Origin of the sequence: Flavobacterium sangjuense (genome assembly GCF_004797125.1) — a bacterium.
GTDB classification, from domain to species: domain Bacteria; phylum Bacteroidota; class Bacteroidia; order Flavobacteriales; family Flavobacteriaceae; genus Flavobacterium; species Flavobacterium sangjuense.
In genome coordinates, this window is the sequence record NZ_CP038810.1 from 1,441,788 (window position 1) to 1,557,130 (window position 115,343).

Below are 115,343 nucleotides of genomic sequence, written 5' to 3' on the forward strand. Positions count from 1 at the left end.
GGCGTTTTGACAGCAATTATGAAACCAATTATAAAAGGATAAAAGGCGAAAAGAAATCTAAGAAAGACAAAAAATCGAAAAGAGATAAAGGCAAAAAACGTAAAGACGAAGTCGAATTAGAAAAGACCAAATAATGATTACCATAGTTGAAGCCAATTCCAAGAAGCTACTCAGGGAATTTGTAAATTTTCCGTTTGCCTTATACAAAAACCACCCTTATTGGGTTCCGCCGTTAATCAATGACGAGTTGGACACCTTTGATAAAACTAAAAATCCGGCATTTACATCTGCGGAAGCGTATTTCTATTTGGCTTACCAGGACAATAAAGTTGTTGGCAGAATTGCGACTATCATTAATTGGGATGAGGTTAATAACCAACAAAAAAAGAAAGTCCGTTTTGGCTGGTGGGATGTCATTGATGATATTGAAGTGACCAAAGCGTTGCTGGAGAAAGTATATGAATTGGGCAAAAAAAACAATTTAGAATACGTTGAAGGACCGATGGGTTTTTCAAATTTGGATAAAGTCGGAGTACTTACTGAAGGCTTTGATGAAATAGGTTCCATGATTACCTGGTATAACTATTCATATTATGCGGTTCATTTGGAAAGATTGGGTTATGTAAAGGAGAAAGAATATCTGGAGAACAGATTCCCTTTTTCAAATGTGAAAACAGAATTTTTTGTCAAGCCAAACGAATTGATAAAAAGAAGGTACCAGCTTACCGCACTAAACTTTACGAATACCAAAGACATCATGCCTTATGTAGACAAGATGTTTGATTTATTTAATGCTTCGTATGCCAGCTTGTCTTCTTTTGTTGCGATTACCGATGTTCAAAAAGAGTATTTCAAGAAAAAATACATCAGCTTTATCAATCCGGAATACATAAAATTTGTAATGGATAAAGATGACAATATGGTTGCTTTTAGTATAGTGATGCCAAGTTTTTCAGAAGCATTGCAAAAAGCAAAAGGGAAGTTGTTCCCATTTGGATTTTATCATTTGCTTAAAGCAAAGAAAGAAAGTAAGGATGTACTTTTCTATTTAATAGGTATTGACCCCGAATACCAAAGCAAAGGAGTTACTGCAATTATTTTTAATGAATACTACACTACTTTTAAAGAAAAAGGAATTCAAAACTGCATACGAACTCCTGAACTTGAGGATAATCATGCCATACATAATATGTGGAAGCATTTTGATCCGGTTACCTTTAAAAGAAGAAGAACTTACAAAAGAGACCTGAAGGAGTAAAACGAATTATTTCTTATCAAGAATTTCCTATACAACATGAGCGCTACATGCTATGAAGCCTGAAAAGTTGTGTGCTAGTTGTACTCAATCGAATCATGAATTTTTCTGTCTTAGGTTGCAGTATGATTGAGGTAGTCTGCTTATTATAATTATTTTAAGCAGGTTATAGTCCAATGTTTTCAACATAGAATAGTTAACAAAAACTTAAATTAACTTAAAAACGAATTTGTTTTTAACCGATTTTATGCACTTTGTCGATGAAATCAGATTGTTCGTAGAAAACTTACGTTTTTTTTAACATTTATTTATAATTCTATATAATTTTATAATCCCTATTGAAAGTCTACTCCTAATTTGATTGGTTAAATAATTTGATTTAACCCTAACCCTAAAATACTAAACCAAGCCTATTCATGATGTGGTATTACTTTAATACTAAAAACATTATGAAAAAAAGTACACTACTACAATTTTTTGGTTTTCCCTGTTGTGACAGTTATGTCACAAATGAAGGTGAAAGTGGTCTAAAGTTTGATTTTTCCAAATCAAGCACCACGGATTCTGATTGCCCTGATGACAGAGGCAGCATAAAAAATAAAGGTATGATTAGCATTGCGATGTTATTCGTGCTTTTTTTATTTTCTAACTTTTTGACAGCGCAAACTATTACGGTTGACGGTAATCCGGCAGACTGGTCCGGTAACGCAAGTGCACTGCATGTGCAGGATGCCTTTGGTAACGGGCAGGTGGATAACCAATTTACCACCGGCTCCAAAGATTTCTTCTTTGCAGTAGATTTACAATGGTCTATCAGTCAGACTAAGGCAAAAAATGACATAGCCAATGGAGCTTTTCAACTTGCCAATCAGGTAAAATACATTGATACTGACCTTGAGGAAGTAACACTTAATGGTACCTTTTTAGTATTTGCGGGTGACAGAACTTCCAATAATGGGGATGCTCAGATTGGATTTTGGTTCTATTTAAATGGAACGCACCCGGTTGACGAAGGTGGATTAAAGAATTTTAAACCGCCACATGTTCGTGGAGACCTTTTGGTATTGGCCAATTTTACCGGTGGTGGTAGATTGGGTACAGTATCTGTTTACAGATGGGTAGGAGGAGAACCTGTTACACCTGGTTCTTCATATGTCCCTAATACAAATAATAATTTAGAAACTACAAACGTAGCCAGTGTTGTTGCTGAAAATAATGCTACGAGTTATCCGGTTCCTGCTGGTTGGGGATTTTTACCTAGAACACCTTTAAATTATCAAACAAACGAATTTTATGAAGGTTTTGTAGATTTAAGTACAATTGGAGGAAACACGAACTTTACATGTTCTGCAACGGTTTTACTTGAAACAAGATCATCACAATCAGTTACTGCTTCTTTGGATGACTTTGTTGGCGGAACTTTAGGAAATGTTCCTGTAGTTACTGTTAACTCACCATCTATTACTTGTGCGGGAGGAAGTGCTCAGGTTACTGCTACCGTTGACCCAGTTGGAACATATACTTATGTATGGACAGTACCGCCAGGTGCGACTGATCCGGGGAATGTATCTACTTTTAGTACTAGTGTACCAGGAACTTATTCTGTTATTGTTACAAATGAAACGGGTTGTGAATCGAATCCTGGTTCAGGAGTCGTTTCGACTCCAACGGCTGTTGAACTAACCGCTCAGGGAACTAATCCACCATGTTTTGGAGGCACAGGTTCAATTACGTTCAGTGCAACAGGCGGAACAGGAGCTATAACATATACCGTAAACGGAAATGCAGCTACTTCACCGGCAACGGGATTAGCAGCAGGCGTTTATACTATTGTCGCTACAGATGCCAACGGATGTACTGATTCAGAGCAGGTGACTATTACAGTTCCAACAGCAGTTAACTTAACCGCTCAGGGAACTAATCCACCATGTTTTGGAGGTGCAGGTTCAATTACGTTCAGTGCTACAGGCGGAACAGGAGCTAAAACGTATACCGTAAACGGAAATGCAGCTACTTCACCGGCAACGGGATTGGCAGCAGGCGTTTATACTATCGTGGCTACCGATGTAAACGGCTGTACTGATACAGAACAGGTAACGATTACAGTTCCAACAGCTGTTAACTTAACCGCTCAGGGAACTGACCCATTATGTTTCGGAGGTACAGGTTCAATAACGTTCAGCGCAACAGGCGGAACAGGAGCTAAAACGTATACTGTAAACGGAAATGCAGCTACTTCACCGGCAACGGGATTGGCAGCAGGAGTTTACACTATCGTGGCTACCGACGTTAACGGTTGTACAGATACAGAGCAGGTGACTATTACAGTTCCAACTGCTGTTGAATTAACCGCTCAGGGAACTAACCCACCATGTTTTGGAGGTACAGGTTCAATCACGTTCAGTGCTACAGGCGGAACTGGAGCTAAAACGTATACTGTAAACGGAAACGCAGCTACATCACCCGCAACGGGATTGGCAGCAGGAGTTTATACTATTGTGGCTACCGATGTAAACGGATGTACTGATACAGAACAGGTAACGATTACAGTTCCAACAGCAGTTAACTTAACCGCTCAGGGAACTAACCCACCATGTTTCGGAGGTACAGGTTCAATCACGTTTAGTGCTACAGGCGGAACAGGAGCTAAAACGTATACCGTAAACGGAAATGCAGCTACATCACCGGCAACGGGATTGGCAGCAGGAGTTTACACTATTGTGGCTACCGATGTAAATGGTTGTACTGATACAGAACAGGTGACTATTACTATCCCAACAGCAGTTAATCTAACCGCTCAGGGAACTAATCCACCATGTTTTGGAGGTACAGGTTCAATTACGTTCAGTGCTACAGGCGGAACAGGAGCTAAAACATATACTGTAAACGGAAACGCAGCTACATCACCCGCAACGGGATTGGCAGCAGGAGTTTATACTATTGTGGCTACCGATGTAAACGGATGTACTGATACAGAACAGGTAACGATTACAGTTCCAACAGCAGTTAACTTAACCGCTCAGGGAACTAACCCACCATGTTTCGGAGGTACAGGTTCAATTACGTTCAGTGCTACAGGCGGAACAGGAGCTAAAACATATACCGTAAACGGAAATGCAGCTACTTCACCGGCAACGGGATTGGCAGCAGGCGTTTACACTATCGTGGCTACCGATGTAAACGGATGTACTGATACAGAGCAGGTGACTATTACTATCCCAACAGCAGTTAACTTAACAGCTCAGGGAACTAACCCACCATGTTTTGGAGGTACAGGTTCAATTACGTTCAGTGCAACAGGCGGAACAGGAGCTAAAACGTATACCGTAAACGGAAATGCAGCTACATCACCGGCAACGGGATTGGCAGCAGGCGTTTACACTATCGTGGCTACCGATGTAAATGGCTGTACTGATACAGAACAGGTGACTATTACTATCCCAACAGCAGTTAACTTAACCGCTCAGGGAACTAACCCACCATGTTTCGGAGGTACAGGTTCAATCACGTTTAGTGCTACAGGCGGAACAGGAGCTAAAACATATACTGTAAACGGAAATGCAGCTACTTCACCGGCAACGGGATTGGCAGCAGGAGTTTATACTATTGTGGCTACCGATGTAAACGGATGTACTGATACAGAACAGGTAACGATTACAGTTCCAACAGCAGTTAACTTAACCGCTCAGGGAACTAACCCACCATGTTTCGGAGGTACAGGTTCAATTACGTTCAGTGCTACAGGCGGAACAGGAGCTAAAACATATACCGTAAACGGAAATGCAGCTACTTCACCGGCAACGGGATTGGCAGCAGGCGTTTACACTATCGTGGCTACCGATGTAAACGGATGTACTGATACAGAGCAGGTGACTATTACTATCCCAACAGCAGTTAACTTAACAGCTCAGGGAACTAACCCACCATGTTTTGGAGGTACAGGTTCAATTACGTTCAGTGCAACAGGCGGAACAGGAGCTAAAACATATACTGTAAACGGAAATGCAGCTACATCACCGGCAACGGGATTGGCAGCAGGCGTTTACACTATCGTGGCTACCGATGTAAATGGCTGTACTGATACAGAACAGGTAACGATTACTATCCCAACAGGAGTTAACTTAACCGCTCAGGGAACTAATCCACCATGTTTTGGAGGTACAGGTTCAATTACGTTCAGTGCTACAGGCGGAACAGGAACTATAACGTATACTGTAAACGGAAACGCAGCTACTTCACCGGCAACGGGATTGGCAGCAGGCGTTTACACTATCGTGGCTACCGATGCTAGTGGATGTACTGATACAGAGCAGGTAACGATTACAGTTCCAACAGCAGTTAATCTAACCGCTCAGGGAACTAATCCACCATGTTTTGGAGGTACGGGTTCAATCACGTTCAGTGCTACAGGCGGAACAGGAGCTAAAACATATACCGTAAACGGAAATGCAGCTACTTCACCGGCAACGGGATTGGCAGCAGGCGTTTACACTATCGTGGCTACCGATGTAAACGGATGTACTGATACAGAACAGGTGACTATTACTATCCCAACAGCAGTTAATCTAACCGCTCAGGGAACTAACCCACCATGTTTCGGAGGTACAGGTTCAATCACGTTCAGTGCTACAGGCGGAACAGGAGCTAAAACCTATACCGTAAACGGAAATGCAGCTACTTCACCGGCAACGGGATTGGCAGCAGGCGTTTACACTATTGTGGCTACCGATGTAAATGGTTGTACTGATACAGAGCAGGTAACGATAACAGTTCCAACAGCAGTTAATCTAACCGCTCAGGGAACTAACCCACCATGTTTCGGAGGTACAGGTTCAATCACGTTCAGTGCTACAGGCGGAACAGGAGCTAAAACCTATACTGTAAACGGAAATGCAGCTACTTCACCGGCAACGGGATTGGCAGCAGGAGTTTATACTATTGTGGCTACCGATGTAAACGGCTGTACTGATACAGAACAGGTGACTATTACTATTCCAACAGCAGTTAATCTAACCGCTCAGGGAACTAACCCACCATGTTTCGGAGGTACAGGTTCAATCACGTTCAGTGCTACAGGCGGAACAGGAGCTAAAACATATACCGTAAACGGAAATGCAGCTACTTCACCGGCAACGGGATTGGCAGCAGGCGTTTACACTATCGTGGCTACCGATGTAAATGGCTGTACTGATACAGAACAGGTAACGATTACTATCCCAACAGCAGTTAATCTAACCGCTCAGGGAACTAACCCACCATGTTTCGGAGGTACAGGTTCAATCACGTTTAGTGCTACAGGCGGAACAGGAGCTAAAACGTATACCGTAAACGGAAATGCAGCTACATCACCGGCAACGGGATTGGCAGCAGGAGTTTACACTATTGTGGCTACCGATGTAAATGGTTGTACTGATACAGAACAGGTGACTATTACTATCCCAACAGCAGTTAATCTAACCGCTCAGGGAACTAATCCACCATGTTTTGGAGGTACAGGTTCAATTACGTTCAGTGCTACAGGCGGAACAGGAGCTAAAACATATACTGTAAACGGAAACGCAGCTACATCACCCGCAACGGGATTGGCAGCAGGAGTTTATACTATTGTGGCTACCGATGTAAACGGATGTACTGATACAGAACAGGTAACGATTACAGTTCCAACAGCAGTTAACTTAACCGCTCAGGGAACTAACCCACCATGTTTCGGAGGTACAGGTTCAATTACGTTCAGTGCTACAGGCGGAACAGGAGCTAAAACATATACCGTAAACGGAAATGCAGCTACTTCACCGGCAACGGGATTGGCAGCAGGCGTTTACACTATCGTGGCTACCGATGTAAACGGATGTACTGATACAGAGCAGGTGACTATTACTATCCCAACAGCAGTTAACTTAACAGCTCAGGGAACTAACCCACCATGTTTTGGAGGTACAGGTTCAATTACGTTCAGTGCAACAGGCGGAACAGGAGCTAAAACGTATACCGTAAACGGAAATGCAGCTACATCACCGGCAACGGGATTGGCAGCAGGCGTTTACACTATCGTGGCTACCGATGTAAATGGCTGTACTGATACAGAACAGGTGACTATTACTATCCCAACAGCAGTTAACTTAACCGCTCAGGGAACTAACCCACCATGTTTCGGAGGTACAGGTTCAATCACGTTTAGTGCTACAGGCGGAACAGGAGCTAAAACATATACTGTAAACGGAAATGCAGCTACTTCACCGGCAACGGGATTGGCAGCAGGAGTTTATACTATTGTGGCTACCGATGTAAACGGATGTACTGATACAGAACAGGTAACGATTACAGTTCCAACAGCAGTTAACTTAACCGCTCAGGGAACTAACCCACCATGTTTCGGAGGTACAGGTTCAATTACGTTCAGTGCTACAGGCGGAACAGGAGCTAAAACATATACCGTAAACGGAAATGCAGCTACTTCACCGGCAACGGGATTGGCAGCAGGCGTTTACACTATCGTGGCTACCGATGTAAACGGATGTACTGATACAGAGCAGGTGACTATTACTATCCCAACAGCAGTTAACTTAACAGCTCAGGGAACTAACCCACCATGTTTTGGAGGTACAGGTTCAATTACGTTCAGTGCAACAGGCGGAACAGGAGCTAAAACATATACTGTAAACGGAAATGCAGCTACTTCACCGGCAACGGGATTGGCAGCAGGCGTTTATACTATTGTGGCTACCGATGTAAATGGTTGTACTGATACAGAACAGGTGACTATTACTATTCCAACAGCAGTTAATCTAACCGCTCAGGGAACTAACCCACCATGTTTTGGAGGTACAGGTTCAATCACGTTCAGTGCTACAGGCGGAACAGGAGCTAAAACCTATACTGTAAACGGAAATGCAGCTACTTCACCGGCAACGGGATTGGCAGCAGGAGTTTATACTATTGTGGCTACCGATGTTAACGGATGTACCGATACAGAGCAGGTGACTATTACAGTTCCAACTGAAGTTGTTTTAATAGCTCAGGGAACAGACCCATTATGTTTTGGAGGTACAGGTTCAATCACGTTCAGTGCAACAGGTGGAACAGGTGAAAGTACTTATACAGTAAACGGAAATGCAGCTACTTCACCGGCAACGGGATTGGCAGCAGGCGTTTACACTATCGTAGCTACCGATGTAAACGGATGTACTGATTCAGAGCAAGTGACTATTACAGTTCCAACAGAAGTTGAGTTGTCATTAACGTCACAACCTGAAGAGTGTGAAAATGGTGGAAATGGTAGTATTGAGGCTACTTTCTCAGGAGGAACCGGCACATATACCGTAAGTATAGACGCTGGTCCATTTACAGAACAAAGTTCTCCATACACTTTTGCAAATTTAAATAGTGGTTCACATACCGTTACTGTTAGAGATGCAAATGGATGTGAAGATAGTGCACAAATTACGGTTGAATTAATCCCTTGTGATCAGTTTTGTACTTATACCCAAGGAGCTTATGGTTCAGCAGGTGGTGCAATGTGTGACGGAACAACAGGAGGTTATACAACTGCCGGAATGATTGCACAAATCTTGACAAATCTTGGAGGTACAGTTACTATTGGTAGACCTGGCCGTTCAGTTGTAATGAATTCACCAAGTGCTGTAGATTGTATTATAGACAGATTACCTGGTGGTGGTGGTGCAAAAGAACTAAAAGTTGGAGATGTTAATATATGTTCATTACCAGCATCTTATTTACATTCTGGAAGAATTAATAATGTATTACTTTCTCAAACTATTACGTTAGTATTAAATGGAGGTATACATTCTGAAGATGCTTCAGATTTAAGCGATTTTGTTTTACAAGCAGGTACTATTGCAACAGCAGAGCCTGAAGGTGGTTGTGGTTCTACTACAGCTACAGAGAGAGTTTGTGGTCACTATGATGAGTTCGGTGTGTGGATAAATACTACCAACGAATACACATACAAAACAATTAGTGCTGCTGTAGTCAATGCTATTACTCCAAATGGTAATGGTGACAAAACAGTAGACGGATTAATAGATTTAGCAAACCGTGCTTTAGGTAATGCCGATGGTGTTATAGGTACAGAAGGAGGCGTAGGTCTTTCAGCTATTAATGCTGCTGTAGATGCATTAAATAATGTTTTCGATGAATGTAAAATATTCGTTGGATGGAATGTGGCTCCATGCCCAGCAAGACCTGCACCTGTTGCTAAAAACCAACCTGTAATGAATGGTTTATCAGTGATAGCTTATCCTAATCCATTTGCAGACAACTTCAAAATTGATGTTAAAACAAGCAATGATGCAGACTTGAATGTGAAAGTATTCGATATGCTAGGAAGATTGTTGCAAACTAATAATGTTAAAGTTACTAATGCTGAAACATTAGAGATAGGTGGTAATTATCCAGCTGGAGTTTACAATGTGATTGTTACACAAGGAGAAGAAGTAAAAACTCAACGTGTGATTAAAAGATAATTAGTAATTAAATTTTAAATAGAAAACCCTTTCCATTATTGGAAAGGGTTTTTTGCTTTTATTATGTTTATGATTGCCATTAATTAAACCCTATTAAGAAAGTTGTTAAGAGAGCCAAATGCATTATGCACATTAAAATAATTCAGGATTAACTATAATGATGGAACTTATCTAATATAATTTCAGCTGTAAATTTTCTTAATCTTCTATTTGACTTCTCTTAATAGAAATGATTATGCCTACTAAAAGTGACAAAGCAATAAAGCTCAACGAAACCCATTCAGGGAATTTATAGTGATGAACTACTAACATTTTAATTCCAACAAAAGTAAGGATGGCTATTAAACTGTATTCAAGACAGCTAAATTTTTCCAACATATTTGCCAAAAAGAAATACATGGAACGCAATCCAAGTATAGCAAAAATATTAGAACTAAAAACTAAAAAGGGATCAGATGTGATGGCTAAAATGGCAGGAACACTATCTAAAGCAAATAGCATATCCATTACTTCAATTACCAGCAAAGCAACAAAAAGAGGAGTTGCGTGATTTATGTTGTTGATTTTTGTAAAAAAATGCTCTTTCTCCATATGGCTTGTTATCGGTATAACTTTACCAATTACTCTGTATACAAATGATTTCTTTGGATTATACTCTTCTTCGCTTTTTTTGAATAACATTTTAAAAGCAGTAAAGAGTAAGAATGCTCCAAACAAATAAGTCATCCAACTGAATTTGTTTATCAATATAACACCAAAGAAAATCATCAGTCCTCTAAAACCAATAGCACCTAATATTCCCCAAAATAAAATACGATGTTGGTATTTTTGAGGAATTCTAAAGGAAGCAAAAATTATGGCTATTATAAATATGTTGTCAATGCTTAATGATAATTCTATAAGATAACCGGTGATATATTTTATAGTGGCTACAGCTGGTTTTATTCCTGTTGGATTTGCAATGTATTCATTACTGTACAACCAATTTACAACTCCCGAAAAAGCAAAAGAAAGCGTAACCCAAACTCCGGTCCAAATTCCGGCCTCTTTTGAGCTAATAATATGTGGTGTTTTATTAAATACACCTAAATCTAAAGCAAGAAAAATAAAAATAGCGGCAAAGAATAATATCCAAACAATCATAAAATAAAGTATTTATAGATTGCCAAAGATACTTTTTTGATTTTTAGAATTTGAAAGAAATTTAAAGAAAGATAGTTTACAGGTTTTAAGCAAAAAAAAGTGCCTTCATGAATGAAGACACTTTTTACTAAAACTAAACAAATATTTATAATGCGGATTTTACAGTTTTTATAATTCTTGAAGCAATTTTGTATGGGTCACCATTAGATGCAGGTCTTCTATCTTCAAGATAACCTTTCCATCCTCTTTGTACTGTTGCAATTGGAATTCTAATTGAAGCTCCTCTGTCTGAAACACCATAAGAAAAATCATGAATTGAAGCCGTTTCGTGCTTACCCGTTAATCTTTGATCATTATAGGCGCCATAAACCGCTATATGCTCGAGAACTACTGGTCGGAAAGCCTCGCATATTTTATCGTAAACAGCTTTGTCACCACATGTTCTTAATACAGAATTAGAGAAGTTAGCGTGCATACCAGAACCATTCCAGTCCATATCTTTTCCTAGAGGTTTTGGATGGTATTCAATATAGTAACCATATTTTTCGGTCAAACGATCTAATAAGTATCGTGCAACCCAAATTTCATCTCCTGCTTTTTTGGCTCCTTTAGCAAATAATTGAAACTCCCATTGTCCACAAGCAACTTCCTGATTAATACCTTCAAAGTTTAACCCAGCTGCAATGCATAAATCAGCATGCTCTTCAACTAATTTTCTTCCGTGAGTATTTTTTCCGCCAACTGAGCAGTAGTATAAACCTTGTGGTGCTGGATAACCTCCAATAGGGAATCCTAATGGTAATTGAGTTTTAGTATCCATGATGAAATACTCTTGTTCAAATCCAAACCAGAAATCATCATTATCATCATCAATTGTTGCTCTACCGTTAGATGAGTGCGGAGTTCCATCAGCATTCAAAACTTCACACATTACCAAGTATCCGTTTATTCGAGTTGGATCCGGATAAATAGCAACCGGTACTAAAACACAATCTGACGAACCTCCATCAGCTTGTTTTGTGGATGATCCATCAAATGACCAATTCTCAATTTCTGCTATAGTTCCTTTAAAATTTTCATGCTCTTCTACTTTGGTTTTACTTCTTAAATTTTGTGTTGGCTCGTAACCATCTAACCAAAGATATTCTAATTTTATTTTAGCCATATTATATAAATTAATTTGTAATTGTAACTCAATAGCAAAAATAGAATAATTTTTTATTTGGCAAATATTAGAGGGTATTTATTATTATAGTAACAAATATTTTTGCTAGAACGGTATTTTTAATGGGGGTAAATTGATAAAATATCATTTTTTTTGTCAAAAAAATATAATTTAACAATATTAAAGATTTGTTTTTAGACATAGTTTGTTACTTTTGCTTTTTAATTTTAAAACTATATTAAAACTATTTAAAATTTGAGTTTATGGCAACATTACGTTTTCAGGCATTAAAAGATGCATCAGGTAGAAAACCTGTAAAGTTTGAAGAATCCGGAAGAAAATCAGATCTTTTTGGTTCAAATGTATTTAATGATAAAGCGATGAAGCAGTTCTTAACTGCAGATGCGCACAAAGGTGTAAAAGACGCGGTGCAGCACGGAACTAAAATTGATAGAAAGCTTGCCGATTACATTGCGATGGGAATGAAAGAATGGGCTTTGACAAAAGGGGTAACTCATTATACACATTGGTTTCAACCATTGACAGGAACAACTGCTGAAAAACATGATGCCTTTTTTGAAACTTCTTATGATGGTTTAGAAGTTTTTGAAAAATTTGGTGGTGGCCAATTAGTACAACAAGAACCAGATGCTTCTTCTTTTCCAAATGGCGGAATCAGAAATACATTCGAAGCGCGTGGATATACTGCTTGGGATCCAACTTCTCCGGCATTTATTTTTGGAACAACTTTGTGTATTCCTACTGTTTTCATCTCCTATACAGGTGAAGCTTTAGATTATAAAACACCACTTTTGCGTGCGTTAAATGCAGTTGATGAAGCCGCTGTTGACGTTTGCAAATATTTTGATAAAAACGTAAAAAAAGTAACAGCCACTTTAGGTTGGGAACAAGAATATTTTTTGGTTGATGCTTCTTTGGCAAATTCCCGTCCGGATATCGTTATGACAGGCAGAACTTTACTTGGTCATACTTCGGCAAAAGGACAACAATTAGATGATCATTATTTTGGTTCAATTCCATCTCGTGCTCTAAATTATATGAGAGAGTTGGAAGAAGAATGTATGTTACTCGGAATTCCGGTTAAAACGCGTCATAACGAAGTAGCGCCAAACCAATTTGAGCTGGCTCCAATTTTTGAAGAAACCAATTTAGCTGTTGACCATAATTCACTATTAATGGATGTAATGTCAAAAGTGGGTGAGCGCCATGATTTTAAAGTGCTGTTCCATGAAAAACCTTTTCAAGGTGTAAACGGTTCAGGGAAACATAACAACTGGTCAATGGCAACGGATACTGGAGTAAACTTGCTTTCTCCGGGAAAAACACCAATGAGCAACTTACAATTCTTGTCGTTTTTTATTAATACAATAAAAGCAGTTCAGGAATATGAAGAATTACTTCGCGCAGCCATTGCAACAGCGAGTAACGATCATAGATTAGGAGCAAATGAAGCACCACCGGCCATTATCTCAGTTTTCATCGGACAACAATTGACAAAAGTTTTAGCTGAATTAGAAAGTGTAACAAAAGGGAAGTTATCTCCGGAAGAAAAAACAGATTTAAAACTGAATGTTGTAGGTAAGATTCCGGAAGTAATTTTGGATAATACCGATAGAAACAGAACATCGCCTTTTGCCTTTACCGGAAATAAATTTGAGTTCCGTGCTGTGGGCTCATCTGCAAACTGCGCTAATGCGATGACAACTCTGAATTCTATTGTGGCCAAACAATTAATAGATTTCAAAAAAGAAGTAGATGCCTTAATTGAGAAAAAAGATTTAAAGAAAGACGAAGCGATTTTTAATGTATTGAGAGAATATATTAAAGAGACAAAAAATATCCTTTTTGAAGGTGATGGTTATAGCGAAGCTTGGGAAAAAGAAGCCAAAAGACGTGGATTGAGCAATCATAAAACAACACCAACGGCTTTGAAAGCTAAGGTTTCTAAAAAAGCATTGGATTTATTCAAAGATTTGAATGTAATGAATCACGTTGAAGTGGAAGCGCGTTACGAAATTGAATTGGAAGAATACACTAAGAAAATCCAAATTGAAGGAAGAGTTCTTGGAGATATTGCACGTAATCATGTTATTCCAACAGCGATTCGCTACCAAAATACGCTGATTGAAAACGCTCGCGGATTGAAAGAAATATTCGGAAAAGATTTCGAAAAACTAGCTAAAGAACAAATCTCTTTAATCAAAGAAATCTCTGGTCACATTGAAGGAATTAATTCTAATGTCGAAGCAATGACCGAAGCACGTAAAAAAGCTAATGCCTTAACCGATGCTCAGAAAATGGCAGAATCATATTGCGACAAAGTAAAACCATACTTTGATGTAATCAGAGCGCATTGCGATAAACTGGAACTTTTGGTTGATGACGAAATTTGGACATTGACAAAATACAGAGAGTTACTGTTTACTAGATAAATATTATTAGTAGCTATTCCTGCTGTTCGCTGTATCTTTTTATAAATTGCCACGGGTTTTAACCCGTGGACAATTTATAAAAAGGATGCCGCTTCCATCAGGGCTAAAAAATCCCGTTCATTGAGCGGGATTTTTTTTCACCGTTACTAAATGTAATTTTTTTCTACATATTCTTGGTCTTATTTTTGATTACTCCAAACATTTTTACGTAACTTTCGATTGTTTTTTTAACCTATGAAAACATATTTTAGTTTTTTTTTCTTTTTAATTTCAATAGTCACTTGCTATGCTCAAGAGAAATTCACTGTGTATTTTGAGAGTAATAAGTTTGAATTAAATACCAAAGAAAACACAAAACTAAGTGCCTGGATTTCCGAAAACAAGAACAATAAAATAGTAGCCATTCACGGTTTTACAGACGAAGACGGAACCAGTGGTTTCAACGATACTTTAGCCCAAAAACGCGTAAATTGTATTTTTAATACGGTCAAAAACCAAATCAAAATCAGAGAAGATTTTAAGACCAGAAGTTTTGGCGAAAGCTTTGAACAATCCAAAAACAAAGCAGAAAATCGCAGAGTTATCATTTATTATATACTCGAAAAAGACTTAGCACGCGAAGATGAAATCCTCGGAATTAGAAAGGAAATCGTCGAAGAAAAACCCAAGCCGGAAATAGTTTATCCCGAAAAATTAGTCTTCGAAAATCCAAACGGAACCAAGTCTGAATTTAAACTCGACCGCGCTTTTATGAAGAAAGTCGGGGAAGCCAAATCGGGAGAAAAACTCAAAATCGAAAACCTGAATTTTGTTATCAACACGTTTGCAGTTGTTAATGAATCCCGCGGAAAAATGTATGAGTTGCTTTTGGTACTTCAAAAAAATCCAAATTTGAAAATCGAAATTCATGGACATTTGTGCTGCATGCCTGTTGACAGAGCCGATTTGTCAACGCAACGCGCCAAAGCCATTTATAATTTTTTAGTGCATAATGAAATCCAAAAAGAGCGCTTGTCTTATAAAGGTTTTGGAAGTTCACAACCCATTCATCCATTGCCCGAAAAAGATGAAAACGAACGTGCTGCCAATCGAAGAGTAGAAATTTTAATTGTAGAAAATTAACATGCAAAAGATTTATATACTCTGTATTTCACTATTTTCGTTATATGGTTTTGGCCAAAATAAGCTTGATGTTTTTTTTGATTTCAATAAAGATGTCCCAAATGAAGCATCACAAATTAAAATAGACCAATGGGTTTTAGATAATAAAACAGCTGAAATCACCAAAGTTTTAGGCTATTGCGATAGTGTTGACGACAGTAAGTATAACAAAGACTTAGCCATGCGAAGAGTGAATTCGATAGTGGAGTTTTTAACTAAAAACAATATAAAAGTTTCGGATAAAGTAGCGCTAAAATCATTTGGTGAGGATTTTAAATATTCTAAAAATCAAAGTGAGAACAGGAAAGTAGAAGTGTTTTACAATCTGATAAAAGAAAAAAATACAGAGACAAAAAATGTGCAAACAATTCCTGATGGTCCTTTTGGAAGAGGACGAGCTAAAGAAGTTGCGGCTCCTGAAACAAAAGAAGAGGAAGACATATTAGAGGTTGCCGATAAGGTTGCACTTGTTGAAGAAGAAAGAGCAACATTAGAATCAAAATTTGATAAAGCCAAAAAAGGCGATTTAGTTAGAATAAATAATATCAATTTTTATTTTAATTCCGAAAGAGTGATGGATGAATCGCTGCCGCTTTTGGATGAATTGCTTGATATTATGATGAATAATCCAAAGATGGTAATTGAAATTCACGGACATATTTGCTGTAATCCAAATCCGAATGACACCAAATTATCCTATAGAAGAGCTTTGGTTATTCTGAAATACTTGACAAAATACGGAGTTAATATAGATCGATTAGCGTTCAGAGGTTACGGAAGCAATAATCCGATTTATAAGATACCAGAAAGAAATGTAAAAGAAAGAGCTGCCAACCGCAGAGTAGAAATCTTAATTGTAAATAAATAATGAAATTAAAAATCGTCGTATTGTTTTTTCTGGTTTCTCTCAAATCGTTGGGGCAAAAACAAGTGGAAGTCTTTTTTGATTTCAATAAAGATTTTCCAAATCCAACGTCCATTTTGACACTCAACGAATGGATTGCCAAAAACAAAGAGATTGAAATTACCAAATTGTTAGGCTTTTGCGATAGTATTGATACCAAAAACTATAACAAACATCTGGCCGAAAGACGTATCGAGAGTGTACGTGAATTATTGGAAAAAAGCGGTTTAAAGTTCAGCAAAAATCTGGATAAGATAGCTTATGGTAAAGATTTTAAACAATCCAAAGTTCAGGCAGAGAACAGAAGAGTGACTATTTTTTATTCGGAAATCGCTCCGAAAATTGTCGAAAGCGAATTCACCAGGCAAATGCGAAATTCGAAAGTAGGCGAAACCGTTAAGTTACCTAATATTTATTTCTTCAATAATTCGGCGCGTATTGTACCAAAGTCAGAAACTAGTTTGTATGATTTGCTTTGCGCTATGCAGGAAAACCCGAAACTTAAAATTGAAATACAAGGCCATATTTGTTGTCAAATGGTTAATGATGTAGCCAATATTTCCACGGCTCGAGCCCGGGCAATTTACAATTATTTGTTGCGGAATAAAATCGACAGAAAAAGGATGAAGTTCGTGGGTTATGGTGTGTTGCGACCTATTCATAAAATTCCAGAGCAAAACCAAGCAGAAGAAGATGAAAACCGTCGCGTAGAAATTCTAATCGTTGAGAAATAAATTTTATCTTTGCGGCACACAACTAACTACAACAAATGAGTTCCGATAACAGTCAACGTTACAATCTTCGTGGAGTTTCGGCTTCCAAAGAAGATGTCCACAACGCTATTAAAAACATCGACAAAGGATTATTTCCCAAAGCTTTTTGCAAAATTGTTCCCGATTATCTGACTAATGATGACAATTATTGTCTCATTATGCATGCCGATGGTGCCGGAACAAAATCGTCTTTAGCGTATTTGTATTGGAAAGAAACCGGCGATATTTCCGTTTGGAAGGGCATAGCGCAGGATGCTTTGATTATGAATATTGACGATTTACTTTGCGTTGGAGCGACTGATAATATCATGCTTTCCTCTACCATCGGAAGAAACAAAAACCTGATTCCGGGTGAAGTCCTTTCTGCGATTATCAACGGAACCGAAGAATTGATTGCCGAGCTAAAGACTTTTGGTGTAACCATTCATTCAACTGGCGGTGAAACTGCCGATGTTGGCGATTTGGTCAGAACCATAATCGTAGATTCAACCGTTACTGCCCGAATGAAACGCAGCGATGTGATTGACAATGCGAATATCAAAGCCGGCGACGTAATTGTTGGTTTGGCTTCTTTCGGTCAGGCCAAATATGAAAAAAGTTATAACGGCGGAATGGGAAGCAACGGATTAACATCGGCACGTCATGATGTTTTTGCCAAATATCTTGCCGATAAATACCCGGAAAGTTTTGACAGTTCGGTGCCAAATGATTTGGTTTATTCCGGAAACACAAAACTCACGGACGAAGTAAAAAACTCTCCAATTGACGCCGGAAAACTAGTGTTATCTCCAACGCGAACTTACGCGCCAATTATCAAAGAAATTTTAAGCAAATACACTCCAAACGACATTCACGGAATGGTGCATTGTTCTGGTGGAGCGCAAACCAAAGTGCTGCATTTTGTGGATAATGTTCATGTGATAAAAGACAATTTATTTCCGGCGCCACCACTTTTTAAATTGATACAGGAACAATCAAAAACGGATTGGAAAGAAATGTACCAAGTCTTTAACTGCGGTCACCGTATGGAATTATATGTTCCTAACGAAATTTCCCAGGACATTATCAAAATCTCAAAATCTTTTGGCGTTGATGCCCAAATTGTGGGTAGAGTAGAAGCCAGTGAAAACAAGAAACTCACTATTGAAAGTGAGTTTGGGAAGTTTGAGTATTAGTTCTATTAACTTTTAGATTTTAAGGTATAGACTCCGCCTGCAAAAAGCAGAATCGCAGCTCCAATATACATATAACCCTGTTGTTTACTGGATTCATTGGAAACATCTATTTTCATTCCTAAAAAAATAATCTGAGCTGTATTGTCAGCAATTTTATTTATCCCGATATAGGCTAATGACAAGCTCAATATGATTAATGCTGCTCCGATAAGTTTTGTTGTGTTCATTTGGATATTGTATAGTTTATCCAAATGTAACTTGTAAATCGTGTCTTTCGGTTACAGAATTTTGGTTAAATCTTTAAAAATTTACGAAATAATTATCCGATTCTTACCGAAGTCATACCAAACTACCCGCCAATAATTTATCATTAAACAACGATAGTTCTTTTAATTATAATTTAATAAATTTAGAGGAAATTGATGGATTATTTTTTAAGCGAATAATATATATTCCATTTATAAATCCGGAAACATCTATTCTATCATTATTTGAGATAGTTGCTGTTTGAATTAATTGTCCGATAGCATTGTAAATTTGGATTTCTTCTTTTTCATAACCAGCTGTTTGAACAGTTATAAAATTTGATGAAGGGTTTGGATAGATTGATAATTTATTTTTAATATCAAAATCTTCTATTCCAAGTGGGCTTAGGGTAATTGTTTGTAATAAATTGTTGTAACCCGTTGTTGATTCCCAAGTGCCACTATTTGCAAATTGAATACTATAATCTGAATTTGAAGATAGTGAAGGTGCTTTATCAGGCATCCAAAGATATAATTGAAATGTGCCTGTTATTCCTGGATTAAAATTTTGGGTAATAGAGATTGAATTTTCCCAGGTTCTTATGTCAGTATTTACTATATAAGTTGTTACTGAATTCGTCGCGGTGTTTTTCATTACCAAATAAACATCTCGTTGCTTAAAAGGTCTCGCAAAACCTTCATTTGTAATCGCTAAATTCAAATCAAAGTTTGACCCATTTGACGTTACTGTAGAAGAATTTATAATAAATCTATACCCCAAATTTTTAAGTATTTGATCATATTGATTTGCCGTTATTTGATTCCAAAAGTCCGGGTGATAATCTCTGTTTAAAGTAGTCCAGTTTGTCAGTCCCATTTCATAAATAGCATTTGCACCAGTAGTCCGAAAACCACTATTACAAGGGTTTAATCCATTGGTTTCTCCGGTCATTGGCAAATATTTCGTTTCATTAGATAAATAGTTATACTCTGCTGTGCCGACAGGATTAGTACATTCGTTATCAGTACTATATGTTCCCATATCACCATAATTATTTAGAAAAGCATCATTATAAAAACCTATTCTGGCATTTGGTGTTGCTTGATAGGCAGTAGCTGCTGTTAACTGGGTTGTTCCGTACATTGTCTGTTTTATTCCAACATATCTAACCTGAATTGGAATTTCAATTGGAGTATTTGCTAACATTGCATCTACAATTTCTTTTCTATTATTCCATTGTGTTGTAGATATTGCGTCTTCGGTTCCAAATTCGGTTGAGTTTGTATAATACCATTCACCCCAAGTGCCAATAAATCCAGCTTGATGGGAAAAAATAACATCTTTATTGTTGTTTAGTAAGGAAGAAAGTTGCGAAATATGGGTTAATATTTGAGCTTTTGTTGGTTGCTGGGCCTGTGTTCCTTCTGAATCAGAATAGGAAAATCTAATAATAACTTTAAGTCCTGCAGTCCTTATATTATTAAAATCAGTTTGCAGATTATTTAGATAAGTTGCATTAATATTTGAAGTCATAAAAGCACTTAATATAAAATATCTGTACACAACAGTTACTTTGTCAGCACTGTTTTTCCAGCCATTTAAAGTTGCAACTGAGAGATTATTTGCACCAACTGTTGTTGCATAATTAGCAGCAGTTATAGAATATTTTTGTAAACCTCTTTCCGGATTGGCAATTATATTTGTTGAAGCGGTATAATTAACCGTTTGGCCAATTACAGCTACCTGATTGAGTATTAAAAGCAAAAATAAAAAAGCCTTTTTCATAATTCTTATTATTAAATTTTATTGGATTTTCAATTCTCCAAAAAAATTACCACAGCGTTTCTGGGTTGTACCTCAGTTGTTGCGTTTGGCTTTCTATTTTTGACCGGATGATATCCCTCCAATTATTGGTGAAGAAAAATTTGCTGTTCCATTCCAAGTACCAGAGCCTCCAGTTGGACTTACATAATAACCTTTAGCTTCCGTATCAGAGTAAACGATTATTATATCTCCTGATGTATAAGCCCCTTTAATAGGAGAAGAAAAATTCACTGTTCCATTCCAACTACCAGAGCCTCCATTTGGACTTACATAATACCCCTTTGCTTCAGTATCTGAATATATAACTGTTATGTAATTTGAAGAAATAGCACCTTTGATGGGAGAGGAAAATGTTACTGAACCATTCCAAGTACCAGAGCCTCCAGCTGGACTTACATAATATCCTTTTGCCTCAGTCTCAGAGTAAATTACATTGGTATAATTTGAAGAAATAGCACCTTTGATGGGAGAAGAAAAATTCACTGTTCCATTCCAACTACCCGAGCCTCCAGTTGGACTTACATAATATCCTTTTGCCTCTGTGTCAGAATATAATACGATTGTGAAGTTAGATGCTGTTTTACCAATAATAGGAGAAGAAAAAGTTGCTGTTCCGCTCCAACTGCCTGATCCGCCTGTTGGACTTACATAATAACCTTTAGCCTCTAAATTTGAATACAGGACAGTTATCCCGCCTTCAATATTATTATTTTTATTTTCAGATACAACAACGTTATTAATAGTTTGTTGGGTAGAAACATTTTCTGCAAACAAAGCATAAGGCACACTCATTAACTGATTAGTTCCAATATTTGTATAATTTGTTCCACCGGCAGGATCAATTTCTACTTTTAAAAATTTAGAATTTGTTCCCCAATTTATAGAGGAAAATGCACCTGCAATAGCTGAGCCCTGTCCTATATTTAAGTTAAACAAACCTTGTGCATTAGTTGTTTTGGCATGTGTTTCTGAATAAACAACTGTTCCTGAAATTGAATTATCTATAATGCTGATCTTAACACCAACATTTCCATTGGCAATTGTGTTTCCACCTAAATCAAATGCAACTGCCTGATAACTGATTCCCTGAGGCGCTTGAGAATAACCACTTATTGTAAGTAGGAATGTAAATAATAAAAGGACTGATTTTTTCATAGATTTAGCGTTTAATGATTTTAAAAGATTTGAAGTTTTGATTGTCTGTTTTAATGATATATGTCCCTGTTTGTAAATTAGATAAGTCAATTTGATTATTACTGTTTTTTTGGTTATTGACTAATTTTCCATTTAAATCGAAAATATAGATATTTTTAATAATCTCATTTTCAATATCAAGGAATACAGAATTTGATGTTGGATTAGGGTAAAACTTTAAATTTTGATTAAACTCAATTTCATTAATACTTAATGAAGTAAATTCAATTCTTGAAATTGAACCAATTAGTCCAGAGCTTGCATCGTTTTGATTTGTTGGATTTACAAATACTTCTCCAACTGTATAAATAAGATTATTGTTAGATACTGCTCCTGAATTTGTAGAACTCAATGATTGTCCGTAAATAATTGGGATAAATCCAACGCTAATAAATATTGTAAAAATTTGTTTCATTTATATTATTTTAAATTTTACTTTCAAGCTGAAGCACAATTTGTAGCCGCTACTAAAATATATAAAAATACTGATGAACAGCTAATTAAAATGTTTAAACCCAATTTAGTTTAGCTTTTTAACCAATCTTCACCGAAGTCATGCTCAAACTACCAGCCAATAATTTATCATTAAATAGCGATAGTTCTTCGTTTTTTTGTTTTAATCCCAAAGTATAAATTAGCGGCAAATAATGATCGGGTGTTGGTATAGCTAATTGTATGGCGGAGGATTCTTTTTGGTAATCAATCAACGATTGAAAATCACCATCTAAAAGGTAATGGTTAAAGGTACTTCGGGCTTCAATTGCCCAATCAAATCCGTAATCATCTTTATGGAAATTATGAAAATCTACCAGACCCAAATTGTGTACAATATTTCCGCTGCCAATAATTAGTATTCCTTTGTCACGAAGTTTACTCAGTTTTTGTGCTAAGTCAAAATGATATTGTGCTGGTTTTGTATAATCAATGCTCAACTGAATTACGGGAATGTCAGCCTTTGGATATAAATGTTTTAAAACCGACCAGGCACCGTGATCCAAACCCCATTTTTCATCGAGTTCAACCAGCGTTGGCTCTAATAATAATTTGGTTGCTTCAGCTAATTCAGGGTTTCCTTTTGCAGGATATTGTACCTCATAAAGCGCTTTTGGAAATCCACCAAAGTCGTGAATCGTTTGTGGCATTTCCATAGCCGTAACTTTGGTTCCATTAGTAAACCAATGCGCCGAAATACAAATTATAGCTGTTGGCTTTGGCAGTGTTTTGGCAACGTTTCTAAAACCGGCAACAAATTCATTTTCTTCAATGGCATTCATCGGGTTTCCATGCCCAAGAAATAATAGCGGCATGCGTTCCGTAATGGGTAAATTATCTGAAAACTGCTGTAAGTTGTTTAGATTTTGCATAACGTAAAAATAACGAATCTCTTCCCAAATTTGTTACGTAAGTCAATATTTTCAATAAAAAAAACTCACTTGTTTTAGTGAGTTTGATTAATTATTTTATGATGGTGACCTTCATAATGATGTATTTTTCTTTTGCTTCTATGTCTAAAGAAAATAAATATTCCTGTGGTTAATATCAGTATGCTTGAAAGCCAGAGATAATAACCTGATTCAAAGTGAATTATTTTGGCAGAAATTCCTTTTTCGTCCACTCGTATTTCTTCCCAAGTTGAAAAAATAACGGCTAAAAAAGAAGCTAAAAAAGCCGTAATCATAGATAGTTTATAGTGTTTAATAAATAAAATTATTGAAATCACATACAAAGGATTGGCTAACCAAATTAACCATTCTAACACACCACCTCCAAATATGGCGACACTACCAATGGTTATATATTGCCATGAACTTACCGATTCAATGATATCGTAATCAATGGTAACTACAAATTGAGTCAGTGAAATAATAAACACAATCACACTCAATACGATGGTTAATGTTTGTATTTGAATAGATTTCATAAAATAAATTATTTAATATAATTTAACTTTGCAAAATGAATGTAAGTACTAATTTATGCATTTTTTCTAATTTTCGTAGTATTTGCGAATTTTATTATTAAAACCGAACCATGATTGTAAACTTGAAAAACGGTGTCGACAAATTGCTTTTTGGTATGAAACAAAAAGATGTGGAAGCTTTATATGGCAAAGCAGACAAACAATATAAAGACGAAGACGGAAATGTTATCTGTTTGTACAACAAGCAAAAACTAAGTCTGACCTTTTATGAAGATGAAGACTTTCGTTTGGGTTACATCATTTGCTCCCACGATGAGGCGACGATTCTAGATAGAAAAGTCATAGGAAGAAACATAGAAGTTGTTAAAAACGAATTGCCATTCAAATCCTGGACAAAAGAAGATTTTGACACGACCGAAAATCACTTCAATGAAAGTAATTGGTTGATACTGCAATCAGAATATGATGATATTATCCGGGTTGAAATTGGTGCCATCATCAACGATAAAGACGAGTTTGATTGGAAGTTTAAGAGTTAGTATTCAGGAAAACAAACATAAACCTCATAAACTTTTAAACTATCTCAGCACTTAAACCAGCTTCCAACAATTGTGTGCATTGTGGTTTTAGTTCATCGAACGAACCGGTTTTTACAGTACATTTTCCTTTATAGTGAACTAAAATAGCGCATTGTTCCGCTTGTTCCGAAGTATGATTACAAACACGAATCAGTGTGTCAATCACATGATCAAAAGTGTTGACATCATCATTATACAATACGATTTCGTGGTTAATTCCAATTTGTTCTTCGACTAAAACGTCTTCCTGAACTTTTTCAATAGTACTCATTTTCATTTCGTTTTACAAGGTGTAAAATTTCCAGCTGCTAATTTACATATTTAAGCGAAGTCCAATTATTTCTTTCGAATTTTTTAACATACGTCAGGCCTTTCTCAGTGCATGATGCATCAATAAAAGGAATGTCTTCAGTGTAAAATCCGCTTAATAAAAGGATGCCGTTTTTGTTTAAGCAATCAACGTATTGCTGCATATCATTTAGCAAAATATTGCGGTTGATATTGGCAATAATCAAATCGTACTTTTTGTCTTTTAGCAAAGAAGCATCGCCTTCGTATACGGAAATTTCATGGCAATTATTACGTTCTGCATTTTCAATAGAATTCAAATAGCACCAGTTGTCAATATCGATGGCGTCAATAGGTTTGGCGCCTTTCATTTCGGCAAGAATGGCCAAAATAGCAGTTCCGCAACCCATGTCTAAGGTTTTCATGTTGGTTATATCTGTCTCTAAAAGATGCTGAATCATCATGTGAGTTGTTTCGTGATGACCAGTTCCGAAACTCATTTTAGGTTCGATGACAATATCAAATTCGGCATTGGTTTTTGGGTGAAATGGAGCGCGGACATGGCATTTTCCGTCTACATCAATTGGCTCGAAGTTTTTTTCCCACTCTTCATTCCAATTGACTTGCTCAATTTCTTCGATTGTGTGGGAAATAGTGAACTCAGGAGAATGTAGCAAATAAATATCATCTAATATATTTTTAGTCCAAAGGTCTTTTTGAATATAAGCGCTAAATCCGTTTTCAGTTTCCATGAAACTTTCAAAAGGTTTTTCGCCAAGTTCTGCGATTAAAATTTCAGAACCTGGTTCTTTTGGCTCAACCGAAAAATGATATGCTAAATAGATGTTTGACATTCTTTTTTTTGCAAAGGTAACAATCGATACCCTTACTTCGAAGTCATTTCATCAAAAAATTAATCATCTGTTTTTGCAACAGTTTTTAGGCTGGCATTCGGAATTTCATCTGGAGTTACACTGAAAATCATCAATTTGCTATAGCGTTTTCCCTCAGCGTCATAAAGATAAGTAATGGTATTTTCTTTTGGATTGTAGACCAATTTTGCTCTCATGAATTTGGAACGTATCAACCACGTACCTTCTTCTTCACTGGTTTGTGTAAACTCAATAATTGAACCATGATGCATTCGCACTTGGCCATTATCATACATGCAAAGGACAATATAGCCATTTGTTTTTGAGCCTATTTCACGAATATCAATAATGGTGTTTTCATATTCTGTTTCTTTCAGCTCGTATTTTTCAAACTCTTTGTTCCAAATATAATATTTTCTGCTATCGGATTGAAACCGCTTCTGAATATCAACTTGGGCATGCATATTCCAACAGAATACGAACAAAAATAGTAGGATGAATTTTGCTTTCATTTGTTTTGACTTTAGGACGAAGTAAAATAATGGGTTTATTCGATTAAAAGCAAATAAAATCGATGAAATACATATGTAATTTAATAAATATAAAAAAAACCTTTCAAATTAATGAAAGGTTTCAAATTATAACATTACTTTTCTTATATCGAGCTAACGATTGCGGAAAAGTCGGTTGCTTTTAGAGCAGCACCACCAATTAGTCCTCCATCAACATCCGGTTTTGAGAAAATTTCTTTAGCATTGTCTGGTTTAACGCTTCCTCCGTAAAGTATTGAAACATCTTCGGCAACATTACTTCCATAACGTTGTCTTACAGTTTCTCTAATAAATCGATGCATTTCCTGCGCTTGATCCGGTGAAGCAGTTTCTCCGGTCCCGATTGCCCAAACAGGTTCATATGCCAAAACTATTTGTTCCCAATCTTTGTCTTTAATATGAAACAATCCATCACGAAGTTGGTTTTCAACTACATTAAAATGTTGGTTGTTTTGTCTGTCTTTTAATTCTTCACCAAAGCAAAAAATTACTGTCATATTGTGTGATAAAGCAGTTGTTACTTTATCTGCCAAAATAAAATCGGTTTCATGAAAATAAGCACGTCGTTCAGAATGGCCAATGATAACAATATTTACTCCGACACTTTTGAGCATATCTGCCGAAATTTCACCTGTGTAAGCACCACTTTCAAACTGACTCATATTTTGTGCAGCTACAGCAATATTGGTAAACTCTAAATGATCTACAGCTGAAGCTAGGTTGATAAATGTTGGCGCAACGATAACTTGTGCTTCAACGTCATAAGGTAATTTATCTATTAATTCGTTTAATAAATCTTCTGTTTCTTCCGCATTTTTGTGCATTTTCCAATTGCCGGCAACAATTTTTTGTCTCATTATTCTAATTTTTTTAATTGCTCGTTAATTTTATCAAAATCGGTTTCAATAGCGCGATAAATTACAATTTTACCTTTTTTATCCAGTATTATATATCTCGGAATCCAATCTAAATCTATGGATGTTCCAAATTCACCTTTCATGCCATCGGTTGCCCAATAATGGTCGCCTTTTAGTTCATGTTTTTCAATTCCGGCTTGCCATTTATCAAAAACTTTATCCATCGAAATGAATATGTAATCAACATTAGGATTGTTGGCTTGCATTTCTTTTACTTTTGGCATTGCTTTTACGCAATCGCCGCACCAGGAAGCCCAAACTTCAATCACAGTAACTTTTCCATTGTGTTTTTTTAGAATTTCCTTAAATGAAATTTCTTTGTTGTCGGGAGTTATTAATTTTTTGGATAATGCTTTCTTCGAAAAAGTATCACTCTCAACATTTGAAAATGCAAAAGCTACAACTAGTATCACTAAAAGCAGAACAATTTTTTTCATAATTTTTTATTGAATTTGGGGCGAAACGGTTTATTCAGATTTCTTATCTTTCTGATCTTTTAGATAAAATAATTTATGATTTTTTCTTTTACGCTCTCGTCTTTCTTTTTTCTTTTTATAATCATAAAGATACTTTATAATTAAAATAACACCTAAAGCTGAACAAAACACAAATGTACTTCCAAGAAGTATGTATACAGTATTCCCTAATGGTGGATCTTCCATTGTAGAGATATGCTCTAAAACGTAATAACCTATCAAAAAAACAAGAACACATGCTCCAATTCCGATGAGCGCACGTTGATGCAATCTTCTGGACATTATATATTTAATCATTACTCTGAATTTTAATATTTAAAAATAGTAAAAAGATATCTAAACTAATTATTTTTTTAGTTCGGAGAAAGGTTTGCTAATCAATTTTTGATAATCAATAGGGTCAAATTTATTATCATTGATGCCCCAATAATATTTATATTCATTTCCGTTCCATAAATATTTTACGCCTGGAGTATCTTTTCCAGAACCCAATACTTTCCAAAAAGGAATAACTTCAATTATTTTATATGGATATTCGGCTCCGGCGAATTTAAAAAAGTCCGGAATCAAATCTGCTTCCTCATTCATAAAGATAATTGAAATTTCGGGAAAATTTTTATCTTTTTGCCTCAATTCTGTCAATTCTTTTGCTGCTACACGACAATGATCACAGCCAGGTACAAAAAAGCAAAGTGTTTTTCTTCCCGTATCAATTTTAGAAAAATAAGACGCATAACCTGATTTGTGTTTTTCAGGCTCATTTATTTCTTGCTTTACGATGGTTTTTACAGTTTCAACTTTCTTTATGGTATCTTTTGAAATTACAGTTGCTATTGTGTCAACAGCGGCTTCCTGAATCGTATCAATAGTTGTTTCTTCTGGTGTCGAAACTTCAAATTCACTTGCTGGTGGTTGTATTGGAGCCAACATAAAAATGGCCAAAATTGTAGCAAACAGCACTGTAGTCGTAACCCAAAAGTTCCCGTCTTTAGCTTCTTTTGGTAACAAAACAAAAAGATACCCCAAAAGTCCAACTGCGACTATGTTTTTGATGATAGCTTCTATTGGAGTCATTGGTAAAAGTTCGCCAAAACAACCACAGTTTCCGCTATTCCCACCACTCAAGAAAGTTACATAACTCAAATGACCAATGAAAACCACTAATAATAATATGGTAACAGGAATGATAAGCTTGCGCAAATAGTTTTTCTGTAACAATAATAGCCCTAAGGCCAATTCAATTCCGATAAGTGTTCGGGAAAAAAATGGAGCAAAACCTTCAGAGAATCCCATCGGATACAATTGCTTAACTTCAAAAGTTGAAATCGCAAAATAAGGTGAATCCAATAAATGTCCTTTAGATAATTTTGCTAAAGCAGAAAGTATAAAAAGAATCGCTACAATAATTCTTAATGACCATGCGATGTAATTTTTAGCTGATGTTGTCATAGTATTTTTTTTTGTCACCCTGAGCGTAGTCGAAGAGTTATTGTCCAAATTTCATTAAAATCAAAGCAAAAACGGAGTAGTTTATCATGTCCTGATAATTAGCATCGATGCCTTCAGAAACCAAAGTTTTTCCTTTATTGTCTTCAATTTGCTTTACGCGAAGTAACTTTTGTAGTATCAAATCGGTCAACGAACTCACACGCATTTCGCGCCAGGCTTCACCATAATCATGGTTTTTGTCTTCCATTAGTTTTTTTGTTGCTGCTATTTTTTCATCATATAACTGAATAGCTTTAGCCGCATCTAAATCGGGTTGATCCACAACGCCCAAATCCAATTGGATTAACGCCATGATAGAATAGTTGATAATCCCAATGAATTCAGCGGTTTCGTCTTCGTCAACTTTACGAACTTCATTTTGTTGCAAACTTCTAATGCGTTGGGCTTTGATGAATATCTGGTCAGTTAATGATGGTAATCTCAAGATTCTCCAAGCACTTCCATAATCTGTCATTTTGTTGGCGTAAAGTTGTCGGCAAATTGCGATTACCTTATCATATTCTTGAGAAGTTTTACTCATTTCAGTGTATCTTTGTATCAAATTTCACCAAAAGTAAAGAATAAAGATTGAAGTACAAAGTACTAAATCTTATAACTCAATTAAGATTGTCAATGACCATTAATTGCCTCGGAAAACTAATTGACTTAACGTCTCCCAAAGTGATGGGAATATTAAATGTCACCCCAAATTCGTTCTACGATGGAGGTAAACATTCCGATGAAAAGAGTGTGCTTTTCCAAGTTGAAAAAATGCTTGCTGAAGGTGCGGCTTTTATTGATATTGGAGCTTATTCAAGCAAGCCAAGTGCAGAATTTGTTTCGGAAGAAGAAGAAATTGAACGGTTAATTCCGGTTATAAAATTAGTACTAAAACACTTTCCGGAAACGCTGATATCTGTTGATACTTTTAGGTCCAAAGTAGCGAAAGCCGGAATCGAAAATGGAGCCTGCATTATCAATGATATTTCGGCAGGAAGTTTAGACACAGCTATGATGGAAACCGTTGCCAAACTCAAGGTTCCTTATGTTATGATGCACATGAAAGGCAATCCGCAAACGATGCAAAGTATGGCGAATTATGAAAATATCACTAAAGAAATGCTGCTTTACTTTTCCGAAAAAGTTGCGCTGGCACGGAGTTTGGAAATCAGCGATTTGCTGATTGATCCTGGTTTTGGATTTGCAAAAACCAAACAACAAAATTTTGAAGTTATGAATAATTTAGAGTTGTTTCAAATGCTCGAACTGCCAATATTAGTTGGTGTTTCACGAAAATCAATGATATATAAAACGTTGGAAACTTCAGCTGATGCTGCACTAAACGGAACAACAGTTTTGAATACGATTGCGTTGCAAAAAGGCGCTAATATTCTCAGAGTACACGATGTAAAAGAAGCTATGGAAACTATAAAGTTAGTATCACAGTTATGAAAAGAATAGTTGTTTTAGGTTTTTTGTTTTTCCTTTCTTCCTGTCAAAACAAAGAAGTGTTGTTGTCGCAAGCTAATGAAACGGTTGTGGCCGATGTGAAAGATCATTCTCCGATTTATTTCTTTTTCAAAACAGAAGAAAAAGATACTTTAGTTGATGTCAATAGGAATAATTCGATTAGCTCTACCAATTGGCTTTTCAATATTGATAAACGTTTACCGTTGCGAAAAGTGATTTTGGAAATTAAAAAGCTGCAAACCAAAAAGGCTGCAAGCATGCACAAAAGTGAAACGTCTGAAAACTATTTTGCTTATACTGATACGGTGAAGAAAACGATGGCTTTTTTACCTTTTACCAAAATTCATTACAAGCTGGAAAAGCCCGATTTTAATATAGTTTATTTTCATTTAGACCGAAATGATTTGGTGCATTATAATGAAATGGTCTTCTCAAAAAATCAATTGCAGGAGTTTATCGATAAGTTAGCTGCGCATACCAGAATTTATTTTTCTTTTGATAAAGGCATGTCTTTTGGGAAATATATTGAATATAAATTCTTTATTAAAACGCTTGAGGTTAAGCAAAAAAGCGTTTCAATAAATGCTAACCGGGAATACATCTACTAAACTTCGTAAATCGTACTTTTACTGATGATGATACGGTTCGTTTCGAAGAATCGTAAACCCGCGATACAATTGTTCTATAAAAAATAAACGCACCATTTGATGCGAAAATGTCATAAGCGAAAGCGAAATTTTACCCTGCGCTTTTTGATAGACTTCATCGCTAAAACCATAAGGTCCACCAATAACAAACACCAAAGTTTTTACTCCGGAATTCATTTTCTTCTGCAGATAATCTGAAAAGCCAACACTGGAAAATGTCGTTCCGTTTTCATCTAATAAAATCAATTGATCCGTTGGTGTGAGTTTAGATAAAATCAGTTCGCCTTCTTTTTCTTTTTGCTGACTTTCGGAAAGATTTTTGACATTTTTAATATCGGGAATAATCTCCAAATCAAACTTTATATAAAAAGATAATCGTTTGGTGTAATCATCAATTAATGACTGCAACGCTTTGTTATCGGTTTTGCCAATGGCTAAAAGTTTGATATTCATACGATAATTTATTTATTCCAAATCTTCCAGGCTTTTTCCGCCTGAAGGACTAACATTTCGTAACCGTTTTTGGTAATTGCACCTTTCTTTTTAGCCTTCTTTAAAAACTGCGTTTCTTCCGGATTGTATATCAAATCGAAAGCAATATGCTTTTCGGTAAAGAAATTATAAGGAATTGGCGGAAATTCTTTGGTGTTTGGACTTGTGCCAACAGGCGTGCAATTAATGATGATGTGGTAATTATCAAAAGTGGTAGCATTGATTCGGTTATAATCAATCATGCCTTCTTTTTCTTCTCGAGTCACAAAAGTGTATAGAATTCCGAGTTTGTCTAATGCAAAAGAAACTGCTTTCGCTGCGCCACCAGTTCCAAGTATTAAAGCTTTTTTATGATGTGGTTGTAGTAATGGTTCCAAAGATTTCATAAAACCATAATAATCGGAATTGTAACCTTTTAAGTTGCCTTTCTTGGTTATCCGAATAACATTTACGGCTCCAATTTGAGCTGCGTTTTTGGAAAGCTTATGAAGAAATGGAATGACACTTTCTTTATATGGAATAGTAACATTTAATCCTTTTAAGTCAGGATTATTGGCAATAATAGTCGGGAATTCTTCTATAGCCTGAATGTCGAAATTTTCATAAGAGCAATCGGCTAAATTTCCTAAAGCAAATTTATCAGTGAAGTATTTCTTCGAAAAGGAATAGCTTATGTTTTTCCCTATTAAGCCAAATTTCTTAATTGTTTCCATCTATTTTGACAAAATAAAAAAATTTACATCTCACTGCTTTACCTTCAACTTGAGCAGGAATCCATTTTTGCGATTTTTTTAGAATATCTTCGACTTGCTTTCTAATCCCAAGACCTAGAGTTCTTTCGTTTACCGATATTTCAGAGAGACTTCCGTCTTTTTCAATTATAATTGTATAACTAATTAGATCTCCTTTGAACTCTTTATCTTTGGGAATTGTCAGATTATCAAGGATATATTTACGTAAAGCTTCTTTACCACCTGGAAATTCAGGTCTGATGTCAACCGTAAATTCGGAATGTATTTGGTTTTCTTTTGCTAATTGTTCTTCTTGATTTTCTAAAGCTTCCTTTATACTATCATTTTTATTAAACATTAGTATCTTTTCCTTTATAGGAATTTCTTTTTCAGCAGTGTTTTTTTTAGTTTGTGCAAAAGAAAAAGATACTAGTAACAACAGATACAATTGTAAAATTGTTTTCATCTATTATTTTTTGTGCTTTGCGATATATTCCTGAACAGAAGTTCTGTCCCAAACGGTTGGAAACAGTTCTTTTATAATGGTGTTGTGTTTAAAATTAAGACGCAAACCATTACTCAAGTGATAATTTCCTTTTTCTTCTTCGTTCAAAAGCATATGAAAACCTGCCATACGATATTCTATTTCGTAATCGTCCGGGAAGTATTCAGCAGCTTGGATTAAAGTTAAAATGGCGTTGTTGTATTCGCCCATTATTTGCATAATGTCAACCCAAAACAACCAAGTGTCTAATTGATAATCACCAAATTCAACAGCTTTGCGATAACCGAATTCGGCTTCTTCAAAATGATCCATCGCTTTGTTAATCGTAGCGTAACGTTTCCAGTACAAACGATTTTGGTCATCAATAGCTAATGCTTTGTTGACAAAATACAATGCTTTTTGATAATTTTTTTGGCGAACATAAAAATCAGTAATCGCAATCCAACCTTTGTCTAACAATGGATCTTCGTGTACTGTTTTATTGAAAAATTTCAGTGCCTGTACTTTATTGCCTAGTTTTTCATAACATTTACCAATACGTAACAAAGCATACGATGTTGGGTCATCTAACTCGATAGTTTTGTTATAACTTTCAATGGCGTCTTCATAACGTTTCAATCGCTCTAAAGCTTTTCCTTTTTCCATGTAAGCGCCAACAAATTCTTCGTCTATATAAGTTGCGAATTCAAAAGAACGCACTGCATTTTCATAATCTTTTACACCATAATATAATCTTCCTGACTGATGCCAAGCGATTTCGCTGTATGGATTTCTATCAATATACGTTTTAAGGTATTCAATGGCTTCAAGGTTCTGGTCTAAAAATTCAAAACAATACACTACATTATATAAGGCAGATTGATCTTCAAAATCTTCTTCCAAACATTTGATAAAGTTTTCTTTTGCCAATTCCAGATTATCCATAAAAAGATATTCCATACCTATTAAGTTATAGACATCGGCAAAATCTTCGGTATACTTTAGAGCTGTTTGTAAAAACTCCACCGCTTTTTCGTGGTTGTCTCTTTTGGAATAGATATTGGCTTTTTGGATAAAAATTTCTTCGTTAGTTGGCTCAATTGCATAAAGTTCGTTAAGTAACTTTTCAGCCTGATCGAGTTTGTCATCGTACACCAACATTTCTACCTGAACAAGTTTTAATCCCGTGGACTTTGGATGTTGTTCCAGTCCTAATTTTAAGGCTTTCTTGGCTAGTGTAGCTTTTCCCATATCGAGGTAATGCAGAATGATTTCCTCGAATTCCTCTGAGTCGAAAAATAAAACTTTGTTGGTTTTCAACATCGATTCAAATTTCGATAAGGATAAGTTGTAATCTTCTTCGTCGTGATCTAGGTGCATAACAGTAGGTGTTAAAATTATCCTTAATAAAATTAGGGAAACACGTTGCTTTTTTAGTGAGTTGTGATTATTGTTGTAAACAATTTAATTAACAATTTTTTAACTCGCTGAAAATCTGATTCATAGCCTCAATAATGATGGCGCAACCTTCACTGATTTCATCATCAGATATTGTTAATGGAGGAGTAATTCGGATAGCGCAACCTTCAAAAAGCAGCCAAAATAAAATCAAACCTTTTTCCTGGCATTTAAAAATTACTTTATTGGTAATCTCTGAATCTTTTGTCATCGCCGCCAGCATCAATCCTCTTCCTCGAATTTCTTCTATCAAAGGATGTACCAAAAGGCTTCGAAAAAGCTTTTCTTTAGCTAATGATTGTTTGGTGTAGTCTTTTTCCAAAATTTCTTCCAAAGTGGCCAAACAGGCTGCCGCTATGACAGGATGACCGCCAAAAGTGGTGATGTGTCCAAGCTTTGGATCATGGCTTAATAAATCCATGTGCTTTTCATTGGCAACAAAGCCACCAACAGGCATTCCGCCAGCCATTCCTTTTCCTATTATAATTACGTCGGGAACGACATTGTAGTTTTCAAAACCGAATAGTTTTCCGGTGCGTCCGAATCCGGGTTGGATTTCGTCAAGAATCAGTAAGGCGCCAACTTCTTCACAACGTTTTTTGATTTTGGCTAAAAAATCATTTTTAGGTTCTATAAAACCAGCACCGCCTTGAATGCTTTCAAGAATGATTCCGGCAGTTTTGGTTGTTATTTTTTGAATGTCTTCTTCGTTATTGAATGTGATGAAATCAACATCCGGAATTAATGGGCGAAAGATTTGTTTGCGCTCTTCAAAACCCATTACGCTCATCGAACCCATCGTATTGCCATGATACGCATTATGACACGATATTAATTGGCTTCTTCCGGTAACTCTGCGAACGAGTTTTAAAGCGCCTTCGCAGGCTTCTGTTCCGGAGTTCACCAAATAAACTTTGTTTAAACTCGGCGGTAAATTCTCTACCAATAATTTACAATACGCTACAGCAGGATGTTGTGCATATTCACCATACACCATCACATGCGAATATTTGTCCAACTGGTCTTTGATAGCCTGATTAACTCTTGGGTGCTGATGACCCAAACTTGTCGCTGAAACTCCGGCCACAAAATCCAAATATTTTTTGTTATTCGTGTCGTAGATATAAGAACCAACAGCATGTGAAATTTCCATGCCCAAAGGATAAGGCGAAGTTTGAGCCTGGTATTTTAAAAAGTCCTCTTTCATTTTCATCTCATTTACTTACTCTATTTTACCACTGGCTTTGGGTTATTCTTATCGTAATCCAAAGTTTCTTTGCTTGGTTCCAGCGGTAGATTGTCTTTAGCCATTTCGGCTTTTCTATCTGCTTGAATTTTGGCATCGAGTTCATTTTCTTCAGGCGGAAAAATATCGTCTTTCGATTTTATTCGTTCATCGGCACGCCAAATGAAGCCGCGTAATTTCCTAGCATTTTCGGGCAAGTCCTTTTCGGGATAAATATCGCCATCCGGATTGTTATAGACTGTTATGGTTTCAATAGTATTTTTGTCTAAAATCAAATTGATTTTGCTACCAACACTTTTGTTAATTCCGATGAGTTCGTGTTTGTCATTTCGCATATAATAAATGACTTCGGTGTTTTTTATAATATCAACTTCGCTGAGTTTATTGTCTTTAAATTTGCCGTAAAGATTTAGTCCTTTCACTTGATTATATCCGGTTCCAATGGTGTCTTTTGATATGATAAAAGCATTGTTCAGTACTTTGAGTGAATCGAGTTTTTCAGTCTTGTTATTTCCAATGAGATGCATAATGTCACCTGTCATTTGGTTATCGTAATTCCAAAGGATCGGTCTGCCTATGAGTTTTGTCAGCGCAATTTTTTGATTGGAATGTATTGAATCGCACTTACCACTCATATCCGTTTTATAAAAACGAACGTTATTGAAAGCACGAATAATACGTTCTCCCGTTTTTCCGGTAATCAACATTTTCTTTCCGTGAATGTACATCGAATCATTTTCTACCAATGATATGGCAACGGCTCTTTTGGTAATCATCATCGAATCTTTTTCCGTTTTCAGATTTCGATAAATCTCGGCATAATGCCCTTTGATAATTCCTTTGTTTATTGAATCGGTAACCTTTACATTATTAGTTGCCGATGCATATTCCCGGTTTCGGTCGTAGTACAAACTATCACCTTCAATTCTCCGATCCTTGTATTTGATATAGGACTTTCGAAGAAAATGCGCCAGATTTTTTTTGGTATCATAAAAACCTTTTTCGGTGTAAATGAAATTCTCCTTACTCGTTATGGTTGAAGGACCAAATAAATAGGAGTGACCCGAATTGGTATAATAATCCAAATGATTAGACTTGATGGTATATTTTGGATTAGTAATGGTAACAGCTGTTAGAAATTTAAACTTCTTTTCGTTGGCAAAATACCTTCCGGATTTGCTTCTCAGTTTATTTTCCTTGCTCGTAATCGTTCCGTAAGTGTTGTAATACGCTTCCTGTGTATTTCTGTCAAAGTTGATTGTATCGGTAACCAAAGTCGATTCGGGAGAGCGCATCACTACATTTCCTGTAGCATAAGCTTGCTTTACTTCGCCATTATATTCCGCATATTTGCTGTTTAAGAAAAGCGTATCACCTTGCACCATTTGGACTTCGCCAAAAGCTTTGATATAGTTTTCCTTTTGAAAAAAATAAGCTTTGTTACAGGTAAAAATTACACCTTCATGGTTTACTCTAACATTTCCCTGAAGCAAAGCTGCATCTGGAAACAGCGTTTCATCGACATCAAAATGATCGGCATGTTCAACAACTATTTTGGATGATTTTTGCGCATTTATAGTGGTTAATGTAAAGAGCAATAATCCGAAGTAAAAAAGTAACTTTTTCAATGAAAATATATTTGCCCCAAATTTAGGAAATTAGGAACAATGAAAAGGCTTATTAAGAATTATTTATCAATAGATAGCCGGAATTAGTTTCCAAAAAAAAGCGCTAACCTTAAATTAAGAATCAGCGCCTTTCCACTTACTTAACTTTATTCTTTGACCACTTTTTCTACTTTACTTCCTTTATCTGAAGTTATTTTGAGGAAATAAACACCATTTGATTTACCTGAAATATCGAAAGAAACTTCATTACTATTAGCTAAATCAGTTTCTAATAATCTTCCCTGAATATCATATAAGGATACCGATTGAATTGTAGAATTACTACTGATGTTGATTAATGAATGAGTCGGATTTGGATATACTTTCACACTGTTATCGAATTCGTGAATCGGATTGTTTAAGGTAGCGAAAGTCGTCTGCGCATCATTCGTGTTAATTGGGGCATTATAATCGAAATAGATTTTAGCTGTTTTGCTTACATAATCTCCGTTTACCAAACTGTTTTTTGATTTTATTTTGAATAACACATCGCCATGTCCACCAACCGGAGGCGTACCAGTTGCCGCAGCAAGTTGAATGTTTTGGAAAACAAACTCGACAGTATTTCCTGTTATTTTTATGTATGACTGATGTGAGGTTCCTAAAACCTGTAACGAATTGATATCATATTTAGTAATGTCAATTACATCTTTTACCACCACATTTTCAGCAGCATAGTTTCCTGTATTTTCAAAGGTCACTCCATAGTGAAGGTATTTGCCAATTTCTGTCACAGGAAGTAAGTCGCCTTCAAAACAAATGATTGCATTCGGGTCATAAGAACCCACTACTGTTTGGTCTAAGGTAAATGCATTATCATCCCAGTTTTCATCTGTTGTTATATCAATAAAGGAAGTGAAAGTCAATATGTCTCCAATATTTGACGCTGGGCTTAGATTTAAAGTTATTAGCACGCTGCCACTTTGAAAAGGTTGCAAGCCCATGACGGTCCATGCTAAGTGCCCACTCGAAGTCGCAGTTGGTGTCACCGAGGAAGAAACAAAGTCCAGCAAGGTATCATTATAGCTAAAGTTAAGAAACACAGGAGAGGTTTGATTCCCTTTGTTTTTGTATGTCAGTTTATAAGTAGCATTAAATCCGGGACGAGCTGTGGTTAAGGGCTGAATGACCATTTCTACATCTCTGTGAATACCATTTGGCGCCAAACAGAAATTTTGTGTTATTGTGTGATTGAGATTATCAGCAAATGGAATTGTTGCAGTAACAGGACTGAAAGTAAACCACGTCGGATTTTCAATCTGAGGTGTGATAGTGAAATTACCGTCCTGAGTATAAAACGAATAGTTACCGGTAGCGTTAGTAAAAGTATCGCCTGTATTCGTACCATCATTAATGTTGATTTTGATAAGAGGCTGAGGTGCGTCACCGGCATCACAGCCATCGCCATTACCGTCAAAAATAATGTTACCGGTTATCGTATTAAAATTACCTCCCGGAACAAAAGAACAATACGAGGTAACTATAGTTGAAAATCCTTGTGAGATGAAAAGAGTTTGGTAATAATCGACTTCATCTTCATCGGCGCATACAAACTGAAGGTTAGGATTGGCAGAAATCATAGAAACAGCATTACAGACCCCACCATTTTTTATGTTTAAATAATTTAGCGTGTTGCTGTTGGAACATTGAACACCACACAATACCGGATTATGGCTTAAGTCGAGTTCCGTAAATAAATTACCGTCGCAGTTTATGCTTGTAAGACCTGCAAAAGCGGAAACATCAATCGAAGTAAGATTGGTATAACGAACGTTCAAATCGACAATGCTGGTCAAACCTGTCATATTCAAAGAAGTAATTGGGGCAGCGGCACAATGAAAATTAACCAGATTTGTACAATTCGATACATCAAGGCTTGTCATTGGGTTTGCGCCACAATTTAAATCTGTAAGCGCAGTATTATTCGATAAATCCAGAGTACTGAGATTATTGTTTCGGCACGATAAATATTGTAAAAGCGGCGCTCCGGTAACATCTAAGCTGCTGATTTGATTTTGTTCGCACCAAACATTTCTGAGATTGGGTTTTCCACTAAGGTCAAGCGTATTAATCCAATAATTGCCACCACAGAAAAGTCTTTCCAAAGCAGGGCAATTGCTAACGTTCAGGTTGTGTATCTGGTTGTATTGGCATTGAAAATCTCTAAGGTTTTGCAGTCCGCTTACATCAAGAGTCTCAATATTACAACCGGTAGGCGTATAAAATACTTCCAAATTCAGAAAGCTTTTAATACCTTCAAAAGTAGTTGTAGCAATATTGATAGGATCTAGTCGATGAGCCAGTAAGGCTTCGGTTACCTGAATTTCACCATCACCATTTACATCCAAAACCACCGGATTGGATGTAGCATCAGTGGCTATATTACCAAAGACTAATTCCCATTTGAAATTTGGATCAGGAATATAAACAATATCAGGATTAGTAACAATCAATTGAAATGAAACTATTGCAGAGCATCCGTTTACGTTTTGAACTCTGGCATAAATATTTTCCGGATTACTGCTATTTGTATAAGCAGCTTCATTAATGATTTGATTTACCTGTGCCTGAGCGCTCGGCAAATCGTGATAATAAGCTATAGTTGTCCCTACATCACTCGTGATAATGTTATTCTGTGTTGTCAAATCAAAAGTAGCTTGCCCATCAAACGGAATATCAACATAGGTCATATTTGGTGGTGTATTGACTGTTGGTGTAGGCATGAATACCAATTCAAATGAAGTAATGGCAGGGATTGGATCTATAGGGTCAGTAACACGAACCCAAATGATTTGTCCAATTGGTATGATGTTCGCAAAAGCAGTTGGATTAGTAATTGGGTTGCCTCCAGTTTCTGCATCAGTTTGAGTTTCATGAAAAGTTACCGATAGGTTAGGGTTACCATTGATAATAATAGGTATATTAAGGGTCAAATCCCAAACTTCAAAATTGTCATTGTTGTAATCACACATTTGTAAAGGTGGCGGCGTGTTGATGACAGGCTGTGCAAAAGCAAGACCTGTTACAAATAATAAAAGCAGCGTAATTGTTCTCATGGGTTGGGAGATTATAGTATTGGTTTTCATGACATTGTTTTTTTAAAGTGCTTTAATCAGTTCCTGCAATTTATCTTTTTTGCTTTGCGCGATAGGGATGTTGGTATTATCAGCCATAATCACATAACCACCATCCGATTTTATATAGGATTTCAAATAGGAAAGATTAATCAAATGTGACTGATGAACCCTTTCAAATCCGTGTTCAGTAAGCAGTTCTTCATATTCCTTTAGCGTTCTCGATATTAATATGGGCTTATGATTTTTGATAAAAAACTCTGTATAATTTACTTTGGCTTCACACCGAATAATATCGGACACTTCAAAAAGATGAATGCCATCACTCGTTGACAACGCAATTCTCTTGAAATTATCTACTTTCTTTCGGATATTTTCCAAAAGCAAATCGATGTGTTCAAAGGAATTTGATTTGCTTGCCACTTGTTTTATTTTGTTGATGGTGTGCTGCAATTCCTCAGGATCAACAGGCTTTAAAATAAAATCCAAAGCCGAAAATTTAAACGCCTTAACTGCATACTGCTCATGCGCCGTGATAAAAACTATATGGGCATTAGTTTTACTGTTATTTATAGCAATGCGTTCTAAAATATCAAAGCCAGTTCCGTCCGACAGATGAATATCAAGAAAGATGACTTGTGGTTTCAGTTTTTCAATGGAAACGATTCCGGTTTTTACACTTTCGGCCTCACCAATAATGGCAATATCATCGGTATAGCGTTCCAATAGGGCTTTTAATCCTTTGCGAAGGTGCTTGTCGTCGTCTATTAAAATGGCGGTTATCATAAGTTATGAAATATATTGTATTGGCAATAGCAATGTTACCTGTGTGCCTGTGATTTCGTTATTGGTTGTTAGTTCCTTAATCTCTATTTGTGCCGATTTGTTGGTGGTCGCTTCCATAATTTCCAGACGCTTTTTGGTAATTTCCAATGCCATTGATTTATGTGCGGTCACTGAGTTTTCTTTTAGTTGTTTGGATTGCGTTAATCCAATGCCATCGTCAGTAATGGTACAAATTAGCTGCCCATTTTTCACATCAAAATTAATTTCAATTTTTCCATTTCCTTCCTTTGGAACCATACCGTGAAGAATGGCATTTTCTACAAAAGGCTGTATCAATAATGGTGGCATTCCCATATTAAATTCTACTGCTTCGCTGGACGTTATTTTGAAAGTGAATTTTTGATGAAAACGCAATTGCTCCAATTCTAAATAATTTTGTAAGCTTTCAATTTCTTTGTCAATCGGAATGATAGCACCTTTGGAATATTCTAAAGTAAGCCGCATTAATTTTGAAAATTTAGACAAATATTTCAATGCCGAATCGGTGCCGTTTTGCACAATAAAACTCGAAATTGATCCCAAGCAATTGAAAACAAAATGCGGATTCATTTGCAGATGCAAGGCTTTCTGTTCATATTCGGCAACTTCTTTTTGCAGCGTCAAACGACGTTTTACCTGACGGCGGTTATAAATAAGAAATACCAATCCGATTAATAATATTGCACCAAGTATACTAAAGATGGTAAATTGTGTTTGTCTTTTACCTTGTTCTGCCAAAAGTGCTTCTCTCTTTTTGTATTCATAGTTCATTTCAACCTGAACAAACTTTTTGTTATTTTCTTCATTGGTAATGCTGTCACGGGCAACAATATAATTTTTATAATGTTCTAAAGATTGCGCTGGCTGATTGAGTTGGCTGTACAAATCACTAAGCAGTTTTTCCGAATGAAAGGTTTGGTCAAGCACGCCAATTTCCTTGGCATAAGCCAATGATTTGGTAGCATACGTCATCGCTTCATTATACTTCTTTTGATCAGAGTAAAGTTGGCCTAAATTATATAATGCCAAGGAAGCACCGAATTTATTCTGCAAGGACTCATACATTTCCAAAGCGCGATTGTAATAGCTCGTCGCCTGGCTGATGTCCTTTTGTTTTTTATAATAATCACCAAGATAGTTGTTTAGTAAGGCATAACCACGAACGTTATTTATGGTTTTAAAATACTTTTCTGCTTTTTGGTAATATTGAAAAGCAGTTGCAGCATTGTTTTGTTCAAAGTAAATTACACCAATATTCGTCAGCGTAACCGGAACGGTTTGTTCTCCGGTTTGTTCCTGAATTTTTAAGGACTTTTTAAAATATTCTAAAGCTTTATCATTGTTACCCTGAGACTTGTAAACAACGCCTATGTTATTACAAACTTTTGAAATGCTGCCTTTTTGATCAATTTCCTGATAAATTTTTAGAGCTTTCTCATAGTTCTCCAGTGCTGCATAATAATTGCTTTCCTGTGAAAAAATGACTCCTAAACTGGCGTAACTTCTGGCAAGACCATTTTTATAACTCTTATTTCCGGTCTCAGCATCAAGCAGTTTGTGATAGATAAGTTGCGCTTTGCTAAATGCTTTCTTTGCATTTTTATATTCGCCTAAAATAATATGAACATTCCCCTGATTTATAGCTGCAGCGGCAAGTCCGTCATTGTATTGAATTTTTCGAGCTAATCCTTCCGCTTTTTTGGCATAATAAAGAGAAGAATCAACATAACTTTCTTTGAATTCAAAAGCCAGATGATTATAAATATTCACTTTCGCCGTGTCAATTTTGGCAATGCGAATTACTCTTTTTAAGCTGTCTATAGTCTTATTTTGAGAATAAGTTGTTGTGGCGTGCACAATACAAAACAAGAAGATTGCTATTTTCAGAATTGTTTTCAAGATGATGACAATTAAATTTCTAAAACAAATATAACCTAAGTTTTGGCTACAAAATCAACCATTTTTTATTCTCGTTGTTTTAATTATTATTCATCTGCTTTAACTTATTATTCTAAAAAGTAACCTAATGCCACTGCTATAATTCAGCTATTTCCTTATATTTGTTGTTACGACTTATTGAACCTATTTTAAGTCAGAAGTAAGTATGAAAACAAGTTTAACATTTGCCGTAGTTATGAGTTGTGTTATAGCAAATACGACGATTGCTCAAAAAAAGACCACTATGCCTGCCAAATCCAAAGTAATTACCACACCTAAAAAAGATGTAGTTTATCAAGTTTTTACCCGCTTGTTCGGAAACAAAAATACCACAAACAAACCTTGGGGAACAATTGAAGAAAACGGAGTTGGGAAGTTCAATGATTTTACAGATAAAGCGTTACAGGAAATCAAGAAACTGGGCGTGACTTATATATGGTATACCGGAGTTCCGCATCATGATGTGATTAGAGATTATACCAAATATGGCATTTCCAATGATGATCCCGAAGTGGTAAAAGGCCGTGCCGGTTCTCCTTATGCGGTGAAGGATTATTATAATGTAAATCCGGATTTGGCGGTTAATCCAGCGAAGCGATTAGAAGAATTTGAAGCATTAATTGCCCGAACCCATAAGAATGGTTTAAAAGTCATTATCGATATAGTACCAAATCACATCGCCAGAAATTATCATAGTTTGAGTAATCCGAAAGGCGTTACCGATTTTGGTGCAGAAGATAATACTTCGGTTGAATATGCAAGAGATAATAATTTCTATTATATACCGGGCAAAGCGTTCGAAGTGCCAACTTCACCAACATACAAACCTTTAAATGGCGAACAAAATCCGTTAATTGATGGCAAGTTTGCCGAGTTCCCGGCAAAATGGACAGGCAATGGTTCGCGCGAAGCAAAACCGGATATTAATGACTGGTATGAAACCGTAAAAGTAAATTACGGCATCAAACCTGATGGTTCAAAAGATTTTCCGGAATTGCCACAAGGATTTGACAAAAAAGACTGTAAAGCGCATTATGAGTTTTGGAAAGACAAAGATGTACCAAGTTCATGGAAAAAATTTCGTGATATTGCTTTGTATTGGACAGCAAAAGGCGTAGATGGTTTTCGTTATGATATGGCCGAAATGGTGCCTTATGAGTTTTGGAGTTATATGAATTCGGCTATAAAGATGAAGAATCCAAAAGCATTTTTATTGGCTGAGGTTTATAATCCTAAAGAATACAGAAACTATATTAATCTTGGAAAAATGGATTATCTGTATGACAAAGTAGAAACTTATGATCATTTAAAATCGATAATACAAGGAGAAGCTTTACCTGAACCACTTTCGGAAATTCAGGAAGGCATGGCTGATATAGAGCACCATATGCTGCACTTTTTGGACAATCATGATGAGCAGCGTTTGGCAAGCCCGGAATTTGCAGGAACTCCCGAGAAAGGGAAGCCAATGATGGTTGTATCGGCTACGATCAGTTCTTCACCAACGATGATTTATTTCGGACAGGAAGTAGGCGAGGATGGAAAAGAAAATGCAGGTTTTGGAACTCATTCGCGTACTTCTATTTTTGATTATGTCGGCGTTCCACATCATCAACGTTGGATGAATGGAGGTAAATTTGACGGCGGACAATTATCTAAAAGCGAAGCTGATTTACGTGATTTTTACAAACGCTTACTCAACTTTACATTATATAGTGATGCCTTGACAGGTAAGTTCAAAGAAATACAAACTATCAACCGAAACGAAACCAAACGATATGATCCGGGAATGTATTCCTATGTGCGCTGGACAGCCAAAGAAAAACTGATTGTAGTAGTGAATTTCTCTTGGGTAACCACCAGTAATTTTGAGTTGAAAGTGCCGGAAGATGTTATTAAAATTTGGAATATCAAAGACGGATTGTACGATGTAAAAGACCAACTCTACGGAAGCACCGCACAGTTAAAAGTAACAGATGGCAAAGGAACTATACGGTTGAGTGTGAAGCCGAGCGAGAGTTTTATATTTAAGTTGTAATTTTTTACACCTGACAGGTTTTTCACATCTGTCAGGTGTAAACTAGTTATTTAGTTTTGCTCAAGTCTAATTCCTAATTTTAATCTCAATCAATTTTTGGATGTCCTCAAGATTTGATTTATCTCTAACCTCAATCCTAATTCCTCTTCCTTCAGCATAAACCTTAGCTGCTTTAAGTTCTTGTTTTATAACTTCAGAAATATCACTTTCAAAAATCTGTTCAGTAGCTTTCTGTCCAAAAACAAATCCAGTTTTAAAGAAATTATCTCTCGGAAGTAAATAAATTAAAACCCTTTTAGCATCTTTTACTCTATAGCTCCACCCAAATTTTTCTCCTGAAAAATTCCATTCTGCTTTTGCATTAGGATAGTTTTTTATGGCATATGCTTCAAAGTTTGTCCAAATATCGAATGTATTGCCTAAACCTTTTTTTAAATCATCTAATGTCGGCTCACTATTTTTGTCAATAAATATACTTTTCATTTTTGGTGTTTTTAAAACTTGATTTCGGTGGCAAGTTTTTTTTGGAATTTGTACTAATTTGGTTTAGCTGATATAGAAAAATAGTACAAAAAATTTATAATATGAAAGAGGTTCAAACCCTTTTGGGATTCTATCCTTTGACATACGCCAGTTTTTCTGCCACTTTGCCTTCAACTATCTTAAAAACATCCACACCGCGCAAATGCCAGGGTTGTCCGTCTTTCATTTTGCGATAAATCCATCGGACTACACAGCGGTTTCCGGCTGCAAAAATATCTTCGGCTTCAAAATGAGCATCCGGACTGTTGGTAAAAAACTTTTCCCAGAATTCGCGCACCGCTGTAGCACCTTCCAAACGAGTACCATCAGGCATTGGTGCCGTATTTTCAAACACACAATCTTCGGTCATTAAATTCATAACCGCTTCTACATCATGCTCGTTAAAGGCCGAATTGAAATTTTCTACTACACTAAGGGTTTCGGCTGTGTTTTTTTCATAATCATTCATTACAGTAGATTTTAGTTACTTTACACCTTTCTCTTTTACATACCAGGCAAACCACAAGGAGACCAGCGCCCAGCCTATAATCATGTCATATACTGTCGACTTAACATAGTGCCATGGGAAATCCCACCAGTTCATCTCGGTAAACGTACACTCCAACAGGACAAATAACGAGAAGCACATCGATACGGCAAAGCGTTTTCCAAAAGTAGGGTAGCTGCCACTATACAATACAAAAGCTACCAAAAGGCAGGCAAGTAACGAATAGAGAAACCCTTTAGCCATCTGGCTTGAGTCCATGGCGTTCATTTTGGTGTGGTAAAATACCATTGCCCAAGGCTTGCCTACACTTTCGTTCATTATTTTTTCGGTTTCTGCTTCCGAATTGGGAGCATTCCAGTCCGCCGAAGGCATATAATAAACACCGTCCTGCGTAAGATTGGTGTTTAGGGTTTGCATGATAGCTCCCTGATTGGGAGTGTAAATGCTAAAATCGTTGTGGAATCCGCCCATCCACATAATGGTTTGAAAGACAAAGAAAATAAGCGCACCAACTAAACTTCCAATAACTACTTTTTTCATGATATGATTATATTTAATGGTTAGTACTACTAAGATATGAAAAAAATAAAAAACCCTCTCATTATTGAAAGGGTTTCATCTTTATTTAGTTATAGTTTGCTTCCTGTCAGGACCAACAGAGACAATCTTAATTGGCACTTCTAACTCGCCTTCTATAAACTCTATGTAGTCTTTTAGTTCTTTTGGTAAACTTTCAAAGGTGGTTAAACCGGTTAAATCCTGTTTCCATCCTTTGAATTCGGCATAAATAGGCGTAATGTTTTCTTCTTCAATATTAAATGGTAAATGATGAATTATTTCACCTTTATAAGTGTAGCCCGTACAAACTTTCAAGGTTTCAAAGCCCGAAAGCACATCGCCTTTCATCATCATCAGTTGGGTTACACCGTTTATTTGTACCGCATATTTCAACGCTACTAAATCGAGCCAGCCACAACGTCTTTTTCTTCCTGTAACTGAACCAAATTCGTTACCAACTTTTGCCATAATATCGCCTGCCTCGTCAAAATCTTCGGTAGGAAATGGTCCTGAACCAACACGTGTTGTATAGGCCTTGAAAATCCCAAAAACTTCTTTGATTTTATTCGGAGCGATTCCTAAACCTGTGCAGGCTCCGGCAGCTGTGGTATTAGATGAGGTTACAAACGGATAGGTTCCAAAGTCAACATCCAATAACGACCCTTGTGCGCCTTCGCATAGGATCGATTTTCCTGCTTTTTGAGCTTGTGCCAAATATTCTTCGCTATCAATAAAATCCAATTTTTTTAAGTCTTCAATAGCTTCAAAAAATTCTTTTTCCAGTTCAGCTAAATTGTATTGAAGCTCCACACCATAAAAAGCAATCATGGATTCGTGCTTGTCAGCCAAAACTCTATATTTTTCTTTGAAATCAGCTAATTCAATATCGCCCACACGGATTCCGTTTCTACCGGTTTTGTCCATATACGTTGGTCCAATGCCTTTTAGTGTCGAGCCAATTTTGCCTTTTCCTTTTGCAATTTCAGAAGCGGCATCAAGCAAACGATGCGTAGGCAAAATTAAATGCGCTTTACGCGATATAAACAATTTTGATTTTAAATCAAGATTGAATTTGGCCAAACCATCAATCTCACTTTTGAAAACTACAGGGTCAATCACGACACCGTTTCCTATAAGGTTGATGTTGTTGCCATGAAAAATCCCCGAAGGAATGGTTCTTAAAACATGTTTTATTCCGTCAAATTCTAAAGTGTGTCCGGCATTTGGTCCGCCCTGAAAACGAGCAATAATGTCGTATTTTGAGGTGAGAACATCAACAATTTTTCCTTTGCCTTCGTCACCCCATTGTAATCCGAGTAGTAAATCTACAGTCATTGTGTGTTGTTTGTGTGTAGTTAAGTGTTGTTTTTTTTCTTTGAAATATCTAATTTAAAAAAGTAGTTTAATACTCCCAAGGTCAAGGCTGTAAAGAATGCAGTTAAAAGAAGTTTGAATGCAAATTCTAATGTAAAGCCTGAAAGTCCTTCAAAAAGTTCAATTACTATTTTATATACAATTATGAAAACGAATACGCCAATAAATGTCTTTTTAAAATAGTCGAATGGCTTCATTATAGTTGTTCTTTTTTACTCGCATAGAAGTACAGCGAATGGTTGTGGATTTCAATACCAAATATTTCTTCGATGGTTTGTTTGATGGTTTGGATTCTTGGGTCACAAAACTCAATTACTTCGCCAGTGTCGGTCATGATTATATGATCGTGCTGCTTGTCGAAATACGATTTCTCATAATGAGCCTGATTTTGTCCAAACTGATGTTTGCGTACCAAACCACAATCTAATAAAAGTTCAATCGTGTTGTATAAGGTAGCACGCGACACACGATAGTTTTTGTTTTTCATTTTGATATACAAATTCTCAATATCAAAATGCTCTTCGCTATCATAGATCTCCTGAAGGATAGCATAGCGTTCAGGTGTTTTGCGGTGTCCTTTGTTTTCAAGATACAGCGTAAAAACGTTTTTTACGGTCTCTTGATTTTTAGTATTATCGGATGCAATTAGTGTCATGGGACAAAGGTAATTTTTTTGTTTAAGGTATCAAAGTTTAATAACTCATAACTCATAATTTATAACTTAATAACTAGTTTGTATAAACCCTGGTTACTTTATCAATGCCATCAATTTTTTTGATATTATCGATGAGTTTTTTCAGAATCGCATTATTTTGTACAATAACGGCAACTTGTCCATAAAATATTCCGGCTTCACCACTCAGGGAAATACTTTGGATATTCACATGCATATTGTTTGAAATTACTTTGGTTAATTCATTGGTTAACCCTAAACTATCCATACCCGTAATTTTCAAAATAGCTTTGAACTCTTGTTGCGATGAATCAATCCATTTGGCCAGCATAATTCGGTACGCATAATTCGATTGTAGCGCAATGGCGTTTGGACAATCTTTTTTGTGTACTTTGATGCCTTCGTTGATGGTAATAAAACCAAACACATCATCGCCGGGAATCGGGTTGCAACAGGAAGATAATTTATAATCGAGTTTATCTTGCTCCGGACCAAAAACGAGCATGTCGTAATTGCTGTTGAGTACGGGTTTGTTAATTTCTTCAGGATTAGCATTTGGCGAACGCTTGATTTTATTTTTGAAGAAATTCATCAAAGTATTGCTTTTTTGAGCAGCAAAATCCTTGAGTTGTTGGTTTTCTATAGAGCCAATTCCGGCGCGGTAAAACAAATCTAAACTGGTTTTTAGCTTAAAGTAGTTTACCAATTCATTGACCACATTTTCATTTATAGTGATTTTTAAATGCTTTAGTTTCCGGGTCAGTAATTCTTTTCCGTCTTCGGCAATTTTCTTGGTATTTTCGTTGAGAACGTTTCTGATTTTATTTTTGGCCCGAGAAGTCGTTACATAATCCAGCCAGTTGACTGTTGGTTTTTGATGGACAGAAGTAATGATTTCTATTTGGTCACCACTTTTTAATTCGTGATTGAGCGGCACTAATTTCCCGTTAACGCGGGTTCCGCGGGTTTTGATTCCGATTTCGGAATGTATGCTAAAAGCGAAGTCGAGTGAAGTGGCACCTTTTGGCAATGATTTTATTTCACCTTTTGGCGTAAAGACAAAGATTTCTTTGGCATACAAATTCATTTTGAAATCTTCTACAAAGTCGACTGCATTGGTTTCAGAACTTTCTAATGCTTCTTTCAAAAGATTCAACCAAGTATCCAAACCGCTTTCCTCAGTAGCGCCTTGTTTGTATTTGTAGTGCGCAGCGTATCCTTTTTCGGCAATTTCATCCATACGTTCGCTTCGCACCTGAATTTCAACCCAGCGGCCTTTTGGCCCCATAACGGTAATGTGCAAAGCTTCATAACCTGTCGATTTTGGTGACGAAATCCAGTCGCGCAAACGACTTGGACTTGGGCGATAATGATCGGTAACTATAGAATAAATTTTCCAGGCCAGGAATTTCTCGTCGTGAAGATTCGATTTGTATATAATTCGCAGTGCAAATTTATCATAGACTTCATCAAAAGTTACGTTTTGCGCCGCCATTTTTCTACGAATGGAATAAATTGATTTTGGTCGGCCTTTCAGGGTGTACTCAACACCTTCTTCGTCTAACGATTTTTTTAAAACAGCCGATATCGTTTTGATGTATTCGTCCTGCTCTTCTTTGGTTTCCTTGATTTTGCTGACAATATCTTTATAAACATCAGGCTCGGTATACTTCAAACCTAAGTCTTCCAGTTTTGTTTTGATGTTATACAAGCCCAAACGATGCGCAAGAGGCGCATAGATGTATAAGGTTTCCGAAGCAATTTTTACCTGCTTGTAATCCGGCATGGAATCCATGGTTTGCATATTGTGCAAACGGTCAGCAATTTTGATTAAAATCACACGCACATCATCATTCAGCGTCAATAGCATTTTACGGAAATTTTCCGCCTGCATTGAGATGTTCATGTCTTTTTTAACCTGGGAAATTTTGGTCAGACCTTCGACCAAGTGTGCAATCTTTGGATTGAATTTTTTTTCGATGTCTTCAATAGTTACATCAGTATCTTCAACAACATCATGCATCAAGGCGGCGGCGATACTTGTTGCACCAAGACCAATTTCGGAAGCCACAATTTTGGCAACACCAATAGGATGAAAAATATAAGCCTCACCCGATTTACGGCGTTGGTCTTTGTGTGCTTCAACGGCAACATCAAAGGCCTTTCGTATGAGTTTTTTATCAGAATCGGTTAAGGTTTGATAACTTATGCGAAGTAATTCCTTGTATTCTCGGGCAATGGCTTTTTTTTCTTCTTCTAAATCTATTTCAATCATAGCATGTTCAATCAATTCCTAAAATTAAGTATAACAAATGAACTGTGCAACTGAATTGTGTTATCGATTGGCAATTTTGTAATCCAGACTATAATTTCCCGGACCAGTAAAATAAATGCCCAAATAAATTACGAAATAGACAAAAGCAGTGTTTACTTCTGTTCCATTATCACCGGAATTGATTACAGCAAATTTGGCAACACAGGCAATTATATATCCCATGCAGATAAGCAATGGAATTAAAGACAACCTAGTAAATAAGCCAAGTATTAAAAATAAACTGCAGAAGAATTCAGCAAAAATGGTCAATGCCAATGGTGCTTTTCCTGTCATGCCAAGAAAGCTAACTTCTTTAGCCCAAAAATCGGAAGCAGCCATAGTTTCGAAATTTATGAGTTTTTGATACCCATAACAGGCCATAAGAACACCAATAATAATTCTGACAAGTAAAATACCTAAAGATAAGTTGATAGGTTGGAACGAGAATACTAGATTTTTTTTCATTTGAATTTGGTTTTATGGTTGATTATTAAATTGTATTACTTAAATCCGCGTTGTCGTTTGGCTTCAAAAATCAATATGGCAGCAGCAACCGAAACATTCATGCTGTCAATTTCGCCCTGCATCGGAATGATAATGTTTTGTGTCGCTTTTTCGCGCCAAAGTTCAGTTAATCCTGTGGCTTCTGTGCCAACAACCAAAGCGGTTGGCGTAGTGTAATCTTGCGTATGATATGATGTCGAATTCTGCAAAGTCGCACTATAGAAATTGATGTTGTTTTTGATTAAAAAATCAATTACTTCTTCGGTTGACCCTGTTGCGATTTGGTTTGTAAACAAACAGCCAACACTGGAACGCACGATATTCGGATTGTATAAATCGGTTTTTGGATTGGCGATAATTACGGCATCGACTTTTGCTGCATCACAAGTTCGCAAAACCGCACCAATATTACCAGGTTTTTCGATAGCTTCCATTACTAAAATCAACGGGTTTTCAGGAAGCTTTAAATCGGATAATTGTAATGATTTGGTTTTGGCAACCGCCAGAATTCCTTCGGTAGTATCGCGATAGGCTAATTTTTGATAGACTTCTTTTGAAATCTCAATTGGGTCATTCGTTAATTTGGTTATTTGGTTATTTGAAACCAATTGGGGAAGAAATAAAACGGTTTCTATTTCATACTTTCCTTTGATTGCTAATTCAATTTCACGCATTCCTTCAATCAAAAAAGTGCCGGATTGTTTTCGCGCTTTAGCTTTTTCCTGAAGCAGAATCAACGATTTTATAAACGGATTTTGAGCGGAAGTTATTTGTTTCATACTTAAGTAAAGAGTGCCAAAGTTACAGCGTTTTTTTAATGATTTAAATATAAAAATCCACGCAAAGGTTCAGGATAATCGATATCGTTTAAAAACAATAAATAAAAATAAGTGCCGTCAGGTGCGTTTTTAAGACCAATGCCATCTTTTACATAACCATCCCAATCTTCGGTATTTTGATTTCCTGTCCAAAGTAATCTTCCCCAACGGCTGTAGATTTCTATTCTATAATCCAGGAAAATATTACGCAAACCGCCAATGAAAAAGGTATCATTATAAGTATCTGTATTGGCAGAAACAAAGTTGTAAACTGTTGGCGGGCAATTTCGGGTTGTCAATAAAAACGAAGTGACACTAAAACAATTATCGTTGAAAATGCGAACAAAAATTTCTTTTGGCGTTGGCATTACCTGGTAATTTGTAGTATTCAAAATCGGATTTACATCGGCAGTTGCATCTTCAAGCGTTTCATAAAAACGAACAGTATCTCCCGGATTTGTTTTAACCAAATCTTCATAAGACGAAAAGTCAAAAGTGCCACGGGTAAAGCCTTCGTTACAAGCCACTAAATTTTCTAAAGCATTGAAAGCCGGAGAAACCCAAAGCGAATCGTTTAGGATTGACGTATTATTATTTTCGATTAATTCGGTCACAATCCCTGTTCCGTTTCCTATGTCATCTACCATAAATTTTATCTCGAAATCTAATGTAATTGTATCAGGCAAAACAATTGTAATTTGACCCGAAATTGAACCGCCAATAGGAATTTCGTCGGTTGTTAGTATAGTCTGGAAAATTTGTCCATCGATATAAATTGAAACTGGAGTTCCTCTCGGCAATGGGTTGGTTGAATTTAAATTTGAAACCGTATAATTCACCACAATGGTTTTCGAATTACATTGCTTTTCTATCGAATCGATTGAAACAGTTGCGTCTGGTAATTGGCTGTTTAATTTGGTTACAACCGTATTAATCATCACAAAATCCTGGAAAGAAGTAAGCGAAATCTCTGCAGTTGTATCGCCGATTGCTATATTGTTTTGAATATCATAAATATCCAAATCCATATTGTACAAAGTGTTGCTTCCGGTTATCGAATTTGTTCCGTTAAAAACATTATCTGGTGGATTCGAAGCATTGCTTAATAAGGTTCCGTTCATTCTGAATTCTTCCGTTGCCAAACCCGAATCACCTTCCCAGGCAACAAAACCTACTTTGGAATTATTGTCGTCTATAACATTTAAACTACTCAAAGTAATCGATAATTCATCCGGAACGCCTTGTAAACCATCGTAAACGTTGATTTGATTTAATGGTAGCGCATCATTCTTATAAACAATTACAATTGCCCAACCTGCAAAATTGGTTCTTCGTTGAATATGTAACGCATCAAATGCCGAATTGTCTAAATTGGATAGCGTATAATCACCGTTTCCTGTAGTTTGAATCAGAGAAGTAACATCTTTAAAAGCACTAAAATAGGTTAAAGTCAGACCGGGAAATTCCCTAACAAGTGAGAAAGTCCTATCAGGAGTGATGACTTCTGAATTTAAATTGACTTCAAAATCACCATCGCCACTTCCGGCCCAATATAAATAGGCTTTTTCAATTACATCAGTAGCATTTAAAGAAAGTGTTGCTGTAGAAGAAGTGGTTGTTACGAAATCAAGAGTTGTGTTGTTTTCAGCAATATTCATAGTATTGCCTATAAACGTAAAATCATAACGACCATTAAATTGGTTGTACAATGTTACATTTTGCCCATTAGTTTTAAAAATGAAACAAACAAGAATAATAAAACAGAAAAAAAGTCGTTTTAATTTCAAAGCAAAAACGGTTAAGAAGATAAAATTAAACAATATTTTTGGAAATTGAATTTTTAATAAGAACGACTTTTTTAAAATAAATGTTTAATTTTCCGATGTTTAAAAGCGACTTGTGAAAAACTACTCTATTAGACCTTATACTTTAGAAGATTATGCTATTTGGAACGACTTTATAAGTAGTGCCAAAAATGCAACGTTTTTGTTTCACCGCGATTTTATGGAATACCATTCCGATAGATTTCAGGATTTTTCGTTGCTTGTTTTTGAAGGAGAAGAATTGGTTTCGGTTCTTCCGGCCAATCGGGTAGGAGATACTGTTTTTTCTCATCAGGGCTTGACTTATGGTGGATTTGTTTTTGACAGTAAAATCAAACTGGGCGAAGTGATTGAGATAACAAAGGCTGTTTTAGCGTTTTTGAATCAAAACAATATTACCACTTTTCAACTCAAATTAATTCCGTCAATTTACAACGCCTTTTTTTCTGAAGAAATTGAATATGCTATGTTTTTGGCGAAAGCCAAATTAATACGCAGAGATTGTCTTTCTGTGATTGATTTGACAAAACCTTTTACGGTAACTAAAACCCGGAAAGAAAGTATTCGTCGTGGTGAAAAGAACAAATTAGAGATTAGAGAAGAGCTGAATTTCAACTTGTTTTGGAATGAGATATTGATTCCAAATTTGACAAAAAAGCACAATTCAAAACCAGTTCACACAGCTGAAGAAATAATTAGGTTGCAGCAAAAATTTCCAAAAAATATTCGACATTTTAATGTTTATGTTGATAACAGGATTGTGGCGGGAACAACTATTTTTATAACAAATGCCGTAGCACATCCACAATATATTTCGGGAAATGAACAGAAGAATGAATTAGGAAGTATAGATTTCCTTTATAATTATTTGATTACAGAAGTTTTTGCTGCTAAAAATTTCTTTGATTTTGGCCCTTCACACGAGGGAAATGGAAAGAAAATCAATGAAGGGATTCTCTTTTGGAAAGAAAGTTTCGGCGCAAAAACAACTGTCCAGGATTTCTATGAAGTTCAAACATCAGATTATCATCTTTTAGAAAATGTTATGCTATGATTAAATTCCTCGACTTACAGAAAATTAATCAGCAATATCAAGAGCAATTTCAGCAAAAAATGGAATTGGTTTTAGATAAAGGTTGGTTTATTCTAGGTGATGAAGTTAAAATATTTGAAAGCATTTTTGCAGATTATTGTGGCGTAAAGCATTGTATCGGTGTTGGTAATGGTTTTGATGCGTTGGTATTGATTTTTAAAGGATATATCCAACTTGGAAAACTTAAAAAAGGTGACGAAGTTATTGTTCCTTCGAATACCTATATTGCTACTATTTTAGCAATCTTGCAAGCCGATTTAATACCTGTTTTAGTTGAACCAAAATTAGACACTTACAACATCAATACCGATTTAATTCAGCATAAAATAACCGCAAAAACTAAAGTCATTTTGGCGGTTCATTTATATGGTCAATTGGCCGAAATGGAAACCATAAATGTTATTGCCAAACAAAATAATTTATTAGTAATTGAAGATGCTGCGCAATCACATGGTGCAATTTCTAAACTTAAAAAAGCAGGAAATCTGTCTGATGCTGCAGCATTTAGTTTTTATCCGGGTAAAAATCTAGGTGCATTGGGCGATGCAGGTGCGATTACGACTAATGATGATGCTTTGGCTAAAGTGATTTTTGCTTTGAGAAATTATGGCTCAGAACAAAAATATCATAATGAATTCATTGGCGTAAATTCGCGTTTGGATGAATTACAAGCGGCTTTTTTGAATGTGAAATTACCACATTTAGATAGTGAAAATGAAATCCGAAAAACTATTGCAAAAAGGTATTTGTCAGAAATCAAAAATGACAAAATAGTATTGCCAGCCTATGATTTGTCAGGCAATCATGTATTTCATTTATTCGTTATCCGAACTTCAGAAAGAGATGTGCTTCAAGCTTATTTGAAGCAAAATAATATAGAAACGATTATTCATTATCCAATTCCGCCACATCAACAAAAAGCTTTCGCTCCCGAAACTTTGAGATGGAATTCGCTTTCATTCCCCATAACCGAAAAAATTCATCAGGAAGTGTTAAGTTTGCCAATAAGTCCAGTAATGACAAAGGATGAAGTTGATTATGTAATTAAAATTTTAAATCAGTATTAATGGAAATTTTTAGTAAAATAAAATTTTTCTTTTTTGGCGTTCTAAGAAATTGGAAGTACAAATTCCTGTCTGACTGTAACCATGTTTCAGGAAAACCAAAACTGTTTCATCCCTTACTTTTGAAGGGAAAAGGTAAAATATCCTTTGGCAAAAAGGTGCAAATTGGTGTTGTTGCTTCTCCAAATTTTTATTCGCATTATGCTTATTTGGAAGTTCGAAATTCAGACAGTGAAATTACCATTGGTGATAATGTTGCTATCAATAACGCCTTTTCTGCAGTGGCTTTTTCAAAAATAACCATTCAAAGCAATGTTTTAATCGGAGTAAATTGTGCCATAATTGATAATGATGGACACAATCTTGAAATTGACAAACGAAATGATGATGAGCTGAAATCGGAACCTGTTTTTATTGCCGAAAATGTATTTTTGGGAGATAATGTAACCATTCTAAAAGGAGTAACCATTGGCAAAAATTCCGTTATAGGAAATGGTTCCATTGTTACTAAAAGCATACCTGAAAATGTAATTGCTGCCGGAAATCCGGCACGAGTGATAAGAAACCTCTAAATTGAAAATTTTAAAACAAAATACATTACTAAAAGTTTTGTCGCTGAATTCTGTTTCGGTAGCAGTGAGTTTTGTTTTGGGTATTTTTTCTTCTAAAATCATTTCTGTTTTTCTGGGAACATCGGGCATGGCTTTGATGGGAAGTTTTAGAAACTTTGCCTTAATGATAAAATCGATTGCAACACTTGGTATCAGCAACTCGATTGTCAAATTGTTTGTCGAAAATAAAGAAGATAAAAAAGAACTTTCGGTTATATACTCCACATTTTTCTGGGTTTTTCTAATTATTTCAAGTGTATTGGCATTGCTTGTTTTGGCTTTTGCATCACCCATTTCAGCCTTTTTATTTTACACAACTAACTACACAATTCCCATTCGCTTTTTTGGATTATTGCTTCCGTTTATGGTGATTAATACTTTTTGGCTGGCCATTTATAACGGTTTGGAAAAGTTTAAAAGAATAATGATTATCCAGATTATTTCGAATGTTTTAGTCTTCGGTTTGACGGCTTTGTTAATCTGGAAGAAGAATATTTTCGGCGGACTTTTATCTGTTGCGATTGGGGAGGTTTTGATGGTTTTAGTGACGTTTGTTTTTGTTAGAAAGCATGCTAATTATTTCAAATTTGACCTTCAAAAATTGATTAGCAAAAAGTATTTCAAGATTATCAAAAGGTTTTCAGTAATGGCATTGCTAACCGCTATAATTGCTCCGTTGACATTGCTTTTTATACGAAACATGATAGTCGAAAATTACTCTATTGAAGAAGCAGGAATTTGGGATGCAGTCAACAGATTGTCGAGTTTTTATATGATTTTTTTTAGTTCAGGATTGTCATTGTATTATATGCCGAAACTGGCGTCAATTCATACGGAAAAGGAATTTAAAGCCGAATTAAAATCGTATTTCAGCGTTTTTCTTCCTTTGTTTTTGGCGATGTTGATTGTGATTTATATTGCCAAAGGAATTATTTTGAAACTGGCATTTACTGCCGAGTTTTCACCCGTTGAAAACATATTGATTTGGCAGCTTTTAGGAGATTTTTTCCGAATAATGACGTTGGCATTTGGTTTTCAAATTCTCGTAAAAACCATGATGAAGCGTTACTTTTTAGTAGAAATAGTTTTTAATTTAATGTACTTTTTGCTTTCTTTTTATTTGATAAAACAAAATGCAACAGCAGGCGTTTTGCAGGCTTATTTTTATACCAATGTTTTTTGTTTTCTATTGGTTTTGGTCTTGTTCAGAAAACTTTTCTTCAAAAAAAGCAGCAACTAATTCCCTGAATACACATTGTAGTATCGGGTTTTATATAAAGGTTTTTTGCTTTTTGTTTTGTCAAAATCCAACCCAATAATGCTATAGTCATACGGCAAAGTATCAGCAGAAACATTCTTCCCTTTTTCTTCCGCAATTTTATAATTGGTGAAACCATTCGATATCAAATCAAATTTAAGATTATAAAAAATCAAATTGCCATTTGTATAATAATGATGATTGCCCTGAATCTTTTTGATGATTTTATCAGAAGTTATATTCAAACCCCAATCTTTATCTTCATAAGCTAAAATTTTAGTCTCAAAATTGAAAAGAGAAACACACTGAATAACTAAAAGCAGCGGAAACATATAACTCAGTTTAAGTTTGTCAATGGTTGTTTTATATGGCATAAGTACTAGTAGCAATAGCACAATACTGCAATAATTAAACACTCTTGCATACGGATTTACACGCTGAATGACAATTAAAATTAAAGGCGTAAGAATCATAACCACCACAAAAAATATTGCTCTTCTTTCCTTTGATTTCCATATAAAATATAGACTCAAACTACATATGGCAATCACAATCAGCCAATGAATTCCTGTGATTTCCTGAATCGCTAAAAGAGGATAAACCGGTATTGATTTTAAAGTTGGAATAAATCCCATTGGTTTTACATACAGATTGCTGATAATGCTGTTTAATCCGCAGTTGTAAATTATTGGGGCATAAAGTAGGATTGATGTCAAAAAAATGCCAAAACCAACTTTGAATTGTGTCCAAAACAAATGACGTTTAACAAATACTATATATACACTTAGCGATATAATTGGGTAAATAAATGTCGGAATCGTATACAATCCAATTACCGAAAACAAACCAAAAAATAAAAAGTTTTTTCGGTTTTCGTCACCATCAATAATCTTGAAAGTATAATATAAACAGCCAATAAACAATAGTGTAACCAAACCGTAACCTCTGGCCATATAGCTGTAATACACCGTTAAAAAAAGGCCACTGTATAAACCAACGAGAAGCAATCCGAAGTTTCTACTGAAAAAAGTAACCGCAAATTTATACAGCGCCAAAAGAGTCAAAATGTTTATTACAATCGAAGTCAGCCTGATTTTAAAAAGGAGGTTTCCAAAAGGTAAATTATTGCTAATGCCGGTTAGTATCGAAAAAAAAACATGGTTATTTGGAGCAGGATAATTGGTAACCGTTTCTGCTAAACCTTCGCGTGTAAATAAGATATAGGTACAGGCTTCGTCAAAAGAAACCGGCAGCGTCAAAGCGTAATAAACAGAAACGATTGTGGCTGTCAAAAGAAGCCATAGAAATAGAAAATGGTTTTGTATGAAATGAGTCAGCTGCTTCATTTCGTCCAAGTGTCAAGATACTTTTGGGCAATTTTTAGATAATCGTGTTCTTTTTCTATAAAAGTTCTGGCACGGTTTCCAATCGCTATAATTTCAGTTGGATTCTCAATTAAAAAAGACAGTTCATTTACCAAATAATCAACATCAGGCAAACCATTTATAGCAACCTTTTGAGTTAAATTATAATGTTTTTCAAAGATATTGCTCGCATTTGTAAAAACAACTTTTCCTTTTGCCATAGCTTCTAATCCGTTGCTTCCCTGATCATGTCCGTACAATTGGTCAAGCAAAATATGCGCTTGATTGTACCGGCTGATATAATCATTATAGGGAACATTTTCGGTGACAAAAACATCAATTTTGTCGTCATATTTTTTCTTTATGATTTCCAAAGCTTTTTCAAAAAAATCATTTCCTTTTTTGAAATAACTTTCCCGATTGATACCATGAAAAATGATGATTCTTTCGTTGATTACTAATTCCTTTTTTGGAAATTTATCAACATTCATCGGACTCGGAATTAAACCCAAATACTTTGGATGATTTTGCAACGGAATATGATAATCCAAATCGGTGGCAATCACACCTTGTATATTTTCATAGATATACTGATGCAGTTTTTCAAAAGGTTTGGTTCTGAATTTTAAAACATTAGAGAACTCTTTGTTCGCAATTTTTCCGGCTAAATAAGGCTGTACAATCGATGGATTATCGGTATGCTCAAAGTTGTAATCGACATACATATAATCATCGCCGGCCGAAAGCAAAAACACTTTTTGGTTGTGTTTGAAAAGGTATTTCAGAATCTTTTTTTCATGTCTGTAATCACAAAAAAAACTATTCTCATTTATCAATTGAACAACGTCAAAATCTTGAAAATGGTTGCTGTTTTTCCGGAATTGGCGATACGTTAAATAGGAAGAAATATCAAAACCGGTAAGAACCAAAAGTCCCAGTTTAATTTTTTTTCTGAAACCCGAATCCCATTTTTTCTCCAAAGGAAAATCAACCGGAAAATCTTTGAAACCATCTTTAAAACCCAAAATGATTACTTCGTTTCCAAGCTTTTGCAACCCTTCTTTTAAGGAATTATGCAATCGGCTGTATTCTCCAATGAGTAAAATCTTCATTTCTTACTATATTTGATGCAATATAAGTAAGAAATGAAAAACAACAACAAAATTGCTATAGTTTCCGCTTCACTTGGTGTTGGCGGCGCTGAGCGTTTTGCGGGTTTGTTGAGTTTTATGTTGCATGACTTGGGTTATGAAGTGCATCACATCATAATTTTGGATCATGTTGATTATGATTACAAAGGAACTTTAGTCAACTTAGGGAAATTATTTTCCGAGGAGAAAGGTGTTTTCAGAGCCATAAAAAAAGGAAAATACATTGCCAAATATCTTAATGAAAATGATATTCAAACGGTAATTGACAATCGTTCCAGACCATTTTTTATACGTGAGGTTTTCACCAAATGGATTTATGGCAACAGAAAATGCTATTTTGTGATTCACAGCTCGAATCTTGAAATGTATTTTTCTAAATTCTCTTTTGGAGCGAATTATTTATATCAAAAGGCAACCAAATTGGTTTGTGTTTCGAAAGATATTGAGAATAAAATTGAAGAGAAATATACTCTCAAAAACACCACCACAATTCATAATCCGGTTGATTTTCCCGAGAAAATATATCAATTGCCCAATCTTATTCCGAAGAATTGCATTTTGTTTTTTGGCCGGTTTGAAGAAGAAATCAAAAACTTTACTTTACTGCTCAACGCATTTAAACAGTCCAAAGTTTACGGAAAAGGAACGATGCTGTTGCTTATTGGCGATGGTTCGGACAAGGATTTTATTCAGGCAAAAATTGTGGAATTGCAATTGGAATCTTTTGTACTTGTTTTACCATTTCAAAAGAACATTACCGCATTTATCCAAAATGCAAAATGCACTATTCTGACCAGTCGTTTTGAAGGTTTTCCTATGAGTTTAGTAGAATCGTTGGCAGCCGGAACTCCGGTTATTTCAGTAGATTGTGAAACCGGTCCAAAAGAAATTATCCAAAATAATTTCAATGGATTATTAGTAGAAAATCATAACGAAAATGCCTTGTCCGAAGCGATAAAGGCGATGATTGAAGATGAAAATTTATATCAAACCTGTAAAAATAATGCGCAAAAAAGCGTAGAACATTTATCTTTGACAACCATTGCGCAACAATGGAAACAATTATTAGAAGCATAATGACAACAATTCACGACGCCATAACTCTTGATATTGCCAAAGTTCACGATACACGTGGCAATCTTTCTGTACTTGAAGGAAATGCGGTTCCATTTGAACTGAAGCGCGTTTATTATTTATACGATATTCCGAGTGGTGCAAGACGTGGTGGACATTCGCATAAAAATCAGCAGGAATTTTTAGTGGCTTTGAGCGGTAGTTTTGATGTGGTTTTGAATGATGGCAACGAACAAAAAACGGTTACGCTCAACAAACCTAACGTTGGCTTACTAATCGTAAACGGCATTTGGCGTGAGTTGCAGAACTTTTCTTCGGGTTCAGTTTGTTTGGTTCTAGCTTCGGATATTTTTGAAGAGGAAGATTATATCCGTGATTTTGAAGAATTCAAATTATCTAAAAACGGAATTTCCTAAACCAATATTGGCTAAAAACACTTTAAATTTTAGCAGCATTCTTAAAATAATTGGCGGGAATTGAAGTAATAGCCGTTTCTTACTATTCAGGTTTTTCAAATCAATTTTAGCATAAATTTCTTGTGATGTTTTCTTATCGCCATTGAGATTGCATTTTATCACAGCTGAAAATCGATTTAAGTCCATGTACTTTTTCAACCTGGAATTCTTCTTTTCTTCTGCAGCATATTTTTCGAAAGTATAAGATTCAAAAAAGTAATCCGAATTTCGGGAAATGCTTTTATCATCATAAACATAGCGTGCCAGTATTTTGCGAATAAAAACGACTGGAAATTCTAATCCAATTCTAATCCACAATTCGGTGTCTTCGCCATTTTTTATTTTAGTGTCAAAGGCACCAACTTTGTCAAAAATACTCTTGTGAATGCAAACACTCGATATCCACAGCACACATTCCTTTTGGCTCGCATCAAAGAAATTCACGATTTCATAATCAGATTTATTCGGAATGGAATAATGCGCTTTAATGAGTTTGCTTTTAGTTTCAATTTCTATAGCCGAAGCAAAGACTTTTTGCTCAGGAAGTTTTGAAATAAAATGATGCATGGTTTCCAAAAAGTTGGAATACCAAAAGTCATCAGCATCAAGAAAGCAAATGTAATCTGCTGTTGCTTTTTCAATTCCGAAGTTTCTTGTCACAGCTATGCCTTCATTTTTTTTGGTAAAGTACTGAATTCGGTTGTCGTTAAATGCTGAAATTTTGGCTTCACTTTGGTCGGTTGAACCGTCATTTATAATAATAATTTCGAAATCGGCAAAAGTCTGGCTCAAAACGCTTTCTAATGTTTTGGCAACAAACTTTTCTTTGTTATAAACTGGTATGACTATCGAAAAATAAGGCATCAGCGAGAATTTATTTGACAAAAATAACCCAATCGATACACATCAAATATAAATAGCGAAGGATTTTTAGAAAGTAAATTTTTGGTATAAAGGCTTTTAAAAATTCCAAATCCAAAAGCAGCAATTTTTACTAAATGCAACCGTTTTAACTTGATATATGTTTTGGTCAGAGTTGTGTCTTCAGGATGAATGATGTTTTTGTCCAGAACAAGTTTTAAATTTTCCAATGAGCTGTGGAACTTTTCCAGGAAAATCGCAGATTTCTCCAAATTTAAATGATAGGCTGGATTTTCGATATGACCAATGGCAATTTGTTCTCTTTTTAAACCCAAAATAAAAACAATGTCTTCATAACCATAATTAAAAATCTCATTGTCAAAAGGATGCGAAAGCAGTACTTCTTTTTGAACCAAAATATTTGAAATCAAAGTATAATGAAAAGGATTGGAAAGTCTTCTAGATAAAGGAGTTTCTTCTCTGCTTTTCCCAAAAACCCAACGCAGCATTTCATCAGGTTTTGGCTTTTCATTGTAATAAATAATTCCACCAAAAATGGCTCTTTCTTTGTTGTTTTTTAAGCTTTCAATATACGTTTTGATAAAGTCTTTTTCTTTTGGGATAGTGTCGCAATCCATCAATAGAACCCAATCATATTTCGCTTTTTGAACCAAAGAATTTCTGTTTTGGCCACGACCGAGATTGGTTTTATGTCGCTCAAATCGGCAATTTGAAAGCTGATTTATTTTCGAATTGATTTCGGTGTTTTCGTTAATTGGCGATGCATCATCTGCCACAATAATTTCAAATTCAATGCTTTCCGAAACTGCCTGACGATGCAATTCTTCTACCAATGGCAAAGTGTTATAATTGTAGGTCGGAATTAGAATTGAAATCATTTAGAAAAACAGAATTAAGTAATATCTTTACAAAGAAAATGTTTTTTTCACAATTCTAACCTTATGAACCGAATAGAATTAGCAACGCTGATTTTTGACAGACTTGTTTCCGAAAAGGAACGGCTCAAGACTGAATTTCGCAATTCAGATTCAAATATTGGTTTTTTTTTTCTTGATGATTTGTTGCCCAATGATATTGCGTTACAAATTCACGCTGTTTTTCCCAAACCGGAACAAATGGTTTTGAAGAAAAGCTTGCGTGAAGATAAATATGTTGCGGCTCAGATGAATTTGTATGATCCTTTGTTAGAGGAAATAATTTATGCTTTTCAGGACGAAAGAGTAGTGAAGGTTGTTGGTGAAATTTGCGATATACAAAATCCAATTCCGGATGAACATTTATATGCCGGCGGTATTTCGATGATGGGGAAAAAACAGTTTCTGAATCCGCATTTAGACAATTCACATGATAAAGACCGCAATTTATGGCGCGTGTTGAATTTGTTGTATTATGTTACGCCAAATTGGGAGGAATCCAATGGCGGAAATTTGGAACTTTGGCCAAATGGCTTGAAACAAAAACAAATCACGGTTCATAGTAAATTCAATCGATTGGCTGTGATGGAAACGCATAATGATGCATTGCATTCGGTTTCTCCGGTTGTTTTTGATGGCTATCGTCGTTGTGTTTCTAATTATTACTTTGCAGTATCTCCGTTGCAGGATTCGGATCGATTTCATGTAACTTCATTTCGTGGTCGTCCTGAAAATAAATTCTCCGATTTAGTTTTACAATTAGATACTTTTCTGCGAATGACAGTGCGGAAAATTTTCAAAAAAGGAATCAAAGAAAATCCACATGTTTACAAAAAAGATAAGCCCTGATGAAGTCTTTTTTGCTAAAATATAAATACCATTTTCTTATCGTTGTTGTGGGTTTGTGTTGTTTGGAACTATTGAATTTCCCGTTGCAATTAGACAAGCAAACACTGATTTATCCTGATTGCTCCAACTATCTGGAGTCAGCTCAAAAAATGTATCTGAAATTTACCGGTCATTATTACCGTCCGATGTTAATGGCATTTATCACTGGAATTCCCTATTTGTTTGGCAGTTCTGATGCCGGTATTTTTGAATGGAGCTTTGTTGTAAATGTCTTTTGTTGGTTGGGAACATCGATTATTTTATTTGAAGTTCTCAGGAATTTTGTCAAAGAAAAAGTGGCTTTTTGGTTTGCGATACTTCCTTTTTTTATTTTTGGAAATATCATTTTGAATTACCATTTACTGACTGAAAATATCTTTGTTTTCTTTACGGCGCTTGCTTTCTATTTATTGTTCCAATATTATAAAACAAGTAAGTTTTGGTATTTGTCATTGTCGTTATCGCTTGTGTTATCAAGCATGCTGATAAAACCCGGCGCTAAGTTTTTTGGGATTGTTATGCTGTTGTTTTTTATCAGAGAAATTCTGAAAAATTACAAGCATAAAAGCATGATTTTCCTTTATGGAAGTTTGGCAATGATAACGATTCAGGTTGTTGGGATGAAGGTGCAATACGGCGATTTTACCATTAGTTATATTGATGGCGTGACGTATCACAATTACATTTGCAGCAAAGCCGAATGTTTTAAAAACGGAAAGGAATACAATCAAATTGACAACCCAAGAGCAGAATATTTATTTGGTTTGGATTTTACAGACCAGAAGAAAGTCGCCTTAGAAGATTTAAAACATCAAATCAGAACTAATTTCCCCAACTTTATAAAAGCTTATTTTTCAGATGTAATCGAGAATTCCAAATCAGGAAATGCCTGTATTCAGGATTTAAAGAATTATGATAATAAGGCAGATTTCCCTTTTTGGAAACAACTCATTTTTGATATCACAAAATGGCAAAACAGAATTTTTACTTTATTGGCTGTTTTGTTGTCGGCTTTGTTTTTATATACCAATTTCAGAAAGGAAAGAATATACTTTTTTGTTGCCTTTTTTATAGCATACATCATAGTATTATCGGGAATATCGTGCGGTCAGGGCGATAGATTTCACCTTGTGGCTTTTCCTTTTGTAATATTGCTTTTGGGTAAATATTTATCGGAAACCAAACAATTTAAACCGTCTTCTGAACAACTTCAAAAATAGTGCTGTCTTCGCATTTCAATGTTTTGGCCGGGAATTTCATAATCACAGCATAATCGTGGGTTGCCATGATAACTGTTTTTCCGTTATCATTGATTTTTTTCAAAACGCCTAAAACTTCAGCACTCGTTTGAGGGTCAAGATTTCCGGTTGGTTCGTCAGCCAAAATTAATTCCGGATCATTCAATAAAGCACGGGCAATCGCCACTCTTTGTTGTTCTCCGCCCGAAAGTTGGTGTGGCATTTTGTTAGTCAAACCAATCATGCCAACGCGTTGCAACACATCGTCAATTTTGACCTGCATTTCAGTTTTGTCGGTCCAGCCGGTTGCTTTCAAAACAAACAGCATGTTTTCGTTTACGCTTCTGTCCGGTAACAATTGAAAATCCTGAAAAACAATCCCAATTTTTCTTCTCAAAAACGGAATCTCATCTTCTTTCAGATTCAATAAATCATAGCCAACAATGTATCCGGAACCAACAGTTAAAGGCAAATCACCGTATAGTGTTTTCATAAAACTACTTTTTCCGGTTCCTGTTTTACCAATGATATAAAGGAATTCACCTTGTTTAACATCAAGATTTATTTGTGACAAAATCACTTTGTTTTCTTGGTAAATCGTTACATTTTTTAGAGATAAAACAGTTTCTGACATGGGTAATTTGTTTATTGGGTAAATGTAATAAGATAAGGTTTGTATTCAAAATATATTTTTAAAATAACTTTTTTGTCACCCTGAGCGAAGTCGAAGGACAAAACCCATTTTCCGGAGACAGTTAAAAAAATGATAAAATTTAAACCTAAAAGCCTAATTCACATGTTGTACGCTCATTTGTTAAAATTGTTTAAAAGAATGTTTATAATAAATGGCGCGGTTTTTACGTTATAGGTATATAGAGTATAATTTTGGATAAATTAAAATAAAAACTATGCGCAAGAGTTTAATGTTATTTTTTCTATTTTTTATAGCTGTAATACCGAATGTTTCAGGTCAACAATCAGCTATTTACACCAATAATTTGTCGGATTTTGATAATGCGGTTTTGTTGTTTAAAGACAAACAATACCAATCAGCTCAAATCTTATTTGACAAAGTAAAAAACGACAATACTACCGAAGATATTCAGGCAGATTGCGCTTATTACATAGGTATTTGCGCGATTCACCTGAATCAGAATAATGCGGATGAACTTGTTGAAAAATTCATCTCAGATTATCCAACAAGTTCCAAACAAAATCAAGCCTACATTGAAGTGGCGCAATATTATTTTGAACAGGGAAAGTTTCCTCAGGCACTGCAATATTTTGACAAAGTCGATGAAAATGCGTTGACTTACGAGCAAACTGAAAAATTCACCTTCCAGAAAGGTTATGCTTATTTTACAGCAGGCGATAAAAAAGCCGCCGCAGATTACTTTAATAAAGTGGTTAATTCCAAAGAATATGGAACACAAGCCAATTATTATTTAGGGTTTATGCAATATGAAGGAAACAATTATCAGGAAGCCAATAAGTATTTCGAAAAGGTAGAAGGCGAAGAAAAGTATTCGGATAAACTATCTTATTTCAAAGCTGATATGGCTTTCAAGGAAGGTAACTTTCAAAAAGCGATTGACGCCGGACTTGCAGCTATGCCAAAATCGAACGCTTCGGAAAAATCAGAATTGAATAAAATCATTGGCGAAAGCTATTTTAATCTGCAGCAATACGACAAAGCATTGCCTTACCTAAAAGAATACAAAGGCAAAAAAGGGAAGTGGAACAATACCGATTTTTACCAATTGGGTTACACCTATTACAAACAAAAAGATTACGAAAATGCCATTTCGCAATTCAATAAAATCATTGACGGAAAAGATTCAGTAGCGCAGAATGCGTATTATCATTTGGGTGAATGCTATTTCAAAACGGATAAAAAGCAACAAGCTTTAAACGCTTTTAAAAGCGCGTCGGAAATGGATTTCGACAAAAAAATTCAGGAAGATGCCAATTTGAATTACGCCAAACTGAGCTACGAAATCGGAAACTCTTACCAATCTGTGCCGGATGTATTGTCTGCTTTTTTAGCTAAATATCCAAATACGACAAGCAAAGCTGAAATCGAAACTTTGTTGATTAACTCTTATATCACATCTAAGAATTATAAAGATGCGTTGACTTTATTGGAAAAAAATAATACTCCTGAAAACAAAGTGGCGTATCAGAAAGTGTTGTTCTACAGAGGAATTGAATTGTATACTGACGGAAATTATAAGGAAGCGTTGGGCATGTTTAAGAAATCAATTGCCAATCCGCGAAACGAAAAAATAACGGCTCGCGCTACGTTCTGGAGAGGTGAAACCGAATATGTTTTAGATAATTTCAGCGATGCAACTTTGAGTTTTAAACAATTTGAAAGTTCGGCTGAAGCCAAATCAACTCCGGAAAACAAGAACATTAATTACAATATTGCGTACGCTTATTTCAAGCAAAAGGAATACGACCAAGCTGGGAATTATTTCCAAAAATATGTTGACGGACCAAAAGATGACAGAGTTCGGTTGAACGATGCTTATCTAAGATTAGGCGATTCACGATTTGTTACTGCTAAGTATTGGCCAGCGATGGATGCCTACAACAAAGCCATTGATATGAAAGGCATTGACTCGGATTATGCCGCTTTCCAAAAAGCATTAAGCTATGGATTTGTGGGTAAAAACGATAAGAAAATCGAAGACTTTAATTCGTTTTTGGCTAAATTCAAAACGTCACAATATCGCGATGACGCTTTGTTTGAATTAGGAAATACATACGTTACCGAAAACAAAACTGATTTGGCGATTAAAACTTATGACCAATTGTTGAGCGAATTCAGAAATGGTTCGTTTGCTTCGAAAGCGATTCTGCGTCAGGGATTGATTTATTATAACGCTCAAAAAGATGAATCGGCTATTGCCAAATTCAAAGAAGTGGCTGCAAAATATCCAAGAACTCCTGAAGCTTTAGAAGCGGTTTCGACAGCGAGATTGATTTATATGGATAACGGAAAAGTGAATGAATATGCGGCTTGGGTAAAGACATTAGATTTTGTTGAAGTGTCTGATGCCGATTTGGATAACGATACATATGAATCAGCCGAAAAACAATATTTGCAAAATAATACGAAGCAGGCTATTACGAGTTTGAGTGGTTATGTTAAACAATTTCCAAACGGAATTCACGCTTTGAAAGCCAACTTCTATTTGGCACAATCACTTTACACTGACGGAAAAGAAGCCAGCGCTGTTCCGAATTATGAGTTTGTAATCGGTAAACCAAGAAACGAATTTACCGAGCAATCGTTAGCGCGTTTGGCTGAAATTCATTTGAAAAAAGACGATTATACGAAAGCGGTTCCGGTACTGCAACGATTAGAAACAGAGGCTGATTTTCCACAAAACGTAACTTTCGCGCAAGCCAATCTGATGCGTGCGTATTACGACCAAAAAGATTATGCGAATGCGGTTGTGTATGCTGATAAAGTTTTGGCAAATCCAAAAACAGATAACAAAATAAAAAGTGATGCGCAGATTATCGTCGCACGTGCTGCGATAAAAGTGAACGACGAGCAAAAAGCGAGAACAGCTTACGCAAAATTGTTGACCATTGCAAAAGGAGAATTAGCAGCCGAAGCCTTGTATTATGATGCTTATTTCAAGAATAAAGATGGAAAGTATGAAGATTCAAATAAAACAGTTCAAAAATTAGCCAGGGATTATTCGGGTTATAAATATTTTGGAGCCAAAGGCTTGATTGTAATGGCGAAAAATTATTACCAATTGAAAGATAATTTTAGCGCTACTTCTATTTTAGACAGCGTTATCAAAAATTTCAAAGAATTCGATGATGTTGTTTCTGAAGCGCAAACCGAATTAAATATTGTCAAAGGTGAAGCAGCTAAAACAAATTCTTCTATCCAAAATTAAAATCAAATGAAAAAGACATTTCAATATACTATAGCAGCCTTTTTGTTTTTGGGAAGTTTCCATAAGACAACCGCACAAAAGAAAGATGACAACATTGGAACCGAAGTAGTGAACGTTGTAAAACCTTATACGCCTTCAATTTCGGATGCGTTTAAAGTAAAAGAAACACCAACGCTTGATGATGAAGAAACTTCTAAAAAAGAGAACATCCAATACAATATTTTTTCGTTTCCGGTAGCTTCAACGTTTGCACCAGCCAAAGGAAAAGCAGCAAATGTGGATAAAAGTGCGGAAGAGAAAATATTTAGTAACTATATGACGCTGGCAGCAGGAAATTATGGTGCAGTTAACGCTGAACTTTTTATTACCGAAAACGTCAGCAACACGGATTATTTTGGTGGAATGTTGCGTCACAGTTCGGCTCAGGGCGGAATAAAGGAAGTGACTTTGGATGATAAGTTCATGAATACGGCTTTGGATTTAACCTACGGAAGCAGAACGAAAGCAATGTCATGGAATGCCGATTTGGGTTATAAAAATCAAATATACAATTGGTACGGAATTTATCCTGGGTTACTGTCTGATGCAACGATTGAAACCATTGACGAACGACAAACGTATCACACTTTATATGTTGGTGGAAGATTAGGATTGAGCAATGTCTTAAAAGAAAGCACATTAAAATTCAGCCGTTTTTGGGATGCTTTTGGTTCGGCAGAAAATCGTTTTGTAGCAAAACCATCATTGGAATTTGATATTGTGGAGCAAAAAATAAAAGCCGATTTTGTATTAGATTACATCAGTGGTTCGTTTGATCAGAATTTTAACAAAACAGCTTCTATAAAATACGGTTTTACCAATGTTGGCTTTCAGCCAAGCATCAAAATTCGCAAAGATGATTTGACAATAAATGCAGGAGTTGGTTTCTTCTACAGCGCAGCGCAGGAAGCCGGAGAAAGCAAATTCTTTATTTATCCGCAGGTTACAGGTTCATATAAAATCGTTGGCGATTTGATGATTTTTTATGCTGGTTTGGAAGGAACATTACAACAAAACTCATATCATGATTTTGTACAGGAAAACTTCTTTGTTTCACCAACACTTGGCATTGCTCCAACAGATCAAAAGTTTGATATTTATGCCGGTTTAAAAGGAAAGTTGGCAAGCAGTATTAGTTATAACATCCGCGGTTCATACAAAAATGAAGATGGAAAAGCACTTTTCAAAAGCAATATCTATGATCATTTTAATGCAAATACTGATGGTTATACTTTCGGGAATTCATTTGATGTTGTTTATGACAAAGTAAAAACGGTAAGTTTCTTTGGTGAACTGAAAGCAGATTTCTCCAAAAATGTATCTTTTGGTATCAACGGAACGTTTAGCAGTTATTCAACCGATATTGAAAAAGAAGCATGGAATTTACCAGCTATAAAACTGGCTACAACACTTGATGTTAACATTACACCAAAATGGTATGCGGGAACGAGTTTGTTCTTTGTAGGCGAAAGAAAAGATATTTTCAGACAAGCTACAGTAACGCTGCCTTTTCCTCCGGATGAAAACATAACATTAAAAAGCTATTTCGATTTGAATGCACATGTTGGCTATAAATATAGTGAGCGTATGACTTTCTTCTTAAAAGGAAACAATTTAGCCAATCAGGATTACCAAAGATGGTTAAATTATCCTGTGTATGGATTGCAGATTATGGGTGGCGCGAGTTATAAATTTGATTTCTAAAATAAATAATTTCAAAATGAATCCTGTAGAGTATATTTGCTTTACAGGATTTTTTTATTTCCAAATGGTATGACTTTAAAGCAACAAATTCTTCAACGTTACAAAGAAATGCTTCAGGACCGAATTGATGTTTTCCAGGACATGATTTCAGGTCTGACTATTGATGCGCAAAACGACGCTAAAGGTTCAGCTGGAGATAAGCATGAAACAGCGCTTTCAATGATGCATCTGGAGCAGGAAAAACTCAATCATAAGCTGAAAGAAATATTAGAGCAAAAAGCAATTCTCGACAAAATTGACGCATCTCAAATGCATAAAAAAGTAGCTTTGGGAAGTTTGGTAAAAGCCAATGGAATGCTACTTTTTATAAGCACCGCTTTGCCAAAATTAATTATTGAAGACAAAACCATTTTCGCGCTTTCGCCACAATCTCCGCTTGGAAGTAAATTGATGGGAAATGAAGCCAGTTTTTCATTTGACATGAATGGGAAACCTTATACTATTGAAAGTGTTTTATAACACTTTTTAACTCAAAACTTCCTTTTTAACTTTTTTAACTTTCATAATTTAATTATATTTTATTTTTTAGTTATAAATTGTAATTAAATAGTTTGTTATGTTTTTCATTTATAACTATTATTACATCTTTGCCCTATCAAAATAAATTTAGATTATGTGTGGAATTGTATGTGCTTTTGATTTAAAACAAAAAGCAGAAGTCTTAAGACCAAAAGTGTTGGAAATGTCGAAAATCATCCGTCATCGCGGTCCGGATTGGAGTGGGATTTTCAGTAATGAAAAGGCAATCTTATCGCATGAACGTTTGGCTATTGTTGATCCGGCTTCGGGAAAACAACCGTTGTTTAGTGAAGATAAAAGTTTGGTTTTGGCTGCCAATGGCGAGATTTACAATCACAGAGATTTACGTAAACAATTTGAAGGAAAATATAAATTTCAAACCGAAAGTGACTGCGAAGTTATTTTGGCCTTATATAAAGAAAAAGGCGTTCATTTTATTGATGAGATGAACGGGATTTTCGGATTCGCTATTTATGATGTTGCCAAAGACGAATATTTCATCGCTCGTGACCATATGGGAATTATTCCATTGTATATTGGTTGGGATCAAAACGGAACTTTTTATGTAGCTTCCGAATTAAAAGCTTTAGAGGGTTATTGTACCAAAATTGAATTATTTCCTCCGGGACATTATATGTCAAGTAAAGACGGCGAATTTGTGCAATGGTACAAAAGAGAATGGACAGATTATGATGCCGTAAAAGAAAACGCAACCAGCATTACCGAAATCAAAAAAGCATTGGAAGCAGCTGTTCACCGTCAATTGATGAGCGACGTGCCTTATGGTGTTTTGCTTTCCGGAGGATTAGATTCTTCTATTACTTCGGCTATAGCCAAAAAGTATGCGCAGAAACGAATCGAATCAGGCGATACAGTTGACGCCTGGTATCCACAATTGCACTCGTTTGCGGTTGGTTTAGAAGGTTCTCCAGATTTGGCTGCAGCCCAAAAAGTGGCAGACCATTTAGGAACCATTCACCACGAAATTAAATTCACAATTCAGGAAGGATTAGATGCCGTTCGCGATGTGATTTACAATATAGAAACTTACGATGTAACTACAATTAGAGCTTCCACACCAATGTATCTGATGGCGCGTGTTATCAAATCTATGGGAATAAAAATGGTATTGTCAGGTGAAGGTTCAGATGAATTATTCGGAGGTTATTTATACTTCCATAAAGCACCAAATGCCAGAGAATTTCATGAAGAAACGGTTCGTAAATTAAGCAAATTACACATGTACGATTGTCTTCGCGCGAACAAAAGTTTGGCCGCTTGGGGAATCGAAGGTCGTGTGCCATTTTTGGACAAAGAATTCATGGATGTCGCGATGCGAATCAACCCGCAGGACAAAATGATTAACGGAGAAAGAATGGAAAAATGGGTGCTTAGAAAAGCATTTGAAGATATGTTACCGGCAAGTGTTGCCTGGAGACAAAAAGAACAATTTAGTGATGGAGTTGGATACAGTTGGATTGATACTTTGAAAGAAATGGTAGCCAAAGAAATTTCGGATGAGCAATTAGCGAATGCTAAATTCAAATTCCCGATACAAACACCAACATCAAAAGAAGAATATTATTATCGTTCTATTTTTACCGAACATTTCCCAAGCGATGCAGCCGCTTTAAGCGTTCCTCAGGAAGCGAGTGTGGCGTGCAGTACCAAAATCGCATTAGAGTGGGATGAAGCGTTTAAAAACATGAATGATCCCTCAGGAAGAGCTGTGGCAAATGTCCACGATGATGCCTATATAAAAGCCTAAGAAAATCATTTAAAGAGATAAGGACAACCTTAAAAAGTAAGCTCAAGGGTAGTAGCTTGAGTTTTGTTTGAAGATTAGTTTGTTTGTTAAAAACGTTCGTCATTTTTGATGAGCGTTTTTTGTTGAAATCATGTCAAAAATGTTAATAACTTAAGGGTTTTAAGCCCAATTTTAAATAGGAAATCCTATGTGCTTTTGTATATTTGCTCGTTAGACAAAAAATAGATTTTTTACCATAAAATAATATGAGCGACGAGATTAAAAAGAACAGTTATTCGGCCGATAGTATTCAGGCGTTAGAAGGAATGGAGCACGTAAGAATGCGTCCTTCCATGTACATTGGAGATACTGGAGTTAGAGGTTTGCACCACTTGGTTTATGAAGTAGTTGACAACTCTATCGATGAGGCTTTAGCTGGACATTGTGACACGATTGGTGTTATTATAAACGAAGATAATTCGGTTACCGTTGAAGATAACGGACGTGGAATCCCGGTTGACATTCACAAAAAAGAAGGCGTTTCTGCACTTGAGGTTGTAATGACTAAAATTGGTGCCGGAGGAAAATTCGACAAAGATTCGTATAAAGTTTCGGGTGGACTTCACGGTGTTGGGGTTTCCTGTGTGAATGCGTTATCCGACCATTTGAGAGCTACGGTTTTCAGAGAAGGAAAAGTATACGAGCAAGAGTATGAAAAAGGAAAAGCGATGTATCCTGTTAAGCAGATTGGCGAAACAGACAAACGCGGAACTATGGTTACTTTCCATCCGGATAGAACCATCTTTACTCAAACAATAGAATATTCATATGATACACTTGCAGGACGTATGCGCGAGTTGTCTTTCCTGAACAAAGGAATTACGATTACGCTTACTGACAGAAGAGATGTAAATGACAAAGGCGAATTTGCTTCAGAAGTTTTTCATTCAAAAGAAGGATTAAAAGAATTCGTTCGATTTTTAGATAAAGGAAGAGAAGCTATCATTTCGCATGTGATAAGCATGGAGCACGAAAAAGGAGAAGTTCCTGTTGAGGTGGCTTTGGTTTACAACACCAGCTATTCTGAAAATATTTTCTCTTATGTAAATAATATCAATACACACGAAGGAGGAACGCATTTGCAAGGTTTCCGTATGGGATTAACGCGTACGTTGAAAAAATATGCGGACTCATCAGGTTTGTTAGATAAATTAAAATTCGAAATCACAGGAGACGATTTCCGTGAAGGATTGACCGCTATTATTTCGGTAAAAGTGGCTGAACCACAATTCGAAGGGCAAACCAAAACCAAATTAGGAAACAGAGAAGTAGTTTCTCCGGTTTCTCAGGCGGTTGCCGAAATGTTGGAAAATTATTTGGAAGAAAATCCAAATGATGCCCGAATCATTGTCCAAAAAGTAATCCTTGCGGCTCAGGCACGTCATGCGGCTAAGAAAGCGCGTGAAATGGTACAACGTAAAACCGTTCTTGGGGGTGGTGGTTTACCTGGGAAATTATCGGATTGTTCCGAACAGGATCCTGCAAAATGTGAGGTTTATCTAGTCGAGGGAGATTCGGCTGGTGGAACAGCAAAACAAGGGCGTGACAGAAACTTTCAGGCGATTTTGCCATTAAGAGGAAAGATTCTAAACGTAGAAAAAGCGATGCATCACAAGGTTTTTGAAAACGAAGAGATTCGAAATATATTCACCGCATTAGGGGTGACTATTGGAACTGAAGATGACAGCAAAGCGTTGAATTTAGAAAAACTGCGTTACCACAAAGTAATCATCATGTGTGATGCCGATGTCGATGGTAGTCACATTTCTACCTTAATATTAACGTTCTTCTTCCGTTTTATGAAAGAACTAATCGAAGGGGGACACGTTTATATCGCTGCGCCACCATTGTATTTGGTTAAGAAAGGAAACAAAAAAGAATACGCATGGAATGATGACCAACGTGATTTAGCTAACGAAAAAATGGGTGGAAGCGCCGCTATTCAACGTTATAAAGGTCTTGGAGAAATGAACGCAGAGCAATTGTGGGAAACTACAATGGATCCTGAATTCAGAACGCTACGTCAGGTAACGATTGATAGTTTGGCTGAAGCCGATAGAGTGTTCTCTATGTTGATGGGAGACGAAGTTCCGCCAAGAAGAGAGTTCATCGAGAAGAATGCGGTGTATGCTAAGATTGACGCGTAAAAAGTGGATTTGTGGATTTGGTTATTCGGTTATTCGAATTTCCTTTACACAAATAACCAAATTAAACAAATAACCGAATAAACATATTAAAATGAAAGTTACGATTGTAGGAGCAGGAAACGTTGGAGCTTCTTGTGCAGATGTTATCTCTTATAGAGGAATAGCAAGTGAAGTAGTAATATTAGATATCAAAGAAGGTTTTGCTGAAGGTAAGGCTATGGATTTGATGCAATGTGCAACTAATACAGGGTTTAATACTCAAATCACAGGTGTTACAAATGATTATTCTAAAACAGCGAATAGCGAAGTAGTAGTTATCACTTCCGGGATACCTAGAAAACCAGGAATGACGCGAGAAGAATTAATAGGTATCAATGCTGGAATTGTAAAGTCAGTTGCAGAAAACTTGTTGAAACATTCTCCAAAAGCTACTTTTGTAATTGTGTCTAATCCAATGGATACTATGACCTATTTAGCTTTCAAATCATTAGGTTTGCCAAAAAACAAAATCATAGGAATGGGTGGTGCTTTAGATAGTTCTCGTTTTAGATATTATTTATCAAAAGAACTAGACATACCATCTAATGATGTTTCAGCTATGGTTATTGGAGGTCATGGTGATACTACAATGATTCCATTAACACGTTTGGCTTCTTATAATGGAATTCCGGTTTCGGAGTTTTTGTCACAAGAAAAATTAGATAAAGTAGCTGCTGACACAATGGTTGGTGGTGCTACTTTAACCGGGCTTTTAGGAACTTCGGCTTGGTATGCTCCAGGGGCATCTGTGGCTTATTTGGTTGATAGTATATTAAATAACCAAAAGAAAATGATAGCCTGTTCGGTATTCTTAGAAGGTGAATATGGACAAAGCGATATCTGCATTGGTGTGCCATGTATCATTGGTAAAAATGGTGTAGAAAAAATAGTTGACATCACTTTAAATGCTGATGAAAAAGCAAAATTTGCGAAGAGCGCGGATGCGGTTAGAGCAATGAATGGTGACTTGAAATCAATCTTAGGATAATATTTATATACCTATATAAAAAGGCTGCAATTTTTGCAGTCTTTTTTTTGATATTAATCAGTAAAATATTGGTTAATCTTATCTATAATTATATATTTGCACGTTTCAAAAAAAGTGAGATTATTGTAAATCCAACTCTTTAGCTTCTAACGTTTTGAATTACAGTACATTTTTATAAAAAATAACAAACAAAAATTAATTAATTTTAGTAATAATGCAGAATAAAGGACTAGTTAAATTTTTCGCAATACTATTTGCATTGGTAAGTATCTATTCACTTTCGTTCACTTTTGTGGCGAACAAAGTAAAAGAGGACGCCAAAAACTTCTCAGCAGGAGATCCAGTAAAAGAAATTAAATATCTTGACTCAATTGGAAAGGAAAATGTTTTCAATTTAGGGTTTACTGAGTTTACGTATAACGAAGTAAAAGACAAACAAATCAATAAAGGTCTTGACCTTGAAGGAGGAATCAACGTAATTCTTCAAATATCTGTTAAAGATGTTTTGAAACAATTATCGAACAATTCTAAAAACCCTGTTTTCAACAAAGCATTAGAAGATGCCAGATTGAATCAAAGAGGAAATCAATCTTATCTTGATGCGTTTTTCGAAGCATTTGATGCCAATAAAGGAACTACAAAACTAGCTTCTCCTGATATTTTTGCAAACAGAAATCTTCAGGGACAAATCGACTTTAATATGACCGATGACCAAGTGAAAAAAGTCTTGGTTAAAAAAATTGATGAATCAGTTGAATCGGCTTTTGGTGTATTAAGAAGTCGTATCGATAAATTTGGTGTAACACAACCAAACATCGTTAAACTTGGACAAACAGGAAGAATCCTTATCGAATTGCCAGGTGCAAAAGATGTTGACCGTATCAAAAAATTAGTGTCAAGCAAAGCTGAATTAGAGTTCTGGGAAACTTACAAAGCAGAAGAAATGATGGGCTTTTTGCAAGCCGCAAACGAAGCTTTGAAAGCTACTGTTAAAAGCGAAGAGAAAGTTGCCGCAGCTAAACCTGCAGATTCGTTGACTAAATTATTGACGGATGATAAAGCTAAAGATTCAGGGGCTGTTAAAAAAGGAAACAATCCATTATTTGACAAATTCATTTCTCAAGGTGGCGGACCGGTTTTAGTCATTGCTTCTCCAAAAGATACTGCAATAATCAACTCTTATTTGAGAAGACCTGAAATCCGTAATTTATTACCGGCAGACAAGCGTTATGCAAAATTTGCATGGGGTAAACCAACGGTAGAAGTTAATGAGAAAACCAAAAAAGAAACTGAAACAGTTGAACTATATGCTTTAAAAGGTAACAGAGAAAATGTTGCTCCAATGAGTGGTGGTGTTATTGTTGACGCTAGAGATACGTTTGACCAAATGGGTAAGCCAGCGGTTTCTATGCAAATGAATGGTGCCGGAGCAAGAGTTTGGGAAGAATTAACAGGAAGAGCTTTTACACAAAAAAGTTATATCGCTATTGCTTTAGATAATGTGGTGTATTCTGCGCCTGGAGTTACTTCCGGACCAATTTCAGGAGGAAGATCAGAAATCACAGGAAGTTTTGAAGTGGCTGAAACTAAAGATTTAGCAAACGTATTAAGAGCCGGTAAATTACCTGCTGCTGCTGAAATTATACAATCAGAAGTGGTTGGACCATCATTGGGAGAAATTGCGATTCACGCAGGTTTAATTTCTTCTATAGTAGGTTTCCTTATGGTATGTTTATGGATGATGTTCTATTACGGAAGGGCAGGTTGGTATGCTAATGCTGCTTTGATATTGAACTTATTATTCTTGTTTGGTGTAATGGCAAGCTTTGGTTTCGTATTAACATTACCTGGAATTGCGGGTATCGTTCTTACATTAGGAACTGCGGTTGATGCGAACATCATTATATACGAAAGGGCAAAAGAAGAACTCCGCGACGGAAAAACATTAGGAGATGCTGTAGTTTCTTCTTATGGATGGAAAGGTGCGATGCGTTCCATCATTGATGCGAACGTAACTCACGTTTTGACCGGAACTATCTTATACGTTTTCGGAACTGGATTAGTACAAGGATTTGCTTTGACACTTTTAATTGGTATCGTAACTTCATTGTTTACATCAATCTTTATAGCAAGAATCTTTATTGATAGAGATATTGCTAATAATAGAAAATTGACATTCACAACCAACCTTACTAAAAATTGGTTTACAGGTTTCCATTTTGATTTTATCGGAATTAAAAAATGGTCTTACTTATTCTCTACAGTAGTGGTAATTGGAAGCTGTATTTCTTTCTACGTTAACGGATTGGATCAGGGTGTTGATTTTGTTGGTGGAAGAACATTCCAGGTGAAATTTGAAAAACCGGTTGAGTCTACTAAAGTGGCTGAAGAATTATCTGCAGCGTTTGGTACTACAGTAGAAGCAAAAGTTTTTGGTAGCGATGACCAATTAAAACTTACAACGAAATACAAAATCCAGGAAGAAGGTGTTGCTGTTGATAAAGAAGTAAATGAGAAGTTATTTGCTGCTTTGCAAAAGTATTATAACCCAGGTTTGACTTATGATAAATTCATCAATTTATATGATGGAAAAACAGTCGGAGTATTGCAATCCTCTAAAGTAGGTGCAGCGATTTCTGCGGATATTAAAACAAACTCATTCTGGGCCGTTTTAGGAGCTATGTTTGTAGTTTGTTTATACCTTGTGATTTCATTCCGTAAATGGCAGTATTCTCTTGGAGCTTTAGCTGCTGTTGCGCATGACGTTATCTTTGTATTGGGAGTTTACTCTTTATTATACAAATACATGCCGTTCCACATGGAAATGGATCAGCACTTTATAGCTGCTATCCTGACGGTAATTGGATACTCAATGAACGATACCGTAATTGTATTTGACAGAATTAGAGAGTTCCTTGCGGGAGACAAAAAAGGACACTTTAAAGATGTCGTAAATGCGTCTATTAATACCACGCTTTCAAGAACATTGAATACCTCATTAACGATGATAATGGTATTGTTAATCATGTTCATCTTTGGTGGAGAATCAATCAGAGGATTTATCTTCGCGATGTTGATTGGTATCATAATCGGAACCTATTCTTCATTGTTTATTGCGACTCCGGTATTGGTTGACTCAATGAGCAAAAAAGATGTTGCAGATATCGAAAAAAGACACGGTAACTAAGTTACTTCGTTTATAAAATAAAAGGGTTGTCAGTTTGGCAACCCTTTTTTTGTTAGATTTGTTTTGGATAGACTTATATATATGTTGTGCGCAAGCTTCTTCAAAATTCTTAAAATAAACATCAATGAAATCAATAAAGGATTTAATATATTTTGATTACGACAAAGCTAAATCAATAAGCAGCCAATTAAGTGGTGGATTAATTAGTGAAATAACTAGAGCAATTGAAGAAGAAGGAGGATTAAATTCTGAGATTGGATTTGATATAAAATTTGTAAAGGGAAGTGTTGGAAGTTCTGCAAAAGACAAAACAATAAAAACGGAACGAATTGAACTATATCATGAATTACTGAATGATGTTGAAAATAAGCTTACTGAAAAAAATGTACTTAATGATTTAAACATTTTACTAACTACATCATTCAATGATTTTTTAGAAGAAGTTCCTAACTATAACTACATAAAGGCTTCGGGATGGAGTTCTTTTGAAGATTTCAAAAGATTCAAAGAAATAATGTCAAATTTCAATGAAATACAAAGGTTGATATATGCATCTGTTCTTGAAAACTCTCCAGAAATAATTGCTCAAAAGAAAGAAATAAATGAACTTAAAAGAGGTCTTGCAAAGGCAAACAACGTTAAAGAACTAGCCAAATTAAAGGCAATTGAAAAGCAATTTGATAAAACGTTAGAAGAATTTTCAGAAGCTAAACTTTTAGATGAAACTTTTGTAGAAAGAGTTAAGACTTTTTTAGACACTTTTTCTCCGAATAGATTGAACTTTAGATTAGCTCCATTTGATTTATTTCCTGAATTTCAAATATTATCTAATTTAAAAAGCCAGTATCTTGTTAATGGAAATTTTGAAAATGTAATATTTACTTATGGTAGTAGGCCAAACATTAAACTAACTGTGTTTGGCGTAATTACTTCTTGTCCGAGAAAGAAAGATATAAGAGTTGATTTAAATGATGAGTTTTTAGGATATGAAGATGAAGAATTAACAGAAGCAGTTGCTTATGATAAAATTTTTAGAAATGTTTTTTCATCTTTTGAAGGCTTTGAAAAATTCTTTTTTGTGCCAAGCTATCCAAAAATTGCAATAAGTCCAATTGCAATATATAGAGAGGTAATAATTGAATAAATCTAGTTTATAACTGTGGTTTTAAGCAGATCCATGAGCACTACAAAATCAAAACAAAAAAGCCAAACTCTTAGTTTGGCTTATCATTTTTAATAATGTTTCTCAGTACCGCTTTTTCAGGATAATTGATGACTTCTAAGGTGATATCTTTGTTCTTGCTGGTTTTTCCATAAATGATATATAATTTTCCGCCTTCTTCTTTAATATTGCTTTTGTCAAAATCGACATCGCCATAAGTTAAAACGTTTTTGATATCTGTCGTATCAACCCAGTCTTCTGAAAGTCTTCTCGACGCTTCAATATCATACAAAAACGGCTTGTTTCTGAGGTCATTTAAAACTCTGGCATTCGGGAAATAATTGCAACGAGTATCTTTTCCGCTCCAAACCGCGGCGACAAAAAAACAACCAATAACCAAACCTATCAGATAGTAGGCAAAACGTTGGTAAAACTTCATAGTAAATTAATTTTCGGCAAAAGTAATCAAATGTTTTACTATGAACATTGGTTCTGTGCTAAATTTTACACTACTGTCATTTCCGCGCAGGCGGAAATTAGAAAACAATCAAATTAATATCATTATCCGGAAGATTGAACCAATCGCCAATAGCTTTGTTAGTCAAAATCCCATGATACAAATAGACACCGTTTTTCAAACCTTTGTTGCAACGAATGGCACTTTCCAAGCCACCATCTTCGGCGATTTGGAGTAGGTAAGGCGTGATGATATTACTGATAGAAAGCGAGGCCGTTTTAGAATAACGCGAAGGAATATTCGGCACGCAATAGTGAATGATGTTACTCTTGATAAAAGTCGGATTTTCATGCGTTGTTACTTCCGAAGTTTCAAAACAACCGCCGGTATCAATACTGACATCTACAATCACGGCACCTTTTTTCATGTGTTCCACCATTGTTTCGGTAACGACAACCGGACAACGCTCTTTGCCGCGCAATGCTCCAATCGCGACATCGCATCGGCGCAAGGCTTTTAACAATGATTTTGGTTGTATAGTCGACGTAAATATTCTTTGATTTAAATTGTTTTGCAGTCGGCGTAATTTGGTTATCGAATTGTCAAAAACTTTCACATTGGCTCCTAAACCTAAAGCCGTTTTGGCGGCAAATTCTCCTGCAGTTCCTGCACCAAGAATCACAACATCAGTAGGAGGAACGCCTGTAATATTGCCAAGCAATAAACCTTTTCCGAATTCGTTGTTAATCATCAGTTCGGCCGCAATCAAAACGGACGCTGTTCCAGCAATTTCGCTTAACGATTTTACAGCAGGGTACGAACCATCTTCATCTTTGATGTATTCAAAAGCAAGTGCGGTAATTTTTTTCTTGGATAAGGCTTCGAAGTATTCTTTTTTTCGTGTCTTCAATTGAATCGCAGAGAGCACGATGGCGTTCGTGTTGACTAATCCGATTTCTTCCATCGTTAAAGGCTCAACCTTTAAAATCATTGGGCAGCTTAATACTTTCTTGACATCTTTGGTAATGGTTGCTCCGGCATCGCTGAATTCTTTATCGGTATAACTCGCACTCAATCCCGCACCCGATTCAATCATTACTTTGTGTCCGTGTGACGTAAGCGAATTTACAGCATCAGGCGTTAAACAAATACGTCTTTCCTGATAAGAAGTTTCTTTTGGAATTCCGATAAAGAGTTCACTTTTATGACGATATACTTCTAATTTTTCCTCTTGAGGTAAAAGCTGCTGCTTAGTGAAAGGTGTAATAGCCATACTGCACAATTGTAATTTTGCTCCAAATTACAAAAATTTATTCAATTATGTCAATCTTAAATTTCTTTTACCATCAACAGATTCATACAAATTGATGGTTGAAAAATCATCAGGAAGCAAATTCGGAATTTTTTCTGCCCATTCGATAAAACACCAGTTTCCGGAATATAAATAGTCTTCAATTCCCATATCTAAGGCTTCGATTTCCGATTTCAATCGGTACATATCAAAGTGATATACTTTTAGATTGTCATCGGCCTGGTATTCATTTACCAGAGAAAATGTTGGGCTGCTGGTGGCATCAGTCACACCCAATTCTTTTGACAACGCTTTAATCAAAGTTGTTTTACCAACGCCCATACTGCCATGAAAAAGAATGACTTTATGGGGTTTTTCAAGTATAATTTTTTTGGCTACCTGGCGTATTTCGTCTAATGAAAAAATGATTTCCACTTCACTATTTTATTTGGGATTAAAAACTAAAAACGGAACAATCATTTCTTCTAGAGAAATTCCTCCGTGTTGATACGTATTTCGATAATAACTTACATAATGATTGTAATTATTAACATACGCCAAAAACAAATCGTTCTTCGCAAAAATATAGGAACTACTCATGTTGATGGTTGGTAACCCAATTTTCTTTGGATCTCTAACCGCATACACATCTCTATCTTCATAAGTCAGGCTTCTTCCGGTTTTGTAGCGCAAATTCAGGCTGGTGTTTTTATCGCCAATAACTTTGGAAGGATTCTTTACGTTAATCGTTCCGTGGTCGGTTGTGATTATCAATTTGAAACCTAATTTCTGAGCTTGTTGAATGATTTCCAAAAGCGGTGAATTTTTAAACCAGCTCAATGTTAAAGAGCGATACGCTTTATCATCGGAAGCCAATTCTTTTACCACATCCATTTCGGTTTTGGCATGCGATAACATATCTACAAAATTGTAAACGACCGTAACCAGATTATTGTCTTTTAATCCTTTGAAGTTTTCGGCTAATTTTTTTCCGCTGGTCAAATTGGTTATCTTGAAATAATCCTGTTTGATATTCAATCCCAATCGTTTTAAATGTGCGGTTAAAAATTCGGCTTCATACAGGTTTTTTCCGCCGTCTTCTACATCGTTTTTCCAATATTGCGGAAACTGTTTTTCCATTTCAATTGGCAATAAGCCAGAGAAGATTGCATTTCGCGCATATTGTGTTGCAGTTGGCAAAATGGCATAATAAGGAACTTCTTTTTCCAGTTTGTAATGATTGGCAACCACACTTTCCATAGCTTTCCATTGGTCATAACGAAGGTTATCTATGACAACAAATAAAACTGGCTTGTCTTTTTTGACCAATTCAGGAACGACTAATTCTCTGAAAAGCGTGTGTGATTGAACCGGTTTGTCGGCTTTGGGCTCGAACCAATCTTCGTAATTGCGCTCAATGAATTTACTAAACTGCGCATTGGCTTCTACCTTTTGGCTTTCGAGGATTTCAACCATACTTTGATCGTTGATGTTTTCTAATTCCAATTCCCAAAAAATAAGTTTTTTATAGAGTTCAACCCAATCTTCATAGCTGTTTACCATGGCCATTTCCATAGCAATTTTGCGGAATTCCTTTTGATAATCCAATGTTGTTTTTTCAGAGATCAATCTTGAATGATCCAGGTTTTTCTTCAAACTCAACAATATCTGATTTGGATTTACGGGTTTTATCAAATAGTCGGCAATCTTGGAACCAATAGCTTCTTCCATGATATATTCTTCCTCACTTTTGGTAATCATAATCATTGGAGTAGAAGACTTTTTTTCTTTCATTTCAGAAAGCGTTTCCAAACCACTCATACCAGGCATATTTTCATCCAGAAAAACAATATCAAAGTTACCATCTTCAAAAGCATCAACAGCATCTCTACCATTGTTGAAAGCAGTTACCTTGTAGTTTTTCTTTTCCAGAAATAAAATATGCGGTTTAAGTAAATCAATTTCATCATCAACCCATAGAATTTTTATAGTATCCATATTTGTTATATTGTTTGACGCAAATTACTACATTATAAAACGTAGTATTATTAAAATTATTATAAATGTTGAAATTAATTTCAACTCTCAAAGGAATGTTAAAGTGTATTTGACTTTGATAAAAATAATTACATTTGATTCACCATTTATAAAAGAAGAAGTTGAAATTTTTGGCCATTATACTATGTCTTTATGTTAATGTGCTTGCCGTAATACCAACGGTAAAAGTAGTTAAGATGACTATGGAATTGAAATGCCACGATGCTTGTTGTGGTAAGCCTCTAAAAGAAATTCCAAATGGCTGTCAAAAAGAAAAATGCCTAATCAACCTTAATTATCATACTGGACCTTTTTTGGTTTTCGAAGCGGATTATAAGATGCAAAATTTCTTTTCTGATTCTTTGGTTAGACAAACTACACATTACAACACGACTTTAATTCCCAATTATAATGTTGTCATTTGGCAACCGCCGGAACATTCATTTAATGTTTAAAACAATCGTCAGTCACCCGAGGCGCAGCCGAACTGTTTGGAGCGCAGCGGAAAAAATCTTTAATAATTAAAAAAAATAATAACATTTAAAAATATAAAATCATGAAAAAATTAGTTTCAATGGTAGCTATAGTTGCCTTTTTATTCTCAATGAATGTAAATGCTGCTCCAGATCCAAAAGCAAAAAAGAAAGAAGCCAAAACAGAAAAAGCATGTACAACTGCAGAAAAAAAAGAGTGCAGTGCAGCTAAAAAAGCATGTTGCGCTTCTAAAAAAGCAGAAGAGAAAAAATAGTTTAACCAAATTATTTTTGAAAAGTGTCCTGAATTTCAGGGCACTTTTTTTATTTTATCACTTTTAAATTAGACATAATGCTATACATTTGGTAACATTTTTATTTTTTTTATACCAATGATTATCAAAACTATAAACTTATGCAATTCAGAAACAAACTTACCATTAGCATGCTATCGGCTTTATTCGCGATAAGCTGCAGCCAAAAAGAAACTCAATACGAAGATCCATTACTTACTAATCGGGATACAACTGTAAATCCGGGCGACGATTTTTTCCATTATGCCAATGGAGGTTGGTTTAAAAAACATCCTATTCCGAGTACGGAAAGCAGCAACGGAATTTTTAGAACTATAGGAGATACCATTAATGCTCAGATCAAAAACATTTGTGAAAAATCAGCAGAAAACAAAGACGCTGCAAAAGGAAGCAACGAACAAAAGATAGGCGATTTTTATGCTTCTGGTATGGATACTTTAGCCATTGAAAAAGCAGGGCTGAAACCATTAGCTGCGACTTTATCAAAAATCGAAGCCATTACTGATGTTTCAACTTTGATGAATACTATTGGGTATCTTCATACAATAGGTGCTGGTCCGGCATTCTCTTTTTATGTTGGACAGGATGATAAAATAAGTTCAAAAAATGCTTTGTTCTTTGGGCAAGGTGGTTTGGGTTTAGGTAACAGAGATTACTATTTTAATACGGATGCCGAAGCGGTTAAAATCAGAACTGAATATGTAAAGCATTTGGAAGCAATGTTCCAATTAATGGGAGACAATGCTGCAAAAGCAAAGACTGCAGCCACTACGATTATGAAATTGGAAACGGATTTAGCTAAAAACAGCAGAAAATTAGAAGCACTTCGTGATCCGATAAAGAACTACAACAAGATGACTTTGGCCCAATTCAAATCATCAACACCATCTATAGCTTGGGAAAATGTTTTGCCACAATTAGGTATTACAAAAGCTGATACGGTTATTGTAGGTCAACCTGAATTTTACAAAGGATTGGATAAGATTGTCAGCTCATACAGCATTGCAGATTGGAAAACCTATTTGAAATGGGATTTGGTTAACACTTATGCTTCTTATCTTAATAATGCTATCGAAAAGCAAAACTTTGCTTTTTACTCCACAGTATTGAATGGTGTAAAAGAGCAAAAACCAAGATGGAAACGTATCGTTGAGCAAACCGATGGCTCATTAGGAGAATTGATAGGTCAGGTGTATGTTACAGATTATTTGCCAAAAGGGTCAAAAGAAAAACTATTGGAGATTGGGAATAACATTCGGGATGTATATGCAGATCACATCAAGAAGTTGGATTGGATGAGTGAGGAAACAAAGAAAAAAGCACTTTTCAAATTGAGTAAAATCGTAATGAAAGTGGGTTATCCTGATAAATGGAAAGACATGAGCAGCGTTACTATCAATAGGAATGCGTATTGTGCCAATGTTATGGCTGTTAATAAATGGTCATACGATTATATGATTAAAAAATATGGCAATCCGGTTGACAGAACCGAATGGGGAATGTATCCGCAAACGTATAATGCCTATTACAATCCGAGCAATAATGAAATTTGTGTTCCTGCCTGTAATATTTTGGTTCCCGGATTTGAAGGAAGAATGCCTGATGATGCTATTTTGTATGGTATAATTGGTGGTTCTACTTTTGGTCACGAAATCACACATGGTTTTGATGATCAGGGAAGTCAGTACGACGATAAAGGAAACCTGAAAGACTGGTGGACAGCAGAAGATAAAGCTAAGTTTACTCAGAAAACAAAAGCAATTGTGGCTCAATTCAATAAGTTTGAACCGCTTAAAGGTAAGTTTGTAAACGGTGATGCAACACAAGGGGAAAACATCGCTGATTTAGGCGGTGTTGTTATGGGATTTGAAGCTTTCAAAAAAACAGCGCAGTACAAGAATAAAGAAAAAATAAGCAATTTTACACCAGAACAAAGATACTTCTTAGCTTATGGCTATGCCTGGATGGTACATGCTAAAGATGAAGCAATATCGAGACAAATCATGTCAGATGTTCATTCGCCGGCTCAATTCAGAATCAATGGACCATTGATGAATATTCCGGAATTCTATAAAGCATTCAACATAAAACCGGGAGATAAAATGTATCTACCCGAAAAAGAAAGAGTAGTCATTTGGTAATGCCTAAACCCAAAAAAATCCCTATCAATTGATAGGGATTTTTTTTTGGAATCTATTTCCCACTTCCTAAAGTTTCATGAACAAAAATTAATTTATTTAAAAATTAAATTATGTAAGATAAATTAATTAGTATTTATAAAAAATATGTATTTCATCGATTATATATGCATTTAATAGATTTATTTTATTTAAACTATTTACATTTGGGTATAAGATTTACGATATCAAATTCTAAATAACAGCAATTAGGTATTTAAAGTTTTATCCCTCCCTAAAAGATCAAAAAAGAACAAAAAAAAATTAAAATCACTTTTAATTAAATTATTAACGTATTAAATCTTTTAGTTATGAAAATGAAATTTACTCTTCTATTTACAGTATTGTTTTTTGCTGGAGCTGCTTTAGAAGCCAACGCTCAAGTTAATAATACTTTTACAGGTGAAAACTGCGGTGTTAATAATACAGGGAACTATAACACAGGATATGGACTTAATTCGTTAAGTAATAATACCAGTCATAGTAATAGTGCTTTTGGAATAGGGACATTGAGTTCTTCTTCAGGTGGGTTTAACTGTGCTTTTGGAAATGGCTCACTAGCCTTGAATGGAAGCGGGAGTTTAAATTGTTCATTAGGAACAGGAACTTTGCATAATAATGATTCCGGTTCATCTAATATTGCGATTGGTCATAGATCGTTAGAATCTAACATTGACGGAAGTTACAATACTGCAGTTGGTTATGCAGCACTATTAAAGAACATAGGTAGTTCAAATACAGCAATAGGAAATTATAGTCCAAGAAGTTTGCTGTCAGGGGATTCTAATATTTTTATCGGATCAGAGACAGCTATCAATTTATTAAGTGGAAGCTACAATGTTTTTTTAGGGAATAGAATAACTGTTCCAAAATTTCCATCCACACCAATTTTAGCTGGGAACGACACTAATCAATCAATAATTATTGCAGATGGTTTAGGGAATCAAAGGATTTTTATTCAAAAAAATGGAAATACAGGAATTGGTTTGGGTAACAATGTCATTCCGGTTAACAAATTAGATATAAAAGGTGGTGTTGCTATTGGTAGGAATTTCACGCCAAATGGAGTAACTCCCGGAATTTCAGCTCCTGCAAACGGATTAATGGTTGAAGGAAGAGTAGGAATAGGAACAACTTCACCTAATAATAAAGTTGAAATCACACAAGGAACAGAAGGTAATTCCGGACTTCGTTTTACAAATTTAACCAGTAACTATAACCCACCAACATCTCAAGTGTCTAATAGGTTTTTAACGGTTAATCAAAATGGTGATGTTGTTTTAAACAAAATGGTGAATGCTGTTGAAACTAATGTATTAACATCAAACGCTAATTTGATGACCAGTAATGTAAATAATGTTTCGTCATCATCAACGATTATTAATTCTATTTCTAATACTGTAAATAATAATCAATTAGTAACTACTGTAAATGGTGTTGCGAGTGCTCCGGTAAACTTAACTGATATCTCAGGGCTTGATACTAGTACTACAAACGAGCTTCAAACACTTTCTCAATCAGGAAATACCATAACGCTTTCTAATGGTGGTGGTTCATTTAATTTGCCAACATTTACAGATATTCCTCAAACCATTTCACAAACAGGAAATACAATTACGCTTTCCAATGGTGGAGGCTCATTTACATTACCAACTCCGGTAGATACTGATGCTCAGTCATTAGCTTTATCAGGTAATACATTATCTATTTCAAATGGAAATAGCGTGACACTTCCAACTTATGTTGATGTACCACAAACAATTTCTCAAACGGGAAATACAGTGACGCTTTCTAATGGTGGTGGTTCTTTTACGCTTCCATCTCCACAAGCACCACAAACACTTTCTCAAACAGGAAATACTATTACACTTTCTAATGGTGGTGGTTCATTTACGTTGCCAACACCTATAGATACAGATGAGCAAACCTTATCGCTCACAGGAAATGTACTTCATATTTCTAATGGGAACAGTGTGGTATTACCTAACCACGGACCACAATCAATTACTCAAAACGGAGCCATAGTAACTTTATCGAATGGAGGAGGTTCAATAACACTTCAATCAACTATTGTAACAGCGGGAAATAATGTGTCTATATTAGGAAACGGATCAGCCGGTACACCTTACGTGGTAAGCTCTACGGATACCAGTTTATATGCTGATAATGGTAATATCAATCCGGCAACGACTGTTAACGGAAACAGAGTTGTTTCAATGAATGGCAGTAACATTTGGTTTAATAGTGGAAGCAGTCAGCCAAACGGGAAAGTTTACATTGGTTCAACAGCTTCGTATCCATCAACTTCAGGAAATTATAAATTATATGTAGAAGGCGGAATCTTAACCGAAAAAGTAAAAGTAGCTCTGAGAAGTACAGCGAATTGGGCAGATTATGTTTTTGAAAAAAATTACGACTTAATGCCTTTGAAAAATGTAGAAGAATATATTGCTAAACATAAACATTTACCTGGAATTGATTCTGCAAGTGAATTGGCTAAAAACGGACTTGATTTAGCAGAAATGCAATCCAAACACATGGCTAAGATTGAAGAGATGATGCTTTATATTATTGAGCAAAATAAAACCATTGAAAAAAACATCAAGGATATTGAAGAATTAAAAAAACAAGTAAAAGTACTAACAGCTAACGAAGATTGATATGTATAAGATACTAAAAACAGTAATAGTTTGTGCTATTTGTTTTAATTCTTATAACATTTCAGCACAGCTCAATGAGTATTTGAATTCTGAAGAAAAAAGAATATCAAGTGCTAACCAGACCGAAGTAGAAATTCAGAAATTCATTGACAATAATTTTAACAATTATGTGTTGTCAAAAGAAGTTACTGATGATGTAATCAGACATCTTAGAGAAGAAGAAGAATTTAGTCAGGCAGAATTGGATAAAGCAATTCTAAACACTAAAATTTACGAATTAAGAAAGTTGTTCTTTGCCGAAAATCCGGATAAAAAAGACTTGTATTTTGCAAGACCAATGCCTGTTGCTGTGCAACAAACCTGTGTGAATGGTGATTTTGAAAATGGTACAGCTGGCTATACCTTTTGGTCTGATTCATATCCGCAACCGGCTTCGGGAACATCATTCTTTTTATCATGTGCGACACGATCGGTGCAAACCGCTTTAAATGTTGTGACACCGGCAACCAACAATTTAAACGCAGCAGTAACTTACATTGATAATACAAGTCCTGGTTATCAGCAGTATGATCCAATGTTAGCAAGTTTAGGAGTAAACGTTCCAACCTTGTTTGCTTCTGGCGGCGGAGGTAATAAATGTATTAAGTTAAACAATGAAATGGGATTTGGTTCCTCTGACATTACTACGGTTTCACGTTACTTTCCAACAATAAATCAAGCAACAATTGATTTTAATTTTTCATTGGTAATGGATAATAAACCGGCACATGGACAAGATATTCAGCCTTTTTTCAGGGTTAGGGTACTAGACCAGTTCAGTAATGTTGTTGATGAAATATGCATTGTGGCTGATCCGGACAATTGCCTGTTTAACGTAATATATGTAGCCAGCAACAGAAGGGTTCTTTATACCGATTGGATTTGTGCCCGATTGAACGTGGGTGAAATTCTGGGTCAACCCGGAACAATTGAATTTACGATAAGTGACTGTCAACCTTCGGCACATTTTGGAACAGTTTATATTGATAATATTTGTGGTTCTATTTGCGCTTCTCCAAAACTGGGAGCTCTAAATACAAATGCAACCAATATTAATTGTCCTGATACTGTTGCTAACACACCTTTTCAGGTTTGTGGGACTTATCAAACGCCACATAACGCCACCTTAAGTTCCATTACATTAGATATTACTCAAAACGGAACAGTTGTAGGAACATTAAGTGCGCCAACGCAGCTTACAGCGAGTACATTTTGTTTTACCGTTTTACCAAGTATGTTTGGAGCAAGCCCAACAGGAAATTTTGAATTTGAGATTAATGCCAATTTTAATGTCAGTTGTCCCGCAGGCGCATTTATTTATACCATTTCTGACAACTCAGCCGGCGTTGGACCTGATGTGACTTTTGTAGATTGTTGTTTGTCAACATTAACATTGGCATCTCCTTCAGATGACCTTAGTAATTTGGCAACAGTAGCTGTAAAAAAGAAGGAAAGGTCAGATTGGATTAAGGCAGCAAATATAGTATCCGTCGGAGACAATGTTTTGTCAAATGGAGTGGTGTATCATGCTTCAAATTATGTCGAGCTAAATCCGGGTTTTGAAGCCGCTTTAGGTGCGCAGTTTTCAGCTTACCCTGAAGGTTGTACTTCAAATTTTCTATATAAAACTCAGCCGCCAAATGCAAATCCGAGAGGTGATGAACCTCCAAGTGTTGACGAAACTGTCAACCTGATAAAAGTGTCAAAAGATTTTGCCATAGTGCCAAACCCGTCAAGCAGCACTATAGAGATTATAATGAAAGACGCTAAATTCAATAAGGTTAGCATTACGACTATTGATGGTAAGATTGTAGACGAGCGAAATGTTGAAAAAACAGATATAACCATGATTGATGTGAGCCGCTATGCCAATGGTATTTACATAATAAATGTCACCGCTGAAGACGGAAAATTATACACCAAAAAATTAATTAAGAATTAGAATACTACCATTAAGATATTTTTAAATGAAGAAAGCTTCTCGTAACTGAGGAGCTTTTTTTATGAAATCATTAAATTAAAAACTTAAAACTAAGAATAATTTATAATTCGACTTGCTTTCTATATATTTGCTAATTGCCAAAAGCTATTTTATGCTACAATTAAATGTAAAAAACGAAACATCACGACTACGAGCAGTTGTGCTCGGTTCAGCAATAAATAATGGTCCAACACCCAAAGCGGATGAAGCCTATGATCCAAAATCTTTAGAACATATTCTCGCCGGAACCTATCCTGTCGAAGCCGATATGGTCAAAGAAATGGAAGCTTTTAATCAGGTTTTTCAAAAATATGATGTAAAAGTCTTTCGTCCGAAAATGATTGAAAACTACAATCAGATTTTTACCCGAGACATTGGTTTTGTGATTGATGATATTTTTATAAAAGCTAATATTCTTCCGGATCGAGAGCGCGAATTAGACGCTATTCAATATATCATTGACCAAATAGATCCGGCAAAAGTGGTTCGTCCACCCGAAGAAGTGCATATTGAAGGTGGTGATGTTATGCTTTGGAACGATTATATTTTTATCGGAACATATAAAGGTTCTGACTATAAAGATTACATCACGGCACGAACAAATATGCAAGGTGTAAACTATATCAAAGCCTTATTTCCAAACAGAAAAGTCAAAGAGTTCGATTTAGTAAAATCAAAAATTGAAGCTCGAGACAATGCATTGCATCTTGATTGTTGCTTTCAGCCTGTCGGAAAAGATAAAGGAATAATTTATAAAAGCGGTTTCCGTGAAGAGTCGGATTATGTTTTTTTGGTCAAGCTTTTTGGCAAAGAAAATCTATTCCACATTACTCGTGAAGAAATGTATGATATGAATTCCAATGTGTTTTCTATTGCTGAAAACGTAGTGGTTTCTGAACAAAAATTTACAAGATTAAACAATTGGCTTCGCGATAACGGATTCATCGTTGAAGAAATACCGTATGCCGAAATAGCAAAGCAAGAAGGACTTTTGCGTTGTTCAACTTTACCACTAATTAGAGACTAAAATGAAACAAACTACCAACTCCATATTGATGATTCGTCCGGTTGCTTTTCGCATGAACGAACAAACGGCGGTGAATAATTATTACCAAAAAGTACTTGATGGACTTTCGCCTGAAACGGTTAATGCCAAAGCGCAAAAAGAGTTTGATACTTTTGTTGCCAAGTTGCGAAAAGTAGGCGTAAACGTTACTGTTGTTGAAGATACATTAGAACCAAACACACCGGACAGCATTTTTCCAAACAACTGGATTTCATTTCACGAAAGTGGCGATGTAGCTTTGTATCCAATGTTTGCCGAAAATCGTCGTGCCGAAAGAAGAGAAGATATTCTCGACATACTTGAAGATGAAGGTTTTCAGATTAACCAAATAGTAGATTATACTTCGGCTGAAGAGGACAATGTTTTCCTCGAAGGAACAGGAAGTTTACTATTAGACAGAGAAAACGGAAAAGCCTATTGTGCGCTTTCTCCAAGAGCTGACGAGGAAGTTATGATTGAGTTTTGTGAAGATTTCGAATTAACTCCGGTTATTTTCGAAGCGTTTCAAACCGTAAATGGCGAACGAAAACTGATTTATCATACCAACGTGATGATGTGTCTTGGCGATACATTTGCCGTAATTTGTGCCGATTGTATCGATGACAAAAAAGAGCGCAAAATGGTTTTAGATAGCCTTCGAGGTGATGACAAAGAAATCATCTTAATAACCGAAGACCAAGTGAATAATTTTGCAGGAAACATGCTTGAAGTAAAAGGGAAAAACGACGAACGTTTTCTGGTAATGAGCGAATCAGCATATAAAAGCTTGACCAAAAAACAAATTGCACAACTCGAAGCACACGTCGAAATAATTCATTCCAGTTTAGATACAATTGAAGCCTGTGGCGGCGGAAGTGCACGCTGCATGATGGCAGAAATTTTTCTTCCGAAAAATTAATTATGAATTATAAGTTATGAGTCATGAGTTGCAATTTAGCTCATAATTAGCTCCGCTCAGTTCGACTTTCAGTCTCGGGTTATAACTTATAACTAAATCCCTCGGATGATGCTCAAAACCGAACTAATAATATATTGAATTCCGATAGCGATTGTTAGGAATCCAACAATTCTCGAAATCGCTACAATTCCGGAAGCACCAAGATATTTTGCCAAATAATGAGCACTGCGCAGTATGATATAAATTAAAATCGATACCACTAAAATAGCCAGGCAGGAAAAAGCAATTTCAGCAGTAGTTTCATGATGTTCCTGATAATATGCAATTAATAGTGATATCGAACCTGGACCTGCGAGCATGGGCATTGCCAATGGTGTCAACGCAATATCGTTTCTGTTTTCGATGTCTTCCTGTACTTTTTTGTTGATTCCTTTATTTTTACTGAAGTTTCCATTCAGCAGCCCAAACCCCGAACTGGCAATGATAATTCCCCCTGCAATTCGTAGTGCGGTAATGGTGATGCCAAAAAACTCTAAAACATACTGCCCAATGAAGAAAGAAATAATCAGTATTACAAAAACATTAAAACCTGTCCAAATTGCCACGCGAGCGCGTTCTTTCTTTGTGTAATCCTGTGTCAGGCCAACAAATATCGGTACAGTTCCAATTGGATTCAGTACCGAAAAAAGTGCCGCGAATAGAAAGACAAATATCTCCATAGTTTTTTTTGGCAAAGGTAAATCGGGAGTTTCACTTTAATTATTAAATAGAAGTTAAATAAACCTACCGAAATATAAAGTTACCATTATCTTTGATACCAAGAAATGAAATCATGAAAAACAAAAAAACAGTAGTGCTGGGCGCAACAACAAAACCAGAAAAATATGCCTACATAGCAATCAATAAATTAGTAGAAAAAGGGCATAGTGTTTTAGCAATTGGGCAAAATGCAGGAGAAGTTGCCGGCGTTAAAATTCATACCAAACAAATTCCACTTGCGAATATTGATACCGTGACTTTGTACTTAAATCCGAAGCGTCAGGTAGATTATTATAACTACATCATCGAAACCAAACCAAAACGCGTCATCTTCAATCCGGGAACGGAAAACCCACAGTTTTATCAACTGTTGCAAAGCAATGGTATTAAAGTGGAAGTAGCGTGTACGTTGGTTTTATTGGCTACAAATCAGTACTAGTCATTGCGAGGAACGAAGCAATCTCATCCTTTTTTTAAAATTTAGTTTGACTTGTCGCCGGTTTACTAATCATCAATAACCCAAGGAAAGTAATCAATCCGTTTACGATTATCAGTTCGTTATCGATTACATAATTCCCAAAAAGCGCAGCTGAATTTTTGCTAATCAAAAAGCAAATCGCTGGCGAAAGCAGGCAAATGAAAGGTACAAACTTATCGTGCACTGTTTTCGATTTCATAAACAATCCAAAAGCATACAATCCTAAAAGTGGTCCATACGTATAACTCGCCACTTTAAAAATCATCGTAACTACGGATTTGTCATTCAGCGAATTGAAAATTATAATGACCAAAAACATTAGTGCTGAAAACCCAACATGAACGAAATGACGTGTTCTGACTATGTTGGGTTTGTTCTGATTTTCGGTTTTATCCATTCCTAAAAAATCGACGCAAAAAGAAGTTGTCAATGCGGTCAAAGCCGAATCAGTTGTAGCAAATGTAGCGGCGGTTAAACCCAATAAAAAGATGATAGCCGGAACAATACTCAAATGTTTAAAGGCAATTTCGGGAAATAAATAATCGGTTCTTGCCACGCCGTCAACCATTGGAATTGCAATGCCATTTTTCTCGGCATACAAGTACAACAAAGCACCAACACTCAAAAAGAAAATATTGATAATCACAAAAACGGTAGTAAACGTAAACATGTTTTTTTGCGCTTCGTCTATGTTTTTGCAGCTCAGATTCTTTTGCATCAAATCCTGGTCAAGTCCAACCATTGCAATGGTTACAAATATTCCACCCAGAATTTGTTTTAGCACAAAGTTGCCTTTCAGATAATCTTCATAGAAAAACACTTTAGAATAATTGCTGTTTTTCACGGCTTCAAAAGCTTCAACGGCACCAAAATCCAAACTATGGCAAACAAAAATTATCGTCAGAAAAACAGAAGAAACCAGGAAGAAAGTTTGTAACGTATCGGTAATGATAATCGTTTTTAATCCGCCACGATAGGTGTAGGCAAAGATTAATCCGAGTGAAATCAAAACCGTTAAAGCAAACGGAACATCAAACGCATCAAATACATAACGTTGCAAAACAATCACCACCAAATACAATCGAAAAGAAGAACCAATGGTTCTGCTGATTAAGAAAATAGTAGCTGCAGTTTTATAACTAATAACACCCAAGCGCTGTTCGATATAACTATAAATCGATGTCAGATTCATGCGGTAATAGAGTGGAAGCAGGACTTTGGCAATGATTATAAAACCAAGGGCATTTCCGAGAACAAACTGAAAATATTTGAACTGTAAATCGGGATTTCCAACTTCACCCGGAACCGAGATAAAAGTCACGCCAGACAAGGCAGTTCCTATCATTCCGAAGGCAACCAAATACCATTTTGAGTTTTTATTGGCTTTGAAAAAGGTATCATTGTCGGAGCTTTTTTTGCTGACCAAATTGGAAATCAAAATCAATAATCCAAAATAAATAACGATGATAATAAGAATGGTTGTTGGCGACATAATTTAGGTTTTTAGTGTTGCCAAATTAGTGAAAATTGTGGATGTGGTTATTTGGTTATTTGGTTATTTGTGAAGAAAGATGTGTTAATAACAATTATATTTCTAACATTCTAAAATTCTAACAATCTAATGGTCTAATTTGCTACTTTTGCCTCATGGAATTTTCTTCAAAATTGCTTGAAAAAGCTGTAAACGAAATGGCGCAACTACCCGGAATTGGAAAGCGGACTGCTTTGCGATTGGTTTTGCATTTGCTGAAACAGCCATCAGAGCAAACCCAATTTTTATCACAAGCGCTGACAACTATGCGTGAGGAGATTAAGTTTTGCAGCAGTTGTCACAACATTTCTGATGTTGAAGTCTGTGAAATTTGCAATAATCCCAACAGAAATCATAAAATTATTTGCGTAGTAGAAGATGTTCGCGATGTTATGGCGATTGAAAACACCAATCAGTTTAAAGGAATTTATCATGTTTTAGGCGGAAAAATTTCTCCGATTGACGGCGTTGGTCCAAGTCAATTAAACATAGATTCGTTGGTAGAAAAAGTAAAATCAGGAGAAATTGAAGAATTGATTTTTGCGTTAAGCTCAACAATGGAAGGCGATACGACAAACTTTTATATCTTCAAAAGAATCAAAGATTATTCGATAAAAACATCCACTATTGCCAGAGGAATTGCCGTTGGCGATGAATTAGAATATGCCGATGAAGTTACTTTGGGACGAAGTATTTTGAACCGAGTACCTTTTGAAAATACCCTAAAAAATATATAACAAAATAATAGCAGACTACATTTTTGTAATTAGAATTGAAAAACTATCTTTGTTTGCTAATTTTTTATTTAAAATAATGAACAAACCCAAAATATATTTACTACTACTGCTGAGCGTTTTAGTTACTTCCTGCATATCAAAAAAACAGTTGATTTATTTACAAGGTGAAAAAAGTGCTGCCAATGAGGTAGTTACCCCTTCAAATCAGAATCCTTATCGACTCCAGACAAATGACATTTTGAGCATTACAATAAAAGCCATAGATCCTAAATTGGTTGAAATATTTAATAGTTTAAATGTGCAAATAGGTGGAACTGTTAATGAACAAAGTAGTTACTTTACTGGTTATTCGGTTGATGATCATGGTAATATCAGATTGCCAATACTTGGAGAAATGAATGTTTTAGGATTTACTGTTGAAGAAGTTAGAATTAAAATTGAAAAGATACTTTTAGAAAAATATTTTAAAGAGGAAGCTGGTATTTATGTTGTTGTGAAATTAGCCGGTTTTAAATATACTATAAATGGCGAAGTTGCCAGTACAGGAACAAAAACATTGTATCAGGACAAGGTAAATATAATGGAGGCTATTGCTAACTCGGGTGATATTGCACTTACAGGGGACAGAAAAGATGTAAAAGTAATAAGAAGATTTCCACATGGTAATGAAACTTTTAGTATTGATTTGACAGATGCAAATGCTGTTAATTCACCGGCTTTTAATCTACAACCAAACGATTATATATTGGTTAATCCATTGAAAGAAAAAACATGGGGAACCGGAAAAACGGGAATAGAGTCGCTGTCTACTATTATTACGCTATTGTCATTAGCAACAACAACTTATTTGCTACTTAGAAATTAACACCATTTTTCATGATAGACGTAAAAGATTTTACTTTTTTTGATAAACAAAACAGCTTTGATTTTAAAGGTTTTTTAATTAAAACGCTGAGTTATTGGAAGTGGTTTTTGGTTGGGCTAATCATTGCTTTTTCTATCGCTCATCAGGTTAATGTTAGAAAACAAAAGATTTACGGAATCGAAACTACTATAGCGGTTCAGGAAGAAAACAATCCTTTTTTTACTTCAAATACAAGTTTGATCTTTAATTGGGGTGGAACTTCGGATAAAGTTCAGATGATTTCTACTACACTAAAGTCAAGATCACACAATGAATTTGTAGTTGACAAGTTGCAATATTATATCGATTATTTTAAGCAAACAAAATATTTTTTACAAGATGTTTATGGTCAGGTCCCATTCAAAGTAACCATCGATAAAAACAAAAACCAATTATTTAACCAGTTTATAAAAGTAAAAATGGTTTCAAATAATTCGTATCAAATCACTATTCCTTTTCAATCCAATACTGCAGAAGTTATTAGTTATATTGATAATAAACTATCAGTAATTCCGATTGAAAATAAAGAATTTAAAGCAATCTACAAAATAGGTGAAACAGTTAATTTGCCATTTCTTCATTGGAGACTGGATTTGTCAAATTTTGAAAAAAACAACTTTAATGAAGAAATATTAGTTAGGTTCAACTCCTTTGACAGTTCGGTTTCGTCTTGCATGGGTGTAAACGTAGCTATTGATGAAAAAGCGGGTTCCATTTTAAAAATAGGTGTGCAGGGAACCAATAAAAATAAAATGGTTGATTTTCTTAATACTACAGTTGAGGTATTAATCAAAAGGCAATTAGATAATAAAAATAAGTTTGCTGAGAACACTATAAATTTCATTGATAGAACATTGTCCGATATGGAAGGCAAGTTGAAAGAGTCTGGAGATGAATTAAAAGATTTTGGCAAAAGCAACAACATACTTGATATCGAAGCTGGTGGTGCAAACTACAAAACTCAATTGTTACAGTATGATGCCGAAAAAGATGCCGTAGAAAGAAAAATAGCGTATTTAAATTCATTACGAAAGTATTTAAAAGAAAGTGTTGACTTCTCAAAATTACCTGCGCCAACGATTGCCGGAATTGAAGAAGCTAACATCAATGCCAATGTCTCTAAAATAATAACATTGTCGATACAGCGTTCGGAGTTAGCCTACTCAGTAAAAGGCTCATTCTCCTATGAAAGATTAGATAATGAAATACAATCGGTTAAAAAAGTATTGCTTGAAAACGAATCTACTTACAGGAATTCTTTGATGTATGACTTAAATTTTGCCAACCAAAAAATTGCAAAACTTGAAAGCGAAATCAGCCAACTTCCGGAGAACAAGCAGGAATGGTTGAAGTTATCGAGAAAGTATAATTTAAGTGATAATATTTACAATACATTTTTACAAAAGAGAAGTGAAGCATCTATTGTAATGGCTGCAAACTTATCGGATATTCAATTTATTGATCCAGCCAAAGATGTAGGTGGTGGATTATTAGGTCCAAAAACGAGTGTAAACTATGTATTAGCTTTTTTTATGGGATTATTAATCCCGTTAATTCTCGTTTTCTTTATTTTCTTTATTAGTAACTCAGTTCAAAACATTGAAGATATTTCTGCGCAAACCCAATTACCATTAATAGGTATAGTTGGGGTTAAACATTCTGAAAGTAATTTATCAGTTTTTGAAAGACCAAAATCGGCTCTTTCGGAATCATTCAGAGCCATTCGTTCCTCTTTACAATTCTTATACAAAAAGCAAAGCGTTGATGGTTCAAAAACACTTATGCTGACTTCCTCTGTCAGTGGTGAAGGAAAAACATTTTGTTCGTTAAATATTGCGACTGTGTTTGCACTTAGTGAAAAGAAAACTATAATTCTGGGATTGGATTTAAGAAAGCCAAAAATCTTTGATGATTTTAATATTCAAAATGAACATGGTGCTGTTAATTTTTTAATTGGACAAAAATCATTGGATGAGGTTATACAAAAAACACATATTCCTTTTCTTGACGTTATAACATCCGGACCAATTCCTCCAAATCCTTCAGAGTTAATACTTGGAGACTCAATGAGAGATATGATGGAACAATTAAAGAAAAAGTATGATTACATTATACTCGATACGCCACCTGTTGGATTAGTTTCTGATGCTTTAGAATTATCTCAATTCTGTGATGTTACTTTATATGTTATACGCCAGAATTTCACCAAAAAAGAAATGTTGACATTATTAAATAACAGAACAAAACGAGGCGAGCTTATTAATGTGAGTATCATTTTTAATGGTTATGAAAATAAAGCAAAATATGGTGTTGGTTATGGTTACGGATATGGTTATGGTTACGGCTATGGCTATGGCTACGGAAGTGGTTATCATGAAGAGGAAGAACCAAAAGAATTTTTTGCTAAATGGAAATATCGAATATTGAAAAAATTCAGGGATGGCAGAAAATAAAACAACAATATTAATTACGGGTGGTGCTGGATTTATCGGTACTAATTTGTGTGAATATTTTTTGACGAAGGGATATTTTGTTGTTTGCTTTGATAATTTTGCTACAGGTCATAAACATAATATTGCCGAATTTCTGGGACATGAAAATTTCAAATTAATAGAAGGTGATATCAGGGATTTAGCACAATGTAAAAATGCTGTTATCGGAGTTGATTATGTATTGCATCAGGCAGCATTGGGTTCTGTTCCTCGTTCTATAAATGATCCTATCACGAGTAATGAGGTTAATGTTTCGGGTTTTTTAAATATGCTTGTTGCTTCGAGAGATGCCGGTGTTAAAAGATTTGTTTATGCCGCAAGTTCATCCACTTATGGTGACTCAGAAGCACTACCAAAAGTAGAAGACAAAATTGGAAAACCGCTTTCGCCTTACGCTATTACAAAATATGTAAATGAGCTATATGCTGAAATTTTCAGCAATACGTATGGTTTTGAAACGATAGGTTTGCGTTATTTCAATGTGTATGGAAGAAGACAGGATCCAAACGGAGCTTATGCTGCTGTTATACCGAAGTTTGTGATGCAACTGATGAAGCATGAAAGTCCAATTATTAATGGAGATGGAAATTTTTCAAGAGATTTCACCTATATAGATAATGTGATTCAAATGAACGAGTTGGCGATGTTGACTCAGAATCCGGAAGCCATTAATACGGTTTACAACACCGCTTTTGGTGACAGAACGACACTAAACGACATGGTTTCTTATTTAAAAGAATACCTGTCTGAATTTGATACAGCTATTTCAACTATTGAAGTGGTTCATGGCCCAAATAGAGCAGGAGATATTCCTCATTCTTTGGCAAGTATTGATAAAGCAAAAAGATTATTAAACTATACTCCCAATTATTCTTTTCAAGACGGTTTAAAAGAAGCTGTGAAATGGTATTGGAATAATTTAAAATAAAAATTAGCATGAAGATTAAAAACATTTGTTGTATTGGAGCAGGATATGTTGGTGGACCAACAATGGCAGTTATAGCCCAAAAATGTCCCGGCATTAAAGTTACAGTAGTCGATTTAAACGAAGCCCGAATTGCGGCTTGGAATGATAAAGACGTTAACAATATTCCAATATACGAACCGGGATTAAATGAAATAGTTGGAAATGTTCGTGGAAAAAATTTGTTTTTTTCTACCGATGTTGACAAAGCCATTGATGAAGCTGACTTAATTTTTATATCGGTAAATACGCCAACCAAAACCTATGGTACCGGAAAAGGAATGGCAGCCGATTTAAAACACATCGAACTTTGTGCACGACAAATTGCCAAAGTAGCCAAAAACAATAAGGTTATAGTTGAGAAATCAACCTTGCCTGTCAGAACAGCAGAAGCTTTGAAAAGCATTTTAGACAATACCGGAAACGGTGTACAGTTTCAAATACTTTCTAATCCGGAGTTCTTGGCAGAAGGAACTGCTGTTGAAGATTTACTAAGTCCGGACAGGGTTTTAATTGGAGGCGAAACTACGCCTGAAGGTCAGGAAGCCATAAAGTCTTTAGTAGAAGTTTATGCTAATTGGGTTCCAAGAGAGCGAATTTTAACCACCAATGTTTGGTCTTCAGAATTATCAAAACTTGTTGCTAATGCCTTCCTGGCGCAACGTGTTTCTTCTATTAATGCGATTTCAGAATTGTGTGAAAAGACAGAAGCTAATGTTAGCGAAGTAGCTAGAGCTATCGGAATGGACAGTAGAATTGGTCCTAAGTTTTTGAAAGCTTCCGTTGGATTTGGAGGTTCTTGTTTCCAAAAGGATATTTTGAATTTAGTATACATTTCAAAAGCATTCGGACTAAATGAAGTGGCCGATTATTGGGAACAGGTTATTATTATGAATGATCATCAAAAAAGACGTTTCTCTAAAAATATAGTGCAAACACTTTACAATACGGTTTCAGGTAAAAAGATAACTTTTTTAGGCTGGGCATTTAAAAAAGACACTAATGATACTCGTGAATCAGCTGCGATTTATGTTGCTGATGATTTAATAAATGAACAAGCCAAGATAGCTTTGTTTGACCCAAAAGTTTCACAAACGCAAGTGCTTTCTGATTTGGATTATCTTGCCACAAGAAAACCTGCAGAAAACGAAAAACATATCACGTCTTATGACAATCCGTATGACGCATGTAAAAATGCACATGCTATTGCCATACTTACAGAATGGGATGAATTCAGAGAATACGATTGGCAGAGGATATATGACGGTATGCTAAAACCGGCTTTTGTTTTTGATGGTAGAAACCTTTTAGATGGAGAAAAACTGAAAGCGATTGGGTTTAATTTTCATTCGATAGGCTCTTAATTAAATAAATTTATATTTGTTGCCACCTTTTAGATTAATTTGTTAAACAAGTCACATGAAAATTAAAATTGCCGTTATTGGATTAGGATATGTTGGTTTACCACTGGCGAGATTATTTGCTACCAAATATCCGGTTGTTGGATTTGATATTAATACCAATAGAATTCAAGAGTTAAATGCAGGTCAGGATTCTACTTTAGAGATAGATGAAGATACTTTAAAAAATGTGCTTGTAAATTCAAGTAGTAATTCTAACGGACTTTTTTGCAGTAGTACTATAGACGATATTCGGGATTGTAACTATTATATTGTAACGGTGCCAACACCTGTTGATAAAAATAACAGACCTGATTTAACACCATTGTATAAATCGAGTGAAACTGTTGGGAAAGTATTGAAAAGAGGAGATATCGTAATTTACGAATCTACTGTTTATCCTGGTGTGACCGAAGAAGAGTGTATTCCTGTTTTAGAAAAAGTAAGTGGCTTAAAATTCAATGTCGATTTCTTTGCAGGTTATTCTCCCGAAAGAATCAATCCGGGAGATAAAGAGCATACGGTAGAGAAAATCTTAAAAGTCACTTCGGGTTCTACTCCGGAAATTGGACAAAAAGTAAACGACTTATATAAATCGGTTATTACTGCAGGAACGCATTTGGCACCATCTATTAAAGTTGCCGAAGCTGCTAAAGTGATTGAGAACTCTCAACGTGATATCAATATTGCTTTTGTAAACGAATTGGCTAAGATTTTTAATTTGTTAGAAATTGATACGCATTCAGTATTAGAAGCAGCCGGAACCAAATGGAATTTCCTTCCATTCAAACCGGGATTGGTTGGTGGACACTGCATAGGTGTTGACCCTTATTATCTGGCACAAAAAGCACAGGAAAAAGGATATCATCCCGAAATTATTTTGGCAGGAAGAAGACTGAACGATAGTATGGGTGAATATGTAGCTTCTCAAGTTGTGAAGCTGATGATTAAAAAAGGTGTGGCTATAAATGGTGCCAAATTATTAATGTTGGGCATCACTTTTAAAGAAAATTGTCCTGATGTTAGAAACACCAAAATTGTGGACGTAGTTCATGCTTTGCAGGATTACGGAATCGAAGTTACCATTTTTGATCCTTGGGCAAAACCATCTGAAGTGCAACACGAATATAAATTAGTAACTACAGACAAATTGCCATCAGATACTTTTGATGCTATTGTTTTAGGTGTTGCGCATAATGAATTTACAACTGTTGATTTATCCAAATTAAAAAAATCAAATGGCGTTTTATTCGATGTAAAAGGAGTTTTAAACGAAAAAGCTGACGGAAGACTTTAAACAGTTATTTGGTTATAAGTTTTCACGCAAAGACTTCAGAGTTTTTTATATACCTATTGAGAATCAGATAATTTGGTCTTAGTGCCTTTGCGCCTTTGCGAGAATAATATATTTTAAAGTTTATTTATGAAAAAGATTTTAATTACTGGCGGAGCTGGATTTATTGGTTCTCATGTAGTGAGAAGATTTGTTACCAAATACCCAAATTATCAGATTTTTAATTTGGATGCTTTGACTTATGCCGGAAATCTCGAAAACATTGCAGACATTGACAAATCATCAAATTATACTTTTGTAAAAGGCGATATCGTTGATGCCGATTTTATCAATGATTTATTTCAGAAACATCAATTTGACGGCGTGTTGCATTTGGCTGCAGAATCGCATGTTGACCGTTCTATTACCGATCCATTAGCGTTTGTAAAAACCAATGTTATTGGGACGATGAATCTGCTGAATGCTGCTAAAACAATTTGGGCAAACAACTTTGATGGCAAAAGATTCTATCATATTTCTACCGATGAGGTTTATGGAAGTTTAGGAGCAGAAGGCTTGTTTAGCGAAACTACTCCGTATGATCCTAATTCACCTTATTCGGCTTCAAAAGCGAGTTCTGATCATTTTGTAAGAGCGTATGGCGAGACGTATGGATTGCCTTATGTGATTACAAATTGCTCTAACAATTATGGTCCAAATCATTTCCCTGAAAAACTCGTTCCTTTATTTATACATAATATTATCAATAACAAACCGCTGCCGGTTTATGGTGATGGGAAATACACTCGTGATTGGTTGTACGTTATTGACCATGCGATTGCGATTGATTTGGTTTTCCATGAAGGGAAGAATCACGAGACTTATAATATAGGTGGTTTTAACGAATGGCAAAATATTGATTTGGTGAAATTGCTTTGCCAACAAATGGATGTCAAATTGGGTAGAGCAGTAGGCGAGTCTGAAAAGTTGATCACTTATGTAAAAGATAGACCAGGACACGATTTACGTTATGCTATTGATGCATCTAAAATAAACAAAGAACTCGGTTGGAAACCATCGGTTACTTTTGAGCAGGGATTAGAAAAAACAATTGACTGGTATTTGTCCAATGAAGATTGGTTGCAGCATGTTACTTCGGGAGCTTATCAGGAGTATTATGAAAAACAATATAATGGTGGTGTGATGTAATAGTCAATTATTATTTTCTTACATTCTTACAATACAAAAGCACTTCAAAAATTGAAGTGCTTTTTTGATTATCAGTCAGTTCTACAGTTATAGTGAATGCAACTAAAATGATTTCAAAAACAAAGAAGTATTTTTCTTTAAGATTTCTTTAACAAAACTGTAGGAAAAAAATTAACAATAAGTTAATTTTTGGTCAAAAACATAATTTTCAAAGGATTTTTGTGCATTTTAACGATATTTTTTGAGACAAGATATTTTATTGAACAAAAATCTTCTTTATTTGCAGATTCGATTATAACCAACTTTTTAAATTATGATGAATCAGTACTCCCCTTCGAGCATTAGTAACCTACTTGTAATTGCTAATAAAGATTTAAAAACAAGAAAAATAAAAAATTCTGACAATTCACAAACTAAGTGGTTGTTAAGCATGATGCTTTTGTTTGGTATGTTATTTTCTGGGTTTGATGCTAAGGCGCAGTTCACAGTGTCTGGTGCTACCTCCGGTAATGGAACGTACACTTCTTTAACTCTTGCTTCTGGTGTTTTTGCATCTCTTAATTCAGGGACAATTACAGGAACAGGTGCAATAGTAGTTGAACAAACTAGCAACTCAACATCGGAAACTGGTGCCAACTCTTTGAACCAGGGTACTTGGACTACGCTAACTATTAAGCCATTAGCAAGTAATGGAGCCGCAAGAACTATATCTGGAACGTCTGCCGCAGGATCGCCTTTGATTAGTTTCAATGGTGCAGATAATGTAACTATTAATGGTCTAAATTCAGGAGGGAATTCATTGACAATTTCTAATCTTAGTACATCTGCTACTTCAGGAACTAGTACAATTGACTTTAGAGCAGATGCAATTGGAAATACCGTCACTAATTGTACAGTTTTGGGTTCAGCTAGCATGGCTACTACCACCAGTGGTGGAACAATTTGGTTTGGAACGGGAACATCTGTGGGTGATGATAATAATACGATTAGCAATTGTAATGTTGGTCCTGCTGGGGCAAACTTACCATCTAAAGCTTTTCACTTTAGTGGAAGTGGTACTGCTGGAAGAGAAAACAGTGGAAACCTTATCACAAATAATAATATTTATGATTATTTTTCTGCGACAGTTGCGAGTGCGGGTATATACTCTACTACTGGTTCTATTTCAAATAGTTTTACCAATAATAAGTTTTATCAGACAGCAACTAGAACACAAACAACGGGATCAACCCATTCAGCCATCTATATAACTAATACTTCGGGAAATAATTTTCAGGTAACTGGTAATACCATTGGTTTTGCAAGTTCAACAGGTACAGGAATTTATACTATGGTTGGAATTTCAGGGTCAATATATATTCCAATTTATCTCAATGTAGGAAGTACAACAGCAACTGATGTTTCTTCTAATACTATAGCGGGTATAGCTATTTCAGGTGCTCAAAGTGGAACTTCTTCAACTTCACCATTTCATTGTATATATGTTAACGCAGGTCTGACGACTTGTAATAATAATACCATAGGGAGTATGTCTGCAACCGGAAGTATAACGTATACTTCAAGTTCAGCTTCCGCTTCAGATGTTAATGGTATTTTTAATTTTGGTTCAAATAACTGGACAACTAATGGCAATAATATAGGAGGGATTACAGCTTCAGCTTCTGGTTCAGGAGGTTCTAGTATTTATGGTCTTCGTTGTAATACGACAAGTACAGCAACATGGACTTGTACGGGTAATACAATTGGAGGTACTGTTACTAATTCAATAAACTCTACGTCAACAGTTGCAGGTACTATTGTAAACGGAATATTAAATTCTAATCCTATAGGAACTATAACAGGTAATACTGTGCGCAATATGACAGTTGCTGGTGGAACAGGAACAGCTGCATCAGCTTCAATGATTGGTATTTGTTCAGCTTCTACTGCTAATCAAACAATTGGAACTAATTCAATTTTTAATCTTAGCAATAGCAATGCTAGTGCAGCAACTACAGTAACGGGAATTCAGTTTACGGGTTCAACAGCAAATATTGTTGAGCGAAATTTTATTTATGGTTTAACTAGTTCAACTACCAGTACATCCGCAGAAATTAATGGTATAAGAGTAGCCGGTGGAACAACCACTTATCGCAATAATATGATTACATTGGGAGCTGGTATTTCTAATGCTATTGGTGTGGCAGCTACTAATAGCGGAACAACTGGTATTAATGGATTTAATGGTGCATCAGGTACGGATAATTTTTATCATAATAGTATTTATATAGGTGGTACTGCGGCGGCTGGCTCAGGTGCTTCTTATGCTTTTAATGGTACTATAACTAATAATACTCGTGCTTTTAGAGATAATATTTTCTTTAATGGACGAACCAATAGTACAGCAACGGGTAAGCACTATGCTATTAAAATTAATGGTACTGCTGCAAACCCAACTGGTCTAACGATTAATAATAATATTTATTTTGTAAACGGAACAGGTGGTGTGTTCGGCTTTTTTAATTCACTCGATGTAGCTAACATTGGTGCATGGAAAACAGCAGTAGGACAAGATGCAGGAAGTTACGAAAGTAATCCTCAATACTTAGATCCAACTAATGCAACTCCTGATTTACATATTAATCCTGCTGTTGCTACATATGCAGAAGCGTCTGGAGTATCAGTGGGAGTTGCTGATGATTATGATGGTCAAACTAGATCGGGTTTAACCCCTACAGATATTGGAGCTGATGCAGGAAATTTTACTCCACTTGTCTTACCAGGCTGTACAACACCTACTGCTTTAGCATCTAGTTTAGTGTTTAGTTCGGTGACAACAACTTCTTTGAGTGGTTCGTTTACTGCAGCTTCTCCGGCACCAAGTAAATATTTGGTGGTGAGAAGCACTAGCGCTACAGCGCCAACTCCTGCTAATGGTACTCCTTATACTATTGGCAGCACTGCTTTGGGCGGTACAACTAATGTAAGATTGGCTGCCAATAGTACTTCATTTACTGATTCGGGATTAACAGCAGGAACACAATATTACTATCATGTTTTTTCTTATAATGATAGTTGTACAGGAGAACCATTTTATAGTGCCACTGCATATACTTTAGGTCAAATTACTCCTTGTGCGAGTGCAACTTCTGTTGCCAATAATAATGTGATTTATAATGCTGCCAATATCACATGGGCAGGTGCTGGTTCTTATATTGTAGAGTATGGAGCATCTGGTTTTACTCCTGGAACAGGAGCCACTGCAGGTGTAGGAGGTACGATTGCTTCAAGTGTTGCAACGACACCTTATTCTTTAACAGGTTTGTCAGCAAATACGGCCTATTCTGTGTATGTTAGACAAGTATGTCCGTTGGGAGGTTATAGTTCAAATTCAACGGTAACATCATTTACTACAGCTTGTGCTGCCATCACAACTTTTCCAAGTACAGAACCTTTTGCCACTTATCTACCAACTGTTTGTTGGAGAGAGGGTGATTTAGGCGATTCAACAGCTGGTCCAACAACAGTTGGAGGTGCTTCAGTTAGTGATTGGGTTGAGGATGGTTTCTTAAATTCAGGATCTACAGCGGCAGCAAAAATGAATATTGATACAGCAAGTGGTTCTGAATGGTTAATGTCTCCATTTTATACAATTCCGGCTAATGGATATATTGTTAGATATAGTGTAGGCGCAACAAATTTTGATTTAACTACCGCTGTTACTAACTGGGAAGCTGACGATTTTGTTCAGTTATTAGTTTCTACTTCAAATGCGAACTGGACTGTATTAAAAACATATAATGCTTCAAATGTTCCTTCTAATTTAGGTCAAATAGATCAAGCAGATCTTAGTGCTTATAGCGGACAAACGGTCCAATTTGCTTTCCGTGCCTTCGAAGGAGCATCAAATGGTAGTGCTGATATAGATTTCTTTATTGATAATTTTATTGTTGAATTACCGGTAGCTTGTACAACCCCTACTGCTTTAGCATCTAGTTTAGTGTTTAGTTCGGTGACAACAACTTCTTTGAGTGGTTCGTTTACTGCAGCTTCTCCAGCACCTAGTAAATATTTGGTGGTAAGAAGCGATAGTGCTACAGCACCAACTCCTGCTAATGGTACTCCTTATACTATTGGTAGCACTGCTTTGGGTGGTACTACTAATGTAAGATTAGCTGCCAATGCTACTTCATTTACTGATTCCGGATTAACAGCAGGAACGCAATATTACTATCACGTTTTTTCTTATAATGATATTTGTGCAGGAGAGCCATTTTATAGCGCTACAGCTTACACTTTAGGACAAGCTACCATTTGTTCAACTGCAACTTCTGTAGCCAATAATACGGTGACTAATAATTCTGCCAATATCACATGGACAGGTGCTGGTTCTTATATTGTAGAGTACGGTGTATCTGGTTTTACTCCTGGAACAGGAGCCACTGCAGGTGTTGGAGGTACGATTGCTTCAAGTGTTGCCACAACACCTTATGGTTTGTCAGGCTTGTCGGGAAATACAACCTATTCTGTATATGTTAGACAAGTATGCCCATTGGGAGGTTATAGTGCTAACGCAGCAGCTACTTCATTTACTACTGCTTGTAGTGCCATTACGACTTTTCCAAGTACAGAACTTTTTGCTACCTATTTGCCAAGTGCTTGTTGGTCTGAAGGTGATTTAGGAGATTTAATAGCCGGTCCGAATACAATTTCAAGTACTGCAAGTTCTTGGGCTGTGGATGGTTTCTTAAATTCAGGAAGTACAGGGGCAGCAAAAATAAATATTGATGCTGCTGCAGATAATGATTGGATAATAACGCCTTATTACACTATCCCTGCTTCAGGTTATATAGTGAAATATAGTGTAGGTGCAACACAGTTTAACGGAACAGTAGCTCCTACAACAGCCTGGGAAGCAGACGATTTTGTTCAGTTATTAGTTTCAACGGGCAATACTAATTGGACTATTCTTAAAACTTATGACAACACCAATGTTCCTTCTAATTTAGGTCAAATTGATCAGGTAAGTCTCAGTGCTTACAATGGACAGACTGTGCATTTTGCTTTCAGAGGAGTTGAAGGGGCATCAAATGGTGGTGCCGATGTAGATTTCTTTATTGATAATTTTATTGTTGAATTACCGGTAGCTTGTACAACACCTACCGCTTTAGCATCTAATTTATTATTTAGTTCGGTGACAACAACTTCTTTGAGTGGTTCGTTTACTGCAGCTTCTCCGGCACCTAGTAAATATTTGGTGGTGAGAAGCACTAGCGCTACAGCGCCAACTCCTGCTAATGGTACTCCTTATACTATTGGGAGCACTGCTTTGGGCGGTACAACTAATGTAAGATTGGCTGCCAACAGTACATCATTTACGGATTCGGGATTAACAGCAGGAACACAATATTACTATCACGTTTTTTCTTATAATGATAATTGTTCTGGAGAGCCATTTTATAGTGCCACTGCTTACACTTTAGGACAGGCTACTATTTGTTCAGCTGCAACTTCTGTTGCCAATAATACTGTGACCAATAATTCTGCCAATATCACATGGACAGGTGCTGGTTCTTATATTGTAGAGTACGGAGCATCTGGTTTTACTCCTGGAACAGGAGCCACTGCAGGTGTAGGAGGTACGATTGCTTCAAGTGTTGCAACGACACCTTATGGTTTGTCAGGCTTGTCGGGAAATACGGCCTATTCTGTATATGTTAGACAAGTATGTCCATTCGGAGGCTATAGTGCAAATTCAACTGTAACATCATTTACTACAGCTTGTAATGCCATTACAACTTTTCCAAGTACAGAACCTTTTGCCACTTATCTACCAACTGCTTGTTGGAGAGAGGGTGATTTAGGTGATTTAACAGCTGGTCCAACAACAGTTGGAGGTACTTCAGTTAGTGATTGGGCTGTAGATGGATTTTTGAATTCAGGAACTACTGGGGCAGCAAAAATGAATATTGATCAAGCAAATGGTTCTGAATGGTTAATATCTCCATTTTATACAATTCCATCTAGTAGTTATATAGTCAAATACAGTGTAGGCGCAACACAATTTAACGGAACTGGCGCTCTTACAACAGCATGGGAGTCAGACGATTTTGTTGAGCTTTTAGTTTCTACATCAAATGCGAACTGGACTGTATTAAAAACATATAATGCTTCAAATGTTCCTTCTAATTTAGGGCAAATTGATCAAGCTAGTCTTAGTGCTTATAGCGGACAAACGGTTCAATTTGCTTTCCGTGCTTTCGAAGGAGCATCAAATGGTACTGCCGATATAGATTTCTTTATTGATAATTTTATTGTTGAATTTGTTCCGGATTGTACCTCAGCTGTAGGTGGAACAGGTGCTGGTGGAGGTTCGTTTTGTGCATCCAATACCTCAGCATTATCACTATCTTCAACCGGTTTTTCAACAGGGACTGGAAGTACTTACCAATGGTTTAGTTCTACTGTTTTTGGTGATTATCCTGGAGCTGGAACCGGAATAGGTTCTGCTAGTGCTAATTATTCTAATCTAAGTTTACCAATAGGAACAGTAACTACAACTACATACTATTGGTTAAAAGTAACCTGTCCGTTTGGTACAGTAACTAATAATTCATCAATAATAACGGTTACAATAAATCCATCTGTGGCTACTATTAGTGGAGCTTCTTCTAAGTGCGCTAATGATGCAGCGGTTACATTAACAGAAACTGGAGGAACAGGGACTTCTTGGTTATGGAGTCCAGGTGGGGCTACAACACAATCAATAAACGTTAGCCCGACTTCAACTACAAATTATACTGTTCAGGTAACTAGTCCGGGTGGTTGTGTATTAACCTCAGCTATAAAAACACTTTCGGTTCTTCCAAACCCATCAACGGTGAGTGTTACACCTTCATCGGCTAATATATGTTTGGGTTCAAGTGTTGGTTTAACGGCAATCGGAGGGACTTTAGCTTCTTCATATACCGCAAGTACATCAACCTCTTTTGCTATTCCGGATGGTATTTCAACAGGTGTTGCATTAAATGCTACTCCAAGTACAATTCCTACAGGTGCTGTTATTGACAAAGTAGAAGTAACATATAGTATTTCTCATACTTACTCTGCTGATGTTGAAGTTAGTTTAAAAGCTCCAAACGGTAAAATTGTAAATTTAATGTACGATAGAGGAAGTAACTCAGGTTTAGGATTCACAAATACTGTCGTCACTTCTGATACAAGTGCGACGGCATTCCCTGCAACAGGTAATCCTTATACAGGTACTTTTAAAGCGCAGTTAACTGCTGCTGCAAGTTTATTTGCTACTACGAACGTAGTAAACACTCAAGTTTTTTCAGAATTGTTTACTATACCGAATGGTACGTGGTCTGTGCTATTCTATGATAATTTTGGCACAGATTCAGGAAGTGTGACAGCGGCATCAATTAAAATATATTACACTATTCCAGCATCTTTTACATGGACAGCAGCAGACCTTGGTTTAGATACATATTCTGGAGCTAGTGTGACAGCTACACCAGCAGTTAGTACTACATATCATGTTAAATCAACAATAAATGGATGTTCATCAAATGAAGGCACTGCTGCTATTACAGTCAATGCTCAGCCAGTTGCCGGTACATTATCTCCAACAGGAGTTCAATCAGCGGTTTGTGTAGGTGATTCAGTTTCAGCCACATTAACAGCAGGTTCTGGCGGAGCTGGTACAGTAGCCGACGAACTTGAAGTAAGTCTGAGTGGAGATGCTTATGTAGCTTATACATCTGGTAGTTCAATTAATACTACTGGTCAAACATCAGTTTCTATTCGTACAAGACGTACTGCTTCACAAAGCGGATGTACTGCATCAGGATATAATACAGTAAGCTGGGTTGTAAATCCAAAATACACTATAACTGCATCTCCTGTATCTAACGGTAGCATAACACCAAGTGGAGTAACGACTGTTTGTTCAGGTGGAGGTCAATCGTATACTATTACACCTGATCCAGGTTTTTTAATTAGTGACGTAACAGTTGATTCTTCAACTGGGGTTACATTGAACACAGGGAATTATACAACAGGAGGAACTTATGTGTTCTCAAATGTAACTTCTGACCATACTATCAATGTTACTTTTGTAACTGCTTGTATTCCTGTTGCACTTGAATCTGCCAGTGCTTCAATAAACCCAGTTTGTGCAGATGGAGGAACTACTTTAACTTATAGTGGTTTAAGTGGTACTGGTGCATCAGTAATTTGGAGTACAAATAGTGATGGAACCGGAGATACTTATGGAACAGGTTCACCATCATCAGAAGAAGTAGGTCCTGGTACATACTATGCGTATGCAACAGGTACTTGTGGTACTCCAGTTTCAATACCAGTTATTGTTGAAGATGCTACGCCATCAGCACCAACAGGAACTTTGGATATTACTAATAGTACTTGCGCTAGCGCTTGTACAGTAACTGGCGGTTCTATAGCTGTTGGTTCAGTTTCAGGTACAGGAGGAACAATAGAATATTCTACAAATGGAGGTTCATCATGGAGTGCAACTTTACCAACTTACGCTGCTCCACAAACTATTTTAGCAAGTGTTTTAAGTTCAGGTGGTTGTCGTAGCACTAGTACTCAAGTTGGA

The 115,343-nt window shown here is 35.8% G+C and carries 90 protein-coding genes (2 of these 90 cut by a window edge); 44 read left to right on the forward strand and 46 right to left on the reverse strand.

From position 1 onward, the window contains the following. The 3 genes from GS03_RS06325 to GS03_RS06335 all read left to right on the forward strand — a co-directional run. Nucleotides 1–134, forward strand: the final stretch of a protein-coding gene (locus GS03_RS06325; RefSeq protein WP_136151709.1) for a transporter. 829 nt of this gene lie to the left of the window's left edge; 134 of the gene's 963 nt are visible here — the last part of the coding sequence; its start codon lies off the left edge, out of view; the stop codon is at nt 132–134. Next, entirely contained in the window at nt 134–1,258 is a 1,125-nt protein-coding gene (locus GS03_RS06330; RefSeq protein WP_136151710.1) for a GTP cyclohydrolase, read from the forward strand. Before GS03_RS06325 ends, GS03_RS06330 begins: the two co-directional genes overlap by 1 nt. A 446-nt stretch (nt 1,259–1,704) precedes the next feature. Next, entirely contained in the window at nt 1,705–9,738 is an 8,034-nt protein-coding gene (locus tag GS03_RS06335) for a T9SS type A sorting domain-containing protein (protein WP_168710275.1), read from the forward strand. Nucleotides 9,739–9,936: 198 nt separating this feature from the next. Here GS03_RS06335 and GS03_RS06340 read toward each other — a convergent pair whose 3' ends face one another. Both GS03_RS06340 and GS03_RS06345 read right to left on the reverse strand, forming a co-directional pair. After that, entirely contained in the window at nt 9,937–10,881 is a 945-nt protein-coding gene (locus GS03_RS06340) for a TerC/Alx family metal homeostasis membrane protein (RefSeq protein ID WP_136151712.1), read from the reverse strand. 145 nt (nt 10,882–11,026) lie between these two features. Continuing rightward, the gene (locus GS03_RS06345; RefSeq protein WP_136151713.1) at nt 11,027–12,046 is read right to left on the reverse strand and encodes a glutamine synthetase beta-grasp domain-containing protein; all 1,020 of its coding nucleotides are present in this window, start codon (nt 12,044–12,046) and stop codon (nt 11,027–11,029) included. A 263-nt stretch (nt 12,047–12,309) separates the two neighbouring features. Between GS03_RS06345 and GS03_RS06350 the strand changes: the two genes are divergently transcribed. The 5 genes from GS03_RS06350 to GS03_RS06370 all read left to right on the forward strand — a co-directional run bounded on the left by GS03_RS06350 (nt 12,310) and on the right by GS03_RS06370 (nt 18,512). Next, entirely contained in the window at nt 12,310–14,499 is a 2,190-nt protein-coding gene (locus tag GS03_RS06350) for a glutamine synthetase III family protein (protein WP_136151714.1), read from the forward strand. A 234-nt stretch (nt 14,500–14,733) separates the two neighbouring features. After that, entirely contained in the window at nt 14,734–15,621 is an 888-nt protein-coding gene (locus GS03_RS06355; RefSeq protein WP_136151715.1) for an OmpA family protein, read from the forward strand. Between the two features lies 1 nt (nt 15,622). Next, entirely contained in the window at nt 15,623–16,528 is a 906-nt protein-coding gene (locus GS03_RS06360; RefSeq protein WP_136151716.1) for an OmpA family protein, read from the forward strand. Next, entirely contained in the window at nt 16,528–17,298 is a 771-nt protein-coding gene (locus GS03_RS06365) for an OmpA family protein (protein ID WP_136151717.1), read from the forward strand. The genes GS03_RS06360 and GS03_RS06365 overlap by 1 nt, the downstream gene beginning before the upstream one ends. 35 nt (nt 17,299–17,333) lie before the next feature. Then, nucleotides 17,334–18,512 (forward strand): AIR synthase related protein, encoded by a 1,179-nt coding sequence (locus tag GS03_RS06370; RefSeq protein WP_136151718.1) that lies wholly within the window; start codon nt 17,334–17,336, stop codon nt 18,510–18,512. Nucleotides 18,513–18,517: 5 nt separating this feature from the next. On the opposite strand, the gene GS03_RS06375 is transcribed toward GS03_RS06370, so the two are convergent. The 6 genes from GS03_RS06375 to GS03_RS06400 form a co-directional block, all read right to left on the reverse strand. Beyond that, nucleotides 18,518–18,739, reverse strand: a complete 222-nt coding sequence (locus GS03_RS06375) for a hypothetical protein (RefSeq protein ID WP_136151719.1) — start codon at nt 18,737–18,739, stop codon at nt 18,518–18,520. A 166-nt stretch (nt 18,740–18,905) separates the two neighbouring features. Then, complete coding sequence (locus GS03_RS06380) at nt 18,906–20,543, reverse strand: DUF4832 domain-containing protein (RefSeq protein WP_136151720.1); 1,638 nt, start codon at nt 20,541–20,543, stop codon at nt 18,906–18,908. Between the two features lie 93 nt (nt 20,544–20,636). Further along, complete coding sequence (locus GS03_RS06385; RefSeq protein WP_136151721.1) at nt 20,637–21,737, reverse strand: hypothetical protein; 1,101 nt, start codon at nt 21,735–21,737, stop codon at nt 20,637–20,639. Nucleotides 21,738–21,741: 4 nt separating this feature from the next. Next, complete coding sequence (locus GS03_RS06390) at nt 21,742–22,191, reverse strand: T9SS type A sorting domain-containing protein (RefSeq protein ID WP_136151722.1); 450 nt, start codon at nt 22,189–22,191, stop codon at nt 21,742–21,744. Between the two features lie 118 nt (nt 22,192–22,309). Next, a complete protein-coding gene (gene ygiD / locus GS03_RS06395; RefSeq protein ID WP_210726623.1) occupies nt 22,310–23,140 on the reverse strand; it encodes a 4,5-DOPA-extradiol-dioxygenase in 831 nt (276 codons plus the stop codon). Nucleotides 23,141–23,214: 74 nt separating this feature from the next. Continuing rightward, nucleotides 23,215–23,697: a hypothetical protein gene (locus GS03_RS06400; RefSeq protein ID WP_136151723.1), complete on the reverse strand. Its 483-nt coding sequence runs from the start codon at nt 23,695–23,697 to the stop codon at nt 23,215–23,217. Between the two features lie 110 nt (nt 23,698–23,807). Between GS03_RS06400 and GS03_RS06405 the strand changes: the two genes are divergently transcribed. Next, nucleotides 23,808–24,236 (forward strand): hypothetical protein, encoded by a 429-nt coding sequence (locus tag GS03_RS06405; RefSeq protein WP_136151724.1) that lies wholly within the window; start codon nt 23,808–23,810, stop codon nt 24,234–24,236. 34 nt (nt 24,237–24,270) lie between these two features. Here GS03_RS06405 and GS03_RS06410 read toward each other — a convergent pair whose 3' ends face one another. The 8 genes from GS03_RS06410 to GS03_RS06445 all read right to left on the reverse strand — a co-directional run bounded on the left by GS03_RS06410 (nt 24,271) and on the right by GS03_RS06445 (nt 29,408). Beyond that, a complete protein-coding gene (locus tag GS03_RS06410) occupies nt 24,271–24,546 on the reverse strand; it encodes an ATP-dependent Clp protease adaptor ClpS (protein WP_136151725.1) in 276 nt (91 codons plus the stop codon). A gap of 37 nt (nt 24,547–24,583) precedes the next feature. Further along, on the reverse strand, nt 24,584–25,417 hold the full coding sequence (gene prmA / locus GS03_RS06415) for a 50S ribosomal protein L11 methyltransferase (RefSeq protein ID WP_136151726.1): 834 nt from the start codon (nt 25,415–25,417) through the stop codon (nt 24,584–24,586). 59 nt (nt 25,418–25,476) lie between these two features. Beyond that, nucleotides 25,477–25,947 carry a hypothetical protein gene (locus tag GS03_RS06420; RefSeq protein ID WP_136151727.1) on the reverse strand — a complete coding sequence of 157 codons (471 nt, stop codon included), beginning with the start codon at nt 25,945–25,947 and terminating at the stop codon, nt 25,477–25,479. A gap of 143 nt (nt 25,948–26,090) precedes the next feature. Beyond that, nucleotides 26,091–26,843 (reverse strand): triose-phosphate isomerase, encoded by a 753-nt coding sequence (gene tpiA, locus GS03_RS06425; protein WP_136151728.1) that lies wholly within the window; start codon nt 26,841–26,843, stop codon nt 26,091–26,093. Beyond that, complete coding sequence (locus tag GS03_RS06430; RefSeq protein ID WP_136151729.1) at nt 26,843–27,340, reverse strand: TlpA family protein disulfide reductase; 498 nt, start codon at nt 27,338–27,340, stop codon at nt 26,843–26,845. Before GS03_RS06430 ends, tpiA begins: the two co-directional genes overlap by 1 nt. A gap of 30 nt (nt 27,341–27,370) precedes the next feature. Beyond that, nucleotides 27,371–27,676 (reverse strand): hypothetical protein, encoded by a 306-nt coding sequence (locus GS03_RS06435; RefSeq protein ID WP_136151730.1) that lies wholly within the window; start codon nt 27,674–27,676, stop codon nt 27,371–27,373. Nucleotides 27,677–27,724: 48 nt separating this feature from the next. After that, complete coding sequence (locus GS03_RS06440; protein ID WP_136151731.1) at nt 27,725–28,828, reverse strand: MauE/DoxX family redox-associated membrane protein; 1,104 nt, start codon at nt 28,826–28,828, stop codon at nt 27,725–27,727. Nucleotides 28,829–28,865: 37 nt separating this feature from the next. After that, a complete protein-coding gene (locus tag GS03_RS06445) occupies nt 28,866–29,408 on the reverse strand; it encodes a DUF1599 domain-containing protein (protein ID WP_136151732.1) in 543 nt (180 codons plus the stop codon). Between the two features lie 92 nt (nt 29,409–29,500). Here GS03_RS06445 and folP point away from each other — a divergent pair, with 92 nt between their 5' ends. Together folP and GS03_RS06455 are read left to right on the forward strand one after the other, a co-directional pair. After that, on the forward strand, nt 29,501–30,319 hold the full coding sequence (folP, locus tag GS03_RS06450; RefSeq protein ID WP_136151733.1) for a dihydropteroate synthase: 819 nt from the start codon (nt 29,501–29,503) through the stop codon (nt 30,317–30,319). After that, nucleotides 30,316–30,945 (forward strand): hypothetical protein, encoded by a 630-nt coding sequence (locus GS03_RS06455; RefSeq protein ID WP_136151734.1) that lies wholly within the window; start codon nt 30,316–30,318, stop codon nt 30,943–30,945. The genes folP and GS03_RS06455 overlap by 4 nt, the downstream gene beginning before the upstream one ends. Before the next feature lie 18 nt (nt 30,946–30,963). Here the strand turns inward: GS03_RS06455 and rlmH are convergent, their stop codons facing one another. From rlmH to GS03_RS06500, 9 genes are all read right to left on the reverse strand, one after another. Then, nucleotides 30,964–31,437 carry a 23S rRNA (pseudouridine(1915)-N(3))-methyltransferase RlmH gene (gene rlmH, locus GS03_RS06460; protein ID WP_136151735.1) on the reverse strand — a complete coding sequence of 158 codons (474 nt, stop codon included), beginning with the start codon at nt 31,435–31,437 and terminating at the stop codon, nt 30,964–30,966. A gap of 8 nt (nt 31,438–31,445) precedes the next feature. Then, nucleotides 31,446–32,189, reverse strand: coding sequence for a shikimate dehydrogenase family protein (locus tag GS03_RS06465; RefSeq protein ID WP_136151736.1), 744 nt, complete (start codon nt 32,187–32,189; stop codon nt 31,446–31,448). After that, the gene (locus tag GS03_RS06470) at nt 32,176–32,673 is read right to left on the reverse strand and encodes a hypothetical protein (protein ID WP_136151737.1); all 498 of its coding nucleotides are present in this window, start codon (nt 32,671–32,673) and stop codon (nt 32,176–32,178) included. Before GS03_RS06470 ends, GS03_RS06465 begins: the two co-directional genes overlap by 14 nt. Nucleotides 32,674–32,676: 3 nt before the next feature. Then, nucleotides 32,677–34,071 carry a tetratricopeptide repeat protein gene (locus GS03_RS06475; protein ID WP_136151738.1) on the reverse strand — a complete coding sequence of 465 codons (1,395 nt, stop codon included), beginning with the start codon at nt 34,069–34,071 and terminating at the stop codon, nt 32,677–32,679. Nucleotides 34,072–34,159: 88 nt separating this feature from the next. Continuing rightward, nucleotides 34,160–35,356 carry an aspartate aminotransferase family protein gene (locus GS03_RS06480; protein ID WP_136151739.1) on the reverse strand — a complete coding sequence of 399 codons (1,197 nt, stop codon included), beginning with the start codon at nt 35,354–35,356 and terminating at the stop codon, nt 34,160–34,162. 20 nt (nt 35,357–35,376) lie between these two features. Further along, complete coding sequence (locus GS03_RS06485) at nt 35,377–37,023, reverse strand: OstA-like protein (RefSeq protein WP_136151740.1); 1,647 nt, start codon at nt 37,021–37,023, stop codon at nt 35,377–35,379. Between the two features lie 146 nt (nt 37,024–37,169). Further along, on the reverse strand, nt 37,170–40,148 hold the full coding sequence (locus GS03_RS06490; protein ID WP_136151741.1) for a T9SS type A sorting domain-containing protein: 2,979 nt from the start codon (nt 40,146–40,148) through the stop codon (nt 37,170–37,172). Between the two features lie 12 nt (nt 40,149–40,160). After that, nucleotides 40,161–40,922, reverse strand: a complete 762-nt coding sequence (locus GS03_RS06495) for a LytR/AlgR family response regulator transcription factor (RefSeq protein ID WP_136151742.1) — start codon at nt 40,920–40,922, stop codon at nt 40,161–40,163. A gap of 3 nt (nt 40,923–40,925) precedes the next feature. Then, nucleotides 40,926–42,860 (reverse strand): tetratricopeptide repeat-containing sensor histidine kinase, encoded by a 1,935-nt coding sequence (locus tag GS03_RS06500; protein ID WP_136151743.1) that lies wholly within the window; start codon nt 42,858–42,860, stop codon nt 40,926–40,928. 283 nt (nt 42,861–43,143) lie between these two features. Between GS03_RS06500 and GS03_RS06505 the strand changes: the two genes are divergently transcribed. Beyond that, entirely contained in the window at nt 43,144–44,937 is a 1,794-nt protein-coding gene (locus GS03_RS06505; RefSeq protein WP_246034194.1) for an alpha-amylase family protein, read from the forward strand. 66 nt (nt 44,938–45,003) lie between these two features. Here GS03_RS06505 and GS03_RS06510 read toward each other — a convergent pair whose 3' ends face one another. From GS03_RS06510 to GS03_RS06555, 10 genes are all read right to left on the reverse strand, one after another. Beyond that, entirely contained in the window at nt 45,004–45,420 is a 417-nt protein-coding gene (locus GS03_RS06510) for a DUF3788 domain-containing protein (protein WP_136151745.1), read from the reverse strand. Nucleotides 45,421–45,550: 130 nt separating this feature from the next. Then, nucleotides 45,551–45,928, reverse strand: a complete 378-nt coding sequence (locus GS03_RS06515; RefSeq protein WP_136151746.1) for a nuclear transport factor 2 family protein — start codon at nt 45,926–45,928, stop codon at nt 45,551–45,553. A gap of 15 nt (nt 45,929–45,943) precedes the next feature. Next, on the reverse strand, nt 45,944–46,507 hold the full coding sequence (locus GS03_RS06520) for a hypothetical protein (protein ID WP_136151747.1): 564 nt from the start codon (nt 46,505–46,507) through the stop codon (nt 45,944–45,946). An 81-nt stretch (nt 46,508–46,588) separates the two neighbouring features. Further along, nucleotides 46,589–47,860 carry an adenylosuccinate synthase gene (locus GS03_RS06525; RefSeq protein ID WP_136151748.1) on the reverse strand — a complete coding sequence of 424 codons (1,272 nt, stop codon included), beginning with the start codon at nt 47,858–47,860 and terminating at the stop codon, nt 46,589–46,591. Between the two features lie 20 nt (nt 47,861–47,880). Beyond that, the gene (locus tag GS03_RS06530) at nt 47,881–48,096 is read right to left on the reverse strand and encodes a hypothetical protein (protein ID WP_136151749.1); all 216 of its coding nucleotides are present in this window, start codon (nt 48,094–48,096) and stop codon (nt 47,881–47,883) included. Continuing rightward, nucleotides 48,096–48,554, reverse strand: coding sequence for a Fur family transcriptional regulator (locus GS03_RS06535; RefSeq protein ID WP_136151750.1), 459 nt, complete (start codon nt 48,552–48,554; stop codon nt 48,096–48,098). The genes GS03_RS06530 and GS03_RS06535 overlap by 1 nt, the downstream gene beginning before the upstream one ends. Nucleotides 48,555–48,627: 73 nt before the next feature. Further along, nucleotides 48,628–50,847, reverse strand: coding sequence for a RelA/SpoT family protein (locus tag GS03_RS06540; protein WP_136151751.1), 2,220 nt, complete (start codon nt 50,845–50,847; stop codon nt 48,628–48,630). 60 nt (nt 50,848–50,907) lie between these two features. Then, entirely contained in the window at nt 50,908–51,351 is a 444-nt protein-coding gene (locus GS03_RS06545; protein WP_136151752.1) for a DoxX family protein, read from the reverse strand. Between the two features lie 35 nt (nt 51,352–51,386). Beyond that, on the reverse strand, nt 51,387–52,169 hold the full coding sequence (locus tag GS03_RS06550; RefSeq protein ID WP_136151753.1) for a TrmH family RNA methyltransferase: 783 nt from the start codon (nt 52,167–52,169) through the stop codon (nt 51,387–51,389). A gap of 35 nt (nt 52,170–52,204) precedes the next feature. Beyond that, nucleotides 52,205–53,917 (reverse strand): T9SS type B sorting domain-containing protein, encoded by a 1,713-nt coding sequence (locus tag GS03_RS06555; RefSeq protein WP_246034187.1) that lies wholly within the window; start codon nt 53,915–53,917, stop codon nt 52,205–52,207. Between the two features lie 190 nt (nt 53,918–54,107). Here GS03_RS06555 and GS03_RS06560 point away from each other — a divergent pair, with 190 nt between their 5' ends. Genes GS03_RS06560 through GS03_RS06575 form a run of 4 tightly spaced genes read left to right on the forward strand, consistent with a single transcriptional unit; the run spans nt 54,108 to nt 58,039 of the window. Further along, nucleotides 54,108–55,085 (forward strand): GNAT family N-acetyltransferase, encoded by a 978-nt coding sequence (locus GS03_RS06560; protein ID WP_136151755.1) that lies wholly within the window; start codon nt 54,108–54,110, stop codon nt 55,083–55,085. Further along, nucleotides 55,082–56,191 (forward strand): DegT/DnrJ/EryC1/StrS family aminotransferase, encoded by a 1,110-nt coding sequence (locus tag GS03_RS06565; protein WP_136151756.1) that lies wholly within the window; start codon nt 55,082–55,084, stop codon nt 56,189–56,191. The genes GS03_RS06560 and GS03_RS06565 overlap by 4 nt, the downstream gene beginning before the upstream one ends. Next, complete coding sequence (locus tag GS03_RS06570; protein WP_136151757.1) at nt 56,191–56,760, forward strand: acyltransferase; 570 nt, start codon at nt 56,191–56,193, stop codon at nt 56,758–56,760. Before GS03_RS06565 ends, GS03_RS06570 begins: the two co-directional genes overlap by 1 nt. A 1-nt stretch (nt 56,761) precedes the next feature. After that, nucleotides 56,762–58,039 (forward strand): O-antigen translocase, encoded by a 1,278-nt coding sequence (locus GS03_RS06575; RefSeq protein WP_136151758.1) that lies wholly within the window; start codon nt 56,762–56,764, stop codon nt 58,037–58,039. Here GS03_RS06575 and GS03_RS06580 read toward each other — a convergent pair. Beyond that, nucleotides 58,036–59,349, reverse strand: coding sequence for a glycosyltransferase family 39 protein (locus GS03_RS06580; protein ID WP_168710276.1), 1,314 nt, complete (start codon nt 59,347–59,349; stop codon nt 58,036–58,038). The two genes, GS03_RS06575 and GS03_RS06580, sit on opposite strands and share 4 nt — an antisense overlap. 50 nt (nt 59,350–59,399) lie before the next feature. Continuing rightward, nucleotides 59,400–60,533 carry a glycosyltransferase gene (locus tag GS03_RS06585; protein WP_136151760.1) on the reverse strand — a complete coding sequence of 378 codons (1,134 nt, stop codon included), beginning with the start codon at nt 60,531–60,533 and terminating at the stop codon, nt 59,400–59,402. A 33-nt stretch (nt 60,534–60,566) separates the two neighbouring features. Between GS03_RS06585 and GS03_RS06590 the strand changes: the two genes are divergently transcribed. Both GS03_RS06590 and GS03_RS06595 read left to right on the forward strand, forming a co-directional pair. Then, nucleotides 60,567–61,649: a glycosyltransferase gene (locus GS03_RS06590; protein ID WP_136151761.1), complete on the forward strand. Its 1,083-nt coding sequence runs from the start codon at nt 60,567–60,569 to the stop codon at nt 61,647–61,649. After that, nucleotides 61,625–62,062 carry a sugar 3,4-ketoisomerase gene (locus GS03_RS06595; RefSeq protein WP_168710277.1) on the forward strand — a complete coding sequence of 146 codons (438 nt, stop codon included), beginning with the start codon at nt 61,625–61,627 and terminating at the stop codon, nt 62,060–62,062. Before GS03_RS06590 ends, GS03_RS06595 begins: the two co-directional genes overlap by 25 nt. On the opposite strand, the gene GS03_RS06600 is transcribed toward GS03_RS06595, so the two are convergent. Together GS03_RS06600 and GS03_RS06605 are read right to left on the reverse strand one after the other, a co-directional pair. Then, entirely contained in the window at nt 62,039–62,965 is a 927-nt protein-coding gene (locus GS03_RS06600; protein ID WP_136151762.1) for a glycosyltransferase family 2 protein, read from the reverse strand. The two genes, GS03_RS06595 and GS03_RS06600, sit on opposite strands and share 24 nt — an antisense overlap. Continuing rightward, complete coding sequence (locus tag GS03_RS06605; RefSeq protein ID WP_136151763.1) at nt 62,965–63,861, reverse strand: glycosyltransferase family 2 protein; 897 nt, start codon at nt 63,859–63,861, stop codon at nt 62,965–62,967. The genes GS03_RS06600 and GS03_RS06605 overlap by 1 nt, the downstream gene beginning before the upstream one ends. Nucleotides 63,862–63,924: 63 nt before the next feature. On the opposite strand from GS03_RS06605, the gene GS03_RS06610 reads away from it, so the two are divergent. Continuing rightward, nucleotides 63,925–64,746 carry a 2OG-Fe(II) oxygenase gene (locus tag GS03_RS06610; RefSeq protein ID WP_136151764.1) on the forward strand — a complete coding sequence of 274 codons (822 nt, stop codon included), beginning with the start codon at nt 63,925–63,927 and terminating at the stop codon, nt 64,744–64,746. Beyond that, a complete protein-coding gene (locus GS03_RS06615) occupies nt 64,746–66,005 on the forward strand; it encodes a glycosyltransferase family protein (RefSeq protein ID WP_136151765.1) in 1,260 nt (419 codons plus the stop codon). The genes GS03_RS06610 and GS03_RS06615 overlap by 1 nt, the downstream gene beginning before the upstream one ends. Here the strand turns inward: GS03_RS06615 and GS03_RS06620 are convergent. Continuing rightward, the gene (locus GS03_RS06620) at nt 65,974–66,657 is read right to left on the reverse strand and encodes a cell division ATP-binding protein FtsE (protein ID WP_136151766.1); all 684 of its coding nucleotides are present in this window, start codon (nt 66,655–66,657) and stop codon (nt 65,974–65,976) included. The two genes, GS03_RS06615 and GS03_RS06620, sit on opposite strands and share 32 nt — an antisense overlap. 274 nt (nt 66,658–66,931) lie before the next feature. On the opposite strand from GS03_RS06620, the gene GS03_RS06625 reads away from it, so the two are divergent. From GS03_RS06625 to GS03_RS06660, 8 genes are all read left to right on the forward strand, one after another. Then, nucleotides 66,932–69,946, forward strand: coding sequence for a tetratricopeptide repeat protein (locus GS03_RS06625; RefSeq protein WP_136151767.1), 3,015 nt, complete (start codon nt 66,932–66,934; stop codon nt 69,944–69,946). Nucleotides 69,947–69,952: 6 nt separating this feature from the next. Beyond that, nucleotides 69,953–71,689: a TonB-dependent receptor gene (locus GS03_RS06630; RefSeq protein ID WP_136151768.1), complete on the forward strand. Its 1,737-nt coding sequence runs from the start codon at nt 69,953–69,955 to the stop codon at nt 71,687–71,689. A 69-nt stretch (nt 71,690–71,758) separates the two neighbouring features. Then, complete coding sequence (locus GS03_RS06635) at nt 71,759–72,208, forward strand: hypothetical protein (RefSeq protein WP_136151769.1); 450 nt, start codon at nt 71,759–71,761, stop codon at nt 72,206–72,208. Between the two features lie 154 nt (nt 72,209–72,362). After that, on the forward strand, nt 72,363–74,036 hold the full coding sequence (gene asnB, locus GS03_RS06640; RefSeq protein WP_136151770.1) for an asparagine synthase B: 1,674 nt from the start codon (nt 72,363–72,365) through the stop codon (nt 74,034–74,036). Nucleotides 74,037–74,281: 245 nt separating this feature from the next. Continuing rightward, nucleotides 74,282–76,222, forward strand: a complete 1,941-nt coding sequence (gyrB, locus tag GS03_RS06645; RefSeq protein WP_136151771.1) for a DNA topoisomerase (ATP-hydrolyzing) subunit B — start codon at nt 74,282–74,284, stop codon at nt 76,220–76,222. A gap of 91 nt (nt 76,223–76,313) precedes the next feature. After that, on the forward strand, nt 76,314–77,249 hold the full coding sequence (locus GS03_RS06650; RefSeq protein ID WP_136151772.1) for a malate dehydrogenase: 936 nt from the start codon (nt 76,314–76,316) through the stop codon (nt 77,247–77,249). A 214-nt stretch (nt 77,250–77,463) separates the two neighbouring features. After that, complete coding sequence (gene secDF / locus GS03_RS06655; protein WP_136151773.1) at nt 77,464–80,436, forward strand: protein translocase subunit SecDF; 2,973 nt, start codon at nt 77,464–77,466, stop codon at nt 80,434–80,436. 124 nt (nt 80,437–80,560) lie between these two features. Then, on the forward strand, nt 80,561–81,580 hold the full coding sequence (locus tag GS03_RS06660) for a DUF6414 family protein (RefSeq protein ID WP_136151774.1): 1,020 nt from the start codon (nt 80,561–80,563) through the stop codon (nt 81,578–81,580). Between the two features lie 70 nt (nt 81,581–81,650). Here GS03_RS06660 and GS03_RS06665 read toward each other — a convergent pair whose 3' ends face one another. The 4 genes from GS03_RS06665 to porX form a co-directional block, all read right to left on the reverse strand. Next, complete coding sequence (locus tag GS03_RS06665; protein ID WP_136151775.1) at nt 81,651–82,037, reverse strand: DUF4258 domain-containing protein; 387 nt, start codon at nt 82,035–82,037, stop codon at nt 81,651–81,653. Between the two features lie 97 nt (nt 82,038–82,134). Continuing rightward, nucleotides 82,135–83,328 (reverse strand): alanine dehydrogenase, encoded by a 1,194-nt coding sequence (locus GS03_RS06670; protein ID WP_136151776.1) that lies wholly within the window; start codon nt 83,326–83,328, stop codon nt 82,135–82,137. Nucleotides 83,329–83,373: 45 nt separating this feature from the next. Beyond that, nucleotides 83,374–83,781 carry a tRNA (adenosine(37)-N6)-threonylcarbamoyltransferase complex ATPase subunit type 1 TsaE gene (gene tsaE, locus GS03_RS06675; protein WP_136151777.1) on the reverse strand — a complete coding sequence of 136 codons (408 nt, stop codon included), beginning with the start codon at nt 83,779–83,781 and terminating at the stop codon, nt 83,374–83,376. Nucleotides 83,782–83,790: 9 nt separating this feature from the next. Beyond that, nucleotides 83,791–85,344: a T9SS response regulator signal transducer PorX gene (gene porX / locus GS03_RS06680; protein WP_136151778.1), complete on the reverse strand. Its 1,554-nt coding sequence runs from the start codon at nt 85,342–85,344 to the stop codon at nt 83,791–83,793. Nucleotides 85,345–85,514: 170 nt separating this feature from the next. Between porX and GS03_RS06685 the strand changes: the two genes are divergently transcribed. The 7 genes from GS03_RS06685 (at nt 85,515) to ctlX (ending at nt 94,991) form a co-directional block, all read left to right on the forward strand. After that, nucleotides 85,515–85,838: a hypothetical protein gene (locus GS03_RS06685; protein WP_136151779.1), complete on the forward strand. Its 324-nt coding sequence runs from the start codon at nt 85,515–85,517 to the stop codon at nt 85,836–85,838. Between the two features lie 101 nt (nt 85,839–85,939). Then, nucleotides 85,940–86,131 (forward strand): hypothetical protein, encoded by a 192-nt coding sequence (locus GS03_RS06690; RefSeq protein ID WP_136151780.1) that lies wholly within the window; start codon nt 85,940–85,942, stop codon nt 86,129–86,131. 140 nt (nt 86,132–86,271) lie between these two features. Continuing rightward, on the forward strand, nt 86,272–88,311 hold the full coding sequence (locus GS03_RS06695; RefSeq protein WP_136151781.1) for a M13 family metallopeptidase: 2,040 nt from the start codon (nt 86,272–86,274) through the stop codon (nt 88,309–88,311). Nucleotides 88,312–88,658: 347 nt separating this feature from the next. Continuing rightward, nucleotides 88,659–91,007: a beta strand repeat-containing protein gene (locus GS03_RS06700; protein ID WP_136151782.1), complete on the forward strand. Its 2,349-nt coding sequence runs from the start codon at nt 88,659–88,661 to the stop codon at nt 91,005–91,007. 1 nt (nt 91,008) lies between these two features. Next, the gene (locus GS03_RS06705) at nt 91,009–92,988 is read left to right on the forward strand and encodes a 3-coathanger stack domain-containing protein (protein WP_136151783.1); all 1,980 of its coding nucleotides are present in this window, start codon (nt 91,009–91,011) and stop codon (nt 92,986–92,988) included. 151 nt (nt 92,989–93,139) lie between these two features. Further along, nucleotides 93,140–94,054: a dimethylarginine dimethylaminohydrolase family protein gene (locus tag GS03_RS06710; protein ID WP_136151784.1), complete on the forward strand. Its 915-nt coding sequence runs from the start codon at nt 93,140–93,142 to the stop codon at nt 94,052–94,054. 1 nt (nt 94,055) lies between these two features. Continuing rightward, nucleotides 94,056–94,991 carry a citrulline utilization hydrolase CtlX gene (gene ctlX, locus GS03_RS06715; protein ID WP_136151785.1) on the forward strand — a complete coding sequence of 312 codons (936 nt, stop codon included), beginning with the start codon at nt 94,056–94,058 and terminating at the stop codon, nt 94,989–94,991. A 92-nt stretch (nt 94,992–95,083) separates the two neighbouring features. Here the strand turns inward: ctlX and GS03_RS06720 are convergent, their stop codons facing one another. Next, a complete protein-coding gene (locus GS03_RS06720; RefSeq protein WP_136151786.1) occupies nt 95,084–95,710 on the reverse strand; it encodes a MarC family NAAT transporter in 627 nt (208 codons plus the stop codon). A 113-nt stretch (nt 95,711–95,823) separates the two neighbouring features. Between GS03_RS06720 and GS03_RS06725 the strand changes: the two genes are divergently transcribed. After that, nucleotides 95,824–96,189, forward strand: coding sequence for a CoA-binding protein (locus GS03_RS06725; RefSeq protein ID WP_136151787.1), 366 nt, complete (start codon nt 95,824–95,826; stop codon nt 96,187–96,189). Between the two features lie 34 nt (nt 96,190–96,223). Here GS03_RS06725 and GS03_RS06730 read toward each other — a convergent pair whose 3' ends face one another. After that, nucleotides 96,224–97,720: a sodium:solute symporter gene (locus GS03_RS06730; protein WP_136151788.1), complete on the reverse strand. Its 1,497-nt coding sequence runs from the start codon at nt 97,718–97,720 to the stop codon at nt 96,224–96,226. A 155-nt stretch (nt 97,721–97,875) separates the two neighbouring features. Here GS03_RS06730 and recR point away from each other — a divergent pair, with 155 nt between their 5' ends. From recR to GS03_RS06770, 8 genes are all read left to right on the forward strand, one after another. Further along, nucleotides 97,876–98,496, forward strand: a complete 621-nt coding sequence (recR, locus tag GS03_RS06735) for a recombination mediator RecR (protein WP_136151789.1) — start codon at nt 97,876–97,878, stop codon at nt 98,494–98,496. Nucleotides 98,497–98,572: 76 nt separating this feature from the next. Continuing rightward, a complete protein-coding gene (locus GS03_RS06740; protein ID WP_136151790.1) occupies nt 98,573–99,361 on the forward strand; it encodes a polysaccharide biosynthesis/export family protein in 789 nt (262 codons plus the stop codon). An 11-nt stretch (nt 99,362–99,372) separates the two neighbouring features. Next, nucleotides 99,373–101,853, forward strand: a complete 2,481-nt coding sequence (locus tag GS03_RS06745) for a polysaccharide biosynthesis tyrosine autokinase (RefSeq protein ID WP_136151791.1) — start codon at nt 99,373–99,375, stop codon at nt 101,851–101,853. After that, nucleotides 101,840–102,820 carry an SDR family oxidoreductase gene (locus GS03_RS06750; protein WP_136151792.1) on the forward strand — a complete coding sequence of 327 codons (981 nt, stop codon included), beginning with the start codon at nt 101,840–101,842 and terminating at the stop codon, nt 102,818–102,820. The genes GS03_RS06745 and GS03_RS06750 overlap by 14 nt, the downstream gene beginning before the upstream one ends. An 8-nt stretch (nt 102,821–102,828) precedes the next feature. Next, nucleotides 102,829–104,220: a UDP-glucose 6-dehydrogenase gene (locus tag GS03_RS06755; RefSeq protein ID WP_136151793.1), complete on the forward strand. Its 1,392-nt coding sequence runs from the start codon at nt 102,829–102,831 to the stop codon at nt 104,218–104,220. A gap of 55 nt (nt 104,221–104,275) precedes the next feature. Next, nucleotides 104,276–105,553: a nucleotide sugar dehydrogenase gene (locus GS03_RS06760; RefSeq protein WP_168710278.1), complete on the forward strand. Its 1,278-nt coding sequence runs from the start codon at nt 104,276–104,278 to the stop codon at nt 105,551–105,553. 126 nt (nt 105,554–105,679) lie between these two features. Then, nucleotides 105,680–106,738, forward strand: coding sequence for a dTDP-glucose 4,6-dehydratase (gene rfbB / locus GS03_RS06765; protein ID WP_136151794.1), 1,059 nt, complete (start codon nt 105,680–105,682; stop codon nt 106,736–106,738). Nucleotides 106,739–107,051: 313 nt separating this feature from the next. Further along, a protein-coding gene (locus tag GS03_RS06770; protein WP_136151795.1) for a T9SS type A sorting domain-containing protein crosses the window boundary here: on the forward strand, nt 107,052–115,343 show its 5' portion. It continues 2,193 nt past the right edge of the window; the window shows 8,292 of its 10,485 coding nt (coding positions 1–8,292); the start codon lies at nt 107,052–107,054; its stop codon lies off the right edge, out of view.

Excerpts from the sequence above, each read along its gene's own strand:
- GS03_RS06590 (WP_136151761.1), top strand. The coding sequence starts at position 60,567 with ATGAAAAACAACAACAAAATTGCTATAGTTTCCGCTTCACTTGGTGTT.
- GS03_RS06565 (WP_136151756.1), top strand. The coding sequence starts at position 55,082 with ATGATTAAATTCCTCGACTTACAGAAAATTAATCAGCAATATCAAGAG.
- GS03_RS06380 (WP_136151720.1), bottom strand. The coding sequence starts at position 20,543 with ATGAAAAAGGCTTTTTTATTTTTGCTTTTAATACTCAATCAGGTAGCT.
- GS03_RS06510 (WP_136151745.1), bottom strand. The coding sequence starts at position 45,420 with ATGAAAAGTATATTTATTGACAAAAATAGTGAGCCGACATTAGATGAT.
- GS03_RS06340 (WP_136151712.1), bottom strand. The coding sequence starts at position 10,881 with ATGATTGTTTGGATATTATTCTTTGCCGCTATTTTTATTTTTCTTGCT.
- GS03_RS06745 (WP_136151791.1), top strand. The coding sequence starts at position 99,373 with ATGATAGACGTAAAAGATTTTACTTTTTTTGATAAACAAAACAGCTTT.
- GS03_RS06370 (WP_136151718.1), top strand. The coding sequence starts at position 17,334 with ATGAGTTCCGATAACAGTCAACGTTACAATCTTCGTGGAGTTTCGGCT.
- GS03_RS06345 (WP_136151713.1), bottom strand. The coding sequence starts at position 12,046 with ATGGCTAAAATAAAATTAGAATATCTTTGGTTAGATGGTTACGAGCCA.
- prmA (WP_136151726.1), bottom strand. The coding sequence starts at position 25,417 with ATGTCAAACATCTATTTAGCATATCATTTTTCGGTTGAGCCAAAAGAA.
- GS03_RS06490 (WP_136151741.1), bottom strand. The coding sequence starts at position 40,148 with ATGAAAACCAATACTATAATCTCCCAACCCATGAGAACAATTACGCTG.
- GS03_RS06520 (WP_136151747.1), bottom strand. The coding sequence starts at position 46,507 with ATGAAAAAAGTAGTTATTGGAAGTTTAGTTGGTGCGCTTATTTTCTTT.
- GS03_RS06750 (WP_136151792.1), top strand. The coding sequence starts at position 101,840 with ATGGCAGAAAATAAAACAACAATATTAATTACGGGTGGTGCTGGATTT.
- GS03_RS06505 (WP_246034194.1), top strand. The coding sequence starts at position 43,144 with ATGCCTGCCAAATCCAAAGTAATTACCACACCTAAAAAAGATGTAGTT.
- GS03_RS06605 (WP_136151763.1), bottom strand. The coding sequence starts at position 63,861 with ATGATTTCAATTCTAATTCCGACCTACAATTATAACACTTTGCCATTG.
- GS03_RS06600 (WP_136151762.1), bottom strand. The coding sequence starts at position 62,965 with ATGCCTTATTTTTCGATAGTCATACCAGTTTATAACAAAGAAAAGTTT.
- GS03_RS06445 (WP_136151732.1), bottom strand. The coding sequence starts at position 29,408 with ATGAGTAAAACTTCTCAAGAATATGATAAGGTAATCGCAATTTGCCGA.
- GS03_RS06515 (WP_136151746.1), bottom strand. The coding sequence starts at position 45,928 with ATGAATGATTATGAAAAAAACACAGCCGAAACCCTTAGTGTAGTAGAA.
- GS03_RS06550 (WP_136151753.1), bottom strand. The coding sequence starts at position 52,169 with ATGAAACAAATAACTTCCGCTCAAAATCCGTTTATAAAATCGTTGATT.
- GS03_RS06710 (WP_136151784.1), top strand. The coding sequence starts at position 93,140 with ATGCTACAATTAAATGTAAAAAACGAAACATCACGACTACGAGCAGTT.
- GS03_RS06595 (WP_168710277.1), top strand. The coding sequence starts at position 61,625 with ATGGAAACAATTATTAGAAGCATAATGACAACAATTCACGACGCCATA.
- GS03_RS06350 (WP_136151714.1), top strand. The coding sequence starts at position 12,310 with ATGGCAACATTACGTTTTCAGGCATTAAAAGATGCATCAGGTAGAAAA.
- GS03_RS06615 (WP_136151765.1), top strand. The coding sequence starts at position 64,746 with ATGAAGTCTTTTTTGCTAAAATATAAATACCATTTTCTTATCGTTGTT.
- GS03_RS06690 (WP_136151780.1), top strand. The coding sequence starts at position 85,940 with ATGAAAAAATTAGTTTCAATGGTAGCTATAGTTGCCTTTTTATTCTCA.
- GS03_RS06755 (WP_136151793.1), top strand. The coding sequence starts at position 102,829 with ATGAAGATTAAAAACATTTGTTGTATTGGAGCAGGATATGTTGGTGGA.
- ctlX (WP_136151785.1), top strand. The coding sequence starts at position 94,056 with ATGAAACAAACTACCAACTCCATATTGATGATTCGTCCGGTTGCTTTT.
- GS03_RS06495 (WP_136151742.1), bottom strand. The coding sequence starts at position 40,922 with ATGATAACCGCCATTTTAATAGACGACGACAAGCACCTTCGCAAAGGA.
- GS03_RS06430 (WP_136151729.1), bottom strand. The coding sequence starts at position 27,340 with ATGAAAAAAATTGTTCTGCTTTTAGTGATACTAGTTGTAGCTTTTGCA.
- GS03_RS06400 (WP_136151723.1), bottom strand. The coding sequence starts at position 23,697 with ATGAAATCTATTCAAATACAAACATTAACCATCGTATTGAGTGTGATT.
- GS03_RS06540 (WP_136151751.1), bottom strand. The coding sequence starts at position 50,847 with ATGATTGAAATAGATTTAGAAGAAGAAAAAAAAGCCATTGCCCGAGAA.
- GS03_RS06695 (WP_136151781.1), top strand. The coding sequence starts at position 86,272 with ATGCAATTCAGAAACAAACTTACCATTAGCATGCTATCGGCTTTATTC.
- GS03_RS06570 (WP_136151757.1), top strand. The coding sequence starts at position 56,191 with ATGGAAATTTTTAGTAAAATAAAATTTTTCTTTTTTGGCGTTCTAAGA.
- GS03_RS06390 (WP_136151722.1), bottom strand. The coding sequence starts at position 22,191 with ATGAAACAAATTTTTACAATATTTATTAGCGTTGGATTTATCCCAATT.
- GS03_RS06405 (WP_136151724.1), top strand. The coding sequence starts at position 23,808 with ATGATTGTAAACTTGAAAAACGGTGTCGACAAATTGCTTTTTGGTATG.
- GS03_RS06670 (WP_136151776.1), bottom strand. The coding sequence starts at position 83,328 with ATGGCTATTACACCTTTCACTAAGCAGCAGCTTTTACCTCAAGAGGAA.
- GS03_RS06465 (WP_136151736.1), bottom strand. The coding sequence starts at position 32,189 with ATGGAAACAATTAAGAAATTTGGCTTAATAGGGAAAAACATAAGCTAT.
- GS03_RS06740 (WP_136151790.1), top strand. The coding sequence starts at position 98,573 with ATGAACAAACCCAAAATATATTTACTACTACTGCTGAGCGTTTTAGTT.
- folP (WP_136151733.1), top strand. The coding sequence starts at position 29,501 with ATGACCATTAATTGCCTCGGAAAACTAATTGACTTAACGTCTCCCAAA.
- rlmH (WP_136151735.1), bottom strand. The coding sequence starts at position 31,437 with ATGAATATCAAACTTTTAGCCATTGGCAAAACCGATAACAAAGCGTTG.
- GS03_RS06420 (WP_136151727.1), bottom strand. The coding sequence starts at position 25,947 with ATGAAAGCAAAATTCATCCTACTATTTTTGTTCGTATTCTGTTGGAAT.
- GS03_RS06635 (WP_136151769.1), top strand. The coding sequence starts at position 71,759 with ATGACTTTAAAGCAACAAATTCTTCAACGTTACAAAGAAATGCTTCAG.
- asnB (WP_136151770.1), top strand. The coding sequence starts at position 72,363 with ATGTGTGGAATTGTATGTGCTTTTGATTTAAAACAAAAAGCAGAAGTC.
- tpiA (WP_136151728.1), bottom strand. The coding sequence starts at position 26,843 with ATGAGACAAAAAATTGTTGCCGGCAATTGGAAAATGCACAAAAATGCG.
- GS03_RS06530 (WP_136151749.1), bottom strand. The coding sequence starts at position 48,096 with ATGAAGCCATTCGACTATTTTAAAAAGACATTTATTGGCGTATTCGTT.
- GS03_RS06620 (WP_136151766.1), bottom strand. The coding sequence starts at position 66,657 with ATGTCAGAAACTGTTTTATCTCTAAAAAATGTAACGATTTACCAAGAA.
- gyrB (WP_136151771.1), top strand. The coding sequence starts at position 74,282 with ATGAGCGACGAGATTAAAAAGAACAGTTATTCGGCCGATAGTATTCAG.
- GS03_RS06625 (WP_136151767.1), top strand. The coding sequence starts at position 66,932 with ATGCGCAAGAGTTTAATGTTATTTTTTCTATTTTTTATAGCTGTAATA.
- GS03_RS06455 (WP_136151734.1), top strand. The coding sequence starts at position 30,316 with ATGAAAAGAATAGTTGTTTTAGGTTTTTTGTTTTTCCTTTCTTCCTGT.
- GS03_RS06720 (WP_136151786.1), bottom strand. The coding sequence starts at position 95,710 with ATGGAGATATTTGTCTTTCTATTCGCGGCACTTTTTTCGGTACTGAAT.
- GS03_RS06375 (WP_136151719.1), bottom strand. The coding sequence starts at position 18,739 with ATGAACACAACAAAACTTATCGGAGCAGCATTAATCATATTGAGCTTG.
- GS03_RS06475 (WP_136151738.1), bottom strand. The coding sequence starts at position 34,071 with ATGCACCTAGATCACGACGAAGAAGATTACAACTTATCCTTATCGAAA.
- GS03_RS06365 (WP_136151717.1), top strand. The coding sequence starts at position 16,528 with ATGAAATTAAAAATCGTCGTATTGTTTTTTCTGGTTTCTCTCAAATCG.
- GS03_RS06760 (WP_168710278.1), top strand. The coding sequence starts at position 104,276 with ATGAAAATTAAAATTGCCGTTATTGGATTAGGATATGTTGGTTTACCA.
- GS03_RS06410 (WP_136151725.1), bottom strand. The coding sequence starts at position 24,546 with ATGAGTACTATTGAAAAAGTTCAGGAAGACGTTTTAGTCGAAGAACAA.
- GS03_RS06545 (WP_136151752.1), bottom strand. The coding sequence starts at position 51,351 with ATGAAAAAAAATCTAGTATTCTCGTTCCAACCTATCAACTTATCTTTA.
- GS03_RS06360 (WP_136151716.1), top strand. The coding sequence starts at position 15,623 with ATGCAAAAGATTTATATACTCTGTATTTCACTATTTTCGTTATATGGT.
- GS03_RS06700 (WP_136151782.1), top strand. The coding sequence starts at position 88,659 with ATGAAAATGAAATTTACTCTTCTATTTACAGTATTGTTTTTTGCTGGA.
- GS03_RS06535 (WP_136151750.1), bottom strand. The coding sequence starts at position 48,554 with ATGACACTAATTGCATCCGATAATACTAAAAATCAAGAGACCGTAAAA.
- GS03_RS06630 (WP_136151768.1), top strand. The coding sequence starts at position 69,953 with ATGAAAAAGACATTTCAATATACTATAGCAGCCTTTTTGTTTTTGGGA.
- GS03_RS06435 (WP_136151730.1), bottom strand. The coding sequence starts at position 27,676 with ATGATTAAATATATAATGTCCAGAAGATTGCATCAACGTGCGCTCATC.
- GS03_RS06665 (WP_136151775.1), bottom strand. The coding sequence starts at position 82,037 with ATGAAGTTTTACCAACGTTTTGCCTACTATCTGATAGGTTTGGTTATT.
- GS03_RS06385 (WP_136151721.1), bottom strand. The coding sequence starts at position 21,737 with ATGAAAAAATCAGTCCTTTTATTATTTACATTCCTACTTACAATAAGT.
- rfbB (WP_136151794.1), top strand. The coding sequence starts at position 105,680 with ATGAAAAAGATTTTAATTACTGGCGGAGCTGGATTTATTGGTTCTCAT.
- GS03_RS06330 (WP_136151710.1), top strand. The coding sequence starts at position 134 with ATGATTACCATAGTTGAAGCCAATTCCAAGAAGCTACTCAGGGAATTT.
- GS03_RS06610 (WP_136151764.1), top strand. The coding sequence starts at position 63,925 with ATGAACCGAATAGAATTAGCAACGCTGATTTTTGACAGACTTGTTTCC.
- GS03_RS06470 (WP_136151737.1), bottom strand. The coding sequence starts at position 32,673 with ATGAAAACAATTTTACAATTGTATCTGTTGTTACTAGTATCTTTTTCT.
- GS03_RS06650 (WP_136151772.1), top strand. The coding sequence starts at position 76,314 with ATGAAAGTTACGATTGTAGGAGCAGGAAACGTTGGAGCTTCTTGTGCA.
- GS03_RS06725 (WP_136151787.1), top strand. The coding sequence starts at position 95,824 with ATGAAAAACAAAAAAACAGTAGTGCTGGGCGCAACAACAAAACCAGAA.
- porX (WP_136151778.1), bottom strand. The coding sequence starts at position 85,344 with ATGGATACTATAAAAATTCTATGGGTTGATGATGAAATTGATTTACTT.
- GS03_RS06480 (WP_136151739.1), bottom strand. The coding sequence starts at position 35,356 with ATGAAAGAGGACTTTTTAAAATACCAGGCTCAAACTTCGCCTTATCCT.
- ygiD (WP_210726623.1), bottom strand. The coding sequence starts at position 23,140 with ATGCAAAATCTAAACAACTTACAGCAGTTTTCAGATAATTTACCCATT.
- GS03_RS06355 (WP_136151715.1), top strand. The coding sequence starts at position 14,734 with ATGAAAACATATTTTAGTTTTTTTTTCTTTTTAATTTCAATAGTCACT.
- GS03_RS06585 (WP_136151760.1), bottom strand. The coding sequence starts at position 60,533 with ATGAAGATTTTACTCATTGGAGAATACAGCCGATTGCATAATTCCTTA.
- GS03_RS06705 (WP_136151783.1), top strand. The coding sequence starts at position 91,009 with ATGTATAAGATACTAAAAACAGTAATAGTTTGTGCTATTTGTTTTAAT.
- GS03_RS06660 (WP_136151774.1), top strand. The coding sequence starts at position 80,561 with ATGAAATCAATAAAGGATTTAATATATTTTGATTACGACAAAGCTAAA.
- GS03_RS06440 (WP_136151731.1), bottom strand. The coding sequence starts at position 28,828 with ATGACAACATCAGCTAAAAATTACATCGCATGGTCATTAAGAATTATT.
- recR (WP_136151789.1), top strand. The coding sequence starts at position 97,876 with ATGGAATTTTCTTCAAAATTGCTTGAAAAAGCTGTAAACGAAATGGCG.
- GS03_RS06730 (WP_136151788.1), bottom strand. The coding sequence starts at position 97,720 with ATGTCGCCAACAACCATTCTTATTATCATCGTTATTTATTTTGGATTA.
- GS03_RS06525 (WP_136151748.1), bottom strand. The coding sequence starts at position 47,860 with ATGACTGTAGATTTACTACTCGGATTACAATGGGGTGACGAAGGCAAA.
- secDF (WP_136151773.1), top strand. The coding sequence starts at position 77,464 with ATGCAGAATAAAGGACTAGTTAAATTTTTCGCAATACTATTTGCATTG.
- GS03_RS06335 (WP_168710275.1), top strand. The coding sequence starts at position 1,705 with ATGAAAAAAAGTACACTACTACAATTTTTTGGTTTTCCCTGTTGTGAC.